The sequence below is a fragment of the Paucilactobacillus kaifaensis genome (assembly GCF_005405145.1).
In the GTDB taxonomy this organism is placed as follows: domain Bacteria; phylum Bacillota; class Bacilli; order Lactobacillales; family Lactobacillaceae; genus Paucilactobacillus; species Paucilactobacillus kaifaensis.
Map to the genome: position 1 here is coordinate 1 of NZ_BJDM01000001.1, position 115343 is coordinate 115343.

At 38.1% G+C, this 115343-nt stretch carries 100 protein-coding genes, 2 pseudogenes and 1 riboswitch (1 of these 103 running past the window's edge); of the genes and pseudogenes, 26 read left to right on the top strand and 76 right to left on the bottom strand.

The window, feature by feature from the left end; translation table 11 throughout:
- Positions 1-188 precede the first annotated feature (188 nt).
- The 24 genes and pseudogenes from FFM51_RS00005 to FFM51_RS00115 all read right to left on the bottom strand — a co-directional run bounded on the left by FFM51_RS00005 (position 189) and on the right by FFM51_RS00115 (position 27966).
- Positions 189-512, bottom strand: coding sequence for an LPXTG cell wall anchor domain-containing protein (locus tag FFM51_RS00005; RefSeq protein WP_170999522.1), 324 nt, complete (start codon positions 510-512; stop codon positions 189-191).
- Positions 513-828: 316 nt separating this feature from the next.
- A complete protein-coding gene (locus tag FFM51_RS08735) occupies positions 829-1029 on the bottom strand; it encodes a hypothetical protein (RefSeq protein ID WP_170999521.1) in 201 nt (66 codons plus the stop codon).
- A 17-nt stretch (positions 1030-1046) separates the two neighbouring features.
- Positions 1047-1160: pseudogene (locus tag FFM51_RS08945) on the bottom strand (KxYKxGKxW signal peptide domain-containing protein); the annotation flags it as partial.
- A gap of 140 nt (positions 1161-1300) precedes the next feature.
- A complete protein-coding gene (gene guaB, locus FFM51_RS00015; RefSeq protein WP_137596613.1) occupies positions 1301-2443 on the bottom strand; it encodes an IMP dehydrogenase in 1143 nt (380 codons plus the stop codon).
- Between the two features lie 154 nt (positions 2444-2597).
- Entirely contained in the window at positions 2598-3371 is a 774-nt protein-coding gene (locus FFM51_RS00020; RefSeq protein ID WP_137596614.1) for a DUF1129 domain-containing protein, read from the bottom strand.
- 29 nt (positions 3372-3400) lie between these two features.
- Positions 3401-4501, bottom strand: coding sequence for a redox-regulated ATPase YchF (ychF, locus tag FFM51_RS00025; protein ID WP_137596615.1), 1101 nt, complete (start codon positions 4499-4501; stop codon positions 3401-3403).
- A 173-nt stretch (positions 4502-4674) separates the two neighbouring features.
- The gene (locus tag FFM51_RS00030; RefSeq protein ID WP_137596616.1) at positions 4675-4866 is read right to left on the bottom strand and encodes a DUF951 domain-containing protein; all 192 of its coding nucleotides are present in this window, start codon (positions 4864-4866) and stop codon (positions 4675-4677) included.
- 62 nt (positions 4867-4928) lie between these two features.
- Positions 4929-5810, bottom strand: coding sequence for a ParB/RepB/Spo0J family partition protein (locus FFM51_RS00035; protein ID WP_137596617.1), 882 nt, complete (start codon positions 5808-5810; stop codon positions 4929-4931).
- Positions 5800-6567 (bottom strand): ParA family protein, encoded by a 768-nt coding sequence (locus tag FFM51_RS00040; RefSeq protein WP_137596618.1) that lies wholly within the window; start codon positions 6565-6567, stop codon positions 5800-5802. Before FFM51_RS00040 ends, FFM51_RS00035 begins: the two co-directional genes overlap by 11 nt.
- A gap of 17 nt (positions 6568-6584) precedes the next feature.
- Positions 6585-7445 carry a nucleoid occlusion protein gene (gene noc, locus FFM51_RS00045; RefSeq protein ID WP_137596619.1) on the bottom strand — a complete coding sequence of 287 codons (861 nt, stop codon included), beginning with the start codon at positions 7443-7445 and terminating at the stop codon, positions 6585-6587.
- A 277-nt stretch (positions 7446-7722) separates the two neighbouring features.
- Entirely contained in the window at positions 7723-8451 is a 729-nt protein-coding gene (gene rsmG, locus FFM51_RS00050; RefSeq protein WP_137596620.1) for a 16S rRNA (guanine(527)-N(7))-methyltransferase RsmG, read from the bottom strand.
- Positions 8452-8694: 243 nt separating this feature from the next.
- Positions 8695-9612, bottom strand: coding sequence for a ribonucleoside hydrolase RihC (rihC, locus tag FFM51_RS00055; RefSeq protein WP_137596621.1), 918 nt, complete (start codon positions 9610-9612; stop codon positions 8695-8697).
- A 114-nt stretch (positions 9613-9726) separates the two neighbouring features.
- Positions 9727-10992, bottom strand: a complete 1266-nt coding sequence (locus FFM51_RS00060; RefSeq protein WP_137596622.1) for a NupC/NupG family nucleoside CNT transporter — start codon at positions 10990-10992, stop codon at positions 9727-9729.
- A gap of 1320 nt (positions 10993-12312) precedes the next feature.
- The gene (gene thrS, locus FFM51_RS00065; RefSeq protein WP_137596623.1) at positions 12313-14115 is read right to left on the bottom strand and encodes a threonine--tRNA ligase; all 1803 of its coding nucleotides are present in this window, start codon (positions 14113-14115) and stop codon (positions 12313-12315) included.
- Between the two features lie 352 nt (positions 14116-14467).
- A complete protein-coding gene (gene asd / locus FFM51_RS00070; RefSeq protein WP_137596624.1) occupies positions 14468-15559 on the bottom strand; it encodes an aspartate-semialdehyde dehydrogenase in 1092 nt (363 codons plus the stop codon).
- 86 nt (positions 15560-15645) lie between these two features.
- Complete coding sequence (locus FFM51_RS00075; protein ID WP_137596625.1) at positions 15646-16998, bottom strand: amino acid permease; 1353 nt, start codon at positions 16996-16998, stop codon at positions 15646-15648.
- Positions 16999-17554: 556 nt separating this feature from the next.
- On the bottom strand, positions 17555-19624 hold the full coding sequence (locus FFM51_RS00080) for a heavy metal translocating P-type ATPase (RefSeq protein ID WP_137596904.1): 2070 nt from the start codon (positions 19622-19624) through the stop codon (positions 17555-17557).
- Between the two features lie 20 nt (positions 19625-19644).
- Positions 19645-20109 carry a CopY/TcrY family copper transport repressor gene (locus tag FFM51_RS00085; RefSeq protein ID WP_137596626.1) on the bottom strand — a complete coding sequence of 155 codons (465 nt, stop codon included), beginning with the start codon at positions 20107-20109 and terminating at the stop codon, positions 19645-19647.
- 257 nt (positions 20110-20366) lie between these two features.
- Positions 20367-21029 (bottom strand): potassium channel family protein, encoded by a 663-nt coding sequence (locus FFM51_RS00090; protein WP_137596627.1) that lies wholly within the window; start codon positions 21027-21029, stop codon positions 20367-20369.
- A 26-nt stretch (positions 21030-21055) separates the two neighbouring features.
- Positions 21056-22402 (bottom strand): TrkH family potassium uptake protein, encoded by a 1347-nt coding sequence (locus FFM51_RS00095; RefSeq protein WP_137596628.1) that lies wholly within the window; start codon positions 22400-22402, stop codon positions 21056-21058.
- 460 nt (positions 22403-22862) lie between these two features.
- A complete protein-coding gene (locus FFM51_RS00100) occupies positions 22863-23615 on the bottom strand; it encodes a gamma-glutamyl-gamma-aminobutyrate hydrolase family protein (protein WP_137596629.1) in 753 nt (250 codons plus the stop codon).
- A 9-nt stretch (positions 23616-23624) separates the two neighbouring features.
- Positions 23625-24368: an amino acid ABC transporter ATP-binding protein gene (locus FFM51_RS00105; RefSeq protein ID WP_137596630.1), complete on the bottom strand. Its 744-nt coding sequence runs from the start codon at positions 24366-24368 to the stop codon at positions 23625-23627.
- A 338-nt stretch (positions 24369-24706) separates the two neighbouring features.
- A complete protein-coding gene (locus FFM51_RS00110; protein ID WP_137596631.1) occupies positions 24707-26167 on the bottom strand; it encodes an ABC transporter substrate-binding protein/permease in 1461 nt (486 codons plus the stop codon).
- 776 nt (positions 26168-26943) lie between these two features.
- Positions 26944-27966 carry a lipoate--protein ligase gene (locus FFM51_RS00115; protein WP_137596632.1) on the bottom strand — a complete coding sequence of 341 codons (1023 nt, stop codon included), beginning with the start codon at positions 27964-27966 and terminating at the stop codon, positions 26944-26946.
- A gap of 278 nt (positions 27967-28244) precedes the next feature.
- Between FFM51_RS00115 and FFM51_RS00120 the strand changes: the two genes are divergently transcribed.
- Complete coding sequence (locus FFM51_RS00120) at positions 28245-28748, top strand: YagU family protein (protein ID WP_137596633.1); 504 nt, start codon at positions 28245-28247, stop codon at positions 28746-28748.
- Between the two features lie 71 nt (positions 28749-28819).
- On the top strand, positions 28820-30145 hold the full coding sequence (locus FFM51_RS00125; RefSeq protein ID WP_137596634.1) for an MFS transporter: 1326 nt from the start codon (positions 28820-28822) through the stop codon (positions 30143-30145).
- 502 nt (positions 30146-30647) lie between these two features.
- Here FFM51_RS00125 and FFM51_RS00130 read toward each other — a convergent pair.
- The 5 genes from FFM51_RS00130 to kduI all read right to left on the bottom strand — a co-directional run bounded on the left by FFM51_RS00130 (position 30648) and on the right by kduI (position 35249).
- Positions 30648-31304, bottom strand: a complete 657-nt coding sequence (locus FFM51_RS00130) for a bifunctional 2-keto-4-hydroxyglutarate aldolase/2-keto-3-deoxy-6-phosphogluconate aldolase (protein WP_137596635.1) — start codon at positions 31302-31304, stop codon at positions 30648-30650.
- 4 nt (positions 31305-31308) lie between these two features.
- Entirely contained in the window at positions 31309-32265 is a 957-nt protein-coding gene (locus tag FFM51_RS00135; RefSeq protein WP_137596636.1) for a sugar kinase, read from the bottom strand.
- A 211-nt stretch (positions 32266-32476) separates the two neighbouring features.
- On the bottom strand, positions 32477-33451 hold the full coding sequence (locus tag FFM51_RS00140) for a 2-keto-3-deoxygluconate permease (protein ID WP_170999524.1): 975 nt from the start codon (positions 33449-33451) through the stop codon (positions 32477-32479).
- Positions 33452-33558: 107 nt separating this feature from the next.
- Entirely contained in the window at positions 33559-34374 is an 816-nt protein-coding gene (gene kduD / locus FFM51_RS00145; RefSeq protein WP_137596638.1) for a 2-dehydro-3-deoxy-D-gluconate 5-dehydrogenase KduD, read from the bottom strand.
- Between the two features lie 29 nt (positions 34375-34403).
- Entirely contained in the window at positions 34404-35249 is an 846-nt protein-coding gene (kduI, locus tag FFM51_RS00150) for a 5-dehydro-4-deoxy-D-glucuronate isomerase (RefSeq protein ID WP_137596639.1), read from the bottom strand.
- A 619-nt stretch (positions 35250-35868) separates the two neighbouring features.
- Here kduI and FFM51_RS00155 point away from each other — a divergent pair.
- Together FFM51_RS00155 and FFM51_RS00160 are read left to right on the top strand one after the other, a co-directional pair.
- Complete coding sequence (locus tag FFM51_RS00155; protein ID WP_137596640.1) at positions 35869-36144, top strand: hypothetical protein; 276 nt, start codon at positions 35869-35871, stop codon at positions 36142-36144.
- Positions 36145-36423: 279 nt separating this feature from the next.
- Positions 36424-37164, top strand: a complete 741-nt coding sequence (locus FFM51_RS00160; protein WP_137596641.1) for a sugar phosphate isomerase/epimerase family protein — start codon at positions 36424-36426, stop codon at positions 37162-37164.
- Between the two features lie 68 nt (positions 37165-37232).
- Here FFM51_RS00160 and FFM51_RS00165 read toward each other — a convergent pair whose 3' ends face one another.
- From FFM51_RS00165 to FFM51_RS00185, 5 genes are all read right to left on the bottom strand, one after another.
- Complete coding sequence (locus FFM51_RS00165; protein WP_137596642.1) at positions 37233-37988, bottom strand: IclR family transcriptional regulator; 756 nt, start codon at positions 37986-37988, stop codon at positions 37233-37235.
- 36 nt (positions 37989-38024) lie between these two features.
- A complete protein-coding gene (locus tag FFM51_RS00170; RefSeq protein ID WP_307722375.1) occupies positions 38025-39041 on the bottom strand; it encodes a LacI family DNA-binding transcriptional regulator in 1017 nt (338 codons plus the stop codon).
- A 150-nt stretch (positions 39042-39191) separates the two neighbouring features.
- On the bottom strand, positions 39192-40637 hold the full coding sequence (gene uxaC, locus FFM51_RS00175; RefSeq protein WP_137596644.1) for a glucuronate isomerase: 1446 nt from the start codon (positions 40635-40637) through the stop codon (positions 39192-39194).
- Between the two features lie 31 nt (positions 40638-40668).
- Positions 40669-42231 carry a tagaturonate epimerase family protein gene (locus tag FFM51_RS00180; RefSeq protein ID WP_137596645.1) on the bottom strand — a complete coding sequence of 521 codons (1563 nt, stop codon included), beginning with the start codon at positions 42229-42231 and terminating at the stop codon, positions 40669-40671.
- Between the two features lie 31 nt (positions 42232-42262).
- On the bottom strand, positions 42263-43732 hold the full coding sequence (locus FFM51_RS00185; RefSeq protein ID WP_137596646.1) for a glycoside-pentoside-hexuronide (GPH):cation symporter: 1470 nt from the start codon (positions 43730-43732) through the stop codon (positions 42263-42265).
- A gap of 406 nt (positions 43733-44138) precedes the next feature.
- Between FFM51_RS00185 and greA the strand changes: the two are divergent.
- A pseudogene (gene greA, locus FFM51_RS00190) lies at positions 44139-44607 on the top strand (transcription elongation factor GreA).
- Positions 44608-44634: 27 nt separating this feature from the next.
- Complete coding sequence (locus FFM51_RS00195) at positions 44635-45855, top strand: MFS transporter (RefSeq protein WP_137596647.1); 1221 nt, start codon at positions 44635-44637, stop codon at positions 45853-45855.
- A gap of 1 nt (position 45856) precedes the next feature.
- On the opposite strand, the gene FFM51_RS00200 is transcribed toward FFM51_RS00195, so the two are convergent.
- Positions 45857-47254, bottom strand: a complete 1398-nt coding sequence (locus FFM51_RS00200; RefSeq protein ID WP_137596648.1) for a flavocytochrome c — start codon at positions 47252-47254, stop codon at positions 45857-45859.
- A gap of 483 nt (positions 47255-47737) precedes the next feature.
- Here FFM51_RS00200 and pnuC point away from each other — a divergent pair, with 483 nt between their 5' ends.
- Complete coding sequence (gene pnuC, locus FFM51_RS00205; RefSeq protein WP_137596649.1) at positions 47738-48499, top strand: nicotinamide riboside transporter PnuC; 762 nt, start codon at positions 47738-47740, stop codon at positions 48497-48499.
- Between the two features lie 92 nt (positions 48500-48591).
- Here the strand turns inward: pnuC and FFM51_RS00210 are convergent, their stop codons facing one another.
- The 4 genes from FFM51_RS00210 to FFM51_RS00225 form a co-directional block, all read right to left on the bottom strand.
- Positions 48592-48933 (bottom strand): hypothetical protein, encoded by a 342-nt coding sequence (locus FFM51_RS00210; protein WP_137596650.1) that lies wholly within the window; start codon positions 48931-48933, stop codon positions 48592-48594.
- A 39-nt stretch (positions 48934-48972) separates the two neighbouring features.
- A complete protein-coding gene (locus tag FFM51_RS00215; protein ID WP_137596651.1) occupies positions 48973-50388 on the bottom strand; it encodes an MFS transporter in 1416 nt (471 codons plus the stop codon).
- A 143-nt stretch (positions 50389-50531) separates the two neighbouring features.
- The gene (locus FFM51_RS00220; protein WP_137596652.1) at positions 50532-52757 is read right to left on the bottom strand and encodes a glycoside hydrolase family 3 C-terminal domain-containing protein; all 2226 of its coding nucleotides are present in this window, start codon (positions 52755-52757) and stop codon (positions 50532-50534) included.
- Between the two features lie 233 nt (positions 52758-52990).
- Entirely contained in the window at positions 52991-54175 is a 1185-nt protein-coding gene (locus FFM51_RS00225) for an MFS transporter (protein WP_137596653.1), read from the bottom strand.
- A gap of 313 nt (positions 54176-54488) precedes the next feature.
- On the opposite strand from FFM51_RS00225, the gene FFM51_RS00230 reads away from it, so the two are divergent.
- The 3 genes from FFM51_RS00230 (at position 54489) to FFM51_RS00240 (ending at position 58851) form a co-directional block, all read left to right on the top strand.
- Positions 54489-55394, top strand: coding sequence for an AraC family transcriptional regulator (locus FFM51_RS00230; protein WP_137596654.1), 906 nt, complete (start codon positions 54489-54491; stop codon positions 55392-55394).
- 280 nt (positions 55395-55674) lie between these two features.
- Positions 55675-57141: an MFS transporter gene (locus FFM51_RS00235; RefSeq protein ID WP_137596655.1), complete on the top strand. Its 1467-nt coding sequence runs from the start codon at positions 55675-55677 to the stop codon at positions 57139-57141.
- A gap of 87 nt (positions 57142-57228) precedes the next feature.
- Positions 57229-58851: a glycoside hydrolase family 43 protein gene (locus FFM51_RS00240; RefSeq protein ID WP_137596656.1), complete on the top strand. Its 1623-nt coding sequence runs from the start codon at positions 57229-57231 to the stop codon at positions 58849-58851.
- 156 nt (positions 58852-59007) lie between these two features.
- Here the strand turns inward: FFM51_RS00240 and FFM51_RS00245 are convergent, their stop codons facing one another.
- Entirely contained in the window at positions 59008-59205 is a 198-nt protein-coding gene (locus FFM51_RS00245; RefSeq protein ID WP_137596657.1) for a CsbD family protein, read from the bottom strand.
- Between the two features lie 223 nt (positions 59206-59428).
- On the opposite strand from FFM51_RS00245, the gene FFM51_RS00250 reads away from it, so the two are divergent.
- Together FFM51_RS00250 and FFM51_RS00255 are read left to right on the top strand one after the other, a co-directional pair.
- Positions 59429-59923 (top strand): ECF transporter S component, encoded by a 495-nt coding sequence (locus FFM51_RS00250; RefSeq protein WP_137596658.1) that lies wholly within the window; start codon positions 59429-59431, stop codon positions 59921-59923.
- Positions 59924-59950: 27 nt separating this feature from the next.
- Complete coding sequence (locus tag FFM51_RS00255; RefSeq protein WP_137596659.1) at positions 59951-60796, top strand: bifunctional hydroxymethylpyrimidine kinase/phosphomethylpyrimidine kinase; 846 nt, start codon at positions 59951-59953, stop codon at positions 60794-60796.
- Positions 60797-60805: 9 nt separating this feature from the next.
- On the opposite strand, the gene FFM51_RS00260 is transcribed toward FFM51_RS00255, so the two are convergent.
- Positions 60806-61318 carry an O-acetyl-ADP-ribose deacetylase gene (locus FFM51_RS00260; RefSeq protein WP_137596660.1) on the bottom strand — a complete coding sequence of 171 codons (513 nt, stop codon included), beginning with the start codon at positions 61316-61318 and terminating at the stop codon, positions 60806-60808.
- A gap of 121 nt (positions 61319-61439) precedes the next feature.
- Positions 61440-61538, top strand: a riboswitch (purine riboswitch).
- A 200-nt stretch (positions 61539-61738) separates the two neighbouring features.
- On the opposite strand from FFM51_RS00260, the gene FFM51_RS00265 reads away from it, so the two are divergent.
- Together FFM51_RS00265 and FFM51_RS00270 are read left to right on the top strand one after the other, a co-directional pair.
- Positions 61739-63043 (top strand): nucleobase:cation symporter-2 family protein, encoded by a 1305-nt coding sequence (locus FFM51_RS00265; RefSeq protein ID WP_263386060.1) that lies wholly within the window; start codon positions 61739-61741, stop codon positions 63041-63043.
- A gap of 306 nt (positions 63044-63349) precedes the next feature.
- Complete coding sequence (locus FFM51_RS00270) at positions 63350-64057, top strand: demethylmenaquinone methyltransferase (protein WP_137596662.1); 708 nt, start codon at positions 63350-63352, stop codon at positions 64055-64057.
- A 70-nt stretch (positions 64058-64127) separates the two neighbouring features.
- On the opposite strand, the gene FFM51_RS00275 is transcribed toward FFM51_RS00270, so the two are convergent.
- The 6 genes from FFM51_RS00275 to FFM51_RS00300 form a co-directional block, all read right to left on the bottom strand.
- Entirely contained in the window at positions 64128-66032 is a 1905-nt protein-coding gene (locus tag FFM51_RS00275) for a M13 family metallopeptidase (RefSeq protein ID WP_137596663.1), read from the bottom strand.
- Between the two features lie 110 nt (positions 66033-66142).
- Entirely contained in the window at positions 66143-67453 is a 1311-nt protein-coding gene (locus FFM51_RS00280) for an NCS2 family permease (RefSeq protein WP_137596664.1), read from the bottom strand.
- Positions 67454-67549: 96 nt separating this feature from the next.
- Entirely contained in the window at positions 67550-67846 is a 297-nt protein-coding gene (locus FFM51_RS00285; protein ID WP_137596665.1) for a hypothetical protein, read from the bottom strand.
- Positions 67843-69210 carry a vWA domain-containing protein gene (locus tag FFM51_RS00290; protein ID WP_137596666.1) on the bottom strand — a complete coding sequence of 456 codons (1368 nt, stop codon included), beginning with the start codon at positions 69208-69210 and terminating at the stop codon, positions 67843-67845. The genes FFM51_RS00285 and FFM51_RS00290 overlap by 4 nt, the downstream gene beginning before the upstream one ends.
- Positions 69203-70414, bottom strand: a complete 1212-nt coding sequence (locus FFM51_RS00295; protein ID WP_137596667.1) for an ATP-binding protein — start codon at positions 70412-70414, stop codon at positions 69203-69205. Before FFM51_RS00295 ends, FFM51_RS00290 begins: the two co-directional genes overlap by 8 nt.
- An 87-nt stretch (positions 70415-70501) precedes the next feature.
- Positions 70502-71137, bottom strand: a complete 636-nt coding sequence (locus FFM51_RS00300) for a DNA-3-methyladenine glycosylase (RefSeq protein ID WP_137596668.1) — start codon at positions 71135-71137, stop codon at positions 70502-70504.
- A 56-nt stretch (positions 71138-71193) separates the two neighbouring features.
- Here FFM51_RS00300 and FFM51_RS00305 point away from each other — a divergent pair, with 56 nt between their 5' ends.
- Positions 71194-71556, top strand: a complete 363-nt coding sequence (locus FFM51_RS00305) for a DUF488 domain-containing protein (protein WP_137596669.1) — start codon at positions 71194-71196, stop codon at positions 71554-71556.
- Between the two features lie 113 nt (positions 71557-71669).
- Here the strand turns inward: FFM51_RS00305 and FFM51_RS08740 are convergent, their stop codons facing one another.
- The 5 genes from FFM51_RS08740 to FFM51_RS00325 form a co-directional block, all read right to left on the bottom strand.
- The gene (locus FFM51_RS08740; protein ID WP_170999525.1) at positions 71670-71846 is read right to left on the bottom strand and encodes a hypothetical protein; all 177 of its coding nucleotides are present in this window, start codon (positions 71844-71846) and stop codon (positions 71670-71672) included.
- Entirely contained in the window at positions 71847-72536 is a 690-nt protein-coding gene (locus FFM51_RS00310) for an NAD(P)H-dependent oxidoreductase (RefSeq protein ID WP_137596670.1), read from the bottom strand.
- Position 72537: 1 nt separating this feature from the next.
- Positions 72538-72864 carry a hypothetical protein gene (locus tag FFM51_RS00315; RefSeq protein ID WP_137596671.1) on the bottom strand — a complete coding sequence of 109 codons (327 nt, stop codon included), beginning with the start codon at positions 72862-72864 and terminating at the stop codon, positions 72538-72540.
- A 63-nt stretch (positions 72865-72927) separates the two neighbouring features.
- Positions 72928-73245, bottom strand: a complete 318-nt coding sequence (locus tag FFM51_RS00320) for a DUF7671 family protein (protein WP_137596672.1) — start codon at positions 73243-73245, stop codon at positions 72928-72930.
- A gap of 60 nt (positions 73246-73305) precedes the next feature.
- Positions 73306-74640: an FAD-dependent oxidoreductase gene (locus tag FFM51_RS00325; RefSeq protein ID WP_137596673.1), complete on the bottom strand. Its 1335-nt coding sequence runs from the start codon at positions 74638-74640 to the stop codon at positions 73306-73308.
- Between the two features lie 106 nt (positions 74641-74746).
- Between FFM51_RS00325 and FFM51_RS00330 the strand changes: the two genes are divergently transcribed.
- On the top strand, positions 74747-75097 hold the full coding sequence (locus FFM51_RS00330; RefSeq protein ID WP_137596674.1) for a winged helix-turn-helix transcriptional regulator: 351 nt from the start codon (positions 74747-74749) through the stop codon (positions 75095-75097).
- An 89-nt stretch (positions 75098-75186) separates the two neighbouring features.
- Here the strand turns inward: FFM51_RS00330 and FFM51_RS00335 are convergent, their stop codons facing one another.
- A complete protein-coding gene (locus FFM51_RS00335) occupies positions 75187-75579 on the bottom strand; it encodes a DUF6508 domain-containing protein (RefSeq protein ID WP_137596675.1) in 393 nt (130 codons plus the stop codon).
- Positions 75580-75721: 142 nt separating this feature from the next.
- On the opposite strand from FFM51_RS00335, the gene FFM51_RS00340 reads away from it, so the two are divergent.
- Together FFM51_RS00340 and FFM51_RS00345 are read left to right on the top strand one after the other, a co-directional pair.
- Positions 75722-76636, top strand: coding sequence for a linear amide C-N hydrolase (locus FFM51_RS00340; protein WP_137596676.1), 915 nt, complete (start codon positions 75722-75724; stop codon positions 76634-76636).
- Positions 76637-76652: 16 nt separating this feature from the next.
- Entirely contained in the window at positions 76653-77285 is a 633-nt protein-coding gene (locus FFM51_RS00345) for an NAD(P)H-hydrate epimerase (protein WP_137596677.1), read from the top strand.
- A gap of 204 nt (positions 77286-77489) precedes the next feature.
- Here FFM51_RS00345 and FFM51_RS00350 read toward each other — a convergent pair whose 3' ends face one another.
- The 9 genes from FFM51_RS00350 to FFM51_RS00390 form a co-directional block, all read right to left on the bottom strand.
- Positions 77490-79103 (bottom strand): BCCT family transporter, encoded by a 1614-nt coding sequence (locus FFM51_RS00350; RefSeq protein WP_137596678.1) that lies wholly within the window; start codon positions 79101-79103, stop codon positions 77490-77492.
- Between the two features lie 287 nt (positions 79104-79390).
- Positions 79391-79966, bottom strand: coding sequence for a sugar O-acetyltransferase (locus FFM51_RS00355; protein ID WP_137596679.1), 576 nt, complete (start codon positions 79964-79966; stop codon positions 79391-79393).
- Between the two features lie 482 nt (positions 79967-80448).
- Positions 80449-81978 (bottom strand): ABC transporter substrate-binding protein/permease, encoded by a 1530-nt coding sequence (locus FFM51_RS00360; protein WP_137596680.1) that lies wholly within the window; start codon positions 81976-81978, stop codon positions 80449-80451.
- 342 nt (positions 81979-82320) lie between these two features.
- Positions 82321-83631: an ammonium transporter gene (locus FFM51_RS00365; protein WP_137596681.1), complete on the bottom strand. Its 1311-nt coding sequence runs from the start codon at positions 83629-83631 to the stop codon at positions 82321-82323.
- Positions 83632-83856: 225 nt separating this feature from the next.
- Positions 83857-84585 (bottom strand): antiholin-like protein LrgB, encoded by a 729-nt coding sequence (lrgB, locus tag FFM51_RS00370; RefSeq protein ID WP_137596682.1) that lies wholly within the window; start codon positions 84583-84585, stop codon positions 83857-83859.
- A gap of 1 nt (position 84586) precedes the next feature.
- Positions 84587-85060, bottom strand: coding sequence for a CidA/LrgA family protein (locus FFM51_RS00375; protein ID WP_137596683.1), 474 nt, complete (start codon positions 85058-85060; stop codon positions 84587-84589).
- Positions 85061-85185: 125 nt separating this feature from the next.
- Positions 85186-85905: a LytR/AlgR family response regulator transcription factor gene (locus FFM51_RS00380; RefSeq protein ID WP_137596684.1), complete on the bottom strand. Its 720-nt coding sequence runs from the start codon at positions 85903-85905 to the stop codon at positions 85186-85188.
- A 48-nt stretch (positions 85906-85953) separates the two neighbouring features.
- Entirely contained in the window at positions 85954-87693 is a 1740-nt protein-coding gene (locus FFM51_RS00385; RefSeq protein ID WP_137596685.1) for a sensor histidine kinase, read from the bottom strand.
- A 178-nt stretch (positions 87694-87871) separates the two neighbouring features.
- Entirely contained in the window at positions 87872-88498 is a 627-nt protein-coding gene (locus tag FFM51_RS00390) for an LVIS_2131 family protein (protein ID WP_137596686.1), read from the bottom strand.
- Between the two features lie 159 nt (positions 88499-88657).
- Here FFM51_RS00390 and FFM51_RS00395 point away from each other — a divergent pair, with 159 nt between their 5' ends.
- From FFM51_RS00395 to FFM51_RS00415, 5 genes are all read left to right on the top strand, one after another.
- Positions 88658-88846, top strand: coding sequence for an LBP_cg2779 family protein (locus FFM51_RS00395; RefSeq protein ID WP_137596687.1), 189 nt, complete (start codon positions 88658-88660; stop codon positions 88844-88846).
- Positions 88847-89139: 293 nt separating this feature from the next.
- On the top strand, positions 89140-91212 hold the full coding sequence (locus tag FFM51_RS00400) for a LysM peptidoglycan-binding domain-containing protein (RefSeq protein WP_137596688.1): 2073 nt from the start codon (positions 89140-89142) through the stop codon (positions 91210-91212).
- Between the two features lie 352 nt (positions 91213-91564).
- Positions 91565-92686, top strand: coding sequence for an acyl-CoA dehydrogenase family protein (locus tag FFM51_RS00405; RefSeq protein WP_137596689.1), 1122 nt, complete (start codon positions 91565-91567; stop codon positions 92684-92686).
- 142 nt (positions 92687-92828) lie between these two features.
- Positions 92829-93605, top strand: coding sequence for an electron transfer flavoprotein subunit beta/FixA family protein (locus FFM51_RS00410; protein WP_137596690.1), 777 nt, complete (start codon positions 92829-92831; stop codon positions 93603-93605).
- 16 nt (positions 93606-93621) lie between these two features.
- Positions 93622-94581 carry an electron transfer flavoprotein subunit alpha/FixB family protein gene (locus FFM51_RS00415; protein WP_137596691.1) on the top strand — a complete coding sequence of 320 codons (960 nt, stop codon included), beginning with the start codon at positions 93622-93624 and terminating at the stop codon, positions 94579-94581.
- Between the two features lie 153 nt (positions 94582-94734).
- On the opposite strand, the gene FFM51_RS00420 is transcribed toward FFM51_RS00415, so the two are convergent.
- A complete protein-coding gene (locus FFM51_RS00420) occupies positions 94735-95766 on the bottom strand; it encodes an NAD-dependent epimerase/dehydratase family protein (RefSeq protein WP_137596692.1) in 1032 nt (343 codons plus the stop codon).
- 101 nt (positions 95767-95867) lie between these two features.
- Here FFM51_RS00420 and FFM51_RS00425 point away from each other — a divergent pair, with 101 nt between their 5' ends.
- Complete coding sequence (locus FFM51_RS00425) at positions 95868-96308, top strand: MerR family transcriptional regulator (protein ID WP_137596693.1); 441 nt, start codon at positions 95868-95870, stop codon at positions 96306-96308.
- A gap of 93 nt (positions 96309-96401) precedes the next feature.
- Positions 96402-97550 (top strand): MalY/PatB family protein, encoded by a 1149-nt coding sequence (locus FFM51_RS00430; RefSeq protein WP_170999526.1) that lies wholly within the window; start codon positions 96402-96404, stop codon positions 97548-97550.
- A 217-nt stretch (positions 97551-97767) separates the two neighbouring features.
- Here FFM51_RS00430 and FFM51_RS00435 read toward each other — a convergent pair whose 3' ends face one another.
- The 3 genes from FFM51_RS00435 to FFM51_RS00445 form a co-directional block, all read right to left on the bottom strand.
- Positions 97768-98958: an MFS transporter gene (locus FFM51_RS00435; RefSeq protein WP_137596695.1), complete on the bottom strand. Its 1191-nt coding sequence runs from the start codon at positions 98956-98958 to the stop codon at positions 97768-97770.
- A gap of 285 nt (positions 98959-99243) precedes the next feature.
- Positions 99244-100170, bottom strand: coding sequence for a restriction endonuclease (locus FFM51_RS00440; RefSeq protein WP_137596696.1), 927 nt, complete (start codon positions 100168-100170; stop codon positions 99244-99246).
- Positions 100171-100231: 61 nt separating this feature from the next.
- A complete protein-coding gene (locus tag FFM51_RS00445; protein WP_137596697.1) occupies positions 100232-101461 on the bottom strand; it encodes a restriction endonuclease subunit S in 1230 nt (409 codons plus the stop codon).
- Between FFM51_RS00445 and FFM51_RS00450 the strand changes: the two genes are divergently transcribed.
- Positions 101415-101945, top strand: a complete 531-nt coding sequence (locus FFM51_RS00450) for a restriction endonuclease subunit S domain-containing protein (protein WP_137596698.1) — start codon at positions 101415-101417, stop codon at positions 101943-101945. The two genes, FFM51_RS00445 and FFM51_RS00450, sit on opposite strands and share 47 nt — an antisense overlap.
- A 15-nt stretch (positions 101946-101960) precedes the next feature.
- On the opposite strand, the gene FFM51_RS00455 is transcribed toward FFM51_RS00450, so the two are convergent.
- The 10 genes from FFM51_RS00455 to FFM51_RS00500 all read right to left on the bottom strand — a co-directional run.
- A complete protein-coding gene (locus tag FFM51_RS00455; protein ID WP_137596699.1) occupies positions 101961-102878 on the bottom strand; it encodes a site-specific integrase in 918 nt (305 codons plus the stop codon).
- 149 nt (positions 102879-103027) lie between these two features.
- Positions 103028-103630 (bottom strand): restriction endonuclease subunit S, encoded by a 603-nt coding sequence (locus FFM51_RS00460; RefSeq protein ID WP_137596700.1) that lies wholly within the window; start codon positions 103628-103630, stop codon positions 103028-103030.
- Positions 103630-105222: a type I restriction-modification system subunit M gene (locus tag FFM51_RS00465; RefSeq protein ID WP_137596701.1), complete on the bottom strand. Its 1593-nt coding sequence runs from the start codon at positions 105220-105222 to the stop codon at positions 103630-103632. Before FFM51_RS00465 ends, FFM51_RS00460 begins: the two co-directional genes overlap by 1 nt.
- Positions 105223-105238: 16 nt before the next feature.
- Positions 105239-108112, bottom strand: coding sequence for a type I restriction endonuclease subunit R (locus FFM51_RS00470; protein ID WP_137596702.1), 2874 nt, complete (start codon positions 108110-108112; stop codon positions 105239-105241).
- A gap of 168 nt (positions 108113-108280) precedes the next feature.
- Positions 108281-109177 carry an ADP-ribosylglycohydrolase family protein gene (locus FFM51_RS00475; protein ID WP_137596703.1) on the bottom strand — a complete coding sequence of 299 codons (897 nt, stop codon included), beginning with the start codon at positions 109175-109177 and terminating at the stop codon, positions 108281-108283.
- A 387-nt stretch (positions 109178-109564) separates the two neighbouring features.
- Complete coding sequence (locus tag FFM51_RS00480) at positions 109565-110314, bottom strand: glucose 1-dehydrogenase (protein ID WP_137596704.1); 750 nt, start codon at positions 110312-110314, stop codon at positions 109565-109567.
- A 221-nt stretch (positions 110315-110535) separates the two neighbouring features.
- Positions 110536-112230: an oleate hydratase gene (locus FFM51_RS00485; RefSeq protein WP_137596705.1), complete on the bottom strand. Its 1695-nt coding sequence runs from the start codon at positions 112228-112230 to the stop codon at positions 110536-110538.
- A gap of 170 nt (positions 112231-112400) precedes the next feature.
- Positions 112401-113357 carry an ROK family protein gene (locus FFM51_RS00490; protein ID WP_223875867.1) on the bottom strand — a complete coding sequence of 319 codons (957 nt, stop codon included), beginning with the start codon at positions 113355-113357 and terminating at the stop codon, positions 112401-112403.
- Positions 113358-113394: 37 nt separating this feature from the next.
- A complete protein-coding gene (locus tag FFM51_RS00495; RefSeq protein WP_137596707.1) occupies positions 113395-114573 on the bottom strand; it encodes an MFS transporter in 1179 nt (392 codons plus the stop codon).
- Between the two features lie 135 nt (positions 114574-114708).
- Positions 114709-115343, bottom strand: the 3' portion of a protein-coding gene (locus FFM51_RS00500) for an MFS transporter (RefSeq protein WP_137596708.1). Its footprint extends 556 nt past the window's final position; the window shows 635 of its 1191 coding nt (coding positions 557-1191); its start codon lies off the right edge, out of view — the gene reads right to left on this strand; its stop codon occupies positions 114709-114711.

Here is a 115343-nt window from a genome sequence, read left to right on the forward strand (position 1 = left end):
AAAACACCTCCGAATAAATTTTACTTTTTTCGAACGTGCTTTTATATGTTTGTATCAAATTATAACTTCAGTTCCATAACGTAATTTTTTTCGTTTTTTTATTAATCGTCAGATAATTTCACATTAAAAATGGTAAGTAAAAAGCGGAATTCAATATGAATTCCGCTTTTTAATAAATGCCATCTTAATTAATAATAATTAACTACGTTTTTTCTCAATCCACTGAAGCCAAACATTCCAGCCACACTGGCCATTATTAGTCCCAATCCAACCAATTCAGATTCATTTTCATCATCCGTTTGTGGTAACTCACCAGTTGTAACCGTGACTGCATTATCACTTACTATTTGTTTTTTATCAGTGCTAACTTTAATAGACTTCAACTTATCGCTATTATTTGATGTTTCAACACTACCATTATTTACATAATTATTATCAGTAGTACTTGATCCACCAGTTTCAGTACCGTTTCCTGGTGTCTCAGCAACATCTTTTACATAAATATAAGTCAACGTCATTGAGCCACCTGGGAGAACATTTGAGATTTCTCTCCCGTTCAGCATGGCTAATAATTGCGGTAGATTTTCTATTGTTACATTACTATCTAATTCAACCAGCGTAACATACTAACTTAAAGTACCATCAAAAGCAGTTTCTCCATCAGAAATTATTTGAAACCGGCTGTTATTTAAGTCAACATCATAATTAGCCATACTTTTTGGTGCTGCAAAATCTGGATAATTACCATCAGTCAGATCTTTGGATTCACTTGGAGCGACTATCTGACCGTCTGCTGTTTGATAATTAGTTATTTGATTAATGACTGTGTCAGCAAGTTGCGGTTTGCAAAGTTGCGGCTGTATTATTAGCAGCTGAGGTTACAGTATCAGTAGCATTTATAGTAGCGCCAGTTTTTTGTGCACTCAATTTTACAGAATTCTGACTTGCATCGTTACTAGACACATTTTCATTAACAACATTTGATGTATTATCAGCTGTTTGTGCAGTGTCACTATCAGCAAATGACACAGAGCCCCACCAATCGTTGCAATTACCAGTGCTCCTGCAAATAACCATAGCTTATTTGCTTTGTACATTTTGATCTTCATTTTTGGCTGATCTGTTACATAATTCCGCTTATCTTCCCTACTCCTCAACATAATACACTCCCTTTTTATTAAACGATAACGCGCTTACATCTCTTATATTTAACACAATATATAGTTATGATTATTTAAGATGTTTTTTAATAAAAAAAATCTAATTAGATGTCCCACTAATTAGATCATTATTAATATCATTATTTATAGTTCGGTGCCGCCTTAGTAATCTGTACATCATGAGGATGTGACTCAACCAATCCAGCATTTGAGATTTGGACAAACTGGGCATTATCAATCAAAGCTTGAATATCAGACGCGCCAGTGTAACCCATCCCCGATCGTAAGCCACCAACCAATTGGAAAATAATGTCAGTGACATCACCTTTATATTCAACTCGCGCTTCAATTCCTTCTGGCACAAGTTTATTAGCTTCATTGACGCCACCTTGGAAGTAACGATCAGATGAACCATGGGACTGTGACATGGCTGCCATTGAACCCATCCCGCGGTATGACTTATATTTTTGACCATTGTCTTCAAAAATCTCACCAGGAGCTTCAGTGGTTCCTGAGAACATACTTCCTAGCATAACAGCGTTCCCGCCAGCCGCTAGCGCCTTAACTATGTCACCGGAATATTTAATTCCACCGTCAGCAATAATTGTTTTATCATACTTACGTGCCACGGCTGCAGCATCATAAATTGCTGTAATTTGTGGAACCCCAACACCAGCAACTACGCGAGTAGTACAAATTGAACCAGGGCCAATACCAACCTTAACAACATCAACACCGGCCTCGTAAAGTGCCTCTGCACCCGCTGCAGTTGCCACATTACCAGCAATCAATGTGGCTGCTGGAAAATGATCTCGAATCTCTTTAATTTTACGTAGCACACCAGCAGAATGACCATGAGCAGTATCAATCACAATAGCATCAACCCCTGCATCTAGCAATGCTTGTGCCCGTTCAAAAGTATCACTAGTCACACCAACGGCCGCAGCGATTAACAAACGTTTTTGATCGTCCACAGCTGCTTTATCAAAGTTCCCAGTTAAATCGACACCTTTAACTGTTGCAACCTCATTGGCCTGATCTTGAATTGTCATATTTTTGTGGATTACGCCTAGTCCACCTTGCAAGGCCATTGCAATTCCCATGGCACTTTCAGTCACAGTATCCATGCCCGCACTGAGAAAAGGTACGTTTAATTTAATATTTTTAGCCAATTGAACGCTTAAATCAACCTCATTTGGTAACACGTGGCTTTCAGCCGGAATTAATAAAACGTCGTCAAAAGTAAGTCCTTGTTTCACAAATTTTGTTTCCCAGTTTGACATGTTAGATGTACTCCTTCTTTTGTATTGTTATTACGTTACCAGCCTTCATGACGCTGGTCAAACGAATTTAGTCAATTTTCATCAATTTCTTATTTAACTGCTTAATTAAAAATCACCACCAATTTTACTTGGCAGCGATTTTCTGATTTTAATCTTATCTTCGACGGTTCTGTTGTTGACGAGGGCTCCCAAAAGCACCACCAACAATGTGAAATTTACGACGCAAGTACAGATCGCCGACAAAACCAAGTACCCCTAATGCGATATAAGCCCAAGCTGGTAGTTGTGGGTTAATTGCATTTGGTAATAGGCTAGCGAAGAAGTACACGGCTACCCAAGCTACCAGTGCCCCGATGACCGCTAAAATCCGATACCAAATTGGTTTCTTCTCTTTTTTAGCTGGCGGTGTCAGAATTTGGGTAATCCAAGCAAATAACATCCCACCGATAACTCCGACTAAGATAATTGCGACAATCCCAGTGGTACCAGTTTGTTGTGTTTGTAATGATTTAGGTTGAAAAATACCCATAACACCAAACAGCAGCGTAAAGATATTAAAGAACATCAACCCATTATCAGTGGCTAGAAGCCAGAAACTACTTTGCTGTTGACCGCCACCCGCACGAGCGGGCCCATGAATTAAGTCATACGCCTTTTTAGTTGGCGTCCCAAATAATTGTTTAGCCGTCGCACCAGTCTTCTGGCCAGCCAATAATGCATCTACAGTTTCTTTGATTACATCAGGCTTTTTGTCCGCCTTCATCCCTTGTTCATCCAACTGTTTGTTCAATTGAAACATAAATTCTTCGTTACGCTTAGTTAGGCCGTAATCACCAAATTGTCGGTGTGTACTAGCGTGATCTTCACGTAAATGTTCCTTTTGTTGTGATCCTGCCGCGGCATTTCGCGGTTGCTTTTGTTCGCTCACAGTATACCCCTCTCTTGATTCACTAATTATTAAACATTAAATCTAAACTCAACAATATCTCCGTCTTGCATGACGTAATCCTTACCTTCTAACCTCAACTTACCAGCCTCTTTAACAGCCGCCTGAGTTTCTAATTTGTCTAAATCGGTAAAACTCATTACCTCAGCACGGATAAAACCACGTTCAAAATCAGAATGAATAATTCCAGCAGCTTGTGGTGCCTTGGTCCCTGTTTTGTACGTCCAAGCACGTGTTTCTTTTCCACCAGCAGTAAAGAATGTTTCAAGTCCCAACAAGGCATATGAAGCGCGAATTAAACGATTCAATCCTGGTTCCTTAACACCTTCCATTTCCAAGAACTCAGCTTTATCAGCATCATCCATCTCAGCAATTTCTTCCTCACTAGCAGCAGCCACTCCAATTACCTGTGCATTTTCATCCTTAACGTAATCACGGATAGTCTGGATATACTTGTTGCTGTCAGGATCAGCCATGTCTTCTTCGCCAATGTTAGCAACATACAGTACGGGCTTTGAAGTCAGCAGGAATAGACCTTTGACAATTGGAAGTTCATCTTCAGTGAAGTCAATCGTGCGGACACTTTTACCCGCCTCAAGCACTGGTTTGATTTTTTGCAGCACTGCCAATTCAGCTTTAGCTTCTTTGTCACTACCCTTAGCAGCTCGCTCAACCTTAGTTAATCGCTTGTCAACAGCTTCTAAATCAGACAAGCCTAATTCCAAATTAATAGTTTCAATATCATCAATCGGGTCAACTTTACCTGTAACGTGGGTAATATTATCATCATCAAAAGCCCGCACTACGTGGACAATGGCGTCTACCTGGCGGATATTCTCCAAGAATTTATTTCCCAGTCCTTCACCTTGGCTAGCGCCCTTAACAATTCCAGCGATATCGGTGAACTCAAACGTAGTTGGCACTACTTTCTTGGCTGGAATTAGCTCTTGTATCCGGTCCAATCGGTCATCAGGAACTTCCACCATTCCTACATTGGGATCGATCGTCGCAAATGGATAATTGGCCATTTCTGCGCCCGCCTTGGTAATTGCGTTGAATAATGTCGATTTACCAACGTTTGGTAAACCAACGATTCCTGCTGTTAAAGCCATTTTGTTTGTCACTCTTTCTGTTTTTTTGATAGTTTTGAATAGATTCTTGTAAACCATTCAGTTCTTTTTAATAGTCGAAACGTGCTTCACAAGACAGCTTCCTAGGGTGTAAGACATAATGATAAATGATCCAAAAGCAGGACCATTTATCATTATGTCTTACACCACAGAAGCTAATCGTTTTGTTTCGCACTCTTTAGTATTTTTTTCATTCTCTTCTCAAATTCACGTCTGGTTAGCATAACAATATGTCCGCATCCCAAACATTTGATTTTAATGTCTGCACCCATTCTGATGATTTCCCACTCGTTGGCACCACATGGATGTGGTTTTTTCATCATAACGACGTCGCCTTTATCGTACATATATGAGATCCCCCTTTAAAATGCAAACCGCATATCCTAATGAATATGGTTTAAAAAAACATTTAGCCCAAATCAATCTCCAATAATTCTAAAATCCTGGTTAAATCTTCATCAGACATATATGGGATTTCAATTTTACCAGCACCCTTTTGACTTGTAGACTCAGCTACAGCGACTTTGGTACCGAATTTGGATTGCAGTTGATCCTCCGCTGCACGGACAAACACAGATTTGTTACTTTTTTTGCTCGTTTTCTTATTTTTGTTGGCACCATTCATCTGGCTAACCAATAATTCTAATTGACGGACAGTCAAATTTTGTTCTACTGTTCTGCGCGCCAACGCAACCAATTTGTCTTTATCCTTTAAGCCAAGTAGTGTTCTGGCTTGACCCATCGATAACTGCTCTTTTTGAAGCATTTCTTTAACCATTTTAGGTAGCCCCAAAAGTCGCAAGTAGTTGGCAATGTATGGCCGACTTTTACCTAATCGTTCTGAAACCTGAGCCTGCGTTAAGGATAACTTCTGCATCAAAGTTTCGTAGGCTTGAGCCTCTTCCAGCGGAGTTAAATCTTCTCGTTGCAAGTTTTCTACTACAGCAACTTCCATCATTTCCTCATCGCTCATTTCACGAACGATTGCCGGGATGGTTTGTTTATTGGCTAATTTAGAAGCACGAAAGCGTCGTTCACCAGCAATCAGCTCATAACGTTTCATTCGTTTGTCTGGTTGCCGAATAATAACTGGCTGGAAGACACCGGCCTTTTCAATCGAAGCCGCTAATTCTTCAAGTGCCTTTGTGTCAAACGTTCGCCGTGGTTGGTATGGATTGGGTCGGATTTCATTTAAACTGATTTCTTGGACATTTTCTTGTGCTGCATCGACTTCATTATCTTCAAATAATGCTTCAATACCACGTCCAAGTCCTTTTTTATTATTTGCCATGAGCTGCTAACACTTCCTTTGCTAGTTGCAGATAGACCTGTGCACCCTTGGATTTTGGATCATAGTCAATGATTGGAAGACCATGACTAGGTGCTTCTGATAAACGTACATTTCGTGGAATGATTGTTTCATACACTTGCTTACCAAAGAACTTTTGAACTTCTTCGTTAACTTGCTGACCAAGATTTGTCCGTGCATCAAACATTGTTAGCAGTACACCCTCAATTTTTAAGGCTGGATTAAAGTGCTTTTGAACTAACTTAATTGTATTCAGTAATTGGCTTAATCCTTCTAGAGCATAGTACTCGCTTTGGACTGGAATCAAAATTGAATCACTAGCCGTAAATGCGTTAATTGTCAGCAAGCCCAGCGAAGGCGGACAATCAATTAAAATGTAATCATATTGATCAGCAACTGCACCAATTGCGTCTTTCAAACGTGTTTCACGAGCCATCATCGAAGTTAATTCAATTTCGGCCCCTGATAATTGAATGGTCGTTGGCACGATATCCAATCCTTCATGACTAGTCTTTAAAATTACATCCTTCAATGGTACCTCATTGATCAAGACATCATAAACATCCTGTTCAATGGTTGCCTTTTGAATTCCCGTTCCACTGGTGGCATTCCCTTGCGGATCAATATCAATTAACAGTACCCGCTGATTCATTTGAGCTAAACAAGCACCTAAATTGACGCTGGTCGTCGTTTTCCCAACGCCGCCCTTTTGATTGGCTAACGCAATCACATATCCCATTTTGTCATACCGCCTTTCTACTTTTGCTTCGGAATTTCAATTACAATTTCGTAATGGTCATCTTCATCTGATTCACGTGTCTTAATTTTCATTCCGTTATCACGGATTAATTTGACTGACTTTTTGATCGTATTAACGGCCACGCGCGTATCTGCCGTTAAACCTTTAGAGTTAGAGCGTTTAGCTCTCTTTTTAGGTTTTACTTTAGGAGTATCTTCTTGCGGTGCTGGAATTTTTCCAGTCATTTCAGCCACGAGATCTTCTGTCTGCTTAACCGTCAATTTACTATTAACAATTTCCATTAGCGCTTCACGCTGCTGGTCCTCATTTAGCTCCAACAAAGCACGGCCATGCCGCTCACTGATGCGACGATCTAAAATTGCATTTTGAACTGGTGGAATTAATTTCAACAGCCGAAGCTTGTTTGCTACAGCGGACTGACTTTTTCCCATGCCCTGTGCAAGTGCTGTTTGTGTTAAATGATTTAGATCCATCAGGCTTCGATAAGCCTGCGCTTCTTCTACCGAACTAAGTTGCTCACGTTGCAAGTTTTCAATTAGTGCCAGTGAAGCTGTCTCTTTATCATTCATTTTTTCAATGATTGCCGGAATGCGATCCCACTTAAGCTCACTTACCGCACGAAAGCGACGCTCACCAGCAATGATCTCATATTTAGCTGGCTCATATTCACGCAAGATAATTGGCTGTAATAGTCCATGTGCCTGAATAGTTTCAGCTAATTCTTTGATAGCTTCAGGATCAAAAACCTTCCGTGGTTGAAATCGATTGGGCGTAATTTTGGTAACATCAACTTCAACAACTTGGTTCGTTGCTTTCTGATTCTTATTTTTTTGATTCCCAAAAATTGAAAACGCCATGTCTATTCCCCCTATGTTAGAGTGCTAATTCAACTGGTCAGGTGTCGTAAGCTAAGTTAATTAAGCATTGTTCGCGCGGGCTTGGCGAATGATGCTTAATTGGCTTAGCTCTAGACGCCTAGTTGAATTAGCACGTTTCAAATTACAGAGTGTTAATTCAGTCGGGTAGACCTCGTAGGCTAAGGTAATTAAATGTTATTCGCGCTCTTAGCGAATGGCATTTAATTACCTTAGCCCTAGAGGTTTGACTGAATTAGCACGTTTCAAAATAAAACTGCTAACCCACTATCGGCTTTTTAGCCGGTACTCCCGGTCGCCGTGGATACTTATCCGGAGTCGCTTGTATTTTATCTAGCACAACAATTGTTCGCGGTTCATCACTTTGCGGTAGCACTAATTGGTCAACAGAACTAACATTAGCACCCAATGTTTCGATGGCCGTCTTTGCTTGTTCTAGTTCTTCGTCTGCTTGACTAGCTTTCAATGCAATAAACTTCCCGCCTATTTTCACTAGGGGCAAACACAGTTCACTTAGCACAGATAAGCGTGCCACTGCCCTAGCAGTAACTACATTAAAGCTTTCGCGGTACGTATTTTTAGGTGAGCCAAATGTCTCGGCGCGATCGTGAACCAAAGTAACATCGGTCAATCCTAATTGTTGAACCAACTTTTCCAAAAAGTTAATTCTTTTATTGAGTGAATCCACAATTGTAACTTTTAAATTTGGAAAGGCAATTTTTAGTGGTAACGATGGAAAACCTGCTCCTGCTCCAACATCACACAACATTAACTTATCTGTTTTTAGTGTAGCTAAGCTAAACGCTGGGGTAATTGAATCATAGAAATGTTTCAAATAAACCTCACCTTGCTCAGTAATAGTAGTCAAATTAAGTTGCTCATTACCTTTTATTAATAACTCATAATATAACGCAAACTGCTGCATTTGTTGATCAGATAGCATAATTTGCTGGTTAGCCAATGCTTGGCGAAATTGTTGTGGATTCATGAAATACTCCTTTAATCGTGAAACAAAATTATGTTTCACACACGCTCCTACTTTACCGTAATTTTGACTAGTATTCAACCGTCTACGAGTAAATATAATAACGTCTATTATAACATACAGAGTGTCCACATCCGCGTTAAGATATCGCAGTGTAACGTAAAAATGCCACTCACATGGGTAGTTCACCCATGCAAGCGGCATTTTTACGTTACACTGCGACTCCTAAACACGGTCGCACCACATCTACTTAATTTTCGAAATCTCTTCCAAGAACCACTTGTTAAATGCGGCTGCATCAATATCAACACAAACTTTTGCGTTAGTTTTTCCATCATGGTAAGCACCACGAATATCTCCAACTGTTTCACCCATTGCTGGGCCTTCAGTTTGGACATCTACCCACATTTCCTTAGTAGTAATTGCTTCCGGATGTAATAGATAGAAAATTGTATTAACATCATGCATTGGAATTCCTTCAGCACCGCCGTCACCATAGTGCGTAATTAGTGCATGTAACATTTCACCAGTTTTGTTTAAACCAGCTAACTTGTCCAATGTATCTGCTGTTAGTAAAGCCTTCAGCGTAATATCAAGCCCAACCATTACGATTGGAACACCTGAATCATATAATACTTTAGCAGCATGTGGGTCAGTGAAACAGTTAAATTCTGCTGCACTAGTCATATTACCTTCTTGCAAGGTACCACCCATAGCAACAATCTCTTTGATATTATCCTTAACTTCTGGATATTGTGAAAATAGCAAAGCAATATTAGTGTACGAACCTGTTGGAACCAATGTGATCGGTTCGTCAGCAGCCATAATCTCATCGTGTAATGCTTCTACGGCTGATTTTTCGATTGCATGACCGTAGTCATCGCCAAAATCATAGCCAGGCATCCCCGATGCACCATGAATCCGAGCAGCATCTTCAAATGGCTTAATCAATGGTTGTTTTGCTCCAGCCGCAACTGGAATTTCTTTGTCTTTGCCAAAGAAATGAACAATCTTAAGCGCATTTGCAGTCGTCTTGTCTACCGTCACATTACCAGCAACCGCAGTAACCAACTTCAAGTCAATTGCTGGGTCATTAATTGCCATTGTTAACGCCGCTGCGTCGTCAATTCCAGGATCTGTATCCATAATAATTTCTAATGCCATAATTTAAGTTCCTCCCTTTAAAATAGTAAGCGTTTTAATTTGACTAGATGGTAAAGGGCAGCACGATGGCTGCCCCATTTAATTGTAATTATCTAATATTATTAGCCGTTTTGATTACCAAACAAATAATCCAACGAATCCAGCTGACAATAGTGATACAAGAATACCTGAAAGAAGCATGTAGCCAACGTTTTTAGCAATCAAATCGTTCTTATTGCGGTCAACTAAGCCCTTGAAGGCACCAATAATCATACCAACGGTACCAAAGTTAGCAAATGATGTTAAGAATACTGTCAGGATGGCACGCAAGTGAGGTGCATAGCCGTTGATTACATCTCCAGCAACACGGCCCATAACAACGAATTCATTTGTAACTAACTTAAGTCCCATATCTTGTGAAAGTGTCCATGCCTGGTCAACGGGAAGTCCCAATAACCATGCGAATGGGAACATAATAACTCCTAAGATACTTTCAAGTGATAGAGGTTTCCAGAAGAGGCCTAGAATCTTGTCAATCAATGCAGCTAAGGCAACAAAGGCAATAACATTGGCAGTGATGATCAAGATCAAACGACCAGCACCGAGAATTGAATCGCCTAAGAATGAGAAGAATGGTTCACGTTTACCATTACCTTCTCCTTCACTAGCTGCGCTATCTTCTTCACCAACTTGTCCAACTTTAGCAACCGTATCTTCTTCAGCAGTAACCTTAACTGGGTTAAGCATACTTGTAACGATGATTGAGTTGATAATATTAATTGGAACAGCAGTCAAAACAAATTGTCCAGGAACCATTTGAGTATAAGCTCCAAGAATTGATGCTGTCACACAACTCATTGACATCATTGCCAAAGTTAAGTTACGTTCTGCTTTCATTTGACGTAATTGTAAACCAGAGATGGCAAGCACTTCTGTGTTACCTAAAAACATCATTTCAACAGCAAAGAATGATTCAAACTTAGGTTGACCAGTAATAAATGATAATCCACGTCCGATCCATTTGATGACCCATGGCAAAACGCCAATATAAGTCAAAATATCAAACAGTGGGACAATCATTAAAATTGGTAGTAAGGCGCTGGTAATAAAGTTCATTGAACCACCACCGCCAAGAGTACCACCATAATTAGTTGTTACCCAGTTTGGTAGGGCAAAAATAATACCTTGATATGAAACTTCAACCAACCAATTAAATCCGTCAGCGGCACCTTTAACCGCTGCACGTCCGCCAGAGAAACTAGTGAAGAACCAAGCTAACACAAGGTTAATTACAACCATGATCGCAATCGAGCGCCAGTTGATCTCCTTCTTTTTCTTGGAAAATAGGAAGCCAATTCCCAAAAAGACAACCAATCCAAGAATATTTATTGCTACATACATTGGACTACAAACCCTTCTATTTGTTTTTATGCCGTCCGCCAAAAAACTAAAATGAATTATTGCAAATAAGCTGACGCCACTATATAAATATAACGCTTTCACATGTGGCTGTAAACTCACAAGGTATCCAAATATGATAAATCGAGGACGATATATTAATTAATTATGCTAATTATTGCCTATTAATAAGACATTTAATCTCTTTATGATATTTAAACGTTCACTAAGTGGACATCAAATATCCACTTAAATTAAAACTTGCTAATTCAAATCTTAGGTTTAAGGTTTTACTCACTATAAGATTAATAATCTAAACAAAAAACACGGTTCAAAAAGAATCGTGTTTGCAATCACTAAATGCCCCTGCCAAGGAACTTCATTATCTAATAACTCATCTCGTGCTGCAACCAATTTATAATTATCTGACTAACGTCACAGCTCGATTCAAAATTAATTATAAAATAATTTTTTCGATGAATTGCAATGGATTTCAAAATTTAGGCAAAATAAAAACCGGAGCCTTCTCTTCTCCGGTTTCGTTTAACATCAGGAAGGTGACTTGCAACTACCTAATTGTTTCAACTTTGTTTTTATATATCTCGCCTCAAAACTTAACTACTTGTCTGTGATTCTTGGTTTGATGGACCAATATCTCGTGTAGCTTTTATCTTGTTCAGATCTAACCCGCGAAGCCATCCAGTCTAACTTTTTAAATATGGTGACTTGCATTAACTTAATTATTTGGTACTTTGCTTAATCCTGGTACTACTTTTAGATACTACTACTTAGTCGTTACTTGATACTAACTTCACATCTAATACATTTTATTACTTGTTGCAAGGAACTTGTGTGAGAAGGTGGTAATCACAAGATACTTTCCTTCCTGTAACTGTATACTACCATGGTCATCTCAAATATACAATCTAAAAGCTCAAAGTTTTTTATTTTTTTGATAGCGTTTTCTTAGCTGCTGTATCAAACATTATGAGCACCCCATCCTACGCAGTTTGCTGCAGATGTGCTTGCTAACGATTCAGGTGATCAAAACTGATTACTTCCCGTCATTTGTCTTGTGGTGAAAGATACTCAAATTATCTGACCAGTGATTGCACCAAGAAAAACTTTTCTGAATACAGAAATCAATGTTCAATTGTAAATTCTTGAAAAGTAATCTAATAATTTTTATTGTCGAATTGTGCGAACAGCCGCAGATGACTATGGTATAACACAAAAAAATAGCATGGCACCATTCAAAAATCGAATGGTACTATGCTATTTTTTTGTGTTATACCACGCCATCTATGCGCGGCTGTTCGCACACTATTTTCTTGAATAACTACTCAAATCTCCCAGGATTTCATCCAAGAAATCTTGTTTTGATTTACTTACTTGTTTTTCTTCACCGTACTTACGAACAGTGACACCTTCGTCTTTGACTTCATTGTCACCGACTACCAATGTGTATGGTACTTTTTGTGTTTGGGCTTCACGAATCTTATAACCCATTTTTTCGTTACGGTGATCAACCGAAACACGGATTCCCGCAGCTGCTAATTCCTTACGAAGATCTTCTGCATAGTCTGCATGAATTTCTTCTTTAACCGGAATAATTTTAACTTGTTCTGGTGACAACCATGTTGGGAAAGCTCCCTTATACATTTCAGTTAAGTAAGCAGTGAAGCGTTCCATGGTTGAAACTAAGCCACGATGAATCATGATTGGTCGATGTTGTTCGCCGTCTTCACCAATGTAATGCAAATCAAATTGCTTTGGCAACATGAAGTCTAATTGAATAGTAGAAAGTGTTTCGTCATTTCCTAATGCAGTCTTAGTTTGAACATCCAACTTAGGACCATAGAAAGCTGCTTCACCTTCTGCTTCATAGTAATCAAGTCCCATATCATCCATAGCTTGCTTTAACATTGACTGGGCATTGTTCCACATTTCATCATCATCAAAGTACTTATCCGTATTCTTTGGATCACGATAACTAAGCCGGAAGCTGTAATCATCAATATTAAAATCATGATAAACTTCGATCATTAACTTCAAGATACTCTTGAACTCATCCAAAATTTGGCTTGGAGCAACGAATGTGTGCCCGTCATTTAATGTCATTTCACGAACACGTTGTAACCCAGATAGAGCTCCTGACTTTTCATAACGGTGCATCATTCCAAGTTCAGCAATTCTTAATGGTAATTCACGATATGAACGGATATGGTGTTTGTAAATCTGGATATGACTAGGACAGTTCATTGGTCGCAATTCAAGCTGTTCGCCATCTCCCATATCCATTGGTGGGAACATATCTTCGCGATAGTGTTGCCAGTGACCAGAAGTCTTATAAACATCTAAGTTCATCAGAATTGGCGTGTACACGTGGTTATAACCATTCGCAACTTCTTTGTCAATAATGTAACGTTCAATCACACGACGAATTGTGGCTCCTTTTGGCATCCAATAAGGCAACCCAGCACCAACTTTAGGATCCACAAAGAATAGATCTAAGTCATTACCAATCACCCGGTGATCACGTTCACGGGCCTCTTGGCGGGCCTTCAAATCATCTTCAAGTGCATCTTTTTTATAAAAGACCGTACCATAAATCCGTTGCAGCATTGGATTTGATGACTTACCTTGCCAGTACGCACCAGCAACTGATAATACTTTGAAGTTTTTAACCACATCAACATAGCAAAGCACATCTTCTTTAGCAACAGTTGCAAAATTACCAACCTTAAATAAAGAAACTTTATTGTCTGCAGCTGCCTCTTTGATTAATTCGCTTTGGAACTGATCATTCTTAACTTCAGCTAAGGCGTCTTCTAGGGGTACTTCGACTCGCTCAATTTTGGCGTCATCCTTGGCAAATTTGTGGATAATGTCTTCCAATTGACCTAATTCATCAGCTGATACTTGAACATCATCTTTGTCTGAATCAACGTAAAAACCATTATCACTAGCAACATCTTCACCTAACCGAATACCGGCAAATTGTTGGTGTAGTGCAGCTGCCAAAAGTAGGGCAGTTGTTTGACGAAGTGCCTGTAATCCTTCTGGTGAATCACGGTCAATTTTTTTAACTGACCCATCTGCTGCTAAAACTTGAACTTGTGCCATTAACTCCACTCTCCTTTAAGTATTTAAATAAATAAAAAAGTCCCTAGTATCATTACGATACTAGGGACGTTAATTAACATATTAGCGTGGTTCCACCCAAATTTAAGAATATGCTGCTAAGTAGTTAGTTGACCTTCAAAGTAAGCACACTCTTATCTCAATAAGCTAATAACGGGTGCAACCCGGTTTTCCTTATTTCGGAAAACTTTGTCAAAAGTGGTATCAATAATTTTACCTTAACAATCAAGCTTCCAGTCATGGCTTAATCTCCCTGACGGTAAAAAAATTAACGTGTCTTTTGATAACGTAATCGATTATAGCATTCACGATTGCCGTGTCAAGATTGATTGGCCTATTTTTTTTCGATGTAGCCCTGGGCCTTAAGTAATTCAGCGAGTAAAATAGCGCCACCCGCTGCCCCACGAGCAGTATTATGAGATAAACCAATAAATTTCCAATCAAAAATCTTGTCTTCACGTAATCGACCAATTGAAATTCCCATTCCATTTTCAAAGTTCACATCATAGCGAACCTGTGGCCGGTCATCTTGTGTCATGTATTGAATGAATTGTTTAGGAGCGCTTGGCAAGCCTAATTCTTGTGGAACACCACTATAGCTTTCAAGAGCTTCAATCAATTCTTCTTTAGTTGGTTGTTGCTTAAAGTTTACAAATGCTGCTGCTGTATGGCCGTATAACACCGGTACTCGTAATGTTTGCGTGGTGATAACAGGAGTCTGTGCTGACACAATCTCTTTTTTCTCATCGTCAACGTGACCCCAAATTTTCATTGGTTCACGTTCTGATTTTTCTTCCTCACCACTAATATACGGAATAACATTCCCAATAATTTCTGGGAAGTCATCAAATGTTTTACCGGCACCAGAAATGGCTTGGTAAGTTGTGGCAACTACTTGAGTAGGCTCAAATTTGCGCCATGCAGTCAATGCTGGAGTGTAGCTTTGAATCGAACAGTTTGGTTTTACTGCAATAAAGCCTCGTTTTGTGCCCAATCGTTCCTTTTGATATTTAATAACATCAGAATGATCAGGATTGATTTCTGGGACAACCATTGGTACATCCGGTGTCCAACGATGGGCACTATTATTAGAAACAACTGGCGTTTCTGTCTTGGCATACTCTTCTTCAATTGCACGGATTTCGTCTTTACTCATGCTAACAGCTGAGAAAACAAAATCGACTTGCTCGGCAATTTTATCAACGTCCTTGACATCTAGTAGCACCAAGTCTTTAACTGATTCAGGTACTGGTGTTTCCATTTTCCAGCGTCCTTGCACTGATTCTGCGTAAGTTTTTCCCGCACTATGGGCACTTGCTGCCACCACTACTACTTCAAACCATGGGTGGTTTTCCAATAATGAAACATACCGTTGGCCAACCATTCCAGTTGCACCAATCACACCAACTTTTAACTTTTGATCCATCCCCACAAAACCTCCATTTATCTCATTGCAGTACATCTTACAATTTATACACATTAAAAATCAATTAAAATAGCTCATCGTTAAAATTACTTAGCAATTTGTCTTTTTTGTCGCACTGAATAGGCAATAAACAATGCCACAAACCAGATAACCGAAACGACTAATGACACCCGCGTCTCTGGATCAAATAGTAGAAAGATCAAGACGGCTGTGAAGAAAATTAAGCTTGCCCAATCAGTAACGGGATACCCAGGCATCAAAAATTCTTTGACCCCTTCCGGTTGGACCCGTCGAAATTTAATATGGCACCACAACATAATTAACCAAACAAAAACAAAATTAATCGTTGAAACTCCTGAAATTAGATTAAAAATACCAGCTGGCATTAAATAATTCAAAATAACAACCACAAACAAAATTGCGGATGAAAAGTGTAACGCGGTATTAGGCACCATATGGCGGCTTAATTTGGTAAAGCTGTGCAACGCATTTCCACCACTAGCTAACGCATGAAGTGTTCGGCTAGTACTAAAAATAGCACTATTTGTTGCCGACATTGCAGCAGTCAGAACCACAAAATTCAAAATGGCTGCGGCACTCGTGATACCAATACCAGAAAAGACTTGAACAAACGGACTAGATGTCGTCGTAATCGTATTCCATGGCGCAACACTCATAATTGCAACCATTGAACCAATGTAAAATAATCCAATTCTAATTGGCAAACTATTGATTGCTCGGGGTAAATCTTTTTTCGGATCCTTGGTTTCACCAGCAGTTAGCCCGACCATTTCGATTCCTACAAAGGCAAAAACAACCATTTGAAACGACATTAAAAAGCCACTCATTCCAGTTGGAAAGAAACCACCGTGTGAAATTAAATTACTAAATGAAGCGGTCGACGTTCCTGTACGGTAATGAAAGATTGTCATCCCAATTCCTACGACAATTAAAGCTAAAATTGCGACCACTTTGATCATTGAAAACCAAGTTTCTAATTCACCGAACAAACCAACGTTGACCAAATTAGTCAATAGCAATAATAAAATGATCACGAGCGGACCAACCCACTGCGGCAAACTAGGGAACCAATATTTTAAATAAATTCCCGTTGCTGTTAGGTCTGCCATTGCTAAGCTAAGCCAGCAAGACCAATATGTCCAACCCGTAATAAATTCCATGCGATCGCCTAAATATAGTTTAATAAAATCAATAAATGAATGTTTGCTCGTATCTGACAACAGTAATTCACCAATCGCACGCATCATGAAGAAACAAAAAATCCCAACAATCAGATATGACAAAATAATTGATGGACCAGCTTTTCTAATGGCACTACCAGAACCTAAAAATAAACCTGTTCCAATCGCTCCACCAATAGCAATCATCTGAATATGCCGACTTTGCAATGATCGTGACAATTTACGCTGCTCTTTCATTATTATGTTCTCCTTTATTTAAAGTGTTCTCAGAGGTATTTACCTCTGAGAACATGTCCATTTATAAACAAAAAAATCCCTGGTACAGTTAATGTACCAGGGACGCTAATTTCATCTTCAACGCGGTTCCACCCAAGTTTTACAATCCAAAAATTCGAATTGCCTCTTGTAGTTGATAGTGGAACCACCCAATTTAATTTCGCCATTTTATTAATCAGCTCTCAGCAAGTACTGATTTCTCTGGATTGTCTCTTAAGATTAACGACTATTATTACAAAGGTAAGCTAAATTGTCAATGATCTTTTCTCATTAAATTTTAATAGAGTGCGAAAATTCGTGTTTAGATGTCGTAAGCTAAGTCCTAATGACAATTGATAAATTTGAACTGTGAATTTATCAATTGTCATTAGGACTTAGCTCTAGACATCTGCGAATTTTCACACGTTTCCACTATTAAAATTAAATGCTCCGGTTTGAAAGAAATGCTCATTTCATTTTTGTTGCAGAAACGCGTTCACGACCACAGGATCCTGCACCTAACGTGGTCGTGAACGCTCTACATCTTTAATGTCATCGCATTCAACGCTACAATAATTGTTGAAAGTGACATAACCAATGCTCCCACAGCCGGACTGAGGATAATTCCAATTCCTGCTAATACACCAGCAGCGAGTGGAATCGCAATGATATTATAGCCAGCACCCCACCATAAATTTTGGACCATCTTACGGTTAGTTGTACGAGCTAGATTCAAGAAATTCAAAATATCATTGGGATTACTCTTCACCAAAATAACATCAGCCGAATCAATCGCAACATCTGTTCCAGCACCGATAGCCACACCAATATTAGCACGAGCTAGGCTGGGAGCATCGTTAATACCATCACCAACCATCATAACTTGATGATTATCACTTTGGAACTCACGCACAATCCGTTCTTTATCCTCTGGTTTCAAATTAGCTCTAACTGTGATATCACCTAGTTGTGCCGCTACTTGTTTGGCTGCCGGTTCATTATCTCCCGTTAGCATTACGGGTTGAATTCCCATTTCATGTAACTGTGATACAAAGGATCTTGCCTCGGATTTAATTTGATCCCCTTGTGCAATTAACCCTAGCACTTGACCACCATTAACTAAATAACTAACAGAGTTTCCTTTTGAAGCCAGCTCGTCAAACTCGATTTGGTCAAACTCAATGTTTTCTTTTTCAAGATAGTTAGCAGTCACAATCGAATATTTTTGTCCGTTAATTTCTCCATTTAAGCCTACACCTTGAACTGCTTCAACCCTCTTAGCTTCACTTATTTGAACTTGCTGATCTTTAGCAGCTGTTAAAATACCAGTTGCCAGTGGATGACTTGAATTTGCCTCTAAGCTTGCAAATAATTGTAAAACTTGTTCTTCTGATATGTCTTTTTGTAATGCCTTAACTTGATTTACTTTAAAAGTACCTTCAGTTAGTGTTCCAGTTTTATCCATCAAAACAGTGTCAATTTTTTTAGCCGTTTCAATGGCATGACGATCACGAATTAATAAACCATTGGTTGCCGCAATAGAGGTACTCCGGGCAACCACTAATGGAATTGCGACTCCTAAAGCGTGGGGACATGCAATTACAAGTACTGTCACCATTCGCTCAAGTGCTGTATCTGGACCGCCAATGCCTAGCCAAACAAAGAATGCAACAATTCCGACTGACAATGCCGCATAAAACAAGTACTTGGCTACTTTTTCTGCCATTCCTTCAGCCCGGGATTGTTCTTGTTGGGCCTGATTAACTAACTTCATCACTTGTGCAAGATAGCCAGTTTCACCAGTTCCTGTAACCTTAATAGTTAACGTGCCATTGCCATTTACCGAGCCACCAATGACGCGATCACCATTTGTTTTAGTAACCGCTTTGGCTTCGCCAGTCACTAGTGATTCATTTACTGAGCTGTTTCCTTCAATAACATCACCATCTGCCGGAACTTTTTCTCCAGCCTGAACTAATACTTGCTGGCCCTCCTTTAAATCATGTAACTCAATATCTTTTGTTTGACCATTTTCGGCCACCAAGTGAACCATCCCCGGTAGCAGCGCGGCCATTTTTTCTAGCGCATTTCCGGCATTCATTACCGCATTCATTTCGATCCAGTGCCCTAGTAACATGATGACAATTAAACTAGCCAACTCCCAGAAAAAGTCCATTACGTGACCACTGGGATTAATGAAGTGATTAGCAATAAAAGCGTACAAACTATAAAGATAAGCCACACTAATTCCCATTGAAATCAACGTCATCATTGCTGGTGCCTTATCTTTAAGTTCACCTTTGGCACCAGATAAAAAGGGCTGGCCACCATAGAAAAACAGGAAAGAAGCTAAAATTAATACGAGCCAGTCAGAACCTGGAAAGGTAAATTGAAATGGTAACTGTAATCCCATGAATGGTGAAAAAATAAAAATTGGAACAGCAACGACTAATGACAACCAGAACTTCTTTTTAAAATTGCCCATGTGCATCATGTGACCATCGCCCATATTCATGGCACCACCCATGGAATTGTGGGTCATCCCAGCCACATTATGATCCATTGAGCTCATAGCATGACCCATGTCCATGTGATCGTGATCCATCATTTCTTTCTTATTTTCAGTCATTATCTTTCCTCCCCACAATCACAGTCTTCAGTCATCATTTCCATTTCTTTCGGCAAACAATCACAAGAAACTGTCTTCGGAGCTGTTTTTAGTTTTTGTTCCAATAAGGTTTGTAAATCTTTGATATCATCTTGAGTCAATTCAGTATGCTCAACTAAGTTGAATAGCGTTTGCCCTTTTTTCATCGCACACAAATGATCAAATAGTTGCTGACTAGTTTGATTCATCGCTTCCAACTCGCCTACCATGGTTGAGTAAATAAATTTATGTCCTACTTTATTAGTTTCTAAAAGTCCTTTTTTTACTAAACGGCCTAATAAGGTTTTTATCGTTGATTCCGTCCAATCGCGCTTTCGTTGAATTAAATCAATCAGTTCACGGCTATGACTAGGGCCCTTGGTCCAAATAATACGCATTATTTCCCATTCTGACGGTGTAATTTCGCTTACTCTTTCTGGATTCATTTGATTACCTCGTTTAATTTAAATCTACATTTGTAAACTTTACATTCTTACTGTATCAACCTCGTTTACAAATGTCAACGAAAATGTTTTTTAACTAGGTACTATTTTTTCGTGTTTATATTGTTTGAAATTGAAACATGCAAAAGCCACAGACGTCTGTGAGCAAACAAATAATCGTAATTAATAAATTCAAAACTAAATTTATCAATTACGATTATTTGTTTGCCCTACGACAGCTAAAAGTATCGTTTTGGGCTCTATTTTGATAACTCACTGTCCAAATGTTCAACATCAATTGTTTCACCAATCACTGATAATGTATCTCCTTTTTCAATTGTTGCATCGGCAGGTGGTGAAACTTGCACGTCTTTACCACGTCTGATTGCCACCAAGGTCAGACCGTATTTTTCGCGAAAATTCAGTTCAGTCAATGTTTTGCCAGTCAGTTTTGTATTTTCAACTCTAATTTCGGCTAGCGTATAAGTATCACTGAGAGCCAAATAATTTAAAATGTTATGACTTAACAATCTCCGAGCAATTCTTTGACCCATATCGCGCTCGGGAAAAACAATTTGATCGGCACCAATTTTTTGAAGCGCTCGACCATGAATGGTTGTTTCTGCTTTAGCAACGATGTGTTTAGCTCCAAGCTCCTTTGCGATCAATGTTGACATGACACTTGCTTGAATGTTTTGTCCCAGGGCAATAACAACATGATCGAAACTGCCTAAATCTAAATCACGCATGGCATCTTCATCTTGAGCGTCAGCAATTACTGCTTGTGTCACCAAATCTTTATAGCTAGTGATCAATTCTTCATTATTATCAATTGCTAAGACATCTTGCCCAGCTGCCACTAATGACTGACAGACACTCAGGCCAAAACGCCCCAGTCCAATAACCGCAAATGTTTGTTTCATTTGATTTCCCTCAATTCGTTGTGTAGTTACCCAATCATGACGCCCTCTTCAACATAACGGTACCGTTTTTGTGGGTGATCAGAATTCAAGACTGTAAACATAACCGTAAAGATTCCAACTCGGCCGATAAACATCAGCACCATAATAATTATTTTTCCAAGCAAGGTTAAATGTGGCGTTAGTCCCATCGTCATTCCTGCCGTACCAAAGGCTGATAATACTTCAAAAACGATGTACTCGATACCAAATTGTTTCGGCACTGTTTCAACTGTTGCTAATATCATGATAGCAATAACCACAATAATCGCAGCAATAAAAATCAACATTGAGGCCCGAAAAACATTGTTTTGTGTGAACCGGCGATGGCCAAACTCAACATCCTCATTGCCCCGCAGTACCGCCCAGCTTTGCAACCACAAAATTCCAATCGTTGTCGTTTTGATCCCCCCGGCAGTTGACCCTGAGGTACCACCGATAAACATCAACACCATCGTCAACACGATTCCGGCCATTGATAGTTTAGAATATGGCATCACGTCCAATCCTGCTGTTCTGGGCGCCACTGCTAAAAAGAACGTATCCATAAACCGTGCCCATCCATTAGCTGTATCCTTTAATTGGTGGAACTGATTTTCTGTTAACCAAAATAATGCTGTGGCACCAACTAACAAAACAGCCGTAGTAGCCAATGCAATCTTAGTATGTAATGAAATCAAATGTTTTTTATGCCATAGCAAAACATCTCGCCATACCAAAAAACCGAGCCCACCAGCAATAATCAAAACAGATAAAACAAAAATTAAATATGGATCATTCCCAAAGTTTTCCAAGCTATTACCAAATAGGTCAAAACCAGCATTACAAAAACTCATAATAGAATGAAATACACTGTAGTAAGTTCCCTTAAGCCACCCATATCGTGGCACAAAATCGAGCATTAGAAAGCCAACCCCAATTGCCTGAATTGCTAACGACAGACTAATTACATATTTCATCACCGTTTTAACATCTGCTAAGGTCTCTAAATTTAAGGATTCTTTAACTAACACACGCGTAGTAAGATTGGGCTGACGTCGCAACATTGAAAACAATAAAACTGTGAATGTCATAAAACCCAACCCACCAATTTCAACCAAGATCATGATGATAATCTGCCCAAAGATAGACCAATGCGCGGCTGTATTCAGGGTTGTTAACCCCGTAACACACGTTGCAGATGTTGCCGTAAAAAGAGCATCACTATATTTCGTCACCATCCCAGGGTGGGTAGCAATTGGCAACATTAATAGTAAGCTACCAATAATAATAATGGCACCAAATCCTAAGGTTAATATTTTGGGTAATGATAAACGCTGTTGTTGTATTTTTTGCATTTAAGCTCGCTCACTTTTTTTGTTTCTAAGTTGTTTGTAAGCTAATTATGGCATATTTATCCTGCTATTAACATTCTTTCGATTAATTTATTAGTTGGGCTTGCACTGTTTTTAGTCGTGTTTACTGCCACAAAAGCTTCCGTATAACAATAAAACCACCAACATGATTCACAACCCAAATCATATTGGTGGTTTTACCGTTATACTCCAGCCTTTAATCGTGACTGTTCACACTGTTTTATAGTCGTGCTCACCGCCACAAAAGCTTCCGTATAACAATAAAAACACCAACATGATTCACAACCCAAATCATATTGGCGGTTTTACCGTTATACTCCAGCTTTTAAACGTGGCTGTTCACACTGTTTTTTAGTCGTGCTCGATGTGGCACATACCTAGGGATAAGCTAATAATGATCATTAATAAATCATATACCGATTTATCAATGATCATTATTAGCTTATCCTACGGCATCTGAGCGCCACGACGAACACTGTTTAATAAATAAATTAAAAATTTCCTGCATTGATTCATCCGTTTTAGTCAACCACTCTGGGTGAAACTGTACCCCGCGAACCTCATGATCACGGCTTTCAATCGCTTCTATCACTCCATCATTACTCGTGGCTGTTACCTGTAGTGATGGTGCTAATTGATGAATAATTTGGTGATGCACAGAATTGACTCGGTGTTCTTCACCCAGCAATGGTTGCAACCAAGAATTTGGCTTAATTTTAATCTGATGTGTCTCAGTCTCTACTGGTGTTGGCTGTTGATCATGTTTTAACATCAGCTTTGAATTTGCTAGTGATAAGTCCTGATATAAACTACCACCTTCCGCAATATTAATCAGTTGCATTCCGCGGCAAATACCCAAAATCGGTTTGTGTTGTTGCCGGGCATACTGGTAAATTGCCAATTCAAATGCATCACGTCTCTGGTCGATTTCACCAAGTAATTTTGATGGTTGTTCACCATACAACTGGGGGTCAGAATCTTCACCACCAATGAAAAATAGTTCGTCCACTTGATCAACATATTCATTAACCAATTCATCCAGATCTGTTTTAGCAACGGGCAAAACAACTGGCAATCCTCCAGCCGCTGTAATAGCTGCTATATTTACATTTTGCACGTATTCAAATTGACTATCAATAAATTGATTATCTGCATGATTCATTTCTGCACTCAAAATCCCTACTATTGGTCTCATAATCTTCACCTACACATTCAATACTTTATTCAAAAAGGTTTGCGTAGCCTCTTGTTGTGGATGATCAAAAACAGCTTCCGGAGTCCCTTCTTCTTGAATTAATCCATCATGGAAAAAGACAACCCGATCGGCCACACTTTTAGCAAATCCCATTTCATGAGTCACCACAATCATGGTCATTCCCTGTTGGGCCAATTGTTTCATAACGGCCAACACGTCTCCAACCATTTCCGGATCAAGTGCTGAAGTTGGTTCATCAAATAACATAACATCAGGTTGCATCGCTAGTGCTCTTGCAATAGCAACTCGTTGTTGCTGCCCACCTGATAATTGGCTGGGCATTGCTTGTGCTTTTTCGCTTAGCCCGACAATATCCAAATAGTGCATAGCCTGTTTTTGGGCTTCCTGATCATCTACTTTGTTTAGTTGCGTTGGTGCCAGGGTAATATTCTTCAAAACATTTAGATGAGGAAACAGATTAAAATGTTGAAATACCATTCCAATATTTTGACGTACTAAATCCAAATTAGTTTTAGGATCACTGATATCATACCCATCAATATAAACATGCCCGCTGGTCGGATCCTCAAGTTTATTTAAGCATCGAAGAAACGTACTTTTCCCCGAACCTGATGGTCCAATCATGCAGACGACTTCATTAATTTTTACGTTCAAATTAACACCTTTTAAGATCTCATTATCACCAAAACTTTTATGCAAATCTTCCACTTGTACCTTATAACCCTTATCCATTTGGCATTACCTCACTTATTAGTTTGTGATTTAAATATCCGAAACGTGTAAAATAACCCAGCTTCCTATGGTATAAGCCAACAACTGCTTGTCCTTCTTAAACCCGAAGCTCTTAACCGATTTTTATTTTTTAAAACGTGTAAAATAACCCAGCTTCCTATGGTATAAGCCAACAACTGCTTGTCCTTCTCGAACCCGAAGCTCTTGACCGATCTTTATTTTTTAAAACGTGTAAAATAACCCAGCTTCCTATTGTATAAGCCAACAACTGCTTGTCCTTCTTGAACCCGAAGCACAAGCAGTTGTTGGCTTATACCACGGAAGCTAAACGGGTTATTTTACACTCTCATTCTCTTTTGAACATAGTTAGATAACCACGTTAATAGTGTTATTACCACAATATACATCACCGCAATGATTGTCCAGACCTTAAAACCCTCCATGTTTTTTGAAATAATAACCGTTCCAGTCTGGGTTAACTCCATCACTCCAATCGCAGATAAGATTGAAGTATCTTTTAAGGTGATAATAAACTGATTAATAAAAGATGGAATCATGAATTTTATTCCTTGTGGTGCAATAACCTTCCATAGAGCACGATTATATGGCAATCCCAGACTGCGGGCAGCCTCCCATTGTCCTCGATCCACTGCTTTGAAACCACCCTTTACAAATGCACCAATGTAAGCACCTTCGTTCAAGGTTAACGTGATAATGCCAGCCGTAAACAATGGAATTTTATGACCAATTACATCTGGCATCCCAATATAAATAAAGAAAGCCAATACCATCATTGGTAAGCCTCGGAAAAGGTACGTAAACGTACTAGCCGTCCATGGTAGTACCTTTCCATCCGAAATGCCCATCACTCCTAAAACCATGCCTAAGACGGTGGCACAAATAATTCCAAGGACTGCCAATTCAATTGTCATCCACAAACCACTTAGCAATGAATTGCCATTATTTTTAATTAAACCAAAAATTGTTCGCTGACTGGCAGTATCAGTTTTGACAACATTACCTTTTAAATACTTATCAATAATTTTTTGTAACTCTCCGCTCTTTTTTAAGGATGCCAATCCAGCATTAAACTTATGCAGTAATTCTTGATTTGCGCCTTTTTTAACTGCGAATGCTACTGGAGTTGTCTTAGCTGGTTTAGTCACAATTTTAAGTGGAATGCCGTTCAAAATTCCATATTTTAAAACTGGACCATCATCAAATGTGGCCACCGTTCCACCATTGTGCACATCATTCCACATTGTATTTGAATCATTGAAATATTTAATTTTAAAGCCATATTTCTTTTGTAGCGATTCACCATAAGTTGCACCGGTAGTTCCAGCCTTCAAGGCCACTGTTTTGCCTTTTAAATCCTTAAACGAGGTGATTTTACTTTTCTTGTCCACTGCCATCACTTCACCAGCGTTATAGTAGGGCGTTGAAAAATCAAAGGTACTTTTTCGAGCCTCTGTGACACTCACGCCAGCCATCATGCCATCAATTTGACCGGCCTGAACCGCTTGCAGCTGTGCATTAAAGCCCATGACCTTTAACTTATATTTGAAATGTTCCTTTTTGGCAATTGCATTAAGGATATCCATATCAATTCCATTGTTTTTGCCATTATATGAACCATCTTTACTTTCAATTTCATAAGGTTCAAAGGTTGTTCCAGTTCCAATTGTATATGTAGTTTCAGCATGTACAGCTTGCTGATTAAAATAAATAAACCCTAAACCACAAATTACCGCTACTAAAGACCATGACCAGTATTTTATTTTCTTATGTTGTTGCATTGTCATTCCTTCTTTCCATCAAAAAAAGCTTGTAGATAACCTAACACTTAATTTGATTAAGTCCTATAGTTGTCGCACAAGTTGTTGTTTTCAAACGGATTAAGTGATATTTACTTTGTAAATTAAGGTTTTTTGTGGTGATTTGGTTAATAAAAATAAGAGTGTGAAAAATCGCGTTCAAGGAACGTAGTGCAACGTAAAAATGTCACTGATATAGGTGGAAATCACCTATATCAGTGACATTTTTGGGTTACACGCAGTTCCCTGCGATTTTTAGCACGTTTAATCAAAAATTATAGACAGCGAGCTGGCTTGAAAAAAATCAGCATTCATACTAAATTATTTTGAAACGTGTTCGCTGAGGCAAATGTCTAGGGCTAAACCATAAATGGTAATCAAACAATCATAGTTCGATTGTTTGATTACCATCCTCCAGCATCCTATTTTGAAACGTGTTCGCTGAGGCAGATGTCTAGGGCTAAACCGTAAATGGTAATCAAACAATCATAGTTCAATTGTTCAATTACCATCCTTCAACATCCTATTTTGAAACGTGTTCGCTGAGGCAGATGTCTAAGGCTAAACCGTAAATGGTAATCAAACAATCATAGTTCAATTGTTCAATTACCATCCTTCAACATCCTATTTCGAAACGTGTTCGCTGAGGCAGATGTCTAGGGCTAAACCATAAATGGTAATCAAACAATCATAGTTCGATTGTTCAATTACCATTTATGGTTTAGCCTACGACATCTTAACGCCTCAGCTCACACTCTTTACTCTAACATCAAATCCGCCAACTCTTCCGCCGACACCTTGCCAAGATTCTTTTCTAACTGTCCTTCGTTAAACGCAACAATCAAATCTTGGCGATCGTAGTTCACGCCAATTAAGTTTTTTTCAATTTTACTGATGTCTCCACCCGTAATGAAATCACCATAAATTTTGAACTGACTCACTTTGCCATCACTAACCGTGAAATTGAATGCTACAGTGCCAATATCAAAATGCTTGGAACGATATTCTTTATAACCTGGGTTTTCACCATAATTCCATTGGTCAGTATCGTACTTACCTGCTAAGCGTTGGTCAATAACTTTCCAGTCGTGATCACTTAAATGATAAGTTTCAATTTCACTAAGATCATTGACTCCAAAAATATGGCAAATTAGTGCATTTTTAAATTCTTCTGTTGTCCAATTTTGGTATTCCGACTTTAAAAATGGTTTTATATTCGTCACTCTGCTGTTAACTGAAGCAACCCCTTTTGAAGCTAACTTATCTTTTTCAGGGGTCAGCACTTCATTTGCAGCTTCATTATTTAAATCATACATGAGCGTACCACCAGCTGCATACGAATCACCAACCTTAAACATTGTCATGCCCGAAAACTTTTGGTCATTGACAACCATATCATTGCGACCGCGCATTTGTGCATCAGTGGCACCAAAATCATGTAACGCCTCCAAAATAGGATCTGCAATTGCATGAAAGTTACCAAAATTACCGTCATCACCAATCACAATATTTTCAAAGATGATATTACCAAAATCGTGATACACGGCACCACCACCGGATGTTCGACGCACTAAACTAATGTTATGCTTTTTTAAATATGGCAAATCAACTTCGTCGTATGCGTTTTGATTTACACCAATAATCACTGATGGTTGATTGATATAGACAATTAGACCATGCCCCGGTAGACGTAAATCGTTAACTAAGTAGTTATCTAAAGACTGGTTGATTGTTGCATCATAAACTGGTTTACCATTGCGAGTTGTATCAATTAAAAACATTTTTTTCGCTCCTCTTTAATTTTACTTACACGTGTTCACTCGGCCAACTGTCTAGGACAATGTCACGAGCAGTGATTGAATAATTAAAAAACGATTATTCAGTCATCTTTCTTGGCATAATCTATGACAGTTTGACGGCTTCGTTTACAATCTGTTAAGCGGTTTCAATTACTGCTATAATAACTCCAATTACAAATAGACACAAACCAAGATTGTTTGCTAACTTTTTTATAGCAAAAGACTTATACTACATGTAAATATGAAAAGGGGTCGATTAAATGACAGCAGGAAAAGTGAACTTGAAAGCTGCACTAATTGCAGGTGGCGTAGCCGGAATTGTATCTGGATTAGTCAAATTGGGGTGGGAGAACATTTTACCTCCACGGACACCAGAGCGTGATCAAACAAATCCACCACAGCAGCTACTGCAACAAATTGGTGTCCCTGCTTCAGTGACACATGCCACCTACACATATTCAGAACAGCAACTACCATTTGTTAGTTACTTAATTCATTTCGGTTTTTCGACATCTTTTGCAATGTTATATAGTGTTGGCGAACATTATGTGCCCGCAATTAGGGCAGGACAAGGCACAGCCTTTGGTCTATTTATTTGGGGTGCCTTCCATCATGGCATTATGCCAGCTTTACACACTATTCCACGAGTAAAAGACCAACCACTTGAGGAACACATTTCAGAGGCTCTTGGTCATATGGCATGGATGTGGACTAACGATGCAGTCAGCAACCAGATTTATCAGAAACTAACAAAGAAAGTGTAAGTACGAGCTCTCAAAGACAGCTTTAACCTTAGGTGTCTGCTCTAACAAACACGTCTAATGGAAGTGAATAAATGAATCAAGTTTGGCAAACTAAGTGGCCAGAACGAATTAGTTATGGGCTCAGCGATGCGGCCGACAATCTACTTTTTCAAGTAATGACTACCTACTTATTGTTTTTCTATACTGATGTTTATGGCTTGAATCCGGGTACTGTGGCCATTTTATTTGTGGTGGCAAGAATTGCAGACGTGATTGAAAGTTTTTTAATTGGTGCCATGATTGATCATACTCATTCTCGATTTGGTAAAAGCCGCCCATTTTTCTTATGGTACGCACTGCCTTACGTGATTTTTGCTGTGCTGACATTTGTAACACCTAATTTTTCAGGTGCCGGTAAATTAGTTTGGGCCTATGTTACCTACCTTGGTCTCGGCTTTTTTTATACTGCCGTTAACCTACCGATTACTTCTATTTTGCCAACCATGTCCCAAAATGAACGTGAGTTGACCTTACTGGGGGTCATTCGTCAGTTTTTTGGGAGTTCAGTTCAAATAATCGTGGCTGTCTTTACCCTGCCATTAGTAGCTTTCTTTGGTAAAGGTAACCAGCAGCACGGCTTTTTAATGACGATTACTCTATTTGGGATTATTTCATTAATCTTAATTTGGAACACCTTTCTTCATGTTCGGGAACGATTTACCGATACTACCATCTCACATCAACCAATGAAAAAGGTTGTATCCATGTTGCTTAAAAATAAACCTTGGATTGTTATTTCAGTTGTCATTTTATTATTTTGGCTTGTTACTGCAATCAAAAATCAGACCGCAATCTACTATTTCAAATACGCGCTACACAATGAAGGATTAGTCCCGCTAGCCAATAGTTTCACCCTTGCGTCACTAATCGGAGTTGTCATGATTATGCGACTGACCAATCCATTTGGTAAAAAGCAAACCATGTTGGGTGGAATCGTCACAGCATTTGTTGGTCAATTAATCATGTTAGCTGGTGTTTACATCCCTTCATTGCCAGTGCTATTTACAGGGGTTGTAATCAATTCAATGGGACATGGTATGATTGTTGGCTTAGTCTCAATCATGATTGCAGACACTATTCGCTACGGCACCACCATGGGAATTCAAGCAGAAGGCGTCTTGGCATCCACTGATAACTTTGGAGTCAATGTCGGTCTTGGTGTTGGTGGGTTAATCACCGCCGGTTTGTTCAATTTATCTGGTTATGTTTCCAATCACGCTCAAAATGTTGCGACCTTACACATGATTAATGTGAATTACATTTGGATTCCATTGGTGATTTATATTGCTATGTTTTTAATTTTGCTGAATTATAACGAGAAGGTAATGCAAGATGCGATCAATGCGTATGTAAAATAAACCTAGAGCTAGGAAGGATATCAAATTCTTGGTTTTTTTATACCATGCAGTTGACTAATAGGATAACCGGCCAAGTTAATCTCGTCCTTATTTTAATCGCCGAAACGCGCAAACAGCCACAAAAGTCTCCGTGCAACACAAAAACAGCACTTACGTGGGAAATTTACCATGTAAGTGCTTGTTCTTCCTACTCTTCTTGTCGAAACGCGCAAACAGCCACAAAAGTCTCCATGTAACACAAAAACAGCACTTACGTGGAAAATTCACCATGTAAGTGCTTGTTCTTCCTATTCTTCTTGTCGAAACGCGCAAACAGCCACAAAAGTCTCCGTGTAACACAAAAACAGCACTTACATGGGAAATTCACCATGTAAGTGCTTGTTCTTCCTATTCTTCTTGTCGAAACGCGCAAACAGCCGCAAAAGTCTCCGTGTAACATAAAAACAGCACTTACGTGGGAAATTCACCATGTAAGTGCTGTTTTTATGTTACACTCCGACTTCTATGCGCGGCTGTTTGCGCTCTTAATTCTTTTATATTCTTTCATATATTCTTGCGCGTTTTTAGTAACACCTGCAAAATCGTCATTAGCTGCAGGCGCAGTTAAACCACCACCAGCACCGACTACTACGGCACCTGCTTCAAACCATTCATGCATATTTTCAACGTTAACACCACCTGAAGGCATTACGTTTAAATAAGGGAATGGACCGTGATATTCTTTGATAGCAACTGCGCCAGCCATTGCACCTGGGAACAACTTAACTACTTCTGAACCATACTTCAATGCAGTTTGTGCTTCTGTAATTGTAAATGTTCCTGGTGTATATGGAACTTGATATAGGTTACACATCAAAGCAACTTCTTTGTCAAAAGTTGGGCTAACAATAAATTGAGCGCCAGCAATAATTGCTAATCTAGCGGATGTTGCGTCCAAAACTGTCCCAGCACCAACAACTACATCGGTACCTTCATATTTTTTGACCAAGTCTGCAATAACGCTATCAGCATGAGGCACACTGTAAGTTAGCTCTAGTCCAGTAACTCCACCAGCGATTACAGCATCGGCAACTTTAATTGCCTTTTCTGGTGTTTCAGCTCTGACAACCGCAATGACGCCTGTGTTAACCATTTTTTCTACTAATTCTGCTCGTTTCATTTCATTACTCCTTATTGTCTTTGTAAAAGTCTTCTAATTCTTTCACAGTTGGATAACCGCCATTATCGCTCGGGTTCATTACAGCTAAGGCACCAACAGCACAGCCACGAGTAGCCGCTTTTTGAATTGGCAAGTTTTCCAGTAATCCCGTAATCAAACCTAGTGCAAAACCATCGCCGGCTCCGACCGTATCAACCACATTATCCACTTTAAAACCAGGAACCTCAAACTTGGTACCATCTTTTTGCTTAATAAATGCTCCGGCTGGTCCTAATTTAACAACCACAGTTTCGGTTGTCTCCCCTTGATTTAAATAAAAGTCAGCAATTTTTTCCGGATCACGAGAACCCATCAAAACTTCACCTTCATTGATACCAGGGAGAACAATATTAGCACGTTTAGCAAGATCATTAGCAACTGATATCATTCGTTCTTGGCTGTCCCAAATAGTGGGGCGTAGATTAGGATCATAAGTGATTTTAATGCCATGTTCGTGTAACAACTCAAACAATTTTAATTCAGCCGCTAAATTGTTCTCCGATAAAGCCGCAAAAATACTTGATAGATGGGCAATCTTAACCTCACTAAAGTCAATTGAATCTAATGTTTCTTCATTAAAGTGAGCAGCGGCAGAACCACGACGGAAATAATATGTTGCCGGGTCGCCTTTACTAATCTTTTGTTTAAGATAAAACCCCGTCCAGTTTTCATCATCGCCAGCAAGGTAAGAAGTTCCTACCTTGTTTTCTGCGATAGCTTTTTTGATGAATGCACCAAATGGATCATTTCCAACAGCAGAAATATACTCACTGGTATGTTCCAACCGAGATACCCCAATGGCAACATTTAACTCAGCACCTGCCAAGTATTTCTTGAAATCAGTTGCATCAGTTAATGACGCATCAGTGTTTTCAGATGCGAACACTACCAATGGTTCACCAATCGTCAAAAATTCAGCCAATTAACTAACCTCATTTCCTAAATACAGCGTGACTAGCTACATTTCAATATACTACTAATATATCACTTTTAGACGTGCTCGTAGAATCAAATGTTTTCGATTAAATTTAAAATAACAATCAAGCAATCAATTTCGGTTACTCAATCGTTATTTTAAACATCTGAACGGATTCCACTTATTACTACTTTATACATGCACTGCAAGACCAGATCTAATCGGCCTTGGTCACATTCTTTTTCTTATTAATTTTACGGTAGACCGACATAGTTACAATTGGTGTCAAAATCGCAGAAACTAACACACTAGTAGCAACGATCGCTGTCGCAGATTCTGCAGTTGCTTTAAAGTTTGGATCCATCTGTGCAATTACAATTGGAACAGACACAGCAGCACCAGCAGTTGATGATGCAGCCCAACCAGCTAACCCATCTGAACGAACCAAGTATTTGTCTAGTAGGTATAATACATAGCCGGAAACAAAGACAACCAATACACCAATCAAAATACCAGTTAATCCTGATTTAAGAATCATTTCCAAGCTCAAACTATAACCAATAGTGAATGCAAAGAATGGAACCAAAGCACCTTGTAACGGGCTAAATAACTTCTTCATTTCTGGATCTAAGCCACCAAGAACCATTCCAAGAACAAATGGTACCAATGTTGACACTAAAGCAGGCCATGGAAATGCACCAATACCGGCTAATCCCAAAGTAACCATGGTAAAGAAAGGACCAGATTGGATACTAAAGAATGGATAGGCCGCAACATCAACTTCACGATCAGGAATCGTTGTCATCAACGCTACATATAACCCACCATTAGAAGCGTTAAAGGAAGCCAACACAGCTAAGACTGACAAACCAGAAAAAATTCCAGTGGTAATTCCGTCTTTTGGTAAGAACATGTTCATAACAATCGCAATAATAGCAGCCAGGATAACCTTACCTAGCAATAAATTAAGTCCCTTCGCGGCAATTTTACCCGAAGACTTTAAATTAATATTGGTTCCAACAGCAAAGAAGAAAATGAACAAAATAACCGAAGTACCAACCATATATGATCCAGTAACACCAGTTAATAACACATCCGCTTTTGGCCAGATAGAGTGGATGATTGCCCCAAGTACTAAGGGAACAACCATCATTCCACCTGGTATCTTTTCAATATTTTTTTTAATTTCCATAATTTTTAACCCCACTAAAAATCTAAATTGAAATTCATTTCACAAATAATTAAAAATAAAAACAGAGATTTCCTCTGCTTTTAATTTGTTCGCTTGTGTTTTACTAACTACCGAACTAAGTAACCACCATCAACTGGAATAATAGCACCGTTAATGTAGTTAGAAGCGTTACCAGCTAGGTAAACTGAGATTCCCATTAATTCATAAGGCTCTGCCCAGTGGCCAGCAGGAATGCGGCCTAAGATTTCATCATTTCGCGATTTGTCGGCACGAATTGGAGCAGTGTTAGCAGTTTTAATGTAACCAGGGGCAATTGCATTAACCTGAACATTATAGGCGCCCATTTCACTAGCGAAGGCTTTAGTCAATCCAGCAACACCATGTTTAGCAGCTGTATATGATGGAATATATTTACCACCTTGGAATGAAAGCATTGAGCCAATATTGATAATCTTGCCTGACTTTTGCTTAGCAAATTCTCTGCTGACCGCCATTGACATGTGATAAACAGCTGAAAGATTAATCGCAATAACTTTGTCCCAATCTTCATCTTTAGATTCCAAGATTGGATTACGTTTGATCATTCCGGCATTGTTAACCAAGATGTCCACGTGACCAAACAATTCCATTGCTTTAGCAACAACTTCATCAGCAACGCCAGCCTTGGTTAAATCTACATCCATAAATTCAACTTTACGACCACGTTTTTCGATCAATGCACGGGTTTCATCCCATCCTTGTTGACCAAATGTTGGAATAAAGACATCTGCCCCAGCCTCTGCCATTGCAACAGCATAACCTTGACCTAAACCTGTATTTCCACCGGTGATGATTGCTACTTTGCCATCCAAGCTGTACCAGTCCATTTTGAATTGGTCGAGTGCTTCTGTGTTATGTTCAATTTCTTCTTTTGACTGTGCCATAAATTCTTTCTCCTAATTCCTAATAAATATTAACGTAATTCATGCATATCAACTGCATCCATATCATCATATGTTTGGTTTTCACCACACATTGCCCAGATGAATGAGTAATTAGTTGTTCCAACACCGCAGTGAACTGAGAAACTTGGGTTAACAACTGCTTGGTCTGGTTCTAGCCAGATATGCTTTGTGTTGTCTGGAGTTCCCATAAAGTGAGAAACACGAGTATCTTTTGAACCAAATTCAGTGTAAAGATATGTTTCCATCCGACGAGCATGTGTATGAGCTGGCATTGTGTTCCATGAGTTACCTGGTTCCAAAACTGTGTAACCCATTTGTAACTGACATGTATCCATGATTGATGCATCAATGTACTTATGGATTGTCCGCTTGTTCATGTGTTCTTGATCGCCCATTGGCATTGCAATTGCGTCTTTATATGACAACTTCTTGCTTGGGTATGCTTTATGAGCTGGTGTTGAAACAACATAGAACTTAGCAGGTGTCTTAGGATCTTCTGATTCAAACACAACATGTTTTGTTCCCATGCTGATGTAATAACCATCATGAGGTTCAATTGCTTCTTTGTTGCCATCAATTGTAACTGTACCTTTACCACCAATGTTAATAAAGCCCATTTCACGGCGTTGTAAGAAGAACTCAACCCCTAATTCTTTACTAAGTTTGATTTCAAGTGGTTCAGTTGTTGGGGTTACACCACCAAAGATCATTCGGTCGTTGTATGTGTATGTTAATAACACATCGTCAGGGCTAAAAATCTTTTCCATCAAAAATTCTTCACGCATCTGATCTGTACTGTAATGTTCAATATCCTTAGGACTATGAGCATATTTTGTTACCATGTTGAATGACATTGTAAAAGCCTCCATAATTTCTTATTAGGAAATACGCATTTCCTATTTACAACAAAAGCATATAACTTGATTGAGAAAAAATCAAGTGCATTTTTACACTTGCCGATTAAGCAACATGTAAACCGCTTACTTAATGTGCTGATATACTTGGCTTTTTTGAAATTAAAGTTAATTTTATTTTTTCCTAGTGTTTTTTTAAGTGTGTACTAATACACTTTTTTGTTGATGAAACGTGTTCGCCCCTGCATAAGTCTACGTGTAACCCAAAAATTACATGACCTGATTCAAAATACGAATCAGTGCACTTTTTTGTTGGTGAAACGTGTTCGCTCCTGCACAAGTCTACGTGTAACCCAAAAATTACATGACCTGATTCAAAACACGAATCAGCGCACTTTTTTGTTGGTGAAACGTGTTCGCTCCTGCACAAGTCTACGTGTAACCCAAAAATCACATGACCTGATTCAAAACACGAATCAGGTCATGTGATTTTTACGTTACACTCCGACTTATAATCGCAGGTGTTCACACTCTCTTTCTTGTGAATAAACCACCAAAATTGACCACTGCCATATTTGTTGTAGCATTAAAGTAAGTACAAAATATTGGAGGTAATACCATGAGCTCAGAAACTATTCGTATTGATCCTGAAAAATTTGCATATCACTTTATGGATTCCGTAGCTAAACCCAATGTTTCCAAGGCCGACATGCAGGCAGCCTCAAAAGACCAGCTATTTGCTTATTTATCTGCATACGTCTTAATTGAGCAATTTAACCAATCTGAAGCTAGTAACTTCTTAAATCATTCAGACGAAGATTTGCAAAATCTTTCAATGGGTAAATTCTTAGAATTAATTTCACAAAAGAACACTTTTGGACCAAATCAAAAATAATTTTTTGAAATTACAATTTTTAATATTAAAAACACGACTAGGCTATATGCTGTCGTGTTTTTTGTTTGATTTGGCGTTAGATTTGATAAAACGTGTTTCGAAAAGCAACTTCTCGCGCTTAGCCCAACTTACACAACGATTTCAGACCCATGAATCATTGGGTAAGTTATGCTAATGATCAGAAGTTAACCCCTTTTCTCCACACTATGGTTTCTTGACTTATGAAATGTAAACGGTTAATCTTTATCTGATTTTATATCAACTATTTGGAGGTTAACTATGGACAGCAATAAAATTGTTTTAAATACACTCGTATTCGATGCAGAACACAACAACGGATTGGCTCAACCTGACATGCTCCAAAAGGTCGCTGACTTTGGTATTAAAACGATCGAAGTTCGCCGAGAATACTTTAAAGATATTACAGCAGAAACTACTGCCGTTAAAGAAAATAATGCCAAATTGGGATTAACAGTTTTCTACAGTGTTCCTGAAAAAATATTTACCGACACCGGTGATCTCAATCCTGAATTATCTTCATATTTTGAAGAGGCTAAAACTATGGGCGTTAGTGCTGTAAAAATGAACATCGGTAATTTCACCGGTTTTAACGACGCTATCTTAGCTGGATTATCAGAAGTGTTAAGCTCTGGTATCCAACTAAACGTTGAAAATGACCAAACTGAGCAAAATGGTTCAAGTAAAAATATTATCAATTTCCTAGAAGCTGCTCAGGAAAAGAATTTAGATATTAAATTCGTTTTTGATTTGGGTAATTGGCGTTTTGTTGACGAAAACGAACAAAGTGTCGCCAATGCTATCAACAAATATGTCCGTTATATTCACGTTAAAAACGTTACCCAAGAAAATGGTAAAACCTCAGTTGTCGCATTAGACAAAGGCATCATCAACTGGCAAAGCACTTTGAAATATTTACCGACAAATGTGCCTGTTGCATTAGAATATCCCGCAACGAATGCTGAAATACAACATGGAATTGATTTATTAGTTAAATACTAATTCTGACCCATTTCAACAGATCAAAAAAGGCAGTCCAAAAATTTGGACTGCCTTTTTGTATTCAAATTTTAATCAATTTCTGCTTCAATCTTTTGTTTAATGTCTAATATCTCATTGATAATTTTATTTTTATATGTGGTAGTAACTCTAAATTTGGGTAAACTCACACTTAATGCGGCAACAGTTATATTTCCTTGTTTAATATACGTTGCAACGCAATACATATCTTTTTCTTGTTCTTCATCATCAATTGAATAACCCTGTTTTCGAATCTTATGAATTTCTGCCAACAGTTGCTGTGGGTCAGTAATTGTATGGTCTGTAAATGGTTTAAGGTCAGTGCTATTAGCATAATCTGTTACTTTAGCATCATCATAAGTACTCAAAACAGCTTTTCCAATTCCTGAACTATACAGTGGCCTGGTCAGACCAATTTTTGACGTCATGTAAATATTTTGATTTTTAGGTTCAATCTTATTAACATAAACTACTTCGTTTTCACGTGGCACAGCAAAATGCACCGTTTCATCAATTTTGTCTTGCAACATTTGTAAAAAAGGTTCTGTTATTTCAATCAAAGTGGTAGTATCTGTCCGGACTTTGCTGAACTGAATAAATTTTGTACCCAAAAAGTATTCTTTATTTTCATTAGCTTTTGACACATACCCAATATACATTAACGTTGTCAGTATCTTAGATACCGTTGGTGGGTTTATATCTGTTTTTGCTGAAATTTCATGAATCGTTTTACTTTTTCCATCCCCAAGTACATCGAGAATCTGGGCAGCTTTAATTAAAACACTGCCGTATAATTTACTTTCCACAATTTTCCTCCCGAGACTTTTGTGATAGCTAATATTTTACCGTAGATCTTGTACTGAATTACGCACAATCGGAGTTGGCTCAATAACATCTTGAATTGGCTTAACTTCAGTATCATTAGCCAACATCTGCGTCAATAATTTGATCCCTCGTTGTGCAATTACTCCGGTTGGTTTATGCACCGTGGTCAATGCTGGAATTAGGTATTTGGAATATCGCATGTCATCATAACCAAAAATAGAAATATCTTCTGGGACTCGATATCCTAGATCCGAGCAGGCCCGAATTGCACCGATCGTCATATCATCATTGGCACAAAAAACACAAGTTGGACGTGTACTGCCTGCTAATATTTCGCGCATTGCCGCGTATCCACTTTTCGGCAGGTAATCTCCCTCTTTGACAAAATCACGATCAATACCCAGTTGATGCTGACTTAACGCATCATAAAACCCATTTTGCCGTTGGTCAGTCGAAGCAAATCCGGATAATCCCTTGATGAAACCAAATTTAGTGTGTCCTAACCGAATTGCATACTCTGTAATATTTTTAGCGCCAATATACTCATCAGCCGCTAAGTTGACGACATCTGTTCGCTCAATCTTACGATTTAAAACAACAAGAGGCAGTTTTCGTCGAACCATCTGGTCAATAAAATAGTCATCGTTAGCAGATTGGCTAACAATTAAAACACCATCAAATTTTTGTAATACTTGAATAGTATCCTTGTCCTTAATGCTGTTGATCGAAACAGAATACTCAGGTGGAATGTTCTTGTTAATCTCATCAATAACTTCAGCCAAAAAACTAGCTGAAGTTCCAATTTCCAAATTAGAAAAGAACACTCCAATCAAATAAGAGTGCTGATTAGCCAATCCCTTAGCATTTAGATTGGGGACATAGCCTAATTTATCCGCAATTGCTTTAATTTTTTGTTTTGTTTCATCTTTGACTGCAGCACTATCATTTAACGCCCGTGATACAGTTGTGTGCGAAACACCAGCCAATTTAGCGATCGTTCGAATTGTCGCATCTTTATTTGTTGACTCTATGATTTTTCGACTCCTTTTGCTGCATTTATTACTTGATTATAGTTGAATAGTTAAGCTTTTAAAAGGTTAACTACCCTTTTTACACAAAAAAGACGTATCACCTGGGGTATGGTAACATGTCTTTTTTGCAATCATAAAATGTATTAATTTTTGTTAATTAAATAATTTTTCAGGAGTGGCGTCATTAAAAAAGCCAAAGAAGTTATAGGCATTATTGTAAGAAATATCCTCTACAATTTTACCTAGATACTCTTCATCATCTGGTACACGACCAGCTTGTGCCAGTTCACCATAAAAGTTGCACAATACGCGACGGAAGTATTCATGTCGGGGGTAAGACAAGAAACTCCGTGAGTCCGTCAGCATACCAACAAAGTTTGGTAAAAGACTTTCTTGTGCGAAAATCCGTAATTGTTCGTGCATTCCTTCTGCAGTGTCATTAAACCACCAACCAGCACCAAGCTGCATTCGTTGAACGCCACCTTCTGGGAAGGCGCCCATCATCGTTGCTAACTCCATCCAGTCATTAGGGTTTAATGAGTAAAAGATAGATTTAGGGACATCATTTGTGTCACGCATTTTGGTGTACAACTTTTGTAAATGTAATGCAATATCTGGTTGTGTTCCAACCGCATCATAGCCAGTATCCGCACCTAATTGTTGATACATTGGTTTGTTCAAATCACGGACTGAATTAACGTGAAACTGCATGGTCCAATCAAATTCTTTGTTAAACTTCATTAGATTTTCCAGTAGCCCGGTTAAGTACTTATCGATCTCAACAGATGTCAGCGATTCATCTTTAATCGCTTTTTGCATAATTGCGTTTAATTCTGTTTCCGAAGCTTCCACAAAATGATACGTTAACAAGGAGTGATCTGATAGTCGCCCACCCATCTCGTTGAAATATTCAAAGCGCTGATGAACTGCTTTAATCATGCTACTAAAGTCAGTAATGCTTACACCTGAAACTTTACTTAATGTTTGTAGATATTCGCCATAACCCGGTTTATCCAACTGAATTAATTTATCAGGACGCATTGCTGGCAATGTTCTAAAGCCACTTTCACGTTCTTCTTTTTTCAATAACTTATGATACTTCAAGTCAGATGCTGGATCGTCTGTCGTACAAACAGCCTTAACATTTGAATTCTTAATCAAATTACGAGGCTTAAACGCATCTGTTTGTAGCAATTTATTAGCCTTCTCCCAAATAGCAGGAGCCGTTTTGCGGTTAAAGGTTTCATTAATGCCAAAGAAACGTCGTAATTCCAAGTGAGTCCACTCATATAAAGGATTACCAGCTGATTTTTCAATCGTACCAGCCCAAGCCAAGAACTTTTCATACTCATCGCCGTCACCAGTGATTAATTCCTCTGGAACACCATTTGCGCGCATTAAACGCCATTTGTAATGATCACCATAATGATCTTCATTGATCCAAATTCGTGTAATATTTGGATAATTTTTGTTCTCGTAAATTTCTTCTGGGTTTAAATGACAATGAAAATCAATAATTGGCATTTTTTTTGCGTGATCATTAAATAATTTTTTACCCATTTCATTTTTTAACAAAAAATCGTCATCAAGTAACGCCATAAAACTATACCTCCTATCAACTTTTAGCTAACTAATTTTTAGGCTCATATTTACTCTGAACTTCTTCTTTAGTAGCAGCTTTGCCCTGTAACAAATCAATGTGTTCAGCGATATGACGATTCAAGAAATCATCGTATTCGTCTTGGTGTTTCTTCAAAAGGTCAAAGAAACGGTCACGATATACATACTTAAAGCTTTCTTGATAGTTCAAAACATTCCCATACATTGTGTGCAAAATTTGACGAGGGTTATCATCTGTCAATAATGACATCACATTGCTATCATTGATTTCTGAAGGCTTTGGCGAATTAGTTTGGTCAGCGTGGAAGACGTAGAATGGTTTAACATCATCCAAGTTATCAAATGAATACTTGTAAATCTCTTGCATTAATTTAGGATCTTCTTTGGCAACAACTCTAAGAGCTTCCAGCCAGTTTGTACCAGCTGTTTTAACGTGCCAGCCGTTTTTCTTTGAAAGTCGACCAATAATTGGGTAAACAGATAGTTTGTCTGACCCAGAATGAATACTCAAACGATATCCAAATTTCTCAGCAATAGCTTCATGAACCACATACTCACGTTCGAAACGACCCAAGTCACCAATGTAATCAATCGCCTTTTGGAACTCACCATAGAATTTAGGTGCTAATGTTTCTGGAGTAATGTTATTATTCTTCAATTCATTAGCAAAGAAATAATGGTTAGCTGGTGTGGTTGGCACAATTGTTTCATCCATTGAAATTTCAAAGTCCAAATTATTTGGAACAACAAAACGATGGTAAATGTATGTCGCATATTCAACAGCATCAAAGTAGATTAGAACTGATTGTTCGACATCTTTTTTATCAAAATGAACTTCTGCATTTTCACCAATTTTAAATGTTTTATCAAGATAGTCATTATTGAAACGAGTAACAAATTCAGGATCCAATGCATTGTACTTAGCATCCAATTCTTCATCGGACAAATCGGCAATTTCGTTATGAATCTTTTTAGTAGCATCCAATGTGATCATTGTGCAGCCACTTTCAACCGCATATTCAACTTCGTAAGGTTCCTTAACGTGGTCGCCATCAGCACCCCATCCATCGGTATAACCTTCTTCAAAGACAGCCCATGATGCTGATTGAACTACATCTAATTCAGTCCGGTCAGTTAATAACAATTCACGAATTGATTGTTGTGCCAAGATAGGGAAGATTCCGCGTCCCTTGAATAAACGTAGATGCGCATTAGAAGCTGAGCCTAAACGGTCTCCCAAACCGAAAGTATATTTGTAACCATGTCGCGAGATAGGCTTAACCCATGGGAAACGATAGCTAAGTGCTTCATTGTTTGCTTGGGTTAGTTCTGCAACAACTAGTGCTTTTCCATTACCTGCATCTTCAGTAGCAATCGCATCAAATTCACCGATTGTATTACCACTTTCACAAGCAACTAAATATTTTTCACCATTTTCGTGAAGGATAAAGTAGACATTTTTACGTTCTACTTGAATTGATGGTGCATAAACTTCTTTATCACTTAAATTTGAAAAATCACCATTTGCGGCTAAAATTTCTTGAACATCAGCTACTAATTTTTTTGTATCCATTTTCTATTACCTCCAAATTTTTAAACAACAACTATTTATTATCTTTGTCTCCGATATTACCTTTTTCCCATTTACCATTATCCAGATCGGTAGCAACCTTCTTAAACTTTTCATCATTCAATTTGTACAAGAATCCGATAACGATTGCGGCAATAATCATACATGCCCCCGGATAAAGTGTCATTGCTCCTTTAATCCCAAGCAAAGTACTTGCAGACTGGTGACCGTTAGCGATATATCCAGTGATAGCAAGGATTCCAGCACTAACGATTGCTGCTAATGATTGCGCCAATTTACGTGAAAAGTTAAATGCTGCATAGGTAATTGCTTCTTTACGCATTCCTGTGTGCCATTCACCGTAGTCAATGACGTCAGAAACATATGCCCAAGTGATTCCGTTTGGAATACATAATGCAGTGTATCCGATTGTAATTAAAATAATGAACGTAATCGGATTAGTTGGTAGAACAAAGTTAAGTAGATTAGCAACTCCACTAATTATCAAACAAACAACAGTAACTTTTTTCTTTCCAAACCATTTTGTAAGCATTGGAATTGAGAAAATCCCAACAATTGAAACACCCATCATAATAGAATTGACCAGTGGTTGATAATTAATATTACCTAAATTATATTGCGCAAAGTAAACCATCATCGTGTTATTCGTATTCATCGCTGAAATAGTGAATAATGTCATCAAAATGATTGCAAATAACGGTCCATTGGTAAAGACAATCTTGAAGTAATCCTTAAATCCTTCAGGCTTAGCAGCATTATCACGGTGAACCTTAACGTTCTCCTTTGTTCCTAAGAAGCAAATCAAGAACATTACTACTCCAAGTACTGCAAAAATTGTAGCCGCCCAGAAGTATCCATGGCGTTCGTTGCCACTACCCATGCCGCCACCTAGCATTTCCATCAAAGGAATGAATGCAACTCCGGCAATAAATTGTGCTGCAACGGACCCAATTTGCCTTGACGTTGCCATGAAACTACGATCTTGCGGATTACGAGACATAACCGAAGCAAGTGATCCATATGGATCATTAGTAAACGAGTACACCAGTCCCCAAATCATGTATGCAGCGTAAGCGAAGATGATTTTGCCCACCGGCGATAATCCCATTGGCATCGTGAATGTTACTACGGTCATAATACCGAGAATTACCGCTGAAATCATCATCGTCGGTCTAAACTTGCCTTGTGGTCCAATATTTTTACGATTATCAATAATCGATCCAGCAATTGGATCCATGAAAGCATCAAAAATCTTCGTAAAAGCAAAGATCCCTGCAACAACACCAGCTCCAATTCCGGCTGCATCCGTCCAGAACTTGGTCAGATAGGCTTGCCCTAAATCGAACATAAACCCATTACCAAAATCACCAAAACCATAAGCAATCTTCTGACTAACCGGAATTTGTTTACTATAATTGATATCTGTTATTTTTTGAGGTAAGGATGGTTCACGATGATGCTCCGTAGTTTGATTGTCACTCATTTCGTCACTCCCTTTTATGCGTTAAATGCACACGGTAACATTTAAAGGTAAATAAAAAATAAACCAATTGTGAATAAATTATTTAAATAACAAAAACAAAATTGAAAAATAAACGACGCGCCTCGAAAATTTAATAAGTTTTTTGTTAACGGTTTCATTTTAGTGCATATAATATTTTTGTCAATCGGTTTTTTATTAAATTTAGATTAGACTTTATTTTTATTTTTGAATTTGGCTTTACATTACTTATTTGTTTGATCGCGTTTTCACTTATAACATTTAAATTAAGCAAAAATAAAAAACAGAATAAATGTTACCGGTAACATTTATCCGCTGTTCAGAATTCCTTTTCAAAACTTAAATTTGCTTTATAATGCTAATTGATAAAGCTAGAAGGGGTTTTTATATGCAGCCATATTTTAATAAAATGACACCAGCGGGATATCATGAAATCGAAACAGAAATTGAACAATTAAAATTAGACCGACCAAACAAAATCAAAGCATTACAAGAAGCCCGTGCCCTTGGTGATTTATCCGAAAATGCAGAGTACAGTTCCGCTAAACGCGATCTTCGCCGGCTAGAAAGTCGATTGCGATTCTTGAATAAACAACTTCAATACGCACAAGTTGTTACCCCAAGCAAAAACTCAATTGTTGACTTAGGCAAACTAGTAACTATTGAATTTCTTGATGATCATTCCCAAGTGATCTATCGACTAGTTGGAAAGCAAGAGGCTAATTTAGCTAGTCACAAATTGGCCTTTGACTCACCGTTAGGTAAGGCCCATTATCAATCAGCAGATCAATACAATTGCTACCGTGAGTGCCCCTGACGCTGAATATCAAGTGAAAATTATCAAAATTGAAATTTAAAATATACCTAAATGGAGGTTACATCGATTGGAAACCACACCGCACTACTGGCAAAAAAATATTGGCTATTTTCTAGCCGCCCAAAACTTCTTTTTATTCGGCTCTTCTTCAGTTTACTTTGCGATTTTGTGGTACATCGCCTTGCAAACATCATCTGGCACCTGGATTATGCTGGCAACTATGGCTACTACCCTTCCACAAATTCTGATTTCGTTATGGGCTGGCATTTGGGCCGATCAATATAGCCGCAAAAAATTGATTATCTTCTCCAGCTCATTTGTAACCATCTTTACATTTGGGACTGCGCTGTTATACTTTTTCGAAGTTCGCAGCTTATGGTTACTACTATTAATTGCAGCCATTCGTTCATTAGGGTCCGGCGTGCAAACACCAGCTGGAAACGCACTATTACCTGAGATCACTCCCAAAATAGAATTATCGAGAATCAATGGGTTAAATCAATTCATCAGTTCGGCTTTACTATTAATTTCACCAATTCTAAGTGGACTCATTTTAGGACGACTTGGCATTATTTTTATTTTCGTAGTGGACTTATTTACAGCAACAACGGGAATTATTTTAATGGCATTAGTTCGAATTCAAAAAGAAAAGCGTGAAATCACTTCCCCCAGTGCTGTTTTACCTGGTATTTGGGATGGCATTAAATACACTTTTACTCATCAATATCTACGTAACTTTATGCTATTCACCATGGGAGCATTTATCCTCGTTGCACCATCATCGCAACTATCCACTCTGTTTGTGAAGCGGACCTTTGGTTCTGGGGTCTGGCGCCTAACCTTAAACGAACTTCTTTGGACAATCGGCGCGCTGCTTGGCAGTTTATATATCACAACCCACAAACAGTTACCAAACAAAATCAAATTAATCACCGCTGGGTTCATTGGGTCCGGGATCAGTTTTGCAGTAATGGGACTCCCTGAACCATTTTGGGTATACCTACTATTTATGTTTTTCTCCGGCATCTGCATGCCGATTATTCAGGCTTCATCCAACATCCTGATTCAAGAAAATATTCCCGCTGACAAGATGGGGCGCGTTTTTTCCATTTTGCAGATTCTTTCAACAGGTATTTACCCCATTGCCATGCTATTTTATGGCCCATTATCTGATCAAATTGCCATCAAATATATTCTTATTGCAACTGGAGTACTACTAATTTTATTAGGACTGATCTTCAACCATCGCCTGCTAAGTTTGACCGACAGGCTCCACGATCTACATTAATTTATCTTTTTTGTAAATAACGAAAAACCTGTTGCCCGGCCTGGCAACCAAAAATAACTGTTTCTGCAATCGAATTGCCGCCAATACGATTATTACCATGCAGTCCACCCGCTACTTCACCTGCTGCAAATAAACCATCAATTACTCGATCCTGTTTATCAATCACCTGTGTTTGCGAGTTAATTTTTAATCCACCCATTGTATAATGCACAGCTGGTGCAATATGAATCGCATAGTATGGGCCCTGGCTGAGATCACGTTCCATCCCCGTCGTTCGCTGAAATTGATGATCTGAATGATTTTTAACTGCTCCGTTCCATTCCGTAATAGTGTGGTTTAAAGTGTCTGGATCAATTTGTATTCCAGTAGCTAGCTGATTTAGATCATCTCCCGTTTGAACTAATCCAATACTGGCATAAAATTCAATTGCTTGTACTCGTTCACGAACAGCCTGATTAAATATTAGGTATGCTCCATTTTCGTGCAACTTTTCAATAGCTGCCGTTACTTGCTTGCGGGTGTTAAGTTCATCAACGAACCGTTGTCCCGCTTGGTTAACTAGAATTGCCCCTTCACCGCGCACCGCCTCTCCAATCAGATATGCATGATTATTGACCTGTGCAACCGTTGGATGAACCTGAATCTGGTCCATCGCAATTGCTTGTGCACCAGCTGAGATTCCTAATTTAATTCCGTCACCAGTCGCTCCCGCTTGATTGGTTGTCGGATATTTTTTTAGTTCTGGTTGATACTCTGAAATCAACTGCGCGTTGGCACCAAATCCTCCAGTTGCTAAAATAACAGCCCCACTAGTAATCTTGATTTCATGCCCTTCAGTTTGTGCCTGAACACCTGTTATTTGGCCAGTTTCATCTCTTAGCAATTTAGTTACTTGGACATCCGTAAACAAAGGAATTTTCTTCTTTGCAATTTGTTTCAACAATTGAGTCACCAAAAAACCACCAATTGGCTTCATTGAGCTTGGTCGATGGGTACGTTTAGTATGCATTCCGCCTGTAATGGTAACATCATCGAGATTAATATCATGATGTGCCAGCCACTCAACAGCTAAAGCACTGTGGTCGGTAAAATATCGTAATAATTGGGGATCATTTTGCTGTCCGCCACCAATAAATGTATCTGAATAAAACTCATCCATGCTGTCCACAATATGATGTTGCAGTTGGGGTATTGTTTCGGCTGCGTTCATCCCCGAAGATGCCCGTGTACTGTTACCACCAATTTTAGCCATTTTTTCTAGAATCACTGGCTTTAGTCCAAGCTCTGCAGCTTGAACAGCACTCGTTAAACCGGTTGCCCCCGAGCCAACAATGATCACATCATAATTATTTACTAGTTCCGCCATTTTATTTGCTTGAAATTGAAAGCTCTCTGCCATCATAAATCTCCTTAATAGTTACTGTTTTATTATCAACTAATATACCATTGACAATTATCAACAGCATCCATAAAGTACGAAGATCCTGAGCAATTCCAAGCGGAACTGGATGTTTTTCTGAATAATTTGTCATGATTTATTACGTGATAATCCGTCTAAAATCTTGCTACTACAGTTCTATCGATCCATGGTCGCAATAACCTAATTTATCCAAAATAATTAAAAGTTGTCTTTTGTCTGCAACAAAATATTTTTTAATTCACTATAAATCGGTTTCAAAACTGATAAATTAGTAATTCACATAATTAATCAATTGATTACATTGAATTAATTTTAGTTTCACCAATTCATTGGTAAAAATTAGTGCTATACTAAAACACGTCGCGAACAAAAGATACACAACATGTTGTGTTAATTTTTCATAGAATTACATATTAGCCACTATATATTGTGGCTAATATTTATTTGAGAGGGGAACACACAATGAGTAATTACGTTAAATTTTTATCACACCAATTGAAAGATTGGCCACAACAAAATTATTACCTTTTTTTCTTTAGTTTAGGCTGCCAAGTGATGACTTTGGTAGGTACACCCATCACGCCATTAACCATTTTAACCTTTATCGGAACCACATTAGGGGTTTTGTGTGTGTTAGCCATCAACGCTGCCAAATCCGTTAACGGCTGGCTTGGAATTTTATCAGCAATTTGTTTTATCATCACTGGTTACGCCGCTAAAAACTACTTAAGCATTGGTGAACAACTAGCTTACATGGTTACACTTGATATTCCAGTATTAATCAGTGCCAACTGGAACGTTAACATGGCTGCTAAAATTCGTAAGTTCACGGCGAACAGTTGGACCATTGCCATTATTTCAACCCTCATTGTGTATGGTATTTCTGGCTATTTAATCAAAACCTTAACTGACGATCCACGACCATGGATTGATGCAATCAGCTTCTCAATTAGCCTCTCTGCTGGAGTTATTTGTTTCTTGCGTTTCAATAACCAGTATTTCTGGTGGGTTGCTTCTGGACTAGCACAAATGGTACTTTGGTTCATTTCATTCCGTCAGGGTTCAGCTACATTAGCAATGTTCATTAACAGTTCTATCTACCTCATTAATGACGTATTGGCATTTACCGTTTCCCCTTGGTACAACAAAAAAGAGCGTGCTCGTGTTGTTTCACAGGAAACAAAATATGCTGCTAAATTGAAATCTGGATCAGAATTAATATAAATATACAGTAAAGAAAACAATAGGATGAAGCAAAAACGCAAAGGTTTTTGTTTCATCCTATTGTTTTTTTATGATATAAAACCAGAACGTTATCACTGTAGTCCTTGAACTTCCTTAATAAGCGCTAACAGCTGATCTTTTTGGTGCCGATAGTCGTCTATCTGGTCTCCGAATTTATCAAGAAATCCATTTAGTCCCTGAGTAGCAAACTCATATTCATAATCATAGACTTTATCGTAAGTCGTAGTGAACCGAGTTAGTAACTCATGTTCATCTGCTAACTGTAACGCCATTTGGATAACCCGAAAATCAGTATAACCAAGTTCAAATTGGATTGCCCAGGCACGAATGAAATCATGTTTGGCAGCAATATGTTCATAATGATGTTCCGTGTTCCAATTTAATCGTTCAAGTGAATTTTTAACGTCTAACATTATTAATTCCTCCTAAATAAATTTATCTACTAGCCCACACTAGGCTACTTTTTGGTTAGCTTTAATTATTCGATAAACTACTAGCAAAATTGCCACCAAACTCAGTATCGCTGCACCCATAAATACACGGTGAAATGCTACTAAAAAATGATCTCCTAAACTGGCTGTAATTACCCGCACTCCAGGAAGCTGTAAAAACAGCATCGTAGAGGCAAAACTAACTCCAAGGGACATCCCCAGCGTTCGAGCAAATGAACTGAGCGAACCGCCAACGCCATCATATTTACTTTCGATCACCCCCATTGTTAAAGCGTTGTTAGGTGAAATAAACAATCCCATGCCAACTCCATTTAAGAAAATAACTCCAATTATGATTACTAAATTTAACTGGGCCTGAAACAACATATAACCAACTTGAGATACCAATAAAACTATTAAGCCAATTAAAACAATATGCATTCGATTAAATTTATCAGCTAGGTAGCCCACAATCGGAGCAATTATTAGCATAATTAACGATTGAATTCCCATTAATAAACCACTAACAAACGCATCCAATCCCAAAAAATTTTGCAAATAAAAAGGCAAGAGGACATTAGAAAATACGTTAATCATCATCGCCAAAAATAATGTTGTGATCGATAACATATAAGTAGCGTTATGCAACAACATTGGCGAGATCCAAGGATTTTTTGCTCGATCATCTTGAATGAACGAATATGTTGTCAGGGCTATCCCACTTAGTAAAAATATTATCCCCAAGCCTGGACGAATATGTTGCCCTTGAAAAAATGATGCACTTAGAAATAAAATAACCATGCCAAGCGTAAACAGAAATTGTCCAGGCCAATTAACACTTCGGGTAGTTTGAACGATACTTTTAACGCTCTTCTTTGGTTTAGGAAGAACTTTAAATCCCAAGGTTAAAACTATTATGCCCACTGGAATATTAATTAAAAAAATCCAGCGCCATGAAAAAATGGCCATGATGAAACCACCTAGTGCCGGACCCGAAATCGCTCCAACTGAAATAAACATTGAGTTAACAGCTAACGCCTCAGCACGTTGTTGATCAGGAAAAGCCTCAGTAATAATCCCCATCGTGTTAGCCATTACCATTGCTGCCCCTATTGCCTGAATAAACCGACCAATAATTAACATTGAAAAGCTCGCTGCAATCCCGTTAACACCGGAACCTGCGACGAACAAAATACCACCATAAATAAAAACCAAATTTTTCGAAATTAGATCGCCTAAGTGACCAAAAAAGACTAAAAAAACAGCCGTTGTGATTAAACCTGTTTGAAGCACCCAAGTTGAGGTACTATTTGCAACATTAAAAGCGGAGCTTATCTGTGGTAGCGCCAAATTTACACTTGCTCCCGATAAACTTGTTAAAAATGAAAATAGCCCTACTACTGTGATCAGTTTTATATTGTGATTATCTTTCATCATATCCTGCTCATCCCCAGCCTGTAACACCCGTTATCACTAGGATCGTCTTAACTAGTTAAGCTAAATTTACGCCATCATTATAACTCTACCGATTAAAAAAAAGACACTATTTACGCTCAAATAATGTCTTTATTAAATCCGTTTTATTTTTGATTAGCTAACTCAATAAAATTACTCATCTGTTCGGCTGAGATTCCTAACATGACCATTGAACGCAAAGGAATGTTTTCCAGCAACTCTCTATTTTCATCTGATTCGGTCACACCATCAATAATCTGCTTAAGTCCTGACTTAATTAATGCATCTTTCAAATCATCTCGTTGAACCACTTCACTAAGATAAGTATTACCACTGATTAATGGCTTCGCTTCGGAACCCAAGTTAACATTAATAGTTTGTTGTAGGCGAAGGTCACGCGATGAACTACCAACATTAATTTCATATTCACCATTGTCTACTCGCCATGTGCTACTTTCAACATCGTACCAAGCAAAACTACGTCGATCTAACAATAGTTGCACCGTCTGTTTTTCACCAGGATTAAGGTGTACTTTCTTAAATCCTTTCAATTCACGAACTGGTAATTCAATGCTGCTAACTGAGTTTTGGACGTACAGCTGTGACACTTCATCTCCAGCTACATCCCCTGTATTAGTAATCTCAAAGCTAACCTTAATTTTATTAGAATCTGGATCAACACGCAAATTATCATACTTAAACGTCGTATAACTCAGACCGTGACCAAAAGGAAAATTAACAGCTTGTTGTTTCAAATCGTAATAACGATAACCGACAAATATTCCTTCATGATAATTCTCTTCTCGAACACTAGCATTGAATGTGCCATATGCAGGCGTATCTTGAATTCGTTGTGGAAATGTTTCTGCCAATTTACCAGATGGGTTGACCACACCGGTTAAAATATTCCAAGTAGCCTCACCGACTGCCTCACCAGCTAAGTAAGTTTCAACAATTACTTTTACATTGTCCTTCCATGGCATCGTGACTGCTGAACCATTTTGTAGCACAACAATTAGATTCGAATTAGCCTGACTCAACTGATTGATTAAATTAGTTTGATTAGCCGGCAAATCCATCGTCTGCTTATCGAATCCTTCAGATTCCATTTGTTCAGGCACTCCGGCAAAGAACACCACTTTGTCACTAGCTTTAGCTGACTCAAGTGCCTGCTTTTCTAGTTCTTCATCACCGTTTTCTGTGTCCAATTGGTACCCAGTAGTAAATTGGTAATTTAGATTGCTATGTTTAACTGCATCCAATGGGGACACTACTTTATATGCATTAACGTGTGAACTCCCCCCGCCTTGGTACCTAGGTTTTTGCGCTAGTTCACCAATCACAGCAATGCGTTCACTTGATTTGATTGGTAAAATAGCATCATTATTTTGTAGTAACACAATGCTACTTTCGGCTGCCTTTCTAGCAAACTCATGTTGGTCATCTTTATCATATTTAGCTACCTTAGTGGCATTAATATGATATTTTTCGACTAATTGTAGCACTCGTAAAACAGCGGTATCTAATTGTGTTTCTTCTAAACTACCGTCTTTAATCGCCGCAATAATTTTTTCACTTGAGTCCGTTCCAGTTCCTGGCATTTCTAGATCTAATCCCGCTTTTAGTGCTGCAATATTATCAGCCACGGCACCCCAATCGGACATAACAGCTCCTTGGAAGCCCCACTCATTACGTAAAATTTCAGTTAAAAGACGATAATTTTGTGAATTCAAAACACCATTAATTGCATTATATGAGCACATCAAGGTTGCAGGATGGGCTTTTCTTACTATTGTTTCAAATGCTGTCAGGTAGATCTCTCGTAAAGTACGCTCATCAACATTCGAAGTTGACGTAAACCGTTGATTTTCACGATTATTAGCCGCAAAGTGTTTAACGCTCACGCCAACGCCTTTCGATTGAACGCCCTCAACATAAGCACTTCCTAATTCACCAACTAAAAATGGATCTTCGGAAAAGTATTCAAAATTACGGCCCGCCAATGGTGACCGTTTAATGTTCACCCCTGGTCCTAGCACTATATCAACATTTTCAGTGCGAGCGGCGATTCCTAAGTTTTCGCCCAACTCAAATAACATTTTCGTATTAAATGAACTTGCAGTGAGTGCAGAGCTTGGGAAACAAATTGCTTCGACACTTTTATTCAACCCTAAAGCATCGGCACTGTCTGCTTGCTTACGCAATCCCGAGGGCCCATCAGTCATCATCATTCCGGGAATATCTTTGTCTTCATTTTTAGCAGTAAACCAAAAGTTCTTACCGCTCACCAGTTCAGCTTTTTCCGAAACGGTCAGTCCCTGTACAAATGATAAATCAAATTTTACTGTCATCGCTATCTCCTTGTAGTTAAATTTTAAGTCAATTATCGCACTTAAAACTAATTTTAAAAACCAATCAATTATAAATATATTAAAAACAGGCCGTTATTCATAACATCAATAGGCTTAACTTTTTCTACTTTTAACCTATACGCTAATTTATATTTTGACAACAATGAAAAAAAGGCCACTTCAGGAAGTATAAATTCTTGAAGTAGCCTTAAATATAATCAAATATAAACTAATTAATTTTGTGTTTCAGTTTGTTGATGTTTCCTAATTGAAGCATACAGTAGCATTGATAAAACAAGAGAGATTGCAGCATAAACTGCCGCACCAAAGCCAATGTGTGCTAACCCAATTAACCCAACTAATATAGATGCTGTTGCAGATCCCAAGGAAATGCCAAAGTTAAAGAAAATTGAATTGAGCGATGATGCTAAAACCAACGATTGAGGGTAATCATTTTCTGCCACGGTTAGAAAATGAATTTGAATTGGCGAATTTAAAATTGTGACGATTAAAGTTAGTATTAATATTACAATCAGTCCAGTTACCTTCATATTTAAACTAACTGGCAAAAGGATCAGCAGAACAATATCTGCAATATAAAAATAAGGCATCTTTTGCAAACCATTATTTTCTGCCAATGTCCCAGATAGACGATTACTAATAATGCTCATAATTCCAATCAAAAAAAGTAGCCAATTTAAACTTTGTGTACTAAAGCCCATTGCAGTTGTTAATAACGGTCGGATATACGTATAGTAAGAATACATTGTAGCAGCTGTAAACAACACCAATACAATCCCTAAATAAATTCGTGAATCAGATAGTAACGTCAGCTGTTTTCCTATTGAACCCTGAACTTGTTCAACATGTTTTGGCAAGAGCCAGACCAGCAAAAAAAACGTCATGATACTAATAACAGAAATGGACCAAAATGTGTAGCGCCAACCAATACTTGTACTAATTGCCGTTCCAAGTGGGACACCAAAAACTGAGGCAATACTAAAACCTGCAAAAATCCAAGACACTAGTCCAGCTCGTTTTTGACGTGGAGCAATCGTACTTGCAAACGTCATAATTAATGAAATGATTGCACCTGCAACCATGGCCGTAATAATTCTTGAAGTCATCAACATGACATAATTGGACGCAAAGCCACTGAAGGTATTACCAATCAAAAATACCAACATTAACCCTAATAAAGTCTTGTAACGACTGAATCGGCTAGTATATATGGTAATGACCGGGGTACTAACTGCATACACCGTTGCAAAAATTGTTACTAAATAACCAACTGTGGCAATCGAAACATCAAATTGTTTTGCAATATCGGATAAAATTCCAACTACAATAAATTCATTACACCCAAGCATAAAAGCAACTAATACCATCACGATTGCTTGTAATCGATATTTTTTCATTAATCAAATTCCTCCACTAATAGAATTACTATAACATCCTATTACTTTTTTTGCCTAATTTGATACTACTTAATCCTAAAATCGATAACGATTTGTTTCACAATATAACTGCTTCTTAATTTGTTGAATTAAGTGTATTATTTAAGGTACCAATCACAGCTAAAATTTAGTTCATTATTTGACAAAACAAGATTATAATTTTACATAGACGAAATTATAAATACAAACTAGAATACAGTTTGTATAGCATATGAACTAGCTCAAACAAGATTTTATTATTATCTGTCACTATTTTTGATAAGGGGGGATTGACATGACAAAATTTGTTCCATTACCATCAGTTGAATCTAGTTTACGTTTGTTTGGTGGCCATATGCGCACTGTAGCCGGTGGCTGGAGCTTTTTCGAGCAAAAACATCAGGCATTCGAATTGATGTGCGTCATTGATGGCCATCAATCAACTCAAATCAGTGATCAGAACCCAGTTATTTATGGCCCTGGTGATGCTCTGATTATTTCGCCAGGTACTTTACACATTAATTCTAATGCCAGTAGCACAAAATCAATGACCTATATTTGTTTTCATTTCAATATTGAAAGTTTAGAACTCAAATCAGAGATTATCAGCAGTATCGCAAATACTAAAATACAATCCCAAGATGCACTGGCAAAGCAGGCTGTAAAAACTGCTCACGCAATGGTTAACTGCAGTGCTGATAAAAAATTAAACGTCGAGGAACGAAATCTTAAAGTTCAAATTATTTTATTAGACTTCCTATTTTTCTTAACCCGTAATTTTACACGTCTAAACTTGCAAACCAACCTAAAATACTCAGAGCGAGAGGCTAAGGTTGCTCGTTCGATTGCCACAATCATTGAAAATGGTGTCAAAGATAATCCTGATCACCTCTTAAATATTAGTGAAATATGCAACTCACTCAATATCAGTAGTGGCTATGGCCACCGTGTTTTTAAAAAGGTCTACGGGATTACACCACTTCACTTTATCGAGGAACAGAAATATCGCAAAGCTAAGTTATTATTAGGCAGTCCAGAATATTCGATTGAAGAGGTCTCTTACATGACTGGCTCCAATAGTCTTTCTAATTTTAGTAAGCAATTTAAAAAATGGTCTGGACTAACTCCTAGCAAATATCAACAACAAATTTTGCACAAACGAAAAGTAACCGCTATCAATAAAAGTGGTTATTTTGAATAGGACAAATATACTCTAAAATAAAATAATAACCTCAATGCTCATCTAGTTTTAGCGAATAGATGAGCATTATTCTTGTCAATTTTAGTTCACAATTTGACAAAAAGACGTTAAAAACTTGCATAGACGAAATCGATGTAACCGGATACAATTTAATTATGCTTAGCTGGCTAAGAAATTCTGGTTTTACTTTAAGTAAGTATTCGGGTAATTATTGTTAACTGAATCACAATGTTAAGTCGCATTTATTTATCGATTTATTATTAGAAAGGAGATACCTTTAATGGCATCTAATCCTAAAGTAACTGCAAAAAAAGATGAATTCGCAAAGCTCTCTTGGTGGGAACGTATCAGCTATGGTGCTGGTGACCTGGCCCAAAATTTAATTTTCGGAACTGTTGGTTCCATGCTTCTATTCTACTTAACTACAGTCTATGGTATTTCTGCTGCAGCCGGAGCCACCATTTTCTTAATCGTCCGCTGGGTTAATGTTTTCTGGGATCCATGGGTTGGAGCTTTCGTCGATCGTCATAATCCTAAGTTAGGTAAATATCGTCCTTACCTAATGTACTTTGGCGTTCCACTTACTTTCTTCTGTGCAATGTTGTTTTTCCCAATTGAATCTGTTCGCGGAAGCATTCCATATGCATTCATTGCATACCTAGCAACTGCTATGATTTATTCATTCGTTAATATTCCTTATGGTGCTTTAAACGCATCACTAACTCGAGATAACGATGAAGTTTCAACGTTAACGACTGTCCGTATGACTGAAGCAAATATTGGTAACTTGATGGTTTATACATTTTTACCATTGTTTGTTCAAATGGCTTCTCCCGATAAAACCTCTAAAGATATCGGATTTTTCGGCATTCACATGAACCTTGGAGATTACACTTCACCGCATGCAGGTGGAGCTTACTTCCTAGTTATGTCAATCTACATGATTATAGGTTTCTTGCTACTGATGGCAACATTCTTTGGTATCAAAGAACGGGTCTTACCAACTAAAGCAGAAACTGACAAGGTTAAATACAGTGATTTATTCGGTGAAATCAAACGAAACAAACCGCTACAGGTATTAGGTATGTTTTTCCTAATTGGATTTACTTTCATGTTCTTTGGAAACACTGTATGGCCATTTTACATGCAATACAATGTTGGTCATCCTGAATGGATGGCTTCAATTAACCTAATTGGTTCTATTCCTGGTATTTTCTTAGTATTTCTCTGGCCAATTGTTCGTAAAAGAATTGGTAAAAAACAATTCTTTTACATTTTCCTAACGCTCTTTATCATTGGTACATTAATTCTTTATGCTTGGTCATTACCAGCATTTAAAGATAGTACAGCACTTGGCTATATTGGTCGTTTCTTACAACAATGGGGAATTACCGCAGCTACCGGTTACATGTGGGCATTAGTACCAGAAGTAGTATCTTTCGGAGAGTGGAAATCAAAGAAACGAGTTGCCGGAATTATCAACTCTATCATGGGACTCTTCTTTAAGATTGGATTAGCTCTTGGTGGAATTATCCCAGGCTACATCAATGCTTTCTTTAAATTTGATGGTTCAAAAGCACACCAAAGCATCAGTGCTCTATCCGGAATAACTTGGTCAATGGTATGGCTGCCAATTATTTTAGCATTAGTCGCTATTTGGATTATGAGTCGTTACCCATTAAGTGACAAAGATGTGGTTAAGATTAATAAAGAAATTGACGATCGTAAAGCTGAAGGAGAACTATAAAATACAATGTATTTTACAGGTAGACACTGGAAATGATGTCTTGCATTATTTCTTCTAACAATTTTATACAAAGAAAGGATATATACAATGAAAATTCAGAATCCTGTTTTAACTGGTTTTAACGCTGACCCAAGTATGATTCGAGTTGGGGATACCTACTACATTGCCAATTCAACTTTTGAATGGTTTCCGGGCGTCCGTTTACACGAATCTAAAGATTTAGTTCATTGGAATTTACTACCATCCCCACTGTCAACAACAACGTTACTTGATATGAAAGGCAATCCGTCGTCTGGTGGTATTTGGGCCCCTGATTTATCATATGCTGACGGTAAATTCTGGTTAATTTACACGGATGTTAAAATTACTGAAGGCGCCTTTAAGGACATGACTAATTACCTTACAACTGCTACTGACATTCGTGGACCGTGGTCGGATCCAATTAAGGTTAATGGTGTTGGATTTGATGCCTCATTGTTCCACGATGACAATGGACGCAAATACCTTGTTCAACAAACTTGGGATCACCGTGAATATCGCCACCCATTTAACGGGATTACTTTGACTGAATTCGATACTGCAACAATGAAATTAAAGCCTGAAACGGCTCGCAATATTTACAATGGTACCGACGTTAAATTGGTTGAAGGACCACATATATATAAAATTAAAGGCCAGTACTATCTTTTCGCTGCCCAAGGTGGGACTGTCTTCACCCATGAAGAAGTCGTTGCCCGCTCTAACTCACTCGATAAATTATCATTTGAGTCAGAACCAGATGGCCCGTTCATCACTAACTTTGATACACCAGACTTTTATCTTCAAAAACAAGGTCACGGTGCCTTAGTTGATACTCCAGGTGGTGAATGGTACTATGCCTCACTAGTGTCTCGCCCTTGGAACCATAAAAATGAATCATCACATGATCCTCGTGGTTGGAGCACATTAGGTCGCGAGACATCCATTCAAAAGGTTGAATGGGACGATCAAGGATGGCCACGTGTAGTTGGCGGTCATGGTGGTCAAGTTGAAGTAGAGGCACCAAAAGATGCCATCGAAACTAAAGCTCCTGCCAACCATTCGCGCCACGATGAATTTGATCAGCCAAAACTAGATATTGATTGGAACACATTACGAGTACCATTCACTGATAAAACAGGTTCATTTGGCGATGGACAGCTTAAGTTGATTGGTCGTAACACGTTAGCAAGTACTTTCGATGTTTCGTTTATTGCGCAGCGCTGGCAAGCATTTAACTTTGACGCTGAAACTAAGGTCAAATTTGATCCATTCACTTACCAACAGATGGCTGGTCTAACTAACTTCTATAACGATAAGCATTGGTCATGGATTTTTATCACATGGGACGAAGAGAAAGGCTCAGTAATCGAAGTTGCTCAAAATGATAACAACAACTACACATCATTCTTGAAAGATGATGCAATTAAGATTCCTGAAGGAACCGACTATGTTTGGTTCAAAACTAAGGTTCGTAAGTCATACTATACTTACGAATATTCCTTCGATGGTCAAAATTGGCAAGAAATTGACGTTAAGTTAGATGCCGCTATCTTGTCAGATGATTATGTATTGCAAAACTATGGTGGTTTCTTCACCGGGGCATTCGTTGGATTAGCTGCTGCAGATTACGCCGGCTATGAACAGCCAGCAACGTTTGATTACTTTGACTATAAAGAACTAGGCGATTAATAAAATTACAATTTTCTATAATATAAAGTACTAGCATTAAATCCCTCATGTCATTTCCCCTTTTTTAAATGACACGGGGGTTTTATTGTTTCTGTCAATTGATACAGAATAATAAAGGGAGCCAATTAATGGGCTCCCTTTATTGCATATTTAACTTTATTTTTTCTTCAACTCATCTTTTGCATCTTCAAAACTGTCCTTAGCAGAATCTTTAGCCTGTTTCAGCTTTTCTTTGGCTTTTGCGGCTAATTTTTCGCCCTTACCTTGTGCTTCTCTTGCTTTATCACCAGTCATTTGGCCTTCTTTTTCTTTAGCCTTCCCAGCCATTTGATCTTTTTTGTCTTCTAACGTCATCTAAACAACCTCCTTGGTTAAATTAGTTTCTTTGTCTTAATTATTATCTTATACAAACCATAAATAACTGTAAAGAAATCCGACTCTGGTAAATTTTCATTTTGATAAATCAATCAATTTATTACTTCTATCAATTTACTAATGCAGATACACCAAAAGTGGTTATAATAGACGTTAAGACATTTTTACTAAATGTCATACATATTAAAAGGAGGCTGCCGTTATGCAGGCTAGTCATTCAGTTCGAAGAATTATTACTCCAGCAATGTTTGTTGCTGCCACAGTTGTAATTGCCCGTTTTTTCATTATTCCAGTCCCAATGACTCATGGAAATATCAACCTTTGTGATACCGGTATCTTCATGGCTGCACTACTATTTGGTCGCCGAGACGGATTAATCGTTGGCGGACTAAGTGGCTTTATCTTGGATCTTATTTCAGGATACTCACAATACATGTTCTTTTCATTGATCGTCCATGGTCTAGAGGGCTTCATTATTGGGTGGCTGGGTTATCGTGTCAGTCGTAAAATGCAATTTTTAGCGTTATTGGTCGGTGTTGTCGTCATGGTTGGCGGTTACTTTATCTCTGACACCATTTTATATTCATTAACTCCTGGGCTACTTGGGATCCCTATGAATTCAATACAAGGTCTCGTCGGTGCAATAATCGCATGGCCACTCTCAATCAGACTAAATAAATACATTACTAATCGCTAGAACAATTAGAAAGTGAGATCTAAAACAATGCAGTCCAACGACCCCATTTTAGTTGCCGAGGATTTATCGGCGGTTGGAACAATTTCAATGAAAGTTGCTATTCCAATCCTAAGCGCCTTTGGTATCAGAATATCACTGTTACCAACGACCTTATTGTCCACTCAAACAGAAGGTTTTCAGCAACCCATCAAAGAAGACTTAAGCCCTTGGATTGCGCAAACATTCATCCACTGGCAGCAAGAAAATATCCATTTCAGTGGCGGTTTAATCGGCTATCTAGGTAATACACAGTTAGTTGGTCAGTTAATTGATTTTATTAATTCTAGCGCATTATCAGCTGTTATTTTTGATCCAGTTATGGGTGACATGGGTAACCTATATCCCGGACTTCCTGCCGATTACCCACTGACGATGGCCACTTTGCTATCAAAATCATGGATCACGATTCCAAACATCACCGAAGCACAACTGTTAACTAATATTTCTGTTGGCCAGCAACCAACCAAACGTGAAAAATGGCAGTTATTAACCGCCTTAGAACATAAAATGCCAGCCGGTGGTCGTGCAATCATCACTGGTGTGTCCGTTAAAAATCAAATTGGCTGTGTTTGGTTAGAACATGATACAGTCAAATTTTATGGTCATCCAAACTTACCCGGTCATTTCTATGGTAGTGGTGATGTTTTTGCAGCACTTCTACTTGGTTTTCTCAACCAAAAAGAACCATTTGCTCGGGCAGTTCAATGTGCCACCACTGGAACTTACATCGCACTGCAAACTACCAATCACTCACCATTAGAACGTCGTTTTGGCATTGATTTATCCCAGCTAATAGTAAAAATCAGCACCTATATGCAGACAAAAAGTTGGTAGTTTTACCGACTATCCCAACTCTTGGTACGCTCGCTGATAGGCTTCAAAGGTTGTCACATCAAAGCAAACCATTACCACTTCTTTAACCACCTGATCGGTTTGCATAAAATCACGAATTGTAGTCAATGCAATTTTTACTGCCTGATCTAACGGATAATGGTAAACGCCTGTACTGATCGATGGAAACGCCACTGTCGTACACTCATTTTCAGCTGCGCGTTTCAGACTATTTAGGTACGAGTTATACAATAACTGAGCTTCATTATGATCTCCACCGTGCCAAATTGGTCCTGGAGTGTGGATCACATGTTTAGCTGGTAGTAAGTACCCCTTTGTAATTTTTGCTTCTCCGGTCGGGCAACCATGTAAAGTTCTGCACTCAGCCAATAGTTTGGGACCAGCAGCTTTGTGAATTGCCCCATCAACTCCGCCACCACCGAGTAACGTGGTATTTGCCGCATTAACAATCGCATCGACTTTAATTTTAGTAATGTCGCCTTGGATAATTTTTATTATTCCCATAAATCTGAGCCTCCATATAGCTCAATAATACTACATTAAACTGATAAAATTGAATATGTCTTAACTGAAAATTTTATGAAAAGTGGTTGTTTCATTTTCATAATGGTGGTAGTATTCAGATACAAATTAAATAGTAATTGCCTATATAATGCCGTGATATGGTCGGTGAGTTTCTACCCAAAGCCGTAAACTTTGGACTATAAGCAAAATGAGTGAATCACTAGCTCTTTTTGCCTATGCAAAAGAGCTTTTTTATTTGCATAGATAGTTTTCACCGTGGAATTCATTGTGTATTTGTGGGCTTGTTACTAAATAGACTAAACGGCTAGCTGGGGCAAATGTCTAGGAATAAACGCCTTAGCTCGCACTCTGGAGGTTATCTTGAAAGCTGCAAATACACTCAATTCATTCACTCACACTATTGCCCCAGAAAAAACGGACATTTCTAACTGGAAAGTTGCAATTTTAGGACTGCAACATTTGTTGGCTATGTATTCTGGTGATGTCTTAGTTCCACTATTAATTGGTGGTGCGCTTCACTTTTCTGCCGCTCAGATGACATATTTAGTCTCAATTGATATCTTCATGTGTGGAATTGCAACGCTACTACAGCTACGTCAAACCCCTTTAACAGGAATCGGTTTACCAGTTGTCCTTGGTTGTGCCGTCCAAGCAGTAGCCCCACTACAATCAATTGGTGGCACACTTGGAATCACGTATATGTATGGTGCCATTATTTGCGCAGGTTTTTTTGTCTTTTTGATCGCCGGTTTATTTTCTAAAATTAGGAACCTATTTCCACCAGTTGTTACTGGTTCGCTAATCACTGTAATTGGATTTACTCTTGTACCCGTAGGTTTTCAAAACCTAGGTGGCGGTGATGCTACTGCTAAATCGTTTGGTAGCTTATCCAACCTAGCAATTGGTTTTTTAACAATTGTAATTATCCTAGCAATCAACGCCTTTGCTAAAGGATTCATTCGATCAATTGCAATTTTAATTGGTATTTTAGCAGGCTCCTTTATCGCAGGTGCATTAGGCTTAATTTCACTTCAACCAGTTTCACAAGCTACCTGGTTCCATTTACCACAATTATTCTATTTTGGCGTTCCTACCTTTAACGCCTCCTCAATCGTTACCATGATCTTAATTTCGTTGACCACCATGGTTGAATCAACCGGCGTTTTCTTTGCACTCAGCGAAGTTACTGGACAAAAACTCAACAATCAAGACTTGAAACGTGGGTACCGAGCTGAAGGGATTGCCGCCATGCTAGGTGGTGTTTTCAATACATTTCCCTATTCAACCTTCTCACAAAATGTGGGTGTTTTAAAACTATCAGGTGTTAAAACTCGTAAGCCAGTTTACTTTGCTGCCGTCTTTTTAATATTTTTGGGCCTATTACCAAAGGTGGGTGCTTTAGCAACTGTTATTCCGACAGCTGTATTGGGTGGTGCAATGATTGTTATGTTCGGCATGGTTGGCCTGCAGGGAATTCAAATCTTAAAACAAGTCGATTTCAACAAAAATAGTAACTTACTAGTTGCTTCAATGTCGATCGGCCTTGGACTTGGCGTAACCGTCTATCCCCAAATTTTTCAGCATTTACCCCAAGAATTACAGCTCATGCTTAGTAATGGTGTGGTCGTTGGTAGTGTTACTGCAGTTATATTAAATTTGATTTTAAATCATCGTTCATTAAAAAATAGTACAGAAAATAATTAGCTAAATATTGAATTGAAAAACGGAACGAGAAAATTTTCTCGTTCCGTTTTAGCATACTGACTAAATAAACTAAAGATATTCATCTTTTACTTAGTGACACATGTTTAAGGTTAAATTATTTTAAAAAAGCCAAAATGCAGAGCCATTTTAACTTTATTTGCATATTATCCCGCCTAATATTAATTTACATCTTTTCGACTAATTGTCATTGATCAGCACATTAAAGTCAAATCCAATAAATTTAATCACCCTCAAACTGATATAATCAAAGCAAGAATAAAAAGCAAATTCATCATAGGAGTTAATATGAAAAAGAATAAATCCACCCAAGTACACACCATCTTTCAAAAAATTGCCCCCAGTTATGACAAAATGAACACAATTATCAGTTTAGGAACTCATCAGTCTTGGCGCAAACAAGCTACTGCTTTAGCTAAGCTAAGACCAAACAGTAATATACTAGATGTTTGTTGTGGCACAGGTGATTGGACAGTTGCTTTGGCACAACAAATCAATCACAAAGGTCATGTCACTGGCCTGGACTTTAGCGATAGCATGCTTGCAGTAGCTAAAGAAAAAATCGCAAAGTATCAATTAGACGAGAAAGCTTCTCTTTTACAAGGAGACGCCATGCAACTACCATTTGACGATAATAAATTTGATATCGTTACGATTGGCTTTGGCCTACGCAACGTCGCCAATGCGTTAGTCACACTCCAGGAAATGTTTCGCGTCTTAAAGCCTGGTGGTCAGCTAATTTGCTTGGAAACATCACAACCAACGGCTCCTGTTATCCGTCAAGGATGGGAACTATATTTCGGTCATATTGTGCCACTGCTGGGCAAAACATTGGTTAACGAGAAAAAAGAATATACTTACTTAACCGACTCAACTCACAACTTCGTTAACTATAAACAGTTAGCTTCAATGTTTTGGCAGGTCGGTCTTAAACATGTTTATTATCACAGAATCATGTTTGGGGCAGCAGCTATTCATACGGGTATTAAGCCATAGAAAAGACCGCTATTCACTCAGATATTTTATCCAAGTGAATAGCGGTTTATTTTTATTTCCTGAGAAATAATTACCAAATATTAACGCGTTGTTCCGGTTTTAAGTACATTTGATCTTGCGATTGAATATCAAAAGCCTGATAAAACTCTGGTAAGTTTTTAACTTGCACGTTTGCCCGTAATTTAGCCGGCGCATGAACATCAATCGATAATAGTAATTGCATGTATTGTTTGGTTGCTTTCATGCGCCAAACTGTCGTCCAGTTGATGAAGAAAGCTTTAATATCAACATCATTTTCACCTTTTGCTGCTTCTAGAGCACAGCTCAGACCACCAGCGTCAGCAATATTTTCAGAAACCGTCAGTTTCCCGTTAACTTTCTGACCAGCGTATTCTAAGCCGTCAAACTCTTTAACCATGCTCTGAGATAAAGTCTTGAAGTGCTCTAAATCTGCAGTAGTCCACCAATTATTTAAATTACCATATTCATCAAATAACGCCCCGTTATTATCAAATGCGTGTGAAATTTCATGGGCAATGACAGCACCAATTCCACCATAATTTTGACTGCTACTTTGTTTGAGACTGTAAAATGGCGCCTGTAAAATTGCAGCTGGGAAAACAATTATATTCCGGAATGGATGATAATATGCATTTACCGTTGCCGCGCTCATTTCCCACTGATTCCGATCCACTGGCTTATTCCACTTAGCAAACATATCTTCACGAACAACCTTAGTTAATGCCAATTCGTTAGCCAACAAGCTCTGACTTGGATTAACATGGAGTTTTTGATAAAGATCATCAATTTTATCTGGATAGCCAACTTGGATCCCCAACTTACTTAACTTGAGAATCGCTTTTTCACGCGTTTTTTCACTCAACCACGTATTATTAGCTAATCGATGCTGATAGACACTGATCATTTTTTCAACCATTTGATGAACATCATTTTTGGCATCTTCGCCAAAATATTTATGCCCATAATAGTCACCAACTACCTGATCAAATGTCCCGGCAGCCAAATAATAGGCAAACTTTTTTTGCTTCATCGGCGCTTTACTCCCTGATAAGGCACGACTATATTGACCACTAATAACTCGAAAATCTTCATCCAAATATCGACTAAGACCTCTTACAGTCTGAATAACTAACCAACTTTTAAAGTCTTCAAAATGGTCATCGTTAATGATTTCATCTAATGCTTCAAAGTATTTTGGTTCAGTAACAATAATTTTTTCAGGACGAGTACCAATTAACGCCTGAACAGTGGCGTCTAAGTCAAGCGTTGAACTATAGGCCACAAACTCATCGTTAGTTTTAGGATTGTACATTTTACTGTAATCAGCGGACTCTTCAGCACTCTTAACATATGGAACTAACGAACGATCAAATTTTAATGCTTGATCAATCGTCTGTGTTATTTGTTCACTTGTGAATCCTAATTTATTCAACAATTCGGTCATCATCTGGCTGAAGACTTTGATTAATGCTGTGGCACTTTGATTATCTTCCGCGTAATAAGTCTTATCAGGTAAAATCAGTTTAGGTGCACCAGCAAACAATGCATTTACACGGGCATTCTTCATATCCGCATCGATATCAAATGCAATTGGCGAAGGTAACCCCTGCTTCATCCATTCAACATAAATCGCTTGAAAATCAGCAAACGAATGTAATGAATCAATCTTTGTTAACCATTCATTTAATGGTTTCGCCTGTTCTTCTTGTCTGCGTTCAAAATTTTTCGCCAATTGATATAATTTAATAAATTCTTGCATCATTTTGTTTTGTGACTTGCCTTGATCAACGGCCATTTTGTCAAAATCGTTCATCAATAATTTATCGATTTCATCCACTAAATCATTAAATCCGCCAGTTGCTGGCTTATCATCAGGAATCTTAGCCGTTTTAATCCAATCACCATTGACGGCTTCATACAAGTCGGTTTTAATTAATTTTTCATTTACTGCCATAAGGTATCCTCCTGATATTTTGATCTACCGCCAATTATAACTGTTATAAGATTAATTGAACATTAATCCATACAAAAAAGCCACGAAAATTTTTCGTGACTTAAGGTAACTTATTCAAGATTTAAAATCCACATAAATCCTAAGAAAATGAAGAATAGCAAGTACATAATCGGGTGGACTTCTTTACCACGTCTTGCTGCAATCATGGTAATTGGATACATAATGAATCCCAACGCTATGCCATCTGAAATACTATATGTCAGTGGCATTCCCAATACGATTAAAAATGACGGGATCGCAATCTCCATTTTATTCCATGAAATATATTTGAGTGACTGTGCCATTAGCACTCCAACAATAATTAATGCAGGAGCAGTAACTTGATTAGTCACCACCGATAGCAGCGGTGAGAAAAACATACCAAACACGAACAATACCCCAGTGAACACGGCAGTAAGTCCTGAGCGGCCACCAACCGCAATTCCAGCTGACGATTCAACATAAGCACCTACAGGAGAGGTTCCTAAAACGGAGCCCGCTAACATTGCTGTTGAGTCAGACATCAATGCTTTGCCAACTCGTGGCATTTTATTATCTTTCATAAAACCAGCTTGTTGTGCTAATCCAACTAAGGTTCCTGCAGTATCAAAGAATGTCACCAGCAAGAATGTCAAAACAACAACCCATAGTTGAATAGTGTTGATATCACCGATATGCATCACACCAACACCAAAAGTTGGTGCTAGACTAGGTGCACTAGCAATAATATTTTTTGGCATTGGAATTAAACCGGTTACTAGCCCTAGGACTGAAGTTAACACCATTCCAATAAAAATTCCACCAGGAACTTTTTTAACCATAAAAATGGCTGTAATCACCAACCCAAAAATTGTCAGCCAAGTTGTTCCAACACTGAACGATCCTAAACCAACAATTGTCGATTTATTTGCCGTTATTAAGCCACCATCGCTAAGACCTAAAAAGGCGATAAACAGCCCGATTCCACTCGAGATCGCATACTTTAAATCACTAGGAATTGCATCAATGATTAATTCACGTAGTTTAAAGATGGTGATCAAAATAAAGATTAATGATGCTACAAACACACCAGCTAAGGCAGTCTGCCATGGTACCTTCATTCCAATCACAACCGAATAAGCAAAAAAAGCATTAATTCCCAGTGCAGGAGCAGTGGCAATTGGGTACTTGGCTAAGACACCCATCAAGATACATCCAAGGGCACTAGCCAAAGCGGTTGCTGTAAACACAGCTCCTTTATCCATTCCGGAGGCGCCTAAAACACTTGGGTTAACAAATAAGATATACGCCATTGAAATAAAGGTGGTAAAACCGGCTAATAATTCACGCCGGAAGTTGGTGTTTAACTCGTCAAAGTTAAAAAATTTTGCAATTGCTGACAATTAATTATCCCCATTTCTCAAAAATATCATCCGAACAAAAGAACATTATAAATCATATAATATTCGTATTTAGATGTAAATAGAGATTTCGTCATTTTATTCAAAAGTTTGCATTAACTCCGTTTTAGCAGCGGCTGTTAGCCACTTATCATGAGCAGCAATAAATTGTTGAACTTGTTGATAGTCATCAAGTTTGAACTTACCAGGAATCAAACCTGTAACTTGCAGCTTTCTAGCAAATAAAACATCACTACTCTTGACCAAATCACTAAATAGATGATTTCCAGTTGGGTCCCATGTTTCTAGCAACAAATCAACTGCTCGGCGATATGTTTTATCACGACTTAAAACTGACTGTAAATCAGCCGGACGTAGAATTTTTGTATTTGTCATTTTATTCCAACCACCTTTTTATAATCGGCATCACCTGCCACCGTTGTTATCTTGCCAATCCTATTTTTGACGGAAAATTCATTGACTGGCGTTGTCAACACCCAGACAACATTATTGAAATGATAATTATTAATTAGTTTTTCACCCCAACCATCGGTTAAAACAATTACTAACGTATCATTATTAGTGTAATGATTGGCTTTCAAATATGTGAAAATACTCTGAAAACTTGTCCCGCCACCGCCAATCCGTTTAAACTGAACCGCACTTTGATTATCTAGCTTATATGATTCATGCTCATGAACAACTGCATCAAAACTAAACACAGTTGTCTGCGTCTCTGTAACCTTAACAATTTCTTGAATCTGACTTAGCAAGAAGGAAATTTCTTTGTCACTCATTGATCCTGAATTATCGACAAAAATATTAATTCTAGTCACCAAATTTGTTATTTTCCCTGGCAAATCCATTCGTACAGGTTGACGGCGATTAAAACGACTATAAGCTGATCGTTTTCCCTGTGGTAGGTTGCCAATTTTCTGTTTTATTAGTTGTTTCCAGTTAAATAAATGGATCTGATCAACTTGCTCTAATTGTTGTTTTAATTTCCCAGGTAATAGTCCACGATCACGATCTGGTGTTGCACGCCACGCCTGTGTCAAAATGGTCTTTAACTGTGACGTTTTTTGCGTCATTAAATCTTCTTGCGATTGATCATTCCAACCATCGTGGACATCAAGTTTTTTGACTGAGCTTTGATTAATTGATTGATTTTTTGAATCAAATTTCTGCTCTGTATCTAATAGCTTGTTTTCATTTTGCTTATTTTTTTTACCACTAATTTTGCTAGTTTGAATGATTTGCAAATAAGTAGCTGAATCTTCTTTTTCTGGTAGTTTCTTACCCAATAATTGCTCTAATTGAGTTAAAGTTCCTGTTCCATGTGGTGCTTCATCTAAATATTGATTAACTGCCACGTCGGTTGCTAACGTCACATTATTTTGACGTTGATTATTTTGGTATCTAAGGGGGTGTTGCCACACCACATGTAACACCTCATGTTTTAGTAAAACTAATAACTCGTGCCAATAATTAATATCAATAATTAATTGTACTGGATTAATCACTAGTTCCAGCTGGCCATCAATCCAGCCGACACCCATCGCTCCGTTTAATTTAGTGTTGTAATGACGTGGAATTTGAATCAGCACTTCCCCGAATAAACGATCAGTTTGCAATAGCTCAATAATTGCACCGCTCACAAATTGTTCTGCTTTTTTTTGAATTTCGACCACTGAAATTTTATGCTGGTCAATTAAAGTTCGAATGTCGTCGTGCAAATCATGAAACTGGGTTTCATTCATTTTGATCACTCATTTCAAACTCACTTCTGGTTGCCACCTCACCAAAATAACGATACAGCTGTTCGACTGACGTTTCACTATCTTTCTCGATAGCGCTATACATCGGCTCTAAAATATCCTTTTGGTGTGCCACAGTACCCACGGATTGTACAACGGCATACTGGCCGTCTAAACTCAATAGTTTTAGTAATTTCATAAATCTGCGTGCTACCCCTGGTTTGGCGAACGAATATTGATCAGATTGTTCAACGCAATTTTGTAGTAGTTGCAACTTAGAAACTTCATTAAGTTGTTTCACATCATCAATTATTTGCTGGTCCTTTGACTCATTCAGATCAGCAAAAACATTCTTGGTTGTTAATAAATTAGTTTGTTCTTTGATAAATTGATCAAATGCGATTCCGATATTTTCTCCCAGATCTCCTTGAAGTAAGTCTAGTTGTACTGTCTGTCTTACATCAGAAGTAACTTTATCTAATTCAAATAAGTTATCGGAAACCCGCTTCCAAGCACGCGGAGTCGGATATAAATCATTTTCTCTGGTTTGTGGATGCAGCATTGCTGGTTCGCTTTCAATATATTGTTGCACCAGTGGATGAATTTGTGGACGCCCATTTTCCTCTTGTCGGGCCCAAGTCAACCAATCACTAACGTCGACTCGCATTACTAATCTAACAGTCCGGTCTTTAATTGCATCATCCCCAACAGTAACCCCATAACTAGTATCTTCAAATCCAGCCATTGTGCTATCTGGATTTTCAGCAATAACAATGTGCACTTGGTCTGGCAAAACTAGTGAATTAATCTCTCGTTGAAGCACTAAATTCATCAACTCGCTTTGAACCGCCTGAGTACCACGGTTAAATTCGTCTAAAAACCAAATAATTGGTTGGTCAGGATTTTTTTCTGCATATTCAATAATACTAACCAATATGTGCGAATAACCGAACTGGACATCCGCTAGTGAACCATAATTTTTTGTTTGAACAAAGGATTCTTTTGTCAATGGTGGTACCGGAATTGCCAAATCACCTTTTTCTGACAAACTAACCACCGTTGTGAATAATTGAGCCCCCATTATAGTGGTCACATCATTGACTAGTGCAGATTTACCAATTCCTGCTTCACCAACAATGTTAGGGACATTTCCTGCTCGTATCACCAGTGGAACGGCCGACAATAATGATTGATATGTAAGTGACATATAATGATCTCCTCCGTTTCTAAGGTAACTTCTAAGCCAATGTTTCACGTGAAATTTAATATAGTTGAACTAAACTAACTAGATATTTTAACTATTGTTTTTCCACCCAAAATTATTTAAATCCATATCTTTTTTTCTCATTCTTGAAACATATGGATTATGTGCAACGTAAAAGCGATATGGCTGCAATCCCGTCTCACCGTTGAGGTTCACTCCAATTCTACCACTAGCTGTTATATTAGCTGGTTGCCGATCTGTCACTAACTCAACGGTCAGCTTGGAATTTTCTAGAGGTTGCATGTTGAATACCTTGGACTGGATGCCCAGCGCCTGCATCAATTTACCAGGCCCATTAGTTAAGTTCACGCCCTCTACTGGTCGATTTTTTAGCATGATTTGCTGTCCGTCTTTAGGTTCAATTGCGCGAATCAGTACTCCTTGTGGCACATCACTTGCTTGCGTAACAACATCAAACATATACTGTTGTCGTAGTTGATAAATGTAAATTGTTCCTGGTTCCCCATATAAGGCTTCATTAAAGGTACTTCTTCTACCATTATAGGCGTGCGCAGCAGAATCCGATTCGCCTAAATAGGCCTCTGCTTCAACAATATAACCACTGAGCAATCCTTGGTCACTTTGGTAGCTCAATACTTTTCCTAACAAATCCTGTGCGATTTCAACTGTACTTCGATTAGTATAAAAAGATTGATATTTAGTCACTTGTCGGCCCTTCTTTTACCAATAAAATGATGTATTATGTATTTGAGGTGATAGCAATGCAAATTAAAATTGAACGAATATATACGAAACCAATCGACACAGACGGCTATCGAATTCTCGTTGATCGCTTGTGGCCACGTGGTATTTCAAAAGCTAACGCCCAGTTAGACCTGTGGCTCAAAGAAGTGGGCCCATCTACTGAATTACGGAAATGGTTTAACCACGATACCGAGAAGTATCCTGAATTTAAGCAGCGATACATTGCAGAATTGCAACAAAACGATTCCTATCCCCAGCTTGAACAAACAGTTGCCAAACAACTAAAAACTACTAACGTAATTCTTTTATTTGGGGCTAAGGATACAGAACACAATCAAGCTGTGGTGCTGAAAGAATGTTTGGAAGGACAGATTGGATAGTATTGTTTCATGTGAAACAAACACCGTACAACAAAATTATTAATGAGCAAACCCATCATCAATAATTTTGCCTTATACCACGGAAGCTACCCAGGGTGTTCCGCACTCTTTTTTTACCATTTTTCCGTATTCCACGCCCTACCATCAACTTCACCCTGCAACTGTTCAATTCGTTTAAACTGCTCTACCGTAGTATCTTGAAGTGCTTGATAGAATGACTGATCCCTAAAATTTTTGCTTTCTTTAATAAACTTATCGATTTCTTGTTGTGTCCATTCACGTGTTTCCATTTATTCGTCCTCATTTCGTTTAATCATTGATGCTGTTAAGGTTAAATCAGCCAACGTTTCCTGATTATCTTGTAATACTGTTTGAATTTGTTGCAAAGTTAACCTTTTTTTGTCATCTTGCTCTGCTTCAATTTTTTGTGATAGTCGTTGGTTAATCCATTCTTCTTGACCACTAAAATGATTAAATTGAAGGTTAGTTACATATTGCTGGTAGGCCATAAATAGCCGTTGCTGTTCTATTTTAGTCAGGTATGGAAACTGATAAACAACTAGTGGCGCAAGATATTTCATTTTAGTCTTATTAGCCAGAGCTTCATACGGTCGTAAAATTTCAGACATTGTAAATTGTTCACTCGCGCCTGCCTGAAATTCTTTTTGCGCTGCTCCCGTGGAGACAACTAAACCCAGCTCTTTACCAGCCAATGAATATAATGATCCCGTTGCAAATTTCGTGGTTAATACCTTGTCTTGCCAATTTTTTAGTACAGCTGGCGCACTGTACCAATATAAAGGAAACTGAAAAATAATTCTGTCGGCCTGCAATAACAAGGCTTGCTCTTTAGCAGGATCAATCGTTTCAGTTATAAGATGCCAAACCACATTCTCATCATCAGCCACGCTCTCTTTGAACAACTGTTGCGTTGTGGATTCTGTATATTTAGGGTGGGCAACAATCACCAATGTTTTCATTTTACATTGTTCCTCCGAAAATCAGTTCAATTTGATTTTTTTTAGTCGCAAAATTAATTCCTAAAATTGTTTGTTTTAGGATTTTGCTATACTCATCTAACACGTCGGCTGGTAATGGTGTATGAACAGAGAACGCATTAATCAGTTCTTCAACTGAATAAACATCACGAATATCAATAAAAATATTAATACTGCTAACCACATCCCGAATTAGATCGGTCAATAACGCATTAGGTTTCCCATTTTCATCAGTTACTACAATTTGTGAATTTGCAACGTGGCGATGATTAACGTTAATCATTTTAAGCATGGTAAATACGTCTAACATTTCTTCACTCCTCATAACTTATGGTTGCTAGTAATATACCACTGATTGTGATATTTGCCGAATTCATTTACCTGCAACAATCGCCTGACCTTGTTTTAATAAATCGTCACTGATAAATTCGGTTATAAATCGTTGTAATGGCACCTCAGAATGCCGATCTTTAAACGCTATTGGCTCAACTTCGATAATCGCTACTAATAAGTTATTTTCTGTCAGCAACAATTGCCCAATCCGACTGAACTTGCCTTTCGTATGTTTACCAGTCCGCCACGAATGCGGTCTGGCCTGTCCGTGCTCATCTAGTTTGAATAAATAATTGCCTGAATTATCACTCACAACTGGTAACCCAATATAACGATGAACTTCATATTTATTTTTCATTATCTAATCCCTAAAAAAATAGATTTGAATCTAAATCGATTCAAATCTATTATATCCGTTTTAGAGGTTCGCAAACAGGTCATTTAACGCTTCCGTCATCGTAGGATGTGCGTAAATCTGATCCCCTAAGACTGTTGCTGGTACATGTTGCTGCATCGCTAATGAAATCAAATTGATAGTCTCATATGCCTCTTCAGCATAGATCGTCATCCCCAAAATTTCTTTAGTATCTTGATCAAGAACCACCTTGTACATCCCCCGTGGGTTCCCGATCACGTTTGCCTTAGGCACCCCAGCGGTTGGCATAGTCACAATCTGATAGTTTAGACCTTGTGTTTTAGCTTGCGCTTCAGTTAGTCCAATCGATGAAATGGCAGGATTTAAAAACGTAGTGTGCGGATAAACTGTCCGATTGGCTAACGTTCTGCTGTGATCACCCAAAAGTTGGTTGTTAACAATACGAAAATCATCTAAAGAAATGTAGGTAAACTGCGGTCCCCCATTAACATCTCCTAATGCCCAGATGTGGTCAACATTAGTTTTAAGCTGGTCATCAACCAAAATTTCGGAATGGTCGCCCAATTCAATTGTAGTTCGTTCTAAATGTAAATCGTCAATGTTAGGACGTCGCCCTGTGGCAACTAACAGAGCATCAGCTTGTACTACATGCTCCTGACCAGCTTGTTGGTATGTCAACTGCAAACCAGCCTCCGTATCTTTGACCTTAGTTAACTGGGATTCAAATGCAAAGTCAATCCCATCAGCCTGCAAATCATCTAACGCCATGGCAGCGACTTCTGGCTCCTCGCGAGCTAAAATCTGCTTTCCATTACTCAAGACTAGCACTTGACTACCAAATTCAGCATACATTGAAGCGAATTCTAGGCCAATGGGGCCACTTCCTAAAACTACTAATTTTTTTGCTAACTGCTGTCGATCTAACATTTCACGCGATGCAAAAACATGGTTACTTGTATTAATCCCTTCAATATCTGGAATAATAGGGGTTGATCCAGTATTAATAAAAATTCGATCAGCGGTTAACTGCTCTTTGCCAGATTCATCAGTTACTTGAATCGTCTGGTCATCAAGAAATTCTGCGTCTGCCGTTAAGACAGTTGCTGTTTTTAAATCGGCAACTTTATGGTAATTTTTATTACGTAATTTAGCCGTCATCTGATTCTTAATTTCAAGTGCCTGCGAATATTCAATTCCTTTTTGTGCGTTAATAATTAAATTTTTGGTTGGTAGACAAGCAACATTAATGCAAGTTCCACCATACATATGGCTATCTTTTTCAATTACCAGCACCTCTTGGCCATGATTGGCTAAACTTGCTGCCAGTGTCTTGCCTGCTTTACCAAAGCCCACGATAATATTTTCAAAGTGTCTCATTTGGTAATCCACCCTTTCTTCACTATAATAACCTCATCAAAGTAATTATAGTCTGTCTCCATAAAAAATAAATTAGGTACTTTTTAGTTCCCACCTGGAGGTTAACATGAACGAAATTTATTTAGCTAACAATACGACTTTTAATTGTCCCGTCGAGGCCACTACCAGTTTAATTGGAAAAAAATGGGTGCCATCAATACTGATGTTACTAGCTGATAAACCATACCGTTTTGGACAACTACAAGCTGCACTGACCAAATGTAGTAAAAAAGTTCTCAAACAACAACTGAATCTATTAAGCGCTAGCGATTTAATTAGTAATACGAAAGCTACTGTTGCTAATACAGTTGAATCAACTTACCAATTAACCCCCCTCGGCCAATCATTGATGCCCATCGTATTTGCAATGAAGCATTGGGGTAACCAACATTTGATTTGCAATCGTGAATCCGCCTAGTTTCTACTAAAAAAGCCACTCAGCGTTTAGCTAAGCGACTCTTCAAACTAGTTAAAATAAAATAATAGCTCACCACAATTGATAAAAAGCTAGACAACTTGTTCTTCTAAATCTATTAATGCATTAGTTAATCGATAGAAGTAGCCTTCTTGCAATGCTTTGGCCCAGCTACCCTCATCAAATGGCTCTGATCGGATAATTAAAGTTAACATGGCTTCAATTAGTTTCCGATCTTTTTGTAACATTACTTGCCCCACCGTGGAATGGTTCACTTTGAGCTTGATATGATGTTGTTTGAGTGTCTTACGATAGTGAGGATCACAATACGAACTTTTTAAGAATTCCTGACCAAACTTCAACATTAACGAATCATACTTTGGGTAGCCCATTTGTAAAATACCATCCTCGCGATCAGTTGCTGTCCAAGCAATTTCACGGTTACGCATTTCTTTAAAATAATCTACATAATCCTGTAAGTTCATTTGATCACCCCGTTTCACCCTCTATCATAAGTTATTTAGGGTTAAAAGTCACTTAATGAATTTATAAATCGCTTTCAAACAGTATTTTCCGTGCTATCATTGATAATAGAACCAATAAATTATTGCTAAAAGAGGTGCCCAGATGTGTACCAGTCTAACTATTAAAACGCTGGATCAACAGCAACTATTCGGTCGAACAATGGATTTTCCAACTAAAACGCCTTGGCACCTGACTTACCTACCCAGCCAATATCAATGGCAACCTAAAACTGGTGTGCGATCATTTAACAGCAAACACGCTATTTTAGGGGGAATGCGTTATATTAATAACCATTTCTTAATCGGTGATGGTATTAACGAGGCCGGCCTTTGTTGTGCTGAATTATATTTTCCAGTTGAGTCCATCTATTATGATAAACCAGTTACTGGCAAGTTAAACCTGTCACCACAGGACTTTACCACCTGGTTATTGAGCGAAAATAGTTCAATCGCGCAAGTAAAAAAGCAATTAGACCAGATTGCATTAATCGGAATCGATTGGTATGACCATGACGGTATTTATCCTTTCCATTGGCTATTGACCGATCTAACTGGCCAAACTGTTATCATCGAACCTAATGAATTGAATTTACACTTAAAAAACGATCCGGTTAACGTTCTGACGAATACACCCGCATTAGCCAAACACATCACAAATTTAAATCGCTTTTTAAACTTAAATGGTAATCAATTTAATGAAGACACAATCAACGCAATTCAAAACTTCACCGGCACCTTGCCAAATCGACACATTCCAACTGACCGCTTCATTAAAGCAGCATTCACTCGTTGGCAAATACATCCTCAAGATTTAGTTGAAGGCGAAGCAACATTATTCAATTTCCTTGAAACAGTCAAAATACAAAAGAAAAATGATCGGCATGATTATACCCACTACGAAGGAGTCATCAACGTCAATGCACAAACTTATCAATTTAGAGACGTTGCTAGTAATACATTGACATCACAGGTTCTTGCAAATGTTATTGCTAAATACGACACTGCTCATATTTTTTAACTTGGAGGTCTTCAAAATGAGTCAACTAGTTACAGCAAAACAAATGAAACATTTCGATAGTTACACCATCAACACAATTGGTATTCCGTCATTAGTCCTAATGGAACGTGCGTCTCTGGCTGTGCGAGATTTCATTGTTAATGGTAATTATAATTTACAACACGTCGTTGTCGTCGCTGGTTACGTCAATAACGGAGGTGATGGTTTATGCGTTGCCCGCTTACTAAAGCTTGCTGGAGCAAATGTCAGTGTAGTCTCCGTTGGGAATCCCAGTCATGAATCGGTTGAACATGCCACCCAAAGAAAAATCTGCGAATACTATCAAATTACATTGAATGCACCACTTAATACATTGTCTGACGCCACACTAATTGTTGATGCAATTTTTGGTATCGGAATTGATCGCCCTGTTAGTGGCAGGCAAGAAACTGCCATTGATGCAATTAACAAAGCTAGCGCTCCTGTAATCTCCGTCGACACACCTTCTGGTATCAACACAGACAGCGGTAAAGTAATGAATGTTGCCGTTAATGCCATTGCTACAGTTACTTTTGCTTTTAATAAAGTTGGTTTAACCATGGCAGATGGCCCCACGCATGCAGGTCAAATAATTGTAGCAGATGATATGGGAACTTACGCAATTAATTAAGCGTTAAAAATTATTTTGAAACATGATAAAAGTATATTATTTTTGATACCCATCTTATTTAAGCTACGTCCATCGCCGCTCATAATAGTCCAAATCTCAGCCAGTAAGTTTCCACTTGAAAAAATAGCGAACGATCCATACCTTGGATCGTTCGCTATTTTAGGCTGTATTCAAAAGCTAAGCACTTTTTATGCCCGTTATCATTTAATTTTCATGAATTCCAGATGGTACTCTGCTGCTTTGCCTAACTGGCCGTCGCAACTGATGAACCACACGTCGATGACTTGCTGCTAACTCTAGCTCATCGCCACGTAACATCTGCCACGTTGAGATTATCAAGAGAATGCAGACAAAGATCAACGGAAATCCTGCAATCGCACTGATTGCCTGAACCGTTTTGAAGCCACCCACGAACACGATCCCAAATGAGAACAACATAAAGACAAATACCCAAAATAGTCGATTGAATTTGCTTGGTTGTTGTCCTGGAGCTAATTTCAAGCTCGTAAATGATGAAACAATAAATGCCGAAGATGAAATCGTTGTTGCTAAGAAAATGAAACATGATACACAATAAATTACCAGCATGATCATTTTAAACGGCAACGTCGAAATAACAGTTGCAATCACAGATGCTTGTCCTTGTGTATTTAAAATGTGAATTAAGTCAACAATGCCAGCTTTTTGTAGATATAGTGAGTAGCCACCTAAAATAGCGTAGAAACTCATGCAGCCTAAGGCACCATAACCCAACATTCCTAAAATCACTTGGCGAATTGTACGTCCTCGTGAAATCCGGGCAATGAACAATCCCATGACAGGCATATATGATAGCCACCAGCCCCAATAGAAGATTGTTTCTTGTTGCGCCACGCCAGCATGTCCATTTGAAGCAGTTGTAGTGCTCATTGAAATGAATTTAGAAATCATTAAGCCAAGACTATTACTTTCTGAATTCAAAATGTAAATTGTTGGCCCAACCAACAAAACGATGACCAAAAACCCAATTGCAGTCCAAATATGGGCCGAACTTAATTTATCAATGCCACCCTTAATTCCACGTAGCATCGTCACAGTGAAGATTATAAATAGAATTAAAAACATCATTAATTTTAATAAAATCGAGTCCGGAATACCCGTAATTTGATTAATAATTCGTGAAATTACTGGAATTTCCATTCCAACGGAAGAACCAATTCCACCCATAATTCCGAATACAACAAGAAAGTCAATTACTTGTCGCAACACAACTTTATAATGTTCTGGCCCTTGTAATACAGTAATCGCAGCACTAATCCGCATTACTCGTACATTTTTAACATACATCACATAAGCAATGGCAACTGCAGCTGCCGCAAACATCATCCACGCCATCGGGCCCCAGTTAAACTGACCCAACATGTGAGCATTGCTGTATGCTGCCTTTGAGTATGGTTTAGCACCAAAAATGGGATGCTGAACGTATCTAAGTGGATCCACCATACTTAGCATTAAAATACTTGCATCAATGGCTGTTGCAAAAACCATGCTTCCCCACTGAAAACTACTGTATTCTGGCTTATCCTTAGCTTTTCCCAACTTAATCTTCCCAAAGCGACTAAATGCTAAATACATAAAGAAAATAAAGTTGATAATGTAAATCCACAGATATGCCCAACCCATTTTAGTAGTGATCGTGTCCATCAGGCCACTTAAACCCGATTTCAGGCTAGAACCACCAATTAAAAGTGCGATTGAAACTAAGCCGAATAAAACTGCAGTTGGCACAAACATTTTCTTATCAATATTTTGATGATGTAAAATAATATTCCTCCTCATTATTTAGGAATAGTTTGCGTGCGCAAACTTTCCATCTTCGGCGGATGTCCAATTGCACGGACGAAAAACGTCTCGTGCAATACATGGCTCCTCCTCATTATTTAGGAATAGTTTGCGTGCGCAAACTTTCCATCTTCGGTGGATGTCCAATTGCATGGAGTGCCACCTCTTTATAAAAAACTATACAAAAATACGCCGATACTATAATCTCCACTAGAGATATCTGCACAGCGCACTATCTTATACAAATACTAATGAATTCGCTCAAATATTTGATTGAATTGAATTTACGGATGAATCACATCCCCGTTTTCATCTAACTGATGAATAATCCGTGCAGGATTACCAGCAATTACAACATCGTCACCAAACGACTTCGTAACAACTGAACCAGCGCCGACGACCACCCGACTACCAAGAGTTACTCCTGGCAAAATCGTGACATGACCACCCATCCAGACGCTATCACCAACAGTAATTGGTGCGCCCATTTCGACATCGGCATCACGTTGCTTAGCATCTAACGGATGAACGGGTGTATAAAATCCGACATCCGGGCCAATATAGCAGTGGTGACCAATCGTAATCGGACAAGTATCCAACAGCGTTAGATTGTAATTGGCATAAAAATGATCGCCAATATGGATATTAAATCCATAATCAAATTGCAGGCCGCCTTCAACAAAAAAGTGAGCTCCACTATCCGCAAATAGTTGTTGCACTCGTCGATTTCGCTGATCATTATTGTCGAGCTGGTTGATCTCAATTAACTCATGACGAATCTTAGTTCGTCGCGCAATTAATTCAGTATCAAACTGATTGTATGGTTGTCCAGCTGTCATTTTATTTCGTTCAGATAACATAACATCAATAGACTACCACTTATCTTCACATTTGTTAAAAGTAATTCATCAATGTAATCGCTTTCTATAAAAGTAAAAAAGGACGCTATCCCGTATAGCCATACCAGATAACGCCAACTTTGAAATTTATTTAAATTTTTTACTATTTATGCCGATTTACGGGCCTTTTTACCTCTTTTTTAGTGCGCGCGGATCGTTAAATTTTTTTAAATTAACATGGTTTTTATCTGTTTAAATTTGTTTACTATGCCCAGGATACCTATCTTGCTGAAACGTGCAAACAGGGGCAGACGTCTAGGCCTAAATTATGAATGCCAATCAAGTAATTAAAGTTCGATTACTTATTCCATCTTTGCTGAAACGTGCAAACAGGGGCAAATGCCTAGGCCTAAGTCAAAAATACCAATCAAGCAATCAAAGTTCGATTACTTAATTGGTATTTTTAACTTAGTCTACGACATCTTAGCGCCCCTGTTTGCACTCTAGACTAGTGTATCCACTTTCTTATTCATCTTAATTTCATAATGACGTAGAATTCTTGAAATTACGAAAGTTAAGATGAAATATAAGACCATTGTAATTACAATTGGAATCACACCACGATAGGTGTCTGCTTGCACTATCTTTAGTTGGTAAATCATATCTGATACTCCGATGATTGAAACAATCGAAGTTTCCTTAATCAATGACACAAATTCATTTCCTAAAGCTGGCCAAATATTTCGAATTGCTTGTGGCAATACAACACTGTACATCGTATCGTGTGCATTCATCCCTAAACTACGAGCAGCTTCTTTTTGTCCGCTGCTGACTGAAATAATTCCACCACGAATAACTTCGCAGACATAAGCTCCACTATTTAGTGATACCGCGATGATCCCGGAAATTACTGCTGGAATATTAACGATTACTCCCAAACCAAAGTAAACAAATAATATTTGAACCATTAATGGTGTACCTCGAACAAATTCAACGTACGCCGTTGCCAACCATTTTAGTAATCTTAGCTTTGACAGTCGCATGAATGCTAGTAAAACACCAATAATAAAGCCGGCAACCACTGAAACCGCACTAATTCCAATTGTATATTCAACACCTAATGCAAAGTATTTCCAATAATGCCACATTGATGTATTAGCAGTATTGACTTTCATATACGAACCAGCTGTTTTTAAGTATTGTTTTTCAACTAAGTTCTGTGACTTAATCGTATCGATTGATTTGTTAACCTGCGTCCGTAAAGCCGTAGATCCCTTTGCTAACGCAACTACATCACTAGTTTCAGCTGAACCTAGCTTAAAGTTTCCGTTTTTAGCCACAATACTAGAATCATTTTTGGCATAAGCTTCAGCAGTTGGCTGATCCAATACAACTCCGTCAACCTTGTGTGTCTTCAACGCAATTACAAGATCCGAAACCTGTTCGATTCCTTTAACCTTGGCATTTTTAACCTGCTTTTTAGCTAAATTAAATGGTAATGAACCTGTTTGGGCACCAAGCGTTTTACCATTAAATGAAGTTCGATCCTTATAGACGCCCTTGTCTTCTTTGTTAACTAAGATATATTGGCCAGCCGTATAGTATGATTTAGAAAAATCAACACTCTTGGCGCGCTTAGCAGTTGGGTTAACCCCAGAAATAACCATATCAACCTTACCAGATTGAAGTGCTACCAATAGCGAATCAAAGGACATCTTCTTAATCACTAACTTAACACCCATATCTTTGGCAATTTTTTTAGCAATTTCCACATCCATTCCTACCACTTTACCCTTAGCCATAAACTCATACGGCGGGTAATCCGGACTGGTTCCTAAAACAATTTCACCTTTTTGCTTAATTTTAGCCAGTGAATCATCTTGACCGGTTGTTGTCGTACTAGCTGATGAGCTGGTTTGACTAGTCGAACTAGACTCATCCGTTGCGGCGTTCACCGAACTTGATAATGTTGGTAGAACTAACACCATGCTTAAAAATGCTAATGTTAATCCCTTAACTATTTTTTTGATCATTTTATTTACTGCCTCCACTTTAAATTCAACGCTTTCTAGTATACCCATTTATGTTTATTTATGCTACATTACTGGATAAAAATGAATAAAAATATTTAGATTACATTTTAATTGATCAAAATTTTACACAATTAAATTACCCCAAACTCGAAACTCAGAGGTTTTACCTTATTCCAGTTGAAAATTTGTCATCTAACATAAAAAAACTAACATGAAATTAAAAATCCCACTAATGAACTTACAAAGTTCATTAGTGGGATTTTTTGTTCCACCACGACTTAAAATCGTGACGACACTCACCCTCTTAACTCCATAACGCCGTGCCCACACCGTTATTTCAGTTTAATCTTTATGCATATTTACGTGATTATTAAGTTTCGCTAGTTGTCCCTTAAACTCAGTTTGATATTCAATAATTTCACTATTTCTAGCAACCGTATAATCAGCTCGTTCACCATGCTCACCTAAATCTAGTCCAACTCGTTCCTCTGTTTCTGAGACTCGCATTGGCGTGATTGCTTTTAATGCAGTCACAATGATAACTACCATCACACTAACAAAGACAATTGTCACAACCGTTGCTAATAGTTGAACTCCAAATAAGTGCCAGCCACCGCCATAAAACAGACCGCTTTTTGCAATATCTGGATTAACTGACTTGGTTGCTAATAAACCAGTTGCTAGACTACCAACTATCCCACTTACTCCGTGACAACCAAATGCATCTAACGCATCATCAATACCTAGCTTAGGTTTCAAAACGTTAATGAAGATATAACTGATTATCGTAGCACAAATGCCAATCCAAAATGCACCAGCAATTGTGACATACCCTGCTGCTGGCGTGATACCGACTAACCCACATAACGTTCCAGTACAAACGCCAACTAAAGTCGGTTTTCCAGTTCGGGTCATATCAATTAATAACCAAGTGATCATTGCACTTGCGGTTGCAACCGTAGTCGTCATCGTTGCCTGAACTGCAATGTTGTTAATCGCCAGTGCACTACCAGCATTGAAGCCGTACCAACCAATCCACAGAATTGCAGTCCCTAATAATACCCACGGCAAATTGTAGTGTTTAGTTTTTTCGTTGTAGCTTAGTCGGTGACCCAAGAAGATTGATAGTACCAGTGCTGTCACACCAGCATTAATATGAACAACGGTCCCACCGGCAAAATCAATTGTGCCAATGCTAGCTAAAATACCATTGGGACTCCAGACCATATGAACCATTGGATAATAAATTAGGATTGACCAAAATACGATAAACCACAACAAAAACTTGAATTTCATCCGACCAACCACGGCGCCAACAAATAGTGCTGGGGTAATGATCGCAAACATCATTTGAAAAATTGAATATAATCCAACTGGAATTTTCGTGGCTGTCAGCTTTGTTAACGTCACACCCTGATGAAAGAAATGGTCGAGGTTTCCGATAATTCCAGCGGTATTCCCACTAAACGACAGCGTATAACCGAATGCAATCCACAAAAGAATCGCCAAACCACAAATAAAGAACACTGATAGCATTGTATTCACAACGTTTCGTTGTGATACTAACCCGCCATAAAAGAAAGCTAAACCTGGTGTCATAAATAACACTAGAATACTTGCAAGAACCAAAAACGATGTATTTGCTGCGTTCATAAATCCCTCTCCTTACCAAATATATTTTGATGTAAGGAAATATAACACCATATTTTTAAATAGTCAAATTAAATTTGATAATCGAGTCTGTTTTTTTGTTTTAAGTTCACTAAGCGCTTTGATAACAGAGCTTTATTATATGTTATGTTTTTTAACATATAAAAACGCAATTCAAATTTATGAATTGCGCTCCGTTAAAAATTATTCAATTAATGGTTCTTACTTTTACAACCCAATAAAATGAGCAAACGTTGGTACAACTAAATCGACTACCACACCAATAACTACCACCGCAATGGATGCCATTGATCCTTGAACAGATCCCATCTCTAGTGCTTTAGCTGATCCAACGGTATGTCCTGCCGTTCCTAGACCAAGTCCAGTTCCAATTTCTGATTTACCAAGTTTGAAGAATTTAACTAACCAGTCACCCAATGCATAAATGATCACCGCATTTAGAATCACTGCCATCGCTGTAATTGAGAAGTTTCCACCAATCGCGGTGGAAATTGGTAATGCAATGGCCGTAGTAGCTGCTTGGGGTAACATCGCAGCAATAGCCGAATCATCCAAGCCAAACATTCTAGCAGTCCCTAAAATTAAGAATAATGAAACGACTGAGCCAATAATCAAAGCTAGCAAAATTTCAGCCCAATATTTTTTTACAATATCGTTTCGTTTGTACAGTGGGATCGCAAACGCAATCGTCGCTGGATTTAGGAACCAGAAAATAATGTCGCCACCTGGCTTGTAAAACTTCGTGTACGCCTGAACAGTGGATGTACCCATGATTTTACCTAAAACGACAACGGCAATAATTCCCAATACCATTCCAACAAACAATGGTTGAAACAAGAAAAATCCCTTGCCAACCTTGAATAACCACTGACCAAATAAATACACAGCAATTGAAATAAAGATGCCAAAAAATGGTTGTGCTAATGAAACAGTCATATTAGTTCACCTGTCCTTTCAATCCATCTTTCTTGTTTGGTTGAACTACTTTTTCTCCGCCATGTGCATCTTTTGAACGACGTGAAAGCTTATTTTTAATAGTAATTAATAACCATGCTGTATAGGCTGTCACCACTAACATCAAAACAGTTGAAATAATTACAACAATGACAATTTGTAATCCTTGCGTTCTCATAATATCAAGGCTAGTAGCTAACGAAACACCCGAAGGGACGAATAAAAAACCGATCAAACTGATCATAAAACCACCAAAATTATCGACCCATTCCAGTTTCACAATGTGAAGCGTTAATAGTAAGTACAACAGTACAAGCCCGATAACTGGGGTTGGCACTGGAAAATTTTTCGGAAATAATGGCGAGATCAAACTAGCAACAAACAAAACACCTGCAAAAATACCCATTTGAATCAAAATTGGTGCTGATTTCTGCTCACTTTTTTTCTGTTTATCCATTTGTTTTTCCTCCTGACAATTTCTTTATTGTCCTAATTCTACAAAAAAACCGCTAAAACAGAATGTTTTAGCGGTTAGTTAACAATTTTTGCAGTTCAAATGCCCTTTATTGATTGTGAAATACCCTACATGCCTAATGCACGTTTCATTTCACTAACAAACGATCGACTAACTGGAATTTTCTTCCCGTTAGTCATTGTTAATTCATACGTATGGTTAAAACTCGGTTCAGCTGCTCTAACTTCATTCAGATTCACCAAGAAGCTGCGGTGAACCTGTAAAAATTGTTGCGGGTTCAACAGCTCCTGTAAATGTACCAACGTTTGTTTAGTACGGAACTCAGCTTGTTTCGTTACGATTACTAGATCGCCATTTTCCACGTATGCTGCCACAATATCTTTTTTATTAATTACTCGGGTTTTATCTTCGTTTGTAACTGAAATTCGTGGATTATCGCGTGATTTTTGTGCATCAATCTCCGTTGCTGCGTTAACGCCCATTCCTTTTTGAATTGCCTCATCAACGCGAGATTGTTCAAAAGGTTTCAAAATGTAATCAAGGGCATTGGCGTTAAATGCATCCAGTGCGTACTCATCATACGCCGTCGCAAAAATAATTCGTGGTCGTTGAGAAATTTTTTTAATTTGATCTGCTAACGTAAACCCATTCTCGTCGCCGAGCTGAATATCTAGAAAAATTAAATTGATCGTTTCTTTTTCGAGCCATTTTTGCGCACTTGCAATTGAGTCGGCCTCTAAAATAGCTGTCACATTTTGATTCTGGGTTAATAAGTATTTTAGCTCTTCACGAGCAAGTGGCTCGTCATCAACAATTAAAACTCGCATAGTTATCGCCCCTTTTATCAATTTTTTCTTTTGTGGCATTAGTGTGAATTATTCTTTTTTCAACGGAATATATGTTGTAACAGTCGTTCCATTATTACTTGAATCAAACTTTAAAGCACTATTTTGACCATATATTCCTACCAGCCGTTGATTTAGATTTTGTAAAGCTGTTCCACTACCATGTTCAGAAGCAACTTCTTCTTTACCCAACTGGCGTAACCGGTCAGCAGCAATGCCATTCCCATTATCCGCAACTTGAATTTTTAGCTGTTGTCCGATAGCAGCCACTATAATTTGGACATGGTTATCACTTTTACGCCCGGCAAAAGCATGTTTCAACGCATTTTCAACCAATACTTGAATCGTGAACGGTGGTAATTTAACATTTGAATCTGTCTGAATATCAAAATCAATTTGATATTTATCTGGGAAACGTGTTTGCTCCAGTACTAGATATGCATTCACATGTTCTTTTTCCTGCGCTAACGTAATTTCTGTTTGTCGTACTCCCATCAAGTTAGCCCTGAAATACGTACTTAGTTGCAGTAGTAGTGTTCGCGCCTGCTCACTATCTCGACGAATCATTGCTGAAATTGTATTAATCGCGTTAAAAAAGAAGTGTGGATTAATTTGTGCCTGCAACGATTTAATTTCTGCATCCTTCACTAACTTAGATTGCACTTCTGCGGCCCCTAAGGCAATTTGACTTGAAAAAGTTGATCCTAGCCCAGTAGCTAATTGTTCTTCAACTGGCGTCAACATCAAACTATCGGTGTAATACATTTTTAGCGTTCCCACCACTTGATTATCAACATCTAATGGAATTACAATGGCTGCTTCCAATGGACAGTTGGGATTAGAACACCCGATTTCTTCTTTACTGTGCGCAATTTCTATATGATTAGCTTGAATCGCTTTTTCAGAAAGCTGGGTCACCATTGCCTTATTAGGAACATGGTGATCGCTACCTGCACCCACGTGCGCCAAAATCTCATTTGTTGAAGTCAAACTGATGGCAGAGAAATTGGTGTAGCGTTTAATGATTTCAGCAACTTTTGTCGCAGAATCACTATTTAAGCCAGCCCGAAAATAAGGTAACGTTCGGTCAGCTAGTTCTAAAACATCATGTGTTTGAACAGCTCGAGCTTCTTGTTCTTGGTTTAAAAATAATTGAATAATTGATAAAAAGATAAAGGTCCCGACTGCATTTAAGGTCACCATCGGAATTGCAATAAATTTAACTAGCGTCCAACCGGTTGGGCTGAAGAATAAAATAAAGGCCATTTGAATCAGTTCCATTAATAACCCAACCACAATTCCTTGCATTGGTGTCATCACAACTAGCCGGTTTTTTCTTGTTTTATTTTGAAAAAAAAGCCCAGATAAAATTCCGATTAACGCCGAACTCGGTACATAAAACCACGCTGTCATACTTCCTTGGATAACCCGATGAACACCAGCAATGATGCCAACTACGCCGCCGACATATGGACCACCAATGATTCCAGCAACTGTGATTGCCAAAATTCTGGTATTGGCAATCGAATAATTTTGTGGAATACCCGTCAAGATAACTGATGAAATTAAATTATTATGCGGATCAATTTCGATTCCAGTTAAATTAGAAACAATCGCAAAAACAGAAAAAATTAAAATTAGCTGTACTTTGGCATTCAATGAATCTCGTTGAAACAGCAAACGACGAAATAAGCGGACATTAACTAGTAAAAACGCTAAAATAATGACTATTCCAACTCGTTCGAGCATAAGTAGTGATAAATTCAGCATACTTGTATCCTTTCTTATTGGTAATAAAAAGTGCGATTAAACCGAATTCTATTTAAAAAATATGCATATATAAGCTACATCAATTTTATAATTCTAACCTAGAATGACCAATCGATAAATCAAATCACGATTTACCAATTGGTCATTCTAATTTAATCTACTAAACGTCTAATGCAACTTATTTATGATAAATAAATCCTTCAGCGGGAACCCTAATCATAGTATACCGATTAGCCACATGGCCACTGCGCATCCCAATTCCATTTAACAGGGTTTTCTTGTAGCGAATTGTCATAACTGCCACAAAGGCTTTCCCATTTTTACTATCTTCTCGTTGCAACTTGGATTTGTTCCACGGATAGACAGAAGCCACCACATTCATCGGTGCATCCCCGTCCACAATTGTACCGTTATGACCACTAATGGTGTATTTATTATGTTTCAACCAGTATGAGTATGACACCACTGGTTTATCACCCGATGTTCCACGATGTGCTTGTACATAATAGAAATCATCTTTAATCGGTGTCAGCACCAATGGATGGTACTTAGTTGAAATTTCAACTTCATTTTTATTTGTTAAATCAACTTGCCGAAAAAATGTTAAATAAGCCATTGCAGCAAACGCAATGACTGCTACGATTAACAAACCGGTGTACTGTAGTGTATTTTTCCAAGCAAACGCCCTTTTAGTCCTAACGATCAACATTAACTGTTTGACTCGAATAAAATGGATCACATAAATAAGGTAAGCAACAACGATAACCCATAAAATAATTCCAATCCAATTCCAACCTGTCCACATATGCGTTACTCCTATCCCAAGCTCATGTCTTTGATTAAGATTATGCCACAGATAAACCACAAAATCTCACAAACATATCTTTTCTATCTATTTTAACGAAAAAACGCTACAATAAACATAGGTAATTAACTGATTTAATAATTTTGAAGGAGTGAGTTCATGAGTGATTTAAGTAAATTAGCAGAAGAGATTATCGCATTTGAAAAACGAAAACATATGGCCGATAACGATGTCGCCTTTGGTAGCCAGCTTTCTGTCGAGAGAATCCACAATATTAAATCAATGACGAGTGCCCCGACCGACGAAGAAGTTCGATTATTGCGAAAATTCATGAAAAACACAAAATAAATTAAATTTTTTATTCAGACTAAAAATATCGCTACGTTGTTTTTTAATTTCGGTTATCAAATGCTTTACCGAAATTTAAGACTTTGTAGAAATTATTAACCACATTATGTGGTTTTTTTATTGTTTTCATAAATTAATTTGTATGCTGCAAGACGTTGACATAGCAGGGCAATTGATGATATTGTAATGTCAGTTAGTAATCTTAGTTAATTTTTAACAATTGTAATTATTTCTTATCATTTTAAATTAACTATCGTAAATTTACTTATCACATTTCCAAAGGAGAGAAGATTATGAAAGACAATCAACCAATGGATCATAAACTGCATTATAAAATGTACAAACAGGGACGCAAATGGGTTTTCGCTGGAATCGCTGCTTTTTCAATTGGCCTAGGGGCTACTGGTGTGTCAGCAGCCCACGCCGACACAACCAGCAACGCTAACGATGCAGATCAATCAGCTACTAGTGCAAGTAGTGCGACTTCAACTTCCAGCGATAGTAATGTCGCTGTCCTAAGTGCCAGCTCAACCAGTTCTGATAGCGCCAATGATAGTTCTGCTGCCAGTGATGCTACTAGTGCAGAAGCTAAAGCCTTAAGTGCCGCTGCTGAATCAGTTACAAGTGCTGCAAGTGATGCTTCTGTCAGTGCAGTCACAGCTTCTTCTGCAAGTAGTACCGCTAGTTCTGCTGCTGAATCGAGTGCCACAAGCGCCGCTTCATCGGCTGAATCAAGCGCCACTTCATCAGCTACTAGCAGTTCTTCAAATACAGCTGTACTAGTAACTGAAGATGCTAGTGAGATTGAAGCCGCTAAATCAGCAGCATTACAAGCATATGAAGAAAATGGCGAAGCACAAACAGTTGTAGCTGTCGCTGCTGCTGCCACAGCAACGCAACCAACTTTTAGTTCAAATGCCACATTACAAGCTTTCATTGAAAGTGTGGAAGCAGGAGCCATTGAAGGCTGGACCAAATATGGTGTGCTCCCTTCAATAACTGTTGCTCAGGCAATCCTTGAAAGCGGCTGGGGTAAATCATCACTTTCAACCCAAGCCCATAATTTATTTGGTATTAAGGGTTCATACAATGGAAACTCTGTTAACTACCCAACACAAGAATATGTAAATGGTAAATACATCACCATTTATGATGCTTTCCGTGCATATGCTAACAACTCAGAAAGTGTTGAAGATCACGGTTACTTCTTATATTCAAATTCTCGTTACAGTAATTTGCTTGGTGTAACTGATTATCAAACTGTTGCTCGCTTGTTACAACAAGATGGATATGCCACAGCTCCTACCTATACTTCTTCATTGATTAGTTTGGTACAAACCTATAACTTAACTCAACTTGATCAAATTGCATTTGCTGGTGCCAGTGTTTCAGGTAGTGGTTCATCGAGTTCTAGTTCATCATCTAGCTCGTCTACCAGCAATTCAACCTACTACACAGTTAAGAGTGGCGATACACTTTCTGGCATTGCTAGTTCATACGGTACTACTTCAGCCACATTAGCTTCATTGAACAGCATTAGTAATGCTAACTTAATTTATGTGGGTCAAACATTGTTAGTTAAGCAAGGCTCAAGTTCATCAAGCAGTTCTTCGAGTTCAAGCTCATCTAGTTCATCAAGCACTAGCAGTACAACTTACACAGTTAAGAGTGGCGATACCTTATCCGCAATTGCTTCTAATTATGGTACGACCACATCAACATTGGTTTCATTAAACAAATTAAGCAATGCTAACTTAATTTACGTTGGCCAAGTATTAACAATCAAGAGCGGCTCATCGTCAAGTTCTAGTTCAAGCAGTTCTTCAAGCTCATCAGCAACAAACGCATCTACTTATACCGTTAAGAGTGGTGACACATTATCTGGTATTGCTGCTAAATATGGGGTTAGCTGGACTAGCTTAGCATCAAAGAATAGCATCGCGAGTCCATACACAATTTATGTAGGTCAAACATTAACAATCTCTGGTTCGTCAAGCTCTAATAGTTCGTCATCTAGTTCAAGCACTTCAACTTCTACTAGTGGCACGTACACTGTTAAGAGTGGCGACACATTGTCTTCAATTGCTGCCAAATATGGAACGAGTTGGAGCGCATTGGCTAGTGCTAATGGTATCTCTAATCCAAATACCATCTATGTTGGTCAATCGATCAAAGTGAGTGGTTCAAGTAGTTCATCAAGTTCTAGTTCTAGCTCTTCTACTAGTGGTTCATCATACACTGTTAAAAGTGGTGATACTCTTTCAGGAATCGCCGCTGCCAAAGGTGTTAGCTGGACTAGCTTAGCAAGTAAGAATGGCATTTCAAGTCCTTACACAATTTATGTTGGACAAGTAATTAAATTCTAGTAATACCTTAACCCTGCTAATTCAGTAATATACTGTAAAATCCCAATATCATAATTCGAGCTTCGAATTATGATATTGGGATTTTTTAGTTACAAGAAAGTTCCTATTATCATAAACTACACTAAGTTAACCGAACTCGAACACCCGTTGTTCCACATGAAACAAGCTACTAAAAAAATCACAAACATTGGTCAGATATTTTAACTGTTCGATTTTATGAAAATCAACATTAATTTACAAAACACCTGATAAATCAGCGATTACAAAGATTAAATGATTGACCTAAACTTCCGAACACGATATTATAGACGCAACGAGAGATTGTGAAAATACAAACTAAAGGGATGGAATTATGACTAACGATAAAGTTTCCGCTCAAAACATGCTTCATCGTATGATTGTTGATTTTACAGCTAATGAATTAGCTCCGATTGATATGAAAATCGATCAGCTTGGTGATTACCCAGAAGGACTATTTCAAAAGGTTGTCGATAATGGACTATTAGGCATCACCTTGCCACGTGAATACGGCGGTGCCGGATTTGATTATATTGCTGCAGCACAAGCAATCAACGCGATGGCGTTTGGTAATGCTAGCATGGCCGTTACGCTTGAAGGCCACTTCAAAACAATTTCCCAGTTTTTGAAATATGGTCAACCAGAGCTTCTGGCTAAATATTTACCATCTGCTACAAAACGGATTTTTGCTTTTTCACAAACAGAATCATCTGGTGGCTCCAATCCAACTGGAATTTCAACCCGAGCCGTTAAACAAGGTGATGATTGGATTATCACTGGCGATAAAATCATGATTACAAACGGGGGGTTGGCACAGGTGTATTGTGTCCTAGCCAAAACCGAAGATGATCAGATGGCTGTTTTCGTTGTCGACCAAGATATGCCTGGCTTCCAATTTGGTAAACGAGAAGACTTTATTGGTCTTCGTGGTACTCCAGTTGGTGAAATCGTGATGGATCATATCAAAGTTCCTGATTATCATTTATTAGGTGAAATTGGCCAAGGTCATGAAATTGGCAATAACGCCCATGATGATGCTCGTATTTTAATGGGTGCTGTCTTAGCTGGGATTATGAAACACGAATTAAAAATCGCCGTAGACTATTCCAAGCAGCGCAAAGCTTTAGATACACCATTATATGAGTTACAAACCATTCAAGAAAAAATTGCCGACATTGCGATTGCAAAACAAAATACCGAATTACTTTATCAACATGGTGCTGAACTGAAAACTGCTGGTGAACCTTATTCGGAAATCGCTGCAATGGCCAAATCCTATGGTAGTCGCAGCGCCGTTTCTGCTGGTGATAAGGCGTTACAAGTACTAGCAGGTTATGGCTACAGTCGTGAATACCCGATTGAACATCTGATTCGAGATGCACGCGCAATGGAAATTGCTGAAGGTACAGTTGAGAAGATGAACACTGAGATTGCTACTAAGGAAGTCGCAAAATAGAGTGCGGAGCAAACCGTATAACTTCCGTGGAATAAGGCGAAATTATTGATGGCTTGAATTTTAGTCATTAATAATTTTGACTTATCCGTTAGGAAGTTGCTTTGCGGAGCACGTTTCAACCAAAATAAAAGGGAGAATCATCATGAAGATTGTCGTATGTATCAAACAAGTACCAAACACCGATACCGTAAAAATCGATCCAAAAACCAATAACCTTGTGCGCAGCAATGTTGAAGGAATCATTAACTTATTCGATCGTAACGCCATTGAAGCTGCACTTCAGCTCCGACAACAAGCTGGTGGTGAAGTTATCCTGCTCAGCATGGGTCCTAACAGCTACATCAGTTCTTTACGTGATGGTCTCGCCATGGGAGCTGATTCTGCCATTTTGCTTAGTTCGCGCAAGTTTGGTGGTGCTGACACTTTAGCAACCGCATACGTATTAAGTGAAGCCATCAAAAAGATTGGTAATGTTGACCTAATTTTATTTGGTCGCCAATCAGTTGATGCAGATACGGGTCAAGTTGGCCCGATTGTGGCCGAAGAATTGCAAGTACCACAAGTTACCTTTGCAGAAAGCATTGAATTGCAAGATAAAAACCAATTAATCGGTCACCGTCTCCTCGACAACCTCGTTCAAGAAGTCAAAGTTCACCTTCCTGCAGTAGTTACTGTTCGCGATGAAATGAACCAACCGCGTTATGAAACTCCACTCAACATTCAAAAGAGTTTTGAAAAAGAAATCATCATTTGGTCGGAAAATGAGTTAGCTGTTGATCCAGCTCAAATCGGTCAAACCGGTTCACCAACCGTTGTTAAACGGATTTATTCACCAGAAAAAGCTGGTCGGCAAACAACCACCCTTCCTACCGATCCACACGCCGCAGTCACTCAATTACTGGAAGAATTGAATAATTAAAGAGGAGTTGAAAACAATGAATAACGAAATTTGGGTGTTTGTGCAAGTTAATGGGCAAATTATCGAACCCACTAGTCTACAATTAATTACCAAAGCACGTGAAATTGCAGGTGAACGGCCTGTTGTTGCTTTAATTACAGAAACTAAAACAATGAATGTTGAAACGACCGTAAAAGAATATGGGCCCGACAAAATTGTGACTTTAAAAGATGCCCAATTTCACAATGCTAGCGATGGCGAAATTGCAGACGCCCTCGACCAAGTTGTTTCTGACTTAAAGCCCAACAGTCTCCTGTTTCCTGCCACCGTGTTAGGTCGCTCTGTGGCTCCACGGTTACAAGCTAAGCTAAAAACAGGTCTAACCGCTGATTGCCTCGATATTTACTTTGATGGCGATGACCTAGTTCAAGTTAAGCCAACTTACGGTGATGATATTATGTGTGAAATTATCTGTCCGGATGTGCGTCCCCAGATGGCAACTATTCGACCTAACATCTTTAAAGCTGTAAAACATTCAACCGATACGGAAATAATTAATTACTCATTCGCCTTTCATCCAGAAGCCAACATTGAGGTGCTGAGTGAAATACCAGTCATCAATAGTTCCGCTAACATCAGCGAAGCAAAAACTGTCATTGCCCTTGGTCGTGGTGCCAACAATGAAAAAGTGATTGAAAAAGCCGAAAAACTGGCTGGTAAATTAGGCGGTATGGTAGGTGTTTCGCGACCACTAACCGACAATGATGAGTTCAGTCATGAAAACCAAATCGGTCAAAGTGGAAACACAATCGCTCCTGACCTATTAATTAATTTTGGAATTTCAGGCGCCGTTCAATATGCGGTCGGAATCGAAAACGCTAAGAAAGTTGTTTCGATTAATACAGATGCCCACGCACCGATCTTTGGTAAATCAGATTATGCCTTTGTTGGGGATGCGGACGCATTTATGTCAGCATTACTGGAACAAGTTCGCTAAATTGATCAATCAAAAAAGCTGATAAAATTTATCAGCTTTTTTTGATTGATTTTTTTCAGTGTGCTCCAATTAACATCCTATCCACGTAACATGAACTGAACGTAGTGCGTTGTAAAAGTGAATTAAAGACCTGTTTCTGTTGCCTAGTGCCTATTATTTGATTTCACCAGATTTAACCAATTGATCCACTGCACTTAAAATTGTCTGTTCATTACTGTAAATTGGATGCCAACCTAATACAGACTTCGCTTGTTGATTACTAACATTGTGATTAATCTCCAAAAACAATCGACCTTCTTTAGCTTGTTGGTTAAAATGAGATGCTAATTTAATCAACCAACCTGACAATAATTTGGTTGGGACTTTAGCGGCTAATTCGGGACGGTTTAACCTAATCACAGTAGCAATCCCACCCATTGAAACTGGAACATCATTCACGGCTAAGAACCGTTTCCCTGCTGCTTGAGGCGTCATCATCGCCCGAACATGCATGTCGGCCACATCTCTCACATCGACAATATTCATTTCGATTCTTGGAATACGACTGAACGTTCCATCCAATAAATTTTTAACAAGCCCAAAACTGCCAGAAACATGTTGGTCTAAAGCTGGGCCTAACATTGCTCCCGGATTAACCGTTACGAACTCTAACTTGCTGTCTGTACGCTTCAAATACTCCCACGCACTCTTTTCGGCCACTAATTTTGATTTCTCGTACAATGATAATCCAGGCTGCTCCGAATCTGTCCAATCAACTTCGGTTGTCACGTGTGTTGCATCTAAATTGCTAAAACCCACCGCACCAAGATTAGATGTCATGATAACCCGTTTAACATTAGCATTTACCGCTGCTTTTAAAATTCGAAGTGTGCCTTGAGTTGCTGTTTGAGTAACAGTCTGCGGATCATTTGTCCCATTGACAAATACCGGTGCAGCCACACTCATTACGTAAGTAATATCTTTCATTGCTGTTGGCCAATTAGCATCTTCCGTTAATGAGGCTTCAATAAATGATAGCTGATCCAGATTCGCAGTGTTAGCATTCTGCAGTGCTGTGATCACATTTGTTTGCTTTTCAATTGAACGCACAGTTGCCCTCACTGGATATGCATCATCCAACAGCTGTTTGATAATATGCATGGCTAAAAAACCATTGCCACCAGTAACTAAAACTTTTGCTTTCATATTCCATGATCTCCTTTGATTGTAGAAATTTTATGCTTGCGCTATGATGTACACATTAAACCCTCGACCGTACTCTATGGCAAGGAAAAAGGATGGAACTTATGACTTACACAATTAAAGAAGTATCTGAAAAAACAAATTTATCAATCTATACTTTGCGCTTCTACGACAAGCAAGGCTTATTACCATTTGTTGCCCGTAATCATTCAGGATACCGCATCTTTACTGATGGCGATCTAAATTTATTAAAAACAATTTGCTGTTTAAAAGATACGGGAATGAAAATCAAAGATATTCGTACATACATTAATTATGTTATGGCGGGTCCCAGCACAATCAAGGAGCGTAAAAAATTACTGCTCAGCCATCGGCAAGCGGTCCTTGCTGTCCAGCAAAAAATTACTGAAAATTTGGCTGAAATCGATTATAAACTTGATATTTATGGATCAACGGACGCAACTAAAATTGTTACCGCAGAATACGATTTTGTAGCGGCCGAAAAGGAATCTAACCAGCTACCAAACCCCTATCAGGCGACATAATTAAAATTATGTTCCACGTGGAACACCACTTTAATGAATATAATTAAACATAATGGTAGAATGATCTCAATATCTTTCAAAGGAGTCCTAATAATGGATTTTGATACAATTATTAATCGAGTTAACACTGGTAGCAACAAATGGGCGATTACCGATCAACCTGAACATAGAGATGTGATTGCGATGACAACTGCAGACATGGACTTTGCTACTCCTAAATTTGTGCGTGATAATCTTTTGCCAACAACACCAATTTTAGGATATTCAGAAGCCTCACAAGCGTATTTTGATAGTATTATCAGCTGGCAGAAAAAATACCATCACCTAACTCTGACCCCCGAACAAATTATTCCATTAACGGGTGTCCTCCCTGGTTTGTCGTTTGCCCTGCGAACAATTACAAAATCCAATGATAATGTGTTGATTTTTGATCCCGTTTACGCACCATTTTCAAGTGCTATTCGAAATGCCGGACGGCATATTTTAAACTTCGACCTTACAATCGATTCACAAGACCAGTACTACATCGATTTTGATCAACTAGAGCACGTTCTGGCAACGCAACGCGTACCATTAATGATTCTATGTAATCCACAAAATCCAAGTGGTCACCTCTGGACAAAGTCTGACCTAACCAAATTAGTTGATCTGGCAAAACGCTATAATACATTTATCATTTCAGACGAGATTCACGAAGATCTTGTTTTCCAACCAGCAGCCTTCACTTCATTATTAGAAATCCCTGAAACAGATGGTATCGGATTGGTAATTTCAGCCGCTACTAAAACCTTCAATATGCCCGGCGGCAAAAATGCCTATATGTTTGTGAAAGACGAGTACCTTGCCAATCAAATTAATACGCTAATTGAAGCTGAGTTTGCTAATGGTATTAGCACAATCGGGTTCAATGCCACTACAGCTGCACTTAGCAAGGGCGAACAATGGCACGCAGAATTAATCGATTACTTACGCGACAATCGTGATACAGCCTATAAGATGTTTACGGCTAGCAACATTGAACCAATGTTGCCTCAATCAACCTACCTAATGTGGTTAGATTTTACTAAAACCGGATTATCAGATGTTGTAATTGATGAAAAATTAATCAACGATGCCAAGGTGCAACTTAATTTAGGATCTCAGTACGGTGAAAATGGTAGTCACTGGTTCCGATTGAACTTTGCGACTCCTAAGCAACAGTTAGTTCCTGCTATTGAACGGATTATTACAGCGTTTGCGTGAGAGATCATAAAATTAATTGTAAAAATTAGAATAAATACAAAAAAGAGGCTGTTCAAAAACATGTTTTTTGTTCAACCTCTTTATTATTTACACATTTTTAATACTAAAACATGGGAAATAAGGCAGATTTTCTTCGATGTTCATATTACCAAACTGCTAAGGCAGCAGTAATTTATGGTTTCTACTCAGAGTATAAGCATCTGATTTTCCACTCTTTTTAGTCTGTGTCGATTGCAACACTATTTGCAATTTTAATTTGGTAAGTCATTAAAAATGAAATGACTAAGAATACTGTTACCACAATATATGGATAGTGATAATTCATATCAAGTAATGTTCCTGACATGATTGGTCCAATGATATTGCCAACACTAGTTAATGACATGTTCAAACCATTAATCAATCCTTGATTTTTGGAACTAATCTTCGTTAACATCGTTGTAATTGCTGGGCGCAACAAATCAAATGCAGAAAAGACAATCAACGTAGCCACAATTACCTCCCACTTTGAGTGGGCAAGAATAATCCAAATAGTTCCGGCAAAACTAAGAAAGAAACAGTATCGAATTACTTTAGTTTCTTTCAACCAGATTACGAGTCGATCAAACAGTACAACCTGTAGGACCAGTGAGATAACTCCATTTAACGTCAGCACTAAAGCAATGTTATCTAAACTAAACTTGAACACTTCGTTAACATAAATGCTGTAGATACTCTCAAAACCTTGAAGACCAAATGACGATACCAAAATCATCACAAACAGGATAATAACTGGCTTAGTTAGGATTTGCATCATTTTCGTTGGTGGTTCTAACTCTGCCCGAGCAGGGCCACCATCGTTATGACCCAATTCATCTTCTTTAGGAAGTAAAGTTGCCAATGCAATCGTACTAAGTAAGCCCATCAACCCAGCGATCCAAAATGGAGCTTTATAATCGATTTTAGCTAAGATACCACCAATTCCAGGTCCTAAGATTAAGCCACCACTAAAGGCCGCAGATAGCCAACCAATCACTTTAGCACGTTGTCGCTTGGTGGTAATGTCAGCAGCCATTGCCATCGCGGTTGGTACCACCATCGCAGCAGAAAACCCACCAACAATTCGAGAAATATTAAACATGAATAGTTGATTAGTCAGGGCAAATAATATTTCTGAAAGCATATAAAGAAATAGCCCTACTACCAAGACTGGCTTACGGCCAATTTTATCCGACACACGACCGATAATCGGGGAAGCAATAAATTGTGCCAGCGCAAATAATGAAGTCATGATCCCCATATCCGTCGCTGTTAGATGGAGTTCATTTTTGATGAACGGCATAACGGGGATCACTAAACTGATTCCCAGGCAGACTAGAAATTCACTAAAAATTAAGATGAAAATGGCTCGTTTGGTTTTGGCTGTCATGGTTATCACATCCCTTGATTAATTCGTAAAACGCACAAAAGCCAGTATATCGATTTATACTGGCCTTTGTCTAGCAAAAAGAATTAGATTAATATACCTTAGCTCTTGTCCGCTTAAGAATTTTCACCATTTACAATATCACTAAAGGCGTTTTTAATTGAGTTCTTCTCGATTGAACGAATTATTATACTTTACCATTCAAAGCTTAAATTTATGTTATCCCACAGCCAATACGATAAGGTAAATGATATTTATGCTTACATAATAGAGCGCCTTTATTTATTTTCATTCTGTTCCTTCATAATAATCATCAAGTACATATGTGGTAACAGGATGGACATACAATTGATATTTGGCTACGAGATCCGCAATTTTATCCCCATTTATTAAAGTAATCACTCTGGTTCCAACACGAGAGGCATGAATAGCTTCACGAGTAAAATCTGAAGTGGCTACAAAAATACCATATTCTGCATTGTATTTATCCATTGCTCCTCGAAACTTATCAATCTCAGGTGCAGAAACTAGTCCATTCCAGCGTTTCGCTTGAATAGCAACTCTAGTGGTTCTAAAGTCATCAGTAGTTAAATATCCATAGCCATCTAACCCATCATCACCAGTTAATTTAACACCAATTTTTTCGTCAATTGCTACACCCATGTTTTTTACTAGTGCTCGTGCAAATAATTCAAATTTTCCCGGAGTAAATTTTGAGAGTGCTTCTGCCAACTGGCCACGCCATTCATCGACTTGACTATCATTATCTAATCCAGAGGGTATGCTAACAGTCTGTATAGATTTCTTTTTCTTTGTTTTAGTTTTTTTATTCTTATTTTTTTGGCTCTGTTCCTTCCATTTTGGATCTGATAACTTACGCACATCAAGTTCAACGTTAAAATTTGATAAATTAAACGTTCTTCCTTTTTCAGTTAGTTCCACTGTTCCTCGTATAGGAATGTTAACAAATTCAGCTAGAATTAAATTTTTAATTGCAAAATTAAATGTATATGCAAATGGAAAGTAGTCATTACCATTCCTGCTCGTTTTAACAGACTTCACATACTCTTCTGGTATTTCTTCTGAGTTAGCAACTAGTTCATTTGATAACTCAATTCTACTCGCACGACCACCTAATTTTCGTAATACCTCAATAATTTTAGGCATTAGAACATTTTCTTGCTCTATCCGTGATATATCTTCAAATTTACTCATTTATTTTTTCCTCTTTATTTATTTATCTAATAATATCAAAATTTATTGTATAACTAAATACTTATGTTGAATTATCTAATTTGATCTCTTTTTTTATTATGATAAATATTGCAATTATTAATGTTTTTTTCGAACGCTGATTGGCAGCGATAAGGTTGTTCATATTTGAAAAAAAAGAACCAATTTTAATCTGTTCTCTAATTGGTGGAACAAATCTATTTATATTCTCAATCGTTTTTTTTGATAGACTGGGAACACCAGTTGATTCGTCATACCCTTTCCAATTAATTTGCTGACTCATTGCATAAATAAATAATAGATCAAACTTTTTTTGTGGTATTAAAAAGAATAAGGTGTCTACTGTCCAAAAGGGCGCAATTAAAAGTTGAGGAGCATTTATAGTACCTTTCCTACCGATCCCCACAGCGTCTTTATCTGATAATTTATCGTTAACACCCAACATAAAACCTCCTGTTCCATAAACAGGAATATTACCCTTACTTAAATGTTTATAATCTCTACCGGAATGAACTACAAGCACCTCATTTAACTTACGCTGTTCCCAAGGGTCAGTAAATCCAGTAAAACGCCATTCTTGATCAAAAATCTTTTGCATTAACAGCTTTTTGACTTTTTTTAGTTGATCAACCTTATCCTGATTGGCAGCGATAAGGTTATCTAACAATTTTAATAAATTTCCAATTCTATCTTGTTCTTTACCTGTAGGAACAGGAATTGGCATGGTAATAAAAATATCAGCTTTTATAGAAAATCTATCAGCACGAGCACCTGTATCACCATTTTTTTTCATGAAATCATGCCATTTTACAGAAGAAAAATATTTTTCTAAGTATGTTTTGTTAATACCATGGACTTTAAAAATATAGTAGAGAGGTGACATAACACCCGTTCTACCAAGGTTATTACGATTAATTGGACCAACGGGAGCATAACTTGAAATTCTTGGGTTATAAACAAAATCGTCTGGCTCAACGATATAGTAATTATTTAAATTGTTTTTATTCGATATGTCTTTATCAAAATAATCTAATTGTGAAACTATTCCGTATTCTGCAGAATTAGTAAGTGTTTCTGAAAACTCTTTTTTCTTATTTTTATTAGTTACTTTATTTATTATTTCTTTTAACTTACGCTGTTCCCAAGCGTGTGTTATAAAACAGCAAATTATAAAGGAATGAAGTTTGAGGTACGCTTGGGAACAGCGTAAGTTAAAAGACGTAGTAATGAAGATTAAGTCATATTCACTTTCTAGAAATTTCGAGACTAACAAAGAAACGGGAGTTAAATATATCCATTATGGCGATATTCACACCGGTATTGCAGATTGTATAAGAGACGTAAAAGAGCTACCAAACATAATAGATGACGACTATGAGAAACTAAAAAGTGGAGACGTAATTGTTGCTGATGCATCTGAAGACTATAAAGGGATAGCAGAAGCATCAGTTTTGCTAAATACGGCAAATCACAAGATTGTTTCTGGTTTACACACCATTGCTTTAAGACCAACCAAAATTATGCCAATGTATTTGTATTTTTTACTAAAAACAGATGGGTTCAAAAAATTTGGACGTATTGTTGGCACAGGAATGAAAGTGTTTGGGATTAGTTATCTAAATCTAATAAAATATAAGTTTTACTGTCCCAGTGAGAATGAACAACTAAGAGATATAGATGTTTTAAGCGATATAAATAACCTTATCGCTGCCAATCAGCGTAACCAAAATAAGCCATGGGTACTGATTCCTCCATGACTTATTAATAAAATCTTATATTAAACTGGCCAGATGCTTCATTACTTTATCATTATCTTGATTCTCCAATTCTTGAATAATGTGCAAATATGTCTGTTGAGTGGTCGTCATATTTGAGTGCCCTAATCTCCGAGCCACAGAAGCAATGCTAACGCCAGCATATAATAGCAACGAGGCATGCGTATGCCTTAATCCATGCACTGATATAACAGGAATCGATGCCCTCTTGCATAATCTTTCTAAATAATGATTTACCGTGTCATTGTATACTTTGCTGTTAACAAATATTGGAAGATCTTCAGGTAAATTCTTTGTTAACTGAGAAAATTGAATAACGGTCTGCCAATCTAATTGAATTTTTCTAACAGATGATTTGTTCTTCGTTGGTGCAAATCCAGCCTTAGCAGATTTATAATCCCATGTTTTACTTATATTCAAATATTGATGAGCAAAGTCAAAATCATTAGGTGTAACAGCTAATGCCTCCGCAAAACGTAATCCAGTTTTTGCAATCAATAAAATAAAATAATCCCAATTAACACCTTCATCTAAAACTAAAATATTTAATAATTCCTGCACCTCATGCTGATTTAAAAATTTTGTTTTATGCTGCCGGTGCTGAATTCCCTTTATGATTGCCTTTCTAGTTGGATCCCGATCTATAATGTCTTCCTCCAATGCATCAATCAGAGAGCTTTTGATATGCCGATGAAAATCCATTACTGTTTGCCGTTCATGATTTTCAGCATAATCATTTAGTAGCTGTTGGTACGTTAGACGTGTTAATTCACTCATTTTCAAATCTGGAGCTAAAGAAACGAGTTGTTTGTGCGTCATTTCATACTTACGATACGTAACCGGACGAACTGCATCTAACTTGTAGAGCCTCATCCATTGAAAAAAATACTGGTGTAACTTAACCTCTTGTGTCATAAAGACACCTCCATCAAAAAATTAGGAAGCTACAGAGTAACTTCCTAATAAATTGATACAGATATAATAAAATTTTTACTAGACTTGAAAAAATAATTTTGTATGCTTTCACTCATCAAATGCGTAAAGCAACACAAATGATCAAATTTTTACACAAACATGTTTTGCATTAACCACTTTTTCATTTTTTTTAGTTGGTCCACCTTATCTTGATTGGCAGCGATAAGGCCACTAACTATATCTAATAACTTTCCAATTTTTATTTGTTCTTTCATTATTGGAAATAATATTTTTTGTTTTGAAACATCGTTCACATTTAGTGTTGTCATCATAACAGTTTTTGTGGTTGATTTAACCAGAATATGTTTCATTACTGGTTCATAATGAATATATTCCTTCATGAAATCTATATTCATGTCAACTAAGGGTTTAAATGTAATAAACACGTGAGATACAATACCATCTCGTAGATTATTTAGCACAAATCTACCGAATGAATAATTTTTAGATTTATTACCTTCAAATGCTATTTCCCCATACTGTAATACATTATAAGTTTTTAAATAAGATTGCTTTGAAATTTTTAAAGATGTATTCATTTGCATCTGTGCAACTGAAATGATGTCATCATCAGAAAATTCTTCGTTTGTATTTTTATTAGATGTTTTTCTCCACAATTCCCCAAACTTACGCTGTTCCCAAGGGTCAGTAAATCCAGAAAATCTCACTTTTGGTTGATTTTTATCATCCATTACTTGAACAACTCCTTCAACTTCGTAAGCTGCTGTTGAGCGTCAGCATCAGGGCTAACCAAATCGGCCAGCATTCCCTTGAAATCAGCTTCTAGCTGACTTATTTGATCATTAGTTTTCTTCATTTCTTCGCTTAACTTGTCGACATCCACTGGTGGTTCTTCTTCAAACGTATCGACATAACGTGGGATGTTTAAGTTAAATTCATTTTCTTTGATCTCGTCAAAACTGGCTTGGTGAGCATACTTTTCGACATCCACTCGTTTTTCATAAGTGGTAACAATTTTATTAACTTGATCATCTGTGATGTTATTTTGATTTTTACCTTTTTCGAAATCACTAGAAGCGTCAATAAAGAAAACATCTGTATTCGAACGATTTTTCTTAAACAGCAACACGATCGTTGGAATCGACGTGCCATAAAATAAGTTAGCCGGTAATCCAATAACAGCATCCAAAACATTATCGTTTTCAATCATATACTGGCGAATTTTACCCTCAGCGGCTCCACGGAATAAAACACCATGTGGTAACACAACGGCCATTCTCCCGTCACCCTTGAGGTGATATAACATATGTTCCACAAAGGCAAAATCTGCCTTAGATTTTGGTGCCGCCTTACCATATTTTCTGAAGCGCTCATCGTCTAACTTGCCATCTGGATTCCAATTTGCTGAGTACGGTGGATTTGCAACCACTGCATCAAAGGTTTCGTCAGGGAAATGATCATCTTCTAGCGTATCACCCTGTTTCATATCAAACTGGGTGTATCTGATACCATGCATCAGCATATTCATCCGTGCCAAGTTATACGTAGTTCCATTTAACTCCTGTCCGTAATACTCAGCAACCTTTGCATAATCTCCAACTCGTAACAACAATGAACCGGACCCCATTGCGGGGTCATAAACTCGTCTAACTTCGTCGCGCCCAAGCGTTACTAACCGTGATAAAAGTTTCGATATTTGCTGCGGCGTATAAAACTCACCGGCTTTTTTCCCGGCCGAGGCAGCAAATTGGCCAATTAAATACTCATAGGCATCCCCTAACACATCGATTTGCATATCATCATCAGAAAAGGGAATATCTGCCAAGTTTAACATTACCTTAGCCATTAACTCCCCACGGCGTGCAACTGTGCTCGCGAGTCGTGAAGATGTTAAATCCATGTCCTCAAACAATCCGCGAAAATCATCTTCTGATTCGTGACCAATTGTTGAGTTTTGAACCTCATTAACAGCTGTCTGAAGCTGTTCAATATCGAAATTACCAGCTTTAATAGCTTCAATTAAGGTATCAAATAGAAATTTTGGTTCAATAAAGAATCCAATCGTACGAGTGATTTCTTCTTTTAAATCATTTTGCATATCTTCATCAGCATATGCTTGAGCAAATGTTAAATCGTCATTATCTAACAATGAATTAGCGTAATTCTGTACTCTATCTGATAAAAAACGATAAAAAATTAAGCCTAATATATAATTTCTAAATTCACTTGCGTCCATGTTGCCCCGTAGATCATTTGCAATGGACCATAATTGTTTTTGTAAATCAGCTTGTTGTTGTGATTGTGCATTATGTGTAGCGGCCATTTAATAATTCTCCATTTTAAGACATTGTAAACCGATCAATTGTATCTAATACAAATGTCCTAATTTTTTTCTTTAAATTGATTTTTTCTTTGAAGCCGTAACCGGCATGACTAAGAGCATCCGTTACTTCCTGCGAATCCGTATGGCCATAAAAGTCATAATTTTGGATTTGCTCATTTAAAACATCACTAGGTAAATTAGTTTCTTCTGCAAAACGGTAAATCTCTTCATTTCTTTTTCTTACCAAGTATTTATTAAGCTCGTCGCCAACATTAGCATCTGAACTTAACTCAGGCACCACTTCATCTAGGAAAGCAGCTAACAGATCAGCCTTCGATTTTAGTTCTGCACTGTCAGCGTTGTTTAGCATACGCTTAATTTTATTCCGATCAGCATCTTTATTTTCTTTAGAATCAAGATTAATCGTCTTAATTAGATTAACAATGTATTGAACATCAATTTTATCCGTCTCCAAAAGCTCAATTTCAAAATCAATATCTTCCAATACCGATGCTTTCTCACCTTTAGGTTCGTCATTTCTTTGAATATGATGATAAGCATCGAAGTATTTTCCTCGATATGATTCCATATCTTGAGGAGTAAACGCAGTATCTTGTATCTTATCCCAAGAAAAATCGTCGTAAACACGAATCTTATTATGAACTCGCAATACTTCTCTAAATGCCAAGACAAACTTCTGTAACTCTTCATCACCTAGATTGTATAGTTGATCAACATTACTAGGCTCGGGAACTATCTCATGTAATTCACTAATTGCATCAGCAAACTGGCCGGATAATTCATCATAACTTGGCACAAAAAACATTTCTTGTGAGCCTGCTGAAAACAGTTTAACAGCATCGTCAGTTTCTTTTTTGATGTTTCGATAAGCAATAATATTTCCAAACGGTTTTGTTTCTTTTTCAATTCGATTTGTTCTTGAAAATGCTTGAATTAGACCTTGCCATCGTAAATTTTTATCAACGTATAGAGTTGATAGTTTAGGTGAATCAAATCCTGTTAAAAACATATTAACTACGATCAATACATCAATATTTTCGTCAGGTGTTTGATCATTATGTTCTTTCATTCGTTTGGAAACATCTGCAAAGTAGTCTGCAAAATGATCTGTACTAAATGATGTCCCATACTGGCTATTATAGTCATCAATCACATTATCTAAACCATGTCTCGAAGTTGCCACTGCTTGATCTTGTTTTTCTTGAGCATCATCTTCATTTGCTGTCCAAGTAAAAATCGTCGTTACTTTTAGATGATGATTTGGATCAAGTTGTTTGAACAACTCGTAGTATTTTAATGCAACATTTGTACTAGGAACTGTCAAAATTGCATTATATTTACGATTTGAGGTGATTTCATTATGATTGAGCAATATATGTTGAATAATCAACTTTAACCGTTCTTCATTTTCGTAAACTTCTTTAGTATTTATTCCCGGAACTTCTTCATCTTCAACCTGAATGTTTTTCCCTTTAATTGTTCCAATATACTGAATACTGAAACCAAGAACATTCTCATCACGGATGGCATCCTTAATTAAATACTGGTGCAAATCCTCATCATATAAAGTTTCTGTAGTACGTCCGTCTGCGCCAACATTTTCCGCAAAAATTGGGGTCCCAGTAAAGCCGAAGTGTTGCGCATTCTTAAACCATTGATTAATGTTTTTGCGCATTTCACCAAACTGACTTCGGTGCGCCTCATCTTCGATGAAAATAACTCGCTGATCATGATACGGAGTTAATACGTCCTTGTATCGATCTCCGCTGACAGCATTATTTAGTTTCTGAATAGTCGTAATAATTAGGGATGAATCATTAGATTTTAGCTGTTTAACTAAACTGTAAGTATTATCAGTTCGGTCTAAGGCAGGTTGATTGCTGACTGACTTTGGTAAATAGGAATTAAAGTTCTTAGATGTTTGTAAATCTAAATCTGACCTATCGATCATGAAAATCACTTTTTTTGCATCAGTTTCTTGTGCTATCAACTGGCTTGCCTTAAATGAAGTTATTGTTTTTCCTGACCCAGTTGTATGCCAAATAAATCCATTTTTTTCAGGATTAACTTTAGCCTGGTTTAAAATTGCTTCAGCAGCATAAATCTGGTAAGGGCGCATAATCAACATTCGTTCATTTGACCGATCAAAAATCGTGTACTTAGCTATTAAGCTATGCAATCTCTCAGGTATAAAAAACGAAGATGTAAATGCATCAATATCATTTAACCAATTATTTTTTTCATCTGTCCAATAAAACATGAACTTCGAATTTAAATTGCCATCTCCATTAGCAAAATACCTTGAATCGCCACCATTTGAAACCACAAATAGTTGAACAAACCGGAACAAATTTCTAAATGATTCATTTCGATATCTAATTATTTGATTGAAGGCCTGAGTAAAATCAACTCCGCGGCGTTTCAATTCAATCTGAACAATTGGCAACCCATTAATCAAAATGGTTACATCATATCTATTTTCATGTTTGCCATTGATTGTCACCTGATGAGTGACCTCGTAAACATTGTTTTTCCAATCATGACCATCGAAGAATTGCAAATAGACCTGCGAATTATCATCACGCTGAATTACTATTTTTCCATATGGTTGTACATCAGATCCACGCAATAATTCAGCAATTTCATACAAAGACCTAGAACCCACCATCTCGTTTAAAACTTGGTGAAATTCAGTATCAGTTAATGGATTACCATTTAAATTCTCGCTGTTGTTTTGATTTAGTAGCTCTCTAAAATGGCTTAGCAAAGCTTCTTCATCACGAATAACAACAGTTTTGTACCCAATTGCATTCAGTCTCTTCATAAATTGGTTTTCTAGTTGTAACTCAGATTCATATCCACTAGCCATAATTCCCGTGCTCCTCAAATAAAAATAATCGTGAGTTCCTACACTATTTCCGTATATAAGTAACAGTGCTTATACAACGTTAAGATTATCATTTAATTGATAGATTGAAAAGATTATTTATTGAGTCTTAGTGCGTATACTTATCAATAAATGGTTCAAATATTTCTTCTAAAAATTTATATTGACGAGTTCACTCATCCAGCTATTAGGTAAAACAACATTTTGATTTTTAAAAGCCATAATCGTTCCTGTGATTGATCCGATCGTATCTGTATCGCCACCCAAATTAACAGCTTCTAAAACTGCACTTTCATATGTGTTGTGCTTTAATGCTAGCCACACAGCTGCCTCCAACGTATCGACTACATACCCCGTTGATTTGACTTCTTCAATTGGTAAATCTTTAAAATTAGAACTAAAGATTCTCAAATAGTATGAAATTTCATGCTGATATTCTAGATATTCATCACCAATTTGCTCAACGCTTAATTTAGCGTTGAGAATTGCATCATTAATATTTGACCCTTTTTGTAAGTTCCACAGTATTTCCAAATAGATTAAACTACCAACTATCGCCCGCGGATGTCGATGTGTAACAGAGGTATAGTTACGATATTTATTAAATCTTGTCTGCAAATTGTTTTCGTTTTCCAATGTCAAGACTAGCGGTGCAAGCCTCATAATTGCACCATTGCCATTACCATATTCTGACGCTTCTCCACATTTCAGCGGATTTAATTTGTTAACTGCATAGTTTCTAATGGCCTTAGAACATGCATTCCCGATGTCAAAAATATTACCGGCCGGGGTCCACTCACCCTTTGTCATATATGCAACAAATTTATCCATTAATGATTTGTAATCACCATTTTCTGTTAAATTTTTAACTAAACATAGTGTCATTGATGTATCATCTGACCAGGTTCCTTTGGGTTGATTCCAAGAGCCAAATCCTGTCATTTCTGAAATATGATAACTACCTCTAGATTCGAATTCCACCGGTACTCCTAAGGCATCACCTAAAACTCCAGCGTATAAAATATCCCTCATTTTATCAGCTTCCATAAGCTCCTCTTTTCTTAACGATTTATGTATGTATTTATTCACTAACTTACCATAAATGAAGTCAAAAAAAGACCAGCAATTAAATTTTGCCGGCCCTTCTCTTAAATCGCATCAGTAGTTTTCACCGTTATTCACGGATGCTGATGCCTTAAGATGTTTTCCTATACTCAAAGCATCACCCCCTTTTTTGATTGGCTATAATTTAACACCGATGGCTGATTGGGTCAAATATTTTGAACGAGCGTTTTCTTTTAATGATTAAATCGGCTCCGAGAGCCAGGTGTTTCCGGTTAACCCAAAAAATGTCATGATCCACAAAGACCAGTGGATCATGACATTTTTTACGTTAATCCTCGACACCTTTCAGGCTCTCTCCGCACTCTGCTTTTAAGCTCTAACTCCGCCATCAACCACAAACTCAGCACCATTCGCATACTTAGATTCATCGCTACCCAAGTAAACACAAATCTCACCGATATCTTGCGGTTCACCCATATGGCCCACTGGAATGGTTGAGATAATAGCGTCACGCGCTTCCTTTGGTACGATATCTGTATCGATCCAGCCTGGATGAACTGAGTTTACTCGGATATTAATCTTACGTTGTGCCAGTGATAGTGCCACCGCATGCGTAAACATTCTGGTCCCACCCTTGGTTGCTGAATAGTCCGGTGCCATTGGTAATCCGACTAACCCTGCTACAGATGAAACGTTGATAATTGAGCCATTACCATTATTGGTTTCTTTCATGGCATTGATCCCGGCCTTCACACCTAAGAAATTACCAGTTAGGTTGATACTCATCGTCTTATTCCAGCTATCCAAACTCATCGATTCAATTGGTTGAGCGCCGCCACCAATCCCAGCGTTGTTAACTAACACATCCACTTTGCCAAACTTAGCAATGGTTTCCTTGATTACTTTATCCCAGTCTGCTTCAACAGCTACATCTTGTTGCACAAACAATGCATTATCGTCACCAAATTTAGCTACTGCTTGTTTACCGCCATCCACGTTATGGTTAGCAGTGATCACTACCTTAGCACCTTCGCGCACATAGCATTCTGCAATTCCTAGTCCAATCACTGCTACGCCACCTGTGATGATTGCTACTTTACCTTTTAATCTATCTGACATTGGTTAGATCTCCTTTTTGTTTAAGTTAGTTCTATTGTGCCATAAATCGCTTTCATTTTGGACTTTTTCGTCTTGAAACTTCTCCATTTTTTATTGATTAGATTGGCTCCGAGAGCCATGTTTTTCCGGTTAACCCAAAATAAGGAATGACTCACAAAGTTCAGTGAGCCATTCCTTATTTTACGTTAATCCTCGACACCTTTCAGGCTCTCTGCGCACACTTACATAAACATCTTCTTAGTAGCCCTTGCCAGCACCTTGGGATCCTTATCAAACCTTGGATTCTTGACTAACTTATCCATTGGCACTCCTGCAAAGTGGAAAGCTGCAATTTCACCCGACCGGGTGGCACTTTGTTCTGTGAAGACCATCTGGTATGGTTGTTCCACAAATTCACCCGTGAACGCTAAATTCGTTGAATGGGCTGGAATTACCTCTGGTCGATCTGCCTTAGCTCGATTATTAAATAACGCCGATGCATAAGGCATGTAAACCGGAATATTGTTGATCACACTGTCAAAGATTTCCTTTGCTTTATCTTGAATATTATTGGGGCCCGGATCGACCTTAGCCAGTTGACCAATCAACTCCTGCAACATTTCCTTTCCGGTCATCTTAATATACTGTTTATTAACAAATTCACCTGTCCGCCGTGGATACAAGAAATAACCCCAGATAACCGACTCATTCGATTTTTGGGTAGTGAAGTGTGGCTGGTGATGCACCACAATCGACATATTGACATCTTCATGACCCAAGTCAGTAATTGGCTTAGTTGAAATGAATGAATTCAGCGCATTTCCTGGCACTTGCGTTGTAATTCGTGCAATTTCATTTAATAATAAATGATTTTTTGTGGTCAATGTAAAGCTGACCCACTCACTGGCATCTCGGTCTGCAAAGAACTTATCAGGATTCCCCAAGTTATAAAAATGCTCTGTAGCTTTCTTCCATAGTCCAGAAGCAGCGCCATAATCCATGTTTTCTGGAGCTGGTGTATTATAATCACCCATTGTTGCTGAATCCGTAATAGAACCATTAGTGAAAAATACCGCTGTATCAGCATCAACTGGTACAGTTTGTGTTTCACCAGTTTCAGTATTTTCCATTTGTAACCCAGTGACAGTAATCTCATCTTGCATGGTCGTTTCTTTGAATTCCCAGTCTGTTACGCGGCGATTTAAGATAATCTTGCAACCCTGATCCTTCAAGTAATTGATCAACGGCAACATAATACTTTCATATTGATTGTACCGTGTGCGGTTAACCCCAACTAAATGTTCAATTTGAGTAAATTCATAGATCATTTGGTGCATATAACGCCGTAATTCTTGAACAGAACTGCGTGTTCGAAATGCGAACGTTGTTTCCCACATATACCAAAAGTTTGTCTGGAAAATGTGCGGAGAATTTTTGAAGTACTCTGCAATCGTAATATTATCGAGTTTTTCTTCTTGCGAATCAGGCATTAACACTAACTTACTCAATAACATTCGATCCTTGTTATCTAATCCCAGGTGCCCACCATTAATAATTCCTTTACCGCCTTGAAGAAGACGCGCTTTATCAAATGTCCGATGATGGGCATCAAAGTCACGGGTATCCTCAGCTGCTGTCATCCCCGGCTCTGTCGCTGATGGAATCCGATCCAGTAAATCCATTAAATCGACATACGTTCGGTAATTTAGCATTCGACCGCCTCGAGCAACATAGCCCTTGGTATTGTCAATTGGATGATTCTTATTCCAATATTCATCCGTCGTTGTATTAGTGGGCGCACCATCGTTAGATCCATGATCATCCAACGAATAAAACGTAATTGCGTCACCATGCCAATGTCCTTCTTGGATCAAATATACAGCCGCAGCCATATTAGATAGTCCCGCACCGATCATAATTGCTTTTGTTTTTGTCATTTTGGGCACCTCCAAGTATTTTGAATCCGCTTTCACCCCGATTATAGTTCTCTTAATAGTCAAAGTCTACCAAAATGATTGCCTAGGGCAACATTTATAATCGTTGATATAACAAACTCTTTTTTAACTGGCATGATTTATGCTCTCAACTAATGCCCTCATTTATTAGTCTATTTTAACCGGCGCTTAGCAACTATTGTTGCTCCCATCATCCCCGCACGATCGCCTAATTTAGCCGTCACGACTTGACACGCTACGACTGCAATCTTTAAGCCATGTGCTTTAATAGCATTCTTAGTTGGGGTTAACAATCGTTTACCGGCATTGGCCATCCCACCGCCGATAATGACCATGGCTGGATTAAATAAATTAATGGCATTTGCCAAGCCGTAACCAAGTAGTTCACCGGTTTCTTGCCATACGGTATGGGCTAATTGGTCGTGCTGCTCGTCTGCTTCAGATATCATCTTAGCGGTAATTTTACTGGGATCATTTTGCGTCCAATCTGTCAGAATACTCGTTTCGCCATCTTTCAGTTTCTCTTGCGCAGTTTTAACAATTCCCCGCGCTGAAACATAGCGACCCAAACACCCTGTACTACCACAAGCACACGGTCGCCCATGTCGATACATATTCATATGGCCCAGTTCACCAGCACTGGCAGTAGTGCCATATAAAACACGTCCATCGAGCACGACTCCGGAGCCCAATCCTGTACCCAGTGTCACCATTAACAGGTTTTGTTGTCCAATTCCCGCACCAAATTGCCATTCACCATATAAGTTTACTCGGACATCGTTATCAATGAACACCGGAACGTGAAACTGGTCTTCAAAAATTTGCTTGATTGGAACATCTTGCCAATTCATGAAGTTAGGTGAGAACTTAGATATTCCGGTATCAATATCAAGTAGCCCCGGTACACCAATGCCAATTGCTTTCAGTGCTGTTGCTTGAAGTTGATTTTGTGTCAATAAAGCCTGAACAGCTACAATCATATTATCAATCACTATCTTTGAATTTGTTTCAGACTGTGTGGCACGCCAAATTTCATCAACTGGTTGTAACTGATCATCAAACAACCCCACTTTAATATTTGTACCACCAAGATCGATTCCAATGAACATTTTACTCACCCCTTCAGCATCTTGTTTCACGTGAAACTTATTTATTGTAATTACCATCTGCATACAAATTTTTAACTAGCGCTACTGTTGCCGCCATCATGACAAAATACATCACTAAAATAAAATACGGCATCGTGTTAGAACCCAACTTTTGTGCTAGTAAGCCAAATAAAGCCGGCATCAACATGGTCCCCACGTATGAAGCCGCCATCTGAGTTCCCATAATTGATTGGGAAATATCTGCGCCAAAATTGCGCGGTGTCAGAAAAATTAGATTGGGAAAGACGGTGCTATTACCAAAGCCAATTAAGAATAGCCCCGCGCCTGCCATCATAACTGGTAATGGCAACAATAATATAATGATTCCCACCAATAAAATTGCTTGACCGCCAAAAATAATCCGCCAGCTAGATACTCTACTAGCAATAATTCCTGAAACAAATCGACCAATCGTAATACCCAGGTAGTATAGGGTCACAACCTGAGCGGCATTAGCAGCCACCATTGTTCTAGCGTTAACTAAATAAGTCGCACCCCAGATGCCACAAGTAAACTCAATGGCACAGGTACCTAAAAAGATTACCCACACCCATTGAACTCCCGGAACTTTCATTATTGCCTTAAACCCTAATGTCGTTGTAATCCCCATTGTGTGGTCGTGGTTAGCATGAACCTTTTGCCACAAGGGTAACGTTACAATTAATAAGACCGTGATACCGAGTTGCAAATAAAAAGCCATCCGATAGCCATTACGCCAAGCGTTATTATTTGCCAGTGCATGTGCCATCAAATACGGACTAAGTGAGACACCGATACCATAAAAACAATGTAAAAAACTCATCTGACTTGCTTTGTAGTGTAGCGCGACATAATTATTCAGTGCAGTATCAATCGCCCCTGCGCCTAATCCCAGTGGAATCGCAAATAGACATAACCACCAAATACTACTAGACATTGAGAATCCCAATAATGCTGTTGCAGTTAATCCGGTACTTAATGCTGTAACTTTATCCGTGCCAAAATGATTTATTACCCAGGCAATAATTAGACTGGCAATAATTGTCCCACCGGAAATCAGTAGTGACACATAGTTAGCTGCGGATAGCGGTAAATTAAATTCGTGATAAATTGCCGGCCATGCAGCACCGAACAAAGAATCAGGAATTCCTAAGCCAATAAAGGCAATATAAATAATAATTAACAGTAAAGTTGCCATAACTACTCCTTAAATGAAAGCCTATTCAAAGTATATAGTGTGAGTGTTGGCTAAGCAATCAAAAAAAGGCTGTAGTAAAAAAAACGATTGTTTTTTACTACAGCCCTTTATTATTGACTAATTTTATCACTCTTGTTATTTAGATATCGCTCTCAAATACCAGCCAGTAGCAATCAATAACAGCACGCCACAGATGGCAAAAATCCACGCTAACGAAATTACATCAGCAAGTGGTCCAAGCCCAAGACTCCCAATCAGTAGCATTAAACTACCAATCATTTGATACGCCGCAAACGTCCTGCCCATATACTCAGGTGCCGCGGTTGTTTGAATAATCACCGCTTGGGCAGTCATAATATACGGAAAGCTCCACCCTGCTAGAAACATTGTCATCAGATATAGCCACATATTAGGCATGAATCCCATTGCCACCATTGCGATGGCAAACCCACCAACGGCAATTCCAAGTACTCGTTCATTATTACTAAATTCTTTTTTCTTGGCCACTAGTAGTCCACTAATAATTGAACCACCGGCCCATAAAATCTCTTGGAGAGTTAAGTTAATAACTGTGGCGCCAAACTTTCGTTGAATTAACAGTAAACTTAATACGGTTGCTGGGGTCATTAGCAAGTATGCTAACGCATTGATCGTAAATAATCGTCGCAACTTTAGATTGTTGAATAAATACTTAAGCCCCGTCAATACTGCTTGTTCATGTTGCTTAATTGCCTCTGCTGCTTCATCCACCTTGACTATCTTGAGCTTAA

Bases quoted from the DNA above. Each gene is read 5' to 3' on its own strand.
- FFM51_RS00350 (WP_137596678.1), bottom strand. From the start codon at position 79,103: ATGAGGAGGAATATTATTTTACATCATCAAAATATTGATAAGAAAATG.
- FFM51_RS00100 (WP_137596629.1), bottom strand. From the start codon at position 23,615: ATGAGACCAATAGTAGGGATTTTGAGTGCAGAAATGAATCATGCAGAT.
- FFM51_RS00075 (WP_137596625.1), bottom strand. From the start codon at position 16,998: ATGAAAGAGCAGCGTAAATTGTCACGATCATTGCAAAGTCGGCATATT.
- asd (WP_137596624.1), bottom strand. From the start codon at position 15,559: ATGGATCAAAAGTTAAAAGTTGGTGTGATTGGTGCAACTGGAATGGTT.
- FFM51_RS00475 (WP_137596703.1), bottom strand. From the start codon at position 109,177: ATGGAAGCTGATAAAATGAGGGATATTTTATACGCTGGAGTTTTAGGT.
- guaB (WP_137596613.1), bottom strand. From the start codon at position 2,443: ATGTCAAACTGGGAAACAAAATTTGTGAAACAAGGACTTACTTTTGAC.
- FFM51_RS00405 (WP_137596689.1), top strand. From the start codon at position 91,565: ATGACTAACGATAAAGTTTCCGCTCAAAACATGCTTCATCGTATGATT.
- FFM51_RS00230 (WP_137596654.1), top strand. From the start codon at position 54,489: ATGACAAAATTTGTTCCATTACCATCAGTTGAATCTAGTTTACGTTTG.
- FFM51_RS00200 (WP_137596648.1), bottom strand. From the start codon at position 47,254: ATGGCAGAGAGCTTTCAATTTCAAGCAAATAAAATGGCGGAACTAGTA.
- FFM51_RS00140 (WP_170999524.1), bottom strand. From the start codon at position 33,451: ATGGAAATTAAAAAAAATATTGAAAAGATACCAGGTGGAATGATGGTT.
- FFM51_RS00115 (WP_137596632.1), bottom strand. From the start codon at position 27,966: ATGTTTTTAATTGATACAACTCGCAATGGTAAACCAGTTTATGATGCA.
- FFM51_RS00495 (WP_137596707.1), bottom strand. From the start codon at position 114,573: ATGGCAACTTTACTGTTAATTATTATTTATATTGCCTTTATTGGCTTA.
- FFM51_RS00480 (WP_137596704.1), bottom strand. From the start codon at position 110,314: ATGTCAGATAGATTAAAAGGTAAAGTAGCAATCATCACAGGTGGCGTA.
- thrS (WP_137596623.1), bottom strand. From the start codon at position 14,115: ATGGCACAAGTTCAAGTTTTAGCAGCAGATGGGTCAGTTAAAAAAATT.
- FFM51_RS00080 (WP_137596904.1), bottom strand. From the start codon at position 19,624: ATGATGGATCACGATCACATGGACATGGGTCATGCTATGAGCTCAATG.
- FFM51_RS00295 (WP_137596667.1), bottom strand. From the start codon at position 70,414: ATGTCACTTACATATCAATCATTATTGTCGGCCGTTCCACTGGTGATA.
- FFM51_RS00345 (WP_137596677.1), top strand. From the start codon at position 76,653: ATGAGTCAACTAGTTACAGCAAAACAAATGAAACATTTCGATAGTTAC.
- rsmG (WP_137596620.1), bottom strand. From the start codon at position 8,451: ATGAATCCACAACAATTTCGCCAAGCATTGGCTAACCAGCAAATTATG.
- lrgB (WP_137596682.1), bottom strand. From the start codon at position 84,585: ATGACTGTTTCATTAGCACAACCATTTTTTGGCATCTTTATTTCAATT.
- FFM51_RS00030 (WP_137596616.1), bottom strand. From the start codon at position 4,866: ATGTACGATAAAGGCGACGTCGTTATGATGAAAAAACCACATCCATGT.
- FFM51_RS00125 (WP_137596634.1), top strand. From the start codon at position 28,820: ATGAATCAAGTTTGGCAAACTAAGTGGCCAGAACGAATTAGTTATGGG.
- uxaC (WP_137596644.1), bottom strand. From the start codon at position 40,637: ATGGCGTTACTTGATGACGATTTTTTGTTAAAAAATGAAATGGGTAAA.
- FFM51_RS00085 (WP_137596626.1), bottom strand. From the start codon at position 20,109: ATGAATCCAGAAAGAGTAAGCGAAATTACACCGTCAGAATGGGAAATA.
- FFM51_RS00330 (WP_137596674.1), top strand. From the start codon at position 74,747: ATGAACGAAATTTATTTAGCTAACAATACGACTTTTAATTGTCCCGTC.
- FFM51_RS00375 (WP_137596683.1), bottom strand. From the start codon at position 85,060: ATGGATAAACAGAAAAAAAGTGAGCAGAAATCAGCACCAATTTTGATT.
- FFM51_RS00285 (WP_137596665.1), bottom strand. From the start codon at position 67,846: ATGACAAATACAAAAATTCTACGTCCGGCTGATTTACAGTCAGTTTTA.
- FFM51_RS00155 (WP_137596640.1), top strand. From the start codon at position 35,869: ATGAGCTCAGAAACTATTCGTATTGATCCTGAAAAATTTGCATATCAC.
- FFM51_RS00385 (WP_137596685.1), bottom strand. From the start codon at position 87,693: ATGCTGAATTTATCACTACTTATGCTCGAACGAGTTGGAATAGTCATT.
- FFM51_RS00390 (WP_137596686.1), bottom strand. From the start codon at position 88,498: ATGTGGACAGGTTGGAATTGGATTGGAATTATTTTATGGGTTATCGTT.
- kduI (WP_137596639.1), bottom strand. From the start codon at position 35,249: ATGTCATTCAACATGGTAACAAAATATGCTCATAGTCCTAAGGATATT.
- kduD (WP_137596638.1), bottom strand. From the start codon at position 34,374: ATGGCACAGTCAAAAGAAGAAATTGAACATAACACAGAAGCACTCGAC.
- ychF (WP_137596615.1), bottom strand. From the start codon at position 4,501: ATGGCTTTAACAGCAGGAATCGTTGGTTTACCAAACGTTGGTAAATCG.
- noc (WP_137596619.1), bottom strand. From the start codon at position 7,445: ATGGCGTTTTCAATTTTTGGGAATCAAAAAAATAAGAATCAGAAAGCA.
- FFM51_RS00095 (WP_137596628.1), bottom strand. From the start codon at position 22,402: ATGCAAAAAATACAACAACAGCGTTTATCATTACCCAAAATATTAACC.
- FFM51_RS00255 (WP_137596659.1), top strand. From the start codon at position 59,951: ATGCAGTCCAACGACCCCATTTTAGTTGCCGAGGATTTATCGGCGGTT.
- FFM51_RS00160 (WP_137596641.1), top strand. From the start codon at position 36,424: ATGGACAGCAATAAAATTGTTTTAAATACACTCGTATTCGATGCAGAA.
- FFM51_RS00220 (WP_137596652.1), bottom strand. From the start codon at position 52,757: ATGACAGTAAAATTTGATTTATCATTTGTACAGGGACTGACCGTTTCG.
- pnuC (WP_137596649.1), top strand. From the start codon at position 47,738: ATGAGTAATTACGTTAAATTTTTATCACACCAATTGAAAGATTGGCCA.
- FFM51_RS00130 (WP_137596635.1), bottom strand. From the start codon at position 31,304: ATGAAACGAGCAGAATTAGTAGAAAAAATGGTTAACACAGGCGTCATT.
- FFM51_RS00290 (WP_137596666.1), bottom strand. From the start codon at position 69,210: ATGAATGAAACCCAGTTTCATGATTTGCACGACGACATTCGAACTTTA.
- FFM51_RS00310 (WP_137596670.1), bottom strand. From the start codon at position 72,536: ATGAAAACATTGGTGATTGTTGCCCACCCTAAATATACAGAATCCACA.
- FFM51_RS00210 (WP_137596650.1), bottom strand. From the start codon at position 48,933: ATGTTAGACGTTAAAAATTCACTTGAACGATTAAATTGGAACACGGAA.
- FFM51_RS00215 (WP_137596651.1), bottom strand. From the start codon at position 50,388: ATGATGAAAGATAATCACAATATAAAACTGATCACAGTAGTAGGGCTA.
- FFM51_RS00035 (WP_137596617.1), bottom strand. From the start codon at position 5,810: ATGGCAAATAATAAAAAAGGACTTGGACGTGGTATTGAAGCATTATTT.
- FFM51_RS00355 (WP_137596679.1), bottom strand. From the start codon at position 79,966: ATGTTATCTGAACGAAATAAAATGACAGCTGGACAACCATACAATCAG.
- FFM51_RS00325 (WP_137596673.1), bottom strand. From the start codon at position 74,640: ATGAGACACTTTGAAAATATTATCGTGGGCTTTGGTAAAGCAGGCAAG.
- FFM51_RS00275 (WP_137596663.1), bottom strand. From the start codon at position 66,032: ATGGCAGTAAATGAAAAATTAATTAAAACCGACTTGTATGAAGCCGTC.
- FFM51_RS00465 (WP_137596701.1), bottom strand. From the start codon at position 105,222: ATGGCCGCTACACATAATGCACAATCACAACAACAAGCTGATTTACAA.
- FFM51_RS00185 (WP_137596646.1), bottom strand. From the start codon at position 43,732: ATGAGTGACAATCAAACTACGGAGCATCATCGTGAACCATCCTTACCT.
- FFM51_RS00360 (WP_137596680.1), bottom strand. From the start codon at position 81,978: ATGATCAAAAAAATAGTTAAGGGATTAACATTAGCATTTTTAAGCATG.
- FFM51_RS00460 (WP_137596700.1), bottom strand. From the start codon at position 103,630: ATGGATGATAAAAATCAACCAAAAGTGAGATTTTCTGGATTTACTGAC.
- FFM51_RS00120 (WP_137596633.1), top strand. From the start codon at position 28,245: ATGACAGCAGGAAAAGTGAACTTGAAAGCTGCACTAATTGCAGGTGGC.
- FFM51_RS00060 (WP_137596622.1), bottom strand. From the start codon at position 10,992: ATGTATGTAGCAATAAATATTCTTGGATTGGTTGTCTTTTTGGGAATT.
- FFM51_RS00305 (WP_137596669.1), top strand. From the start codon at position 71,194: ATGCAAATTAAAATTGAACGAATATATACGAAACCAATCGACACAGAC.
- FFM51_RS00180 (WP_137596645.1), bottom strand. From the start codon at position 42,231: ATGGATACAAAAAAATTAGTAGCTGATGTTCAAGAAATTTTAGCCGCA.
- rihC (WP_137596621.1), bottom strand. From the start codon at position 9,612: ATGGCATTAGAAATTATTATGGATACAGATCCTGGAATTGACGACGCA.
- FFM51_RS00400 (WP_137596688.1), top strand. From the start codon at position 89,140: ATGAAAGACAATCAACCAATGGATCATAAACTGCATTATAAAATGTAC.
- FFM51_RS00250 (WP_137596658.1), top strand. From the start codon at position 59,429: ATGCAGGCTAGTCATTCAGTTCGAAGAATTATTACTCCAGCAATGTTT.
- FFM51_RS00425 (WP_137596693.1), top strand. From the start codon at position 95,868: ATGACTTACACAATTAAAGAAGTATCTGAAAAAACAAATTTATCAATC.
- FFM51_RS00040 (WP_137596618.1), bottom strand. From the start codon at position 6,567: ATGGGATATGTGATTGCGTTAGCCAATCAAAAGGGCGGCGTTGGGAAA.
- FFM51_RS00340 (WP_137596676.1), top strand. From the start codon at position 75,722: ATGTGTACCAGTCTAACTATTAAAACGCTGGATCAACAGCAACTATTC.
- FFM51_RS00395 (WP_137596687.1), top strand. From the start codon at position 88,658: ATGAGTGATTTAAGTAAATTAGCAGAAGAGATTATCGCATTTGAAAAA.
- FFM51_RS00450 (WP_137596698.1), top strand. From the start codon at position 101,415: ATGAAGATTAAGTCATATTCACTTTCTAGAAATTTCGAGACTAACAAA.
- FFM51_RS00235 (WP_137596655.1), top strand. From the start codon at position 55,675: ATGGCATCTAATCCTAAAGTAACTGCAAAAAAAGATGAATTCGCAAAG.
- FFM51_RS00105 (WP_137596630.1), bottom strand. From the start codon at position 24,368: ATGGATAAGGGTTATAAGGTACAAGTGGAAGATTTGCATAAAAGTTTT.
- FFM51_RS00090 (WP_137596627.1), bottom strand. From the start codon at position 21,029: ATGAAACAAACATTTGCGGTTATTGGACTGGGGCGTTTTGGCCTGAGT.
- FFM51_RS00320 (WP_137596672.1), bottom strand. From the start codon at position 73,245: ATGAAAAATAAATATGAAGTTCATCGTTATATTGGGTTACCAGTTGTG.
- FFM51_RS00490 (WP_223875867.1), bottom strand. From the start codon at position 113,357: ATGTTCATTGGAATCGATCTTGGTGGTACAAATATTAAAGTGGGGTTG.
- FFM51_RS00430 (WP_170999526.1), top strand. From the start codon at position 96,402: ATGGATTTTGATACAATTATTAATCGAGTTAACACTGGTAGCAACAAA.
- FFM51_RS00440 (WP_137596696.1), bottom strand. From the start codon at position 100,170: ATGAGTAAATTTGAAGATATATCACGGATAGAGCAAGAAAATGTTCTA.
- FFM51_RS00245 (WP_137596657.1), bottom strand. From the start codon at position 59,205: ATGACGTTAGAAGACAAAAAAGATCAAATGGCTGGGAAGGCTAAAGAA.
- FFM51_RS00455 (WP_137596699.1), bottom strand. From the start codon at position 102,878: ATGACACAAGAGGTTAAGTTACACCAGTATTTTTTTCAATGGATGAGG.
- FFM51_RS00380 (WP_137596684.1), bottom strand. From the start codon at position 85,905: ATGCGAGTTTTAATTGTTGATGACGAGCCACTTGCTCGTGAAGAGCTA.
- FFM51_RS08740 (WP_170999525.1), bottom strand. From the start codon at position 71,846: ATGGAAACACGTGAATGGACACAACAAGAAATCGATAAGTTTATTAAA.
- FFM51_RS00420 (WP_137596692.1), bottom strand. From the start codon at position 95,766: ATGAAAGCAAAAGTTTTAGTTACTGGTGGCAATGGTTTTTTAGCCATG.
- FFM51_RS00435 (WP_137596695.1), bottom strand. From the start codon at position 98,958: ATGACAGCCAAAACCAAACGAGCCATTTTCATCTTAATTTTTAGTGAA.
- FFM51_RS00260 (WP_137596660.1), bottom strand. From the start codon at position 61,318: ATGGGAATAATAAAAATTATCCAAGGCGACATTACTAAAATTAAAGTC.
- FFM51_RS00315 (WP_137596671.1), bottom strand. From the start codon at position 72,864: ATGTTAGACGTATTTACCATGCTTAAAATGATTAACGTTAATCATCGC.
- FFM51_RS00335 (WP_137596675.1), bottom strand. From the start codon at position 75,579: ATGAACTTACAGGATTATGTAGATTATTTTAAAGAAATGCGTAACCGT.
- FFM51_RS00410 (WP_137596690.1), top strand. From the start codon at position 92,829: ATGAAGATTGTCGTATGTATCAAACAAGTACCAAACACCGATACCGTA.
- FFM51_RS00485 (WP_137596705.1), bottom strand. From the start codon at position 112,230: ATGACAAAAACAAAAGCAATTATGATCGGTGCGGGACTATCTAATATG.
- FFM51_RS00470 (WP_137596702.1), bottom strand. From the start codon at position 108,112: ATGGCTAGTGGATATGAATCTGAGTTACAACTAGAAAACCAATTTATG.
- FFM51_RS00270 (WP_137596662.1), top strand. From the start codon at position 63,350: ATGAAAAAGAATAAATCCACCCAAGTACACACCATCTTTCAAAAAATT.
- FFM51_RS00365 (WP_137596681.1), bottom strand. From the start codon at position 83,631: ATGAACGCAGCAAATACATCGTTTTTGGTTCTTGCAAGTATTCTAGTG.
- FFM51_RS00110 (WP_137596631.1), bottom strand. From the start codon at position 26,167: ATGCAACAACATAAGAAAATAAAATACTGGTCATGGTCTTTAGTAGCG.
- FFM51_RS00415 (WP_137596691.1), top strand. From the start codon at position 93,622: ATGAATAACGAAATTTGGGTGTTTGTGCAAGTTAATGGGCAAATTATC.
- FFM51_RS00240 (WP_137596656.1), top strand. From the start codon at position 57,229: ATGAAAATTCAGAATCCTGTTTTAACTGGTTTTAACGCTGACCCAAGT.
- FFM51_RS00225 (WP_137596653.1), bottom strand. From the start codon at position 54,175: ATGAAAAAATATCGATTACAAGCAATCGTGATGGTATTAGTTGCTTTT.